General features: G+C 38.0%; 113 protein-coding genes, 1 tRNA gene and 1 riboswitch (1 of these 115 only partly in view). Of the genes, 67 read left to right on the top strand and 47 right to left on the bottom strand.

What is annotated here, in order from left to right:
- The first annotated feature begins 53 nt into the window (after nt 1–53).
- From nagB to KP710_RS04420, 3 genes are all read left to right on the top strand, one after another.
- Nucleotides 54–857, top strand: coding sequence for a glucosamine-6-phosphate deaminase (gene nagB / locus KP710_RS04430; RefSeq protein ID WP_009500377.1), 804 nt, complete (start codon nt 54–56; stop codon nt 855–857).
- Nucleotides 858–914: 57 nt separating this feature from the next.
- Nucleotides 915–2060 carry an N-acetylglucosamine-6-phosphate deacetylase gene (gene nagA / locus KP710_RS04425; protein WP_215770952.1) on the top strand — a complete coding sequence of 382 codons (1146 nt, stop codon included), beginning with the start codon at nt 915–917 and terminating at the stop codon, nt 2058–2060.
- 132 nt (nt 2061–2192) lie between these two features.
- Nucleotides 2193–2948, top strand: a complete 756-nt coding sequence (locus tag KP710_RS04420; RefSeq protein ID WP_215770951.1) for a class I SAM-dependent methyltransferase — start codon at nt 2193–2195, stop codon at nt 2946–2948.
- Nucleotides 2949–2990: 42 nt separating this feature from the next.
- On the opposite strand, the gene sodA is transcribed toward KP710_RS04420, so the two are convergent.
- Nucleotides 2991–3644: a superoxide dismutase [Mn] gene (gene sodA, locus KP710_RS04415; RefSeq protein ID WP_215770950.1), complete on the bottom strand. Its 654-nt coding sequence runs from the start codon at nt 3642–3644 to the stop codon at nt 2991–2993.
- A 261-nt stretch (nt 3645–3905) separates the two neighbouring features.
- On the opposite strand from sodA, the gene ccmA reads away from it, so the two are divergent.
- The 11 genes from ccmA (at nt 3906) to KP710_RS04360 (ending at nt 11788) form a co-directional block, all read left to right on the top strand.
- A complete protein-coding gene (ccmA, locus tag KP710_RS04410; protein WP_215770949.1) occupies nt 3906–4544 on the top strand; it encodes a cytochrome c biogenesis heme-transporting ATPase CcmA in 639 nt (212 codons plus the stop codon).
- 4 nt (nt 4545–4548) lie between these two features.
- A complete protein-coding gene (gene ccmB / locus KP710_RS04405; protein ID WP_005637214.1) occupies nt 4549–5214 on the top strand; it encodes a heme exporter protein CcmB in 666 nt (221 codons plus the stop codon).
- A 60-nt stretch (nt 5215–5274) separates the two neighbouring features.
- Nucleotides 5275–6015, top strand: coding sequence for a heme ABC transporter permease (locus KP710_RS04400; protein WP_005634316.1), 741 nt, complete (start codon nt 5275–5277; stop codon nt 6013–6015).
- Nucleotides 6016–6057: 42 nt separating this feature from the next.
- On the top strand, nt 6058–6261 hold the full coding sequence (gene ccmD, locus KP710_RS04395; RefSeq protein WP_005634314.1) for a heme exporter protein CcmD: 204 nt from the start codon (nt 6058–6060) through the stop codon (nt 6259–6261).
- On the top strand, nt 6258–6779 hold the full coding sequence (ccmE, locus tag KP710_RS04390; protein WP_005631161.1) for a cytochrome c maturation protein CcmE: 522 nt from the start codon (nt 6258–6260) through the stop codon (nt 6777–6779). Before ccmD ends, ccmE begins: the two co-directional genes overlap by 4 nt.
- Entirely contained in the window at nt 6776–8722 is a 1947-nt protein-coding gene (locus KP710_RS04385; RefSeq protein WP_215770948.1) for a heme lyase CcmF/NrfE family subunit, read from the top strand. Before ccmE ends, KP710_RS04385 begins: the two co-directional genes overlap by 4 nt.
- Nucleotides 8723–8835: 113 nt before the next feature.
- Entirely contained in the window at nt 8836–9381 is a 546-nt protein-coding gene (locus tag KP710_RS04380; protein WP_046942240.1) for a DsbE family thiol:disulfide interchange protein, read from the top strand.
- Nucleotides 9381–9842: a cytochrome c-type biogenesis protein gene (locus KP710_RS04375; RefSeq protein WP_215770947.1), complete on the top strand. Its 462-nt coding sequence runs from the start codon at nt 9381–9383 to the stop codon at nt 9840–9842. The genes KP710_RS04380 and KP710_RS04375 overlap by 1 nt, the downstream gene beginning before the upstream one ends.
- Nucleotides 9843–10760, top strand: a complete 918-nt coding sequence (gene ccmI / locus KP710_RS04370) for a c-type cytochrome biogenesis protein CcmI (RefSeq protein ID WP_215770946.1) — start codon at nt 9843–9845, stop codon at nt 10758–10760.
- A 210-nt stretch (nt 10761–10970) separates the two neighbouring features.
- Nucleotides 10971–11486 (top strand): DUF8095 domain-containing protein, encoded by a 516-nt coding sequence (locus KP710_RS04365; protein ID WP_140580778.1) that lies wholly within the window; start codon nt 10971–10973, stop codon nt 11484–11486.
- Nucleotides 11487–11494: 8 nt separating this feature from the next.
- Nucleotides 11495–11788: a hypothetical protein gene (locus tag KP710_RS04360; RefSeq protein ID WP_048953952.1), complete on the top strand. Its 294-nt coding sequence runs from the start codon at nt 11495–11497 to the stop codon at nt 11786–11788.
- A 128-nt stretch (nt 11789–11916) separates the two neighbouring features.
- On the opposite strand, the gene frdD is transcribed toward KP710_RS04360, so the two are convergent.
- The 4 genes from frdD to frdA are packed head-to-tail and all read right to left on the bottom strand — an operon-like array spanning nt 11917 to nt 15257.
- Entirely contained in the window at nt 11917–12261 is a 345-nt protein-coding gene (gene frdD / locus KP710_RS04355) for a fumarate reductase subunit FrdD (RefSeq protein ID WP_106014064.1), read from the bottom strand.
- Between the two features lie 12 nt (nt 12262–12273).
- On the bottom strand, nt 12274–12684 hold the full coding sequence (gene frdC, locus KP710_RS04350; protein WP_118843501.1) for a fumarate reductase subunit FrdC: 411 nt from the start codon (nt 12682–12684) through the stop codon (nt 12274–12276).
- A gap of 10 nt (nt 12685–12694) precedes the next feature.
- Nucleotides 12695–13465 carry a succinate dehydrogenase/fumarate reductase iron-sulfur subunit gene (locus KP710_RS04345; RefSeq protein ID WP_005639269.1) on the bottom strand — a complete coding sequence of 257 codons (771 nt, stop codon included), beginning with the start codon at nt 13463–13465 and terminating at the stop codon, nt 12695–12697.
- Complete coding sequence (frdA, locus tag KP710_RS04340; RefSeq protein WP_215770945.1) at nt 13458–15257, bottom strand: fumarate reductase (quinol) flavoprotein subunit; 1800 nt, start codon at nt 15255–15257, stop codon at nt 13458–13460. The genes KP710_RS04345 and frdA overlap by 8 nt, the downstream gene beginning before the upstream one ends.
- 215 nt (nt 15258–15472) lie before the next feature.
- On the opposite strand from frdA, the gene epmA reads away from it, so the two are divergent.
- Nucleotides 15473–16444: an elongation factor P--(R)-beta-lysine ligase gene (gene epmA, locus KP710_RS04335; RefSeq protein ID WP_215770944.1), complete on the top strand. Its 972-nt coding sequence runs from the start codon at nt 15473–15475 to the stop codon at nt 16442–16444.
- 38 nt (nt 16445–16482) lie between these two features.
- Here the strand turns inward: epmA and cpxA are convergent, their stop codons facing one another.
- From cpxA to yejK, 4 genes are all read right to left on the bottom strand, one after another.
- Nucleotides 16483–17883: an envelope stress sensor histidine kinase CpxA gene (gene cpxA / locus KP710_RS04330; protein ID WP_215770943.1), complete on the bottom strand. Its 1401-nt coding sequence runs from the start codon at nt 17881–17883 to the stop codon at nt 16483–16485.
- A 4-nt stretch (nt 17884–17887) separates the two neighbouring features.
- The gene (locus tag KP710_RS04325) at nt 17888–18574 is read right to left on the bottom strand and encodes a response regulator (RefSeq protein WP_215770942.1); all 687 of its coding nucleotides are present in this window, start codon (nt 18572–18574) and stop codon (nt 17888–17890) included.
- 54 nt (nt 18575–18628) lie between these two features.
- Entirely contained in the window at nt 18629–19042 is a 414-nt protein-coding gene (gene bamE, locus KP710_RS04320) for an outer membrane protein assembly factor BamE (protein ID WP_009499758.1), read from the bottom strand.
- A 64-nt stretch (nt 19043–19106) separates the two neighbouring features.
- Nucleotides 19107–20123 (bottom strand): nucleoid-associated protein YejK, encoded by a 1017-nt coding sequence (gene yejK / locus KP710_RS04315; protein WP_215770941.1) that lies wholly within the window; start codon nt 20121–20123, stop codon nt 19107–19109.
- A 127-nt stretch (nt 20124–20250) separates the two neighbouring features.
- On the opposite strand from yejK, the gene KP710_RS04310 reads away from it, so the two are divergent.
- The 11 genes from KP710_RS04310 (at nt 20251) to murA (ending at nt 29499) form a co-directional block, all read left to right on the top strand.
- Entirely contained in the window at nt 20251–20469 is a 219-nt protein-coding gene (locus tag KP710_RS04310; RefSeq protein WP_215770940.1) for a YejL family protein, read from the top strand.
- Nucleotide 20470: 1 nt separating this feature from the next.
- A complete protein-coding gene (locus KP710_RS04305; RefSeq protein WP_215770939.1) occupies nt 20471–22228 on the top strand; it encodes a DUF3413 domain-containing protein in 1758 nt (585 codons plus the stop codon).
- Between the two features lie 14 nt (nt 22229–22242).
- Nucleotides 22243–23142, top strand: coding sequence for a CNNM family magnesium/cobalt transport protein CorC (corC, locus tag KP710_RS04300; protein WP_215770938.1), 900 nt, complete (start codon nt 22243–22245; stop codon nt 23140–23142).
- A gap of 122 nt (nt 23143–23264) precedes the next feature.
- The gene (gene lnt / locus KP710_RS04295; protein WP_215770937.1) at nt 23265–24803 is read left to right on the top strand and encodes an apolipoprotein N-acyltransferase; all 1539 of its coding nucleotides are present in this window, start codon (nt 23265–23267) and stop codon (nt 24801–24803) included.
- Between the two features lie 39 nt (nt 24804–24842).
- Nucleotides 24843–25637: a phospholipid ABC transporter ATP-binding protein MlaF gene (mlaF, locus tag KP710_RS04290; RefSeq protein ID WP_111407559.1), complete on the top strand. Its 795-nt coding sequence runs from the start codon at nt 24843–24845 to the stop codon at nt 25635–25637.
- The gene (gene mlaE, locus KP710_RS04285) at nt 25634–26419 is read left to right on the top strand and encodes a lipid asymmetry maintenance ABC transporter permease subunit MlaE (protein ID WP_005628334.1); all 786 of its coding nucleotides are present in this window, start codon (nt 25634–25636) and stop codon (nt 26417–26419) included. Before mlaF ends, mlaE begins: the two co-directional genes overlap by 4 nt.
- A gap of 9 nt (nt 26420–26428) precedes the next feature.
- Nucleotides 26429–26935 carry an outer membrane lipid asymmetry maintenance protein MlaD gene (gene mlaD, locus KP710_RS04280; RefSeq protein WP_005636837.1) on the top strand — a complete coding sequence of 169 codons (507 nt, stop codon included), beginning with the start codon at nt 26429–26431 and terminating at the stop codon, nt 26933–26935.
- Between the two features lie 28 nt (nt 26936–26963).
- The gene (gene mlaC / locus KP710_RS04275) at nt 26964–27608 is read left to right on the top strand and encodes a phospholipid-binding protein MlaC (protein WP_181153562.1); all 645 of its coding nucleotides are present in this window, start codon (nt 26964–26966) and stop codon (nt 27606–27608) included.
- Nucleotides 27609–27618: 10 nt separating this feature from the next.
- Nucleotides 27619–27945, top strand: a complete 327-nt coding sequence (locus KP710_RS04270; protein ID WP_140580754.1) for an STAS domain-containing protein — start codon at nt 27619–27621, stop codon at nt 27943–27945.
- 11 nt (nt 27946–27956) lie between these two features.
- Nucleotides 27957–28214, top strand: a complete 258-nt coding sequence (locus KP710_RS04265; RefSeq protein ID WP_005631356.1) for a BolA family protein — start codon at nt 27957–27959, stop codon at nt 28212–28214.
- 10 nt (nt 28215–28224) lie between these two features.
- Nucleotides 28225–29499, top strand: coding sequence for a UDP-N-acetylglucosamine 1-carboxyvinyltransferase (gene murA, locus KP710_RS04260; protein WP_065265307.1), 1275 nt, complete (start codon nt 28225–28227; stop codon nt 29497–29499).
- Nucleotides 29500–29590: 91 nt separating this feature from the next.
- Here murA and galM read toward each other — a convergent pair whose 3' ends face one another.
- The 3 genes from galM to galT all read right to left on the bottom strand — a co-directional run bounded on the left by galM (nt 29591) and on the right by galT (nt 32895).
- A complete protein-coding gene (galM, locus tag KP710_RS04255) occupies nt 29591–30613 on the bottom strand; it encodes a galactose-1-epimerase (protein WP_215770936.1) in 1023 nt (340 codons plus the stop codon).
- A 9-nt stretch (nt 30614–30622) separates the two neighbouring features.
- Nucleotides 30623–31777, bottom strand: a complete 1155-nt coding sequence (gene galK / locus KP710_RS04250; RefSeq protein ID WP_215770935.1) for a galactokinase — start codon at nt 31775–31777, stop codon at nt 30623–30625.
- A gap of 68 nt (nt 31778–31845) precedes the next feature.
- Nucleotides 31846–32895: a galactose-1-phosphate uridylyltransferase gene (gene galT / locus KP710_RS04245; RefSeq protein ID WP_215770934.1), complete on the bottom strand. Its 1050-nt coding sequence runs from the start codon at nt 32893–32895 to the stop codon at nt 31846–31848.
- Between the two features lie 210 nt (nt 32896–33105).
- Between galT and KP710_RS04240 the strand changes: the two genes are divergently transcribed.
- From KP710_RS04240 to mglC, 4 genes are all read left to right on the top strand, one after another.
- A complete protein-coding gene (locus KP710_RS04240) occupies nt 33106–34104 on the top strand; it encodes a substrate-binding domain-containing protein (protein ID WP_215770933.1) in 999 nt (332 codons plus the stop codon).
- 187 nt (nt 34105–34291) lie between these two features.
- Nucleotides 34292–35287 carry a galactose/glucose ABC transporter substrate-binding protein MglB gene (gene mglB / locus KP710_RS04235; protein WP_215770932.1) on the top strand — a complete coding sequence of 332 codons (996 nt, stop codon included), beginning with the start codon at nt 34292–34294 and terminating at the stop codon, nt 35285–35287.
- Nucleotides 35288–35352: 65 nt separating this feature from the next.
- Nucleotides 35353–36873: a galactose/methyl galactoside ABC transporter ATP-binding protein MglA gene (gene mglA / locus KP710_RS04230; RefSeq protein WP_215770931.1), complete on the top strand. Its 1521-nt coding sequence runs from the start codon at nt 35353–35355 to the stop codon at nt 36871–36873.
- A gap of 15 nt (nt 36874–36888) precedes the next feature.
- The gene (mglC, locus tag KP710_RS04225) at nt 36889–37899 is read left to right on the top strand and encodes a galactose/methyl galactoside ABC transporter permease MglC (protein ID WP_048953854.1); all 1011 of its coding nucleotides are present in this window, start codon (nt 36889–36891) and stop codon (nt 37897–37899) included.
- Between the two features lie 198 nt (nt 37900–38097).
- On the opposite strand, the gene KP710_RS04220 is transcribed toward mglC, so the two are convergent.
- Together KP710_RS04220 and KP710_RS04215 are read right to left on the bottom strand one after the other, a co-directional pair.
- Complete coding sequence (locus tag KP710_RS04220; RefSeq protein WP_111407548.1) at nt 38098–40335, bottom strand: nitric-oxide reductase large subunit; 2238 nt, start codon at nt 40333–40335, stop codon at nt 38098–38100.
- A gap of 328 nt (nt 40336–40663) precedes the next feature.
- On the bottom strand, nt 40664–41194 hold the full coding sequence (locus KP710_RS04215; RefSeq protein WP_005630160.1) for an inorganic diphosphatase: 531 nt from the start codon (nt 41192–41194) through the stop codon (nt 40664–40666).
- A 233-nt stretch (nt 41195–41427) separates the two neighbouring features.
- On the opposite strand from KP710_RS04215, the gene KP710_RS04210 reads away from it, so the two are divergent.
- Nucleotides 41428–42747 (top strand): NCS2 family permease, encoded by a 1320-nt coding sequence (locus KP710_RS04210; protein ID WP_111407547.1) that lies wholly within the window; start codon nt 41428–41430, stop codon nt 42745–42747.
- Nucleotides 42748–42811: 64 nt separating this feature from the next.
- Here the strand turns inward: KP710_RS04210 and xseA are convergent, their stop codons facing one another.
- From xseA to KP710_RS04195, 3 genes are read right to left on the bottom strand one after another with little or no spacing between them, the layout of a single operon-like run.
- The gene (gene xseA, locus KP710_RS04205) at nt 42812–44131 is read right to left on the bottom strand and encodes an exodeoxyribonuclease VII large subunit (RefSeq protein ID WP_111407546.1); all 1320 of its coding nucleotides are present in this window, start codon (nt 44129–44131) and stop codon (nt 42812–42814) included.
- Between the two features lies 1 nt (nt 44132).
- Nucleotides 44133–45347, bottom strand: coding sequence for a ribosomal protein uL16 3-hydroxylase (locus KP710_RS04200; protein WP_111407545.1), 1215 nt, complete (start codon nt 45345–45347; stop codon nt 44133–44135).
- A 2-nt stretch (nt 45348–45349) separates the two neighbouring features.
- The gene (locus KP710_RS04195; protein WP_111407544.1) at nt 45350–45658 is read right to left on the bottom strand and encodes an RnfH family protein; all 309 of its coding nucleotides are present in this window, start codon (nt 45656–45658) and stop codon (nt 45350–45352) included.
- 86 nt (nt 45659–45744) lie between these two features.
- On the opposite strand from KP710_RS04195, the gene KP710_RS04190 reads away from it, so the two are divergent.
- Complete coding sequence (locus KP710_RS04190; protein ID WP_111407543.1) at nt 45745–46161, top strand: EamA family transporter; 417 nt, start codon at nt 45745–45747, stop codon at nt 46159–46161.
- 7 nt (nt 46162–46168) lie between these two features.
- On the top strand, nt 46169–46930 hold the full coding sequence (locus KP710_RS04185; protein ID WP_111407542.1) for a class I SAM-dependent methyltransferase: 762 nt from the start codon (nt 46169–46171) through the stop codon (nt 46928–46930).
- 53 nt (nt 46931–46983) lie between these two features.
- Here the strand turns inward: KP710_RS04185 and KP710_RS04180 are convergent, their stop codons facing one another.
- The 6 genes from KP710_RS04180 to rlmN form a co-directional block, all read right to left on the bottom strand.
- Nucleotides 46984–47598: a YfgM family protein gene (locus KP710_RS04180; protein ID WP_111407541.1), complete on the bottom strand. Its 615-nt coding sequence runs from the start codon at nt 47596–47598 to the stop codon at nt 46984–46986.
- A gap of 17 nt (nt 47599–47615) precedes the next feature.
- Complete coding sequence (gene hisS, locus KP710_RS04175; RefSeq protein ID WP_111407540.1) at nt 47616–48887, bottom strand: histidine--tRNA ligase; 1272 nt, start codon at nt 48885–48887, stop codon at nt 47616–47618.
- 9 nt (nt 48888–48896) lie between these two features.
- On the bottom strand, nt 48897–50003 hold the full coding sequence (gene ispG / locus KP710_RS04170; RefSeq protein ID WP_005630108.1) for a flavodoxin-dependent (E)-4-hydroxy-3-methylbut-2-enyl-diphosphate synthase: 1107 nt from the start codon (nt 50001–50003) through the stop codon (nt 48897–48899).
- A gap of 11 nt (nt 50004–50014) precedes the next feature.
- Complete coding sequence (locus tag KP710_RS04165; RefSeq protein WP_215770930.1) at nt 50015–50926, bottom strand: RodZ domain-containing protein; 912 nt, start codon at nt 50924–50926, stop codon at nt 50015–50017.
- A 70-nt stretch (nt 50927–50996) separates the two neighbouring features.
- Entirely contained in the window at nt 50997–51539 is a 543-nt protein-coding gene (gene pilW, locus KP710_RS04160) for a type IV pilus biogenesis/stability protein PilW (RefSeq protein WP_215770929.1), read from the bottom strand.
- Nucleotides 51540–51639: 100 nt separating this feature from the next.
- Nucleotides 51640–52791: a dual-specificity RNA methyltransferase RlmN gene (gene rlmN, locus KP710_RS04155; protein ID WP_005637452.1), complete on the bottom strand. Its 1152-nt coding sequence runs from the start codon at nt 52789–52791 to the stop codon at nt 51640–51642.
- Between the two features lie 246 nt (nt 52792–53037).
- Between rlmN and KP710_RS04150 the strand changes: the two genes are divergently transcribed.
- From KP710_RS04150 to raiA, 7 genes are all read left to right on the top strand, one after another.
- The gene (locus KP710_RS04150; protein ID WP_046942621.1) at nt 53038–53916 is read left to right on the top strand and encodes a D-alanyl-D-alanine carboxypeptidase family protein; all 879 of its coding nucleotides are present in this window, start codon (nt 53038–53040) and stop codon (nt 53914–53916) included.
- A gap of 203 nt (nt 53917–54119) precedes the next feature.
- Nucleotides 54120–55001: a metal ABC transporter substrate-binding protein gene (locus KP710_RS04145; RefSeq protein ID WP_005637458.1), complete on the top strand. Its 882-nt coding sequence runs from the start codon at nt 54120–54122 to the stop codon at nt 54999–55001.
- Nucleotides 55001–55921, top strand: coding sequence for an ATP-binding cassette domain-containing protein (locus KP710_RS04140; protein ID WP_111407535.1), 921 nt, complete (start codon nt 55001–55003; stop codon nt 55919–55921). Before KP710_RS04145 ends, KP710_RS04140 begins: the two co-directional genes overlap by 1 nt.
- A gap of 3 nt (nt 55922–55924) precedes the next feature.
- Nucleotides 55925–56773 carry a metal ABC transporter permease gene (locus KP710_RS04135; RefSeq protein WP_048953834.1) on the top strand — a complete coding sequence of 283 codons (849 nt, stop codon included), beginning with the start codon at nt 55925–55927 and terminating at the stop codon, nt 56771–56773.
- Nucleotides 56766–57587 carry a metal ABC transporter permease gene (locus tag KP710_RS04130; protein WP_106014084.1) on the top strand — a complete coding sequence of 274 codons (822 nt, stop codon included), beginning with the start codon at nt 56766–56768 and terminating at the stop codon, nt 57585–57587. The genes KP710_RS04135 and KP710_RS04130 overlap by 8 nt, the downstream gene beginning before the upstream one ends.
- A 190-nt stretch (nt 57588–57777) precedes the next feature.
- Nucleotides 57778–57888: riboswitch (glycine riboswitch) on the top strand.
- A gap of 111 nt (nt 57889–57999) precedes the next feature.
- Nucleotides 58000–59370: an alanine/glycine:cation symporter family protein gene (locus KP710_RS04125; protein ID WP_215770928.1), complete on the top strand. Its 1371-nt coding sequence runs from the start codon at nt 58000–58002 to the stop codon at nt 59368–59370.
- 233 nt (nt 59371–59603) lie between these two features.
- The gene (raiA, locus tag KP710_RS04120; protein ID WP_009499739.1) at nt 59604–59927 is read left to right on the top strand and encodes a ribosome-associated translation inhibitor RaiA; all 324 of its coding nucleotides are present in this window, start codon (nt 59604–59606) and stop codon (nt 59925–59927) included.
- 74 nt (nt 59928–60001) lie between these two features.
- Here raiA and KP710_RS04115 read toward each other — a convergent pair whose 3' ends face one another.
- From KP710_RS04115 to KP710_RS04100, 4 genes are read right to left on the bottom strand one after another with little or no spacing between them, the layout of a single operon-like run.
- Nucleotides 60002–61318, bottom strand: coding sequence for an MFS transporter (locus KP710_RS04115; protein WP_065250214.1), 1317 nt, complete (start codon nt 61316–61318; stop codon nt 60002–60004).
- Nucleotides 61319–61373: 55 nt separating this feature from the next.
- A complete protein-coding gene (gene menH, locus KP710_RS04110) occupies nt 61374–62117 on the bottom strand; it encodes a 2-succinyl-6-hydroxy-2,4-cyclohexadiene-1-carboxylate synthase (protein ID WP_215770927.1) in 744 nt (247 codons plus the stop codon).
- A gap of 60 nt (nt 62118–62177) precedes the next feature.
- Nucleotides 62178–63884, bottom strand: coding sequence for a 2-succinyl-5-enolpyruvyl-6-hydroxy-3-cyclohexene-1-carboxylic-acid synthase (gene menD, locus KP710_RS04105; protein ID WP_215770926.1), 1707 nt, complete (start codon nt 63882–63884; stop codon nt 62178–62180).
- Nucleotides 63865–65169 (bottom strand): isochorismate synthase, encoded by a 1305-nt coding sequence (locus KP710_RS04100; RefSeq protein WP_048953824.1) that lies wholly within the window; start codon nt 65167–65169, stop codon nt 63865–63867. Before KP710_RS04100 ends, menD begins: the two co-directional genes overlap by 20 nt.
- Before the next feature lie 156 nt (nt 65170–65325).
- Here KP710_RS04100 and KP710_RS04095 point away from each other — a divergent pair, with 156 nt between their 5' ends.
- Nucleotides 65326–66540, top strand: a complete 1215-nt coding sequence (locus KP710_RS04095; protein ID WP_048953823.1) for a pyridoxal phosphate-dependent aminotransferase — start codon at nt 65326–65328, stop codon at nt 66538–66540.
- A 58-nt stretch (nt 66541–66598) separates the two neighbouring features.
- Here the strand turns inward: KP710_RS04095 and mtgA are convergent, their stop codons facing one another.
- From mtgA to KP710_RS04055, 8 genes are all read right to left on the bottom strand, one after another.
- Nucleotides 66599–67348, bottom strand: coding sequence for a monofunctional biosynthetic peptidoglycan transglycosylase (mtgA, locus tag KP710_RS04090; RefSeq protein WP_373455022.1), 750 nt, complete (start codon nt 67346–67348; stop codon nt 66599–66601).
- Complete coding sequence (gene trpR / locus KP710_RS04085; RefSeq protein WP_048953822.1) at nt 67326–67631, bottom strand: trp operon repressor; 306 nt, start codon at nt 67629–67631, stop codon at nt 67326–67328. Before trpR ends, mtgA begins: the two co-directional genes overlap by 23 nt.
- 31 nt (nt 67632–67662) lie before the next feature.
- The gene (locus KP710_RS04080) at nt 67663–69447 is read right to left on the bottom strand and encodes a transglycosylase SLT domain-containing protein (RefSeq protein ID WP_048953821.1); all 1785 of its coding nucleotides are present in this window, start codon (nt 69445–69447) and stop codon (nt 67663–67665) included.
- Nucleotides 69448–69558: 111 nt separating this feature from the next.
- Nucleotides 69559–69855, bottom strand: coding sequence for a YciI family protein (locus KP710_RS04075; protein WP_048953820.1), 297 nt, complete (start codon nt 69853–69855; stop codon nt 69559–69561).
- Nucleotides 69856–69866: 11 nt separating this feature from the next.
- Nucleotides 69867–70349 carry an acyl-CoA thioester hydrolase YciA gene (gene yciA / locus KP710_RS04070; protein ID WP_111407524.1) on the bottom strand — a complete coding sequence of 161 codons (483 nt, stop codon included), beginning with the start codon at nt 70347–70349 and terminating at the stop codon, nt 69867–69869.
- Nucleotides 70349–70906: a septation protein A gene (locus KP710_RS04065; RefSeq protein WP_048953818.1), complete on the bottom strand. Its 558-nt coding sequence runs from the start codon at nt 70904–70906 to the stop codon at nt 70349–70351. The genes yciA and KP710_RS04065 overlap by 1 nt, the downstream gene beginning before the upstream one ends.
- Nucleotides 70907–70908: 2 nt before the next feature.
- A complete protein-coding gene (locus KP710_RS04060; protein ID WP_048953817.1) occupies nt 70909–71646 on the bottom strand; it encodes a hypothetical protein in 738 nt (245 codons plus the stop codon).
- A 177-nt stretch (nt 71647–71823) separates the two neighbouring features.
- Nucleotides 71824–71913, bottom strand: a tRNA-Ser gene (locus tag KP710_RS04055).
- A gap of 180 nt (nt 71914–72093) precedes the next feature.
- Here KP710_RS04055 and KP710_RS04050 point away from each other — a divergent pair.
- From KP710_RS04050 to KP710_RS04030, 5 genes are read left to right on the top strand one after another with little or no spacing between them, the layout of a single operon-like run.
- Nucleotides 72094–72756 (top strand): Bax inhibitor-1/YccA family membrane protein, encoded by a 663-nt coding sequence (locus tag KP710_RS04050; RefSeq protein WP_005635459.1) that lies wholly within the window; start codon nt 72094–72096, stop codon nt 72754–72756.
- A 59-nt stretch (nt 72757–72815) separates the two neighbouring features.
- Entirely contained in the window at nt 72816–73880 is a 1065-nt protein-coding gene (locus tag KP710_RS04045; RefSeq protein WP_048953815.1) for a YcjF family protein, read from the top strand.
- Nucleotides 73880–74554: a TIGR01621 family pseudouridine synthase gene (locus tag KP710_RS04040; protein ID WP_215770925.1), complete on the top strand. Its 675-nt coding sequence runs from the start codon at nt 73880–73882 to the stop codon at nt 74552–74554. The genes KP710_RS04045 and KP710_RS04040 overlap by 1 nt, the downstream gene beginning before the upstream one ends.
- A gap of 47 nt (nt 74555–74601) precedes the next feature.
- Complete coding sequence (xthA, locus tag KP710_RS04035; protein ID WP_048953811.1) at nt 74602–75405, top strand: exodeoxyribonuclease III; 804 nt, start codon at nt 74602–74604, stop codon at nt 75403–75405.
- 9 nt (nt 75406–75414) lie between these two features.
- Nucleotides 75415–76191 carry a TIGR01619 family protein gene (locus KP710_RS04030; RefSeq protein WP_009766796.1) on the top strand — a complete coding sequence of 259 codons (777 nt, stop codon included), beginning with the start codon at nt 75415–75417 and terminating at the stop codon, nt 76189–76191.
- Between the two features lie 51 nt (nt 76192–76242).
- Here KP710_RS04030 and mreD read toward each other — a convergent pair whose 3' ends face one another.
- From mreD to KP710_RS04010, 4 genes are all read right to left on the bottom strand, one after another.
- Nucleotides 76243–76731, bottom strand: coding sequence for a rod shape-determining protein MreD (gene mreD, locus KP710_RS04025; protein WP_048953809.1), 489 nt, complete (start codon nt 76729–76731; stop codon nt 76243–76245).
- Complete coding sequence (mreC, locus tag KP710_RS04020; protein ID WP_215770924.1) at nt 76731–77786, bottom strand: rod shape-determining protein MreC; 1056 nt, start codon at nt 77784–77786, stop codon at nt 76731–76733. The genes mreD and mreC overlap by 1 nt, the downstream gene beginning before the upstream one ends.
- Nucleotides 77787–77866: 80 nt before the next feature.
- On the bottom strand, nt 77867–78922 hold the full coding sequence (locus KP710_RS04015; RefSeq protein WP_111407517.1) for a rod shape-determining protein: 1056 nt from the start codon (nt 78920–78922) through the stop codon (nt 77867–77869).
- A gap of 132 nt (nt 78923–79054) precedes the next feature.
- Nucleotides 79055–80833 (bottom strand): ABC transporter ATP-binding protein/permease, encoded by a 1779-nt coding sequence (locus KP710_RS04010; protein ID WP_111407516.1) that lies wholly within the window; start codon nt 80831–80833, stop codon nt 79055–79057.
- 204 nt (nt 80834–81037) lie between these two features.
- On the opposite strand from KP710_RS04010, the gene KP710_RS04005 reads away from it, so the two are divergent.
- From KP710_RS04005 to miaB, 11 genes are all read left to right on the top strand, one after another.
- Nucleotides 81038–82693 carry a putative transporter gene (locus tag KP710_RS04005; RefSeq protein WP_111407515.1) on the top strand — a complete coding sequence of 552 codons (1656 nt, stop codon included), beginning with the start codon at nt 81038–81040 and terminating at the stop codon, nt 82691–82693.
- A 125-nt stretch (nt 82694–82818) separates the two neighbouring features.
- Nucleotides 82819–83127, top strand: coding sequence for a ribosome silencing factor (rsfS, locus tag KP710_RS04000; RefSeq protein WP_005635481.1), 309 nt, complete (start codon nt 82819–82821; stop codon nt 83125–83127).
- 53 nt (nt 83128–83180) lie between these two features.
- Nucleotides 83181–83648: a 23S rRNA (pseudouridine(1915)-N(3))-methyltransferase RlmH gene (gene rlmH, locus KP710_RS03995; protein ID WP_111407514.1), complete on the top strand. Its 468-nt coding sequence runs from the start codon at nt 83181–83183 to the stop codon at nt 83646–83648.
- A gap of 21 nt (nt 83649–83669) precedes the next feature.
- On the top strand, nt 83670–85625 hold the full coding sequence (mrdA, locus tag KP710_RS03990) for a penicillin-binding protein 2 (RefSeq protein ID WP_111407513.1): 1956 nt from the start codon (nt 83670–83672) through the stop codon (nt 85623–85625).
- Nucleotides 85615–86730, top strand: a complete 1116-nt coding sequence (gene rodA, locus KP710_RS03985; RefSeq protein ID WP_111407512.1) for a rod shape-determining protein RodA — start codon at nt 85615–85617, stop codon at nt 86728–86730. Before mrdA ends, rodA begins: the two co-directional genes overlap by 11 nt.
- A gap of 51 nt (nt 86731–86781) precedes the next feature.
- On the top strand, nt 86782–87639 hold the full coding sequence (locus KP710_RS03980; RefSeq protein ID WP_111407511.1) for a septal ring lytic transglycosylase RlpA family protein: 858 nt from the start codon (nt 86782–86784) through the stop codon (nt 87637–87639).
- A gap of 19 nt (nt 87640–87658) precedes the next feature.
- The gene (locus KP710_RS03975) at nt 87659–88840 is read left to right on the top strand and encodes a D-alanyl-D-alanine carboxypeptidase family protein (protein ID WP_111407510.1); all 1182 of its coding nucleotides are present in this window, start codon (nt 87659–87661) and stop codon (nt 88838–88840) included.
- A 103-nt stretch (nt 88841–88943) separates the two neighbouring features.
- A complete protein-coding gene (gene ybeD, locus KP710_RS03970) occupies nt 88944–89222 on the top strand; it encodes a DUF493 family protein YbeD (protein ID WP_006995721.1) in 279 nt (92 codons plus the stop codon).
- Between the two features lies 1 nt (nt 89223).
- Nucleotides 89224–89862, top strand: a complete 639-nt coding sequence (lipB, locus tag KP710_RS03965) for a lipoyl(octanoyl) transferase LipB (RefSeq protein ID WP_111407509.1) — start codon at nt 89224–89226, stop codon at nt 89860–89862.
- A 51-nt stretch (nt 89863–89913) separates the two neighbouring features.
- Entirely contained in the window at nt 89914–90876 is a 963-nt protein-coding gene (gene lipA, locus KP710_RS03960) for a lipoyl synthase (RefSeq protein WP_111407508.1), read from the top strand.
- Between the two features lie 170 nt (nt 90877–91046).
- Nucleotides 91047–92471, top strand: coding sequence for a tRNA (N6-isopentenyl adenosine(37)-C2)-methylthiotransferase MiaB (gene miaB, locus KP710_RS03955; RefSeq protein ID WP_005630294.1), 1425 nt, complete (start codon nt 91047–91049; stop codon nt 92469–92471).
- A gap of 77 nt (nt 92472–92548) precedes the next feature.
- Here miaB and KP710_RS03950 read toward each other — a convergent pair whose 3' ends face one another.
- The 4 genes from KP710_RS03950 to udk are packed head-to-tail and all read right to left on the bottom strand — an operon-like array spanning nt 92549 to nt 96155.
- Entirely contained in the window at nt 92549–93730 is a 1182-nt protein-coding gene (locus tag KP710_RS03950; RefSeq protein ID WP_111407507.1) for a sugar transporter, read from the bottom strand.
- A complete protein-coding gene (locus KP710_RS03945; RefSeq protein ID WP_048953790.1) occupies nt 93730–94917 on the bottom strand; it encodes a hypothetical protein in 1188 nt (395 codons plus the stop codon). The genes KP710_RS03950 and KP710_RS03945 overlap by 1 nt, the downstream gene beginning before the upstream one ends.
- Before the next feature lie 3 nt (nt 94918–94920).
- Entirely contained in the window at nt 94921–95508 is a 588-nt protein-coding gene (gene dcd / locus KP710_RS03940) for a dCTP deaminase (protein ID WP_005637479.1), read from the bottom strand.
- A gap of 8 nt (nt 95509–95516) precedes the next feature.
- Complete coding sequence (gene udk / locus KP710_RS03935) at nt 95517–96155, bottom strand: uridine kinase (RefSeq protein ID WP_005627960.1); 639 nt, start codon at nt 96153–96155, stop codon at nt 95517–95519.
- A gap of 163 nt (nt 96156–96318) precedes the next feature.
- On the opposite strand from udk, the gene KP710_RS03930 reads away from it, so the two are divergent.
- The 4 genes from KP710_RS03930 (at nt 96319) to fbpC (ending at nt 101710) form a co-directional block, all read left to right on the top strand.
- A complete protein-coding gene (locus tag KP710_RS03930; RefSeq protein ID WP_005668523.1) occupies nt 96319–97359 on the top strand; it encodes an ABC transporter substrate-binding protein in 1041 nt (346 codons plus the stop codon).
- Nucleotides 97360–97480: 121 nt separating this feature from the next.
- The gene (locus tag KP710_RS03925) at nt 97481–98515 is read left to right on the top strand and encodes an ABC transporter substrate-binding protein (protein WP_005627956.1); all 1035 of its coding nucleotides are present in this window, start codon (nt 97481–97483) and stop codon (nt 98513–98515) included.
- Nucleotides 98516–98578: 63 nt separating this feature from the next.
- Nucleotides 98579–100636, top strand: coding sequence for an ABC transporter permease (locus KP710_RS03920; RefSeq protein ID WP_048953949.1), 2058 nt, complete (start codon nt 98579–98581; stop codon nt 100634–100636).
- A gap of 24 nt (nt 100637–100660) precedes the next feature.
- Nucleotides 100661–101710, top strand: a complete 1050-nt coding sequence (fbpC, locus tag KP710_RS03915) for a ferric ABC transporter ATP-binding protein (RefSeq protein WP_048953788.1) — start codon at nt 100661–100663, stop codon at nt 101708–101710.
- A 157-nt stretch (nt 101711–101867) separates the two neighbouring features.
- Here the strand turns inward: fbpC and nagK are convergent, their stop codons facing one another.
- Nucleotides 101868–102782 carry an N-acetylglucosamine kinase gene (nagK, locus tag KP710_RS03910; RefSeq protein WP_048953787.1) on the bottom strand — a complete coding sequence of 305 codons (915 nt, stop codon included), beginning with the start codon at nt 102780–102782 and terminating at the stop codon, nt 101868–101870.
- A 63-nt stretch (nt 102783–102845) separates the two neighbouring features.
- A complete protein-coding gene (locus KP710_RS03905) occupies nt 102846–103571 on the bottom strand; it encodes a phosphatase PAP2 family protein (RefSeq protein ID WP_048953785.1) in 726 nt (241 codons plus the stop codon).
- Nucleotides 103572–103640: 69 nt separating this feature from the next.
- Between KP710_RS03905 and ribA the strand changes: the two genes are divergently transcribed.
- A complete protein-coding gene (ribA, locus tag KP710_RS03900) occupies nt 103641–104291 on the top strand; it encodes a GTP cyclohydrolase II (protein ID WP_111407506.1) in 651 nt (216 codons plus the stop codon).
- 320 nt (nt 104292–104611) lie between these two features.
- Here the strand turns inward: ribA and KP710_RS03895 are convergent, their stop codons facing one another.
- Nucleotides 104612–106153: a peptide ABC transporter substrate-binding protein gene (locus tag KP710_RS03895; RefSeq protein ID WP_111407505.1), complete on the bottom strand. Its 1542-nt coding sequence runs from the start codon at nt 106151–106153 to the stop codon at nt 104612–104614.
- Entirely contained in the window at nt 106146–106508 is a 363-nt protein-coding gene (locus tag KP710_RS03890) for a YbaN family protein (RefSeq protein WP_065265262.1), read from the bottom strand. The genes KP710_RS03895 and KP710_RS03890 overlap by 8 nt, the downstream gene beginning before the upstream one ends.
- 122 nt (nt 106509–106630) lie before the next feature.
- Here KP710_RS03890 and prlC point away from each other — a divergent pair, with 122 nt between their 5' ends.
- The 5 genes from prlC to KP710_RS03865 form a co-directional block, all read left to right on the top strand.
- On the top strand, nt 106631–108670 hold the full coding sequence (gene prlC / locus KP710_RS03885; protein ID WP_111407671.1) for an oligopeptidase A: 2040 nt from the start codon (nt 106631–106633) through the stop codon (nt 108668–108670).
- Nucleotides 108671–108925: 255 nt separating this feature from the next.
- Nucleotides 108926–110470 carry a type I restriction-modification system subunit M gene (locus tag KP710_RS03880; RefSeq protein WP_111407504.1) on the top strand — a complete coding sequence of 515 codons (1545 nt, stop codon included), beginning with the start codon at nt 108926–108928 and terminating at the stop codon, nt 110468–110470.
- Between the two features lie 6 nt (nt 110471–110476).
- Nucleotides 110477–111646 (top strand): restriction endonuclease subunit S, encoded by a 1170-nt coding sequence (locus KP710_RS03875; RefSeq protein WP_215770603.1) that lies wholly within the window; start codon nt 110477–110479, stop codon nt 111644–111646.
- Between the two features lie 33 nt (nt 111647–111679).
- Nucleotides 111680–112678 carry a virulence RhuM family protein gene (locus KP710_RS03870; RefSeq protein ID WP_111407503.1) on the top strand — a complete coding sequence of 333 codons (999 nt, stop codon included), beginning with the start codon at nt 111680–111682 and terminating at the stop codon, nt 112676–112678.
- 10 nt (nt 112679–112688) lie between these two features.
- Nucleotides 112689–115343, top strand: the 5' portion of a protein-coding gene (locus KP710_RS03865) for a type I restriction endonuclease subunit R (protein WP_111407502.1). Its footprint extends 441 nt past the window's final position; 2655 of the gene's 3096 nt are visible here — the first part of the coding sequence; its start codon is at nt 112689–112691; the stop codon falls past the right edge of the window.

The following is a 115343-nucleotide window of genomic DNA, read 5'->3' as shown; positions in this document are numbered from 1 at the left end:
TGTTTAACTGTTGGCTTGTTTATCCACGGTATTGAAAATAAAGGAAGTATAGTATGCGTCTTATCCCTCTACACAACGAACAACAGGTGAGTCGTTGGGCTGCACGCCATATTGTTGATCGTATCAATCATTTTAATCCTACAGCTGAACGTCCTTTTGTTCTTGGTTTACCAACTGGTGGTACGCCATTAAAAACTTATCAAGAATTGATCGCACTTTGTAAAGCGGGAGAGGTGAGCTTTAAGCATGTAGTAACATTCAATATGGACGAATATGTGGGTTTACCAGAGGAACACCCTGAAAGTTATCATAGTTTTATGTATAACAATTTCTTCAATCATATCGATATTCAGCCAGAAAATATCAATATTCTTAACGGTAATACGGATGATCATGATGCGGAATGTCGTCGTTATGAAGAAAAAATTAAATCTTATGGAAAAATTAATTTATTTATGGGCGGAGTAGGCAATGATGGCCATATTGCCTTTAATGAACCGGCGTCATCATTAAGTTCTCGCACTCGTATTAAAACGTTAACTCAAGACACACTGATCGCAAACTCACGCTTCTTTGATAATGATGTAAATAAAGTGCCAAAGTATGCTTTAACTATTGGTGTAGGCACATTATTAGATGCAGAAGAAGTGATGATCCTTGCTACTGGCCATCATAAGGCACTTGCCGTTCAAGCTGCCGTAGAAGGTGGGGTAAACCATATGTGGACAGTGAGTGCACTTCAGCTACATCGCCATTTTGTGTTAGTTTGTGATGAGCCTGCACAACAAGAATTGAAAGTAAAAACTGTTAAATATTTTACTGAATTAGAACAACGCGCCATTCATAGCGTGTTATAAGATCCTACCGCTCAAAAGAGCGGTAATTTTTCTGATTATTTTATTTAAGGGCAAAAAATGAGATACGCATTAACGAATTGTGTGATTTACACAAAATATGATGTTTTACGTGATTTTGCTGTAATTATTAATGGTGAAATTATTGAAGCGGTAGTTCCACAAACTGAATTAGGAACAGGCATCAAAACCATTGATTTACAAGGTAATAATTTAACCGCAGGTTTTATTGATCTTCAATTAAATGGCTGTGGTGGCGTGATGTTTAACGACCAAACTAGCGTTGAAACCTTGGAAATTATGCAGGAAACTAACTTGAAATCAGGTTGTACAAGTTTCCTTCCAACTTTTATCACTGCACCAGATGAAAACATAAAAAGTGCGGTGAAAATTATGCGTGAATATTTAAATAAGCATAAAAACCAAGCACTTGGTTTACATATTGAAGGACCGTTTATCAGTGTTGAGAAAAAAGGGGTACACCGTCCCGAATATATTCGTGAAATTACGCCTGAAATGAAGGATTTCCTCTGTGAAAATGGTGATGTCATTACAAAAATTACCATTGCTGCAGAAAATCCAACTATTGACTATACACCTGATTTTGTGAAAGCGGGCATTATTGTCTCTGTAGGGCATTCCAATGCAAGCTATGAAGTCGCTAAAGCTGCATTCCACAAAGGCGCAACTTTTGCGACTCACTTGCATAATGCAATGTCGCCAATTAGTTCTGGACGTGCAATGGGCGTAGTAGGTGCGGTACTAGATTCTGATGTTTACACTGGTATTATCGTGGATGGTGTGCATATCAATTACGGCAATGTTCGCATTGATAAAAAAATCAAAGGTGACAAACTTTGTATTGTGACGGACTCTCTCGCTGCAGCAGGGGCTCCACCTGAATTGGAAACCTTCACATTCGTAGGAAAAACCATTTATATCCGAGATGGTCGCTGTTTTGATGCGAACGGTACGATCGCTGGCGCATCAATTACCATGATCGAATCGATTAAGAATGCAGTGGAGTTTGTAGAAATTCCGCTTGCTGAAGCAATTCGAATGAGTAACCTTTATCCTGCACGAGCAATTGGTGTGGATGATCGTTTAGGTTCGATAGAAAAAGGAAAAATCGCAAATTTAGCCGTGTTTACGTCAGATTATAAAGTGACAGCAACCGTGCTCAATGGTGAATGGAAACCTAATTGATTTAAAGTGAGGTAAATTTTCCTGATCTTTTATAGCCCAACCAATCGGTTGGGTTATTTTTTGCTTTACTACTTTAATAAGAATAATTTTCATCTATAATATAAAAACCAAGTTAATTACTAGGAGATAGATATGGCAAAAGATGAAGTAGGGCATAATTTTCTTGCACGTTTAGGTAAAACTCGTTTGCGTCCAGGCGGTAAAAAAGCAACAGATTGGTTAATTGCCAATGGAGATTTTGGCCAAGATAAAAAAGTGTTAGAGGTTGCCTGTAATATGGGAACGACAGCAATTGGATTGGCGAAGCAATTTGGTTGCCATATTGAAGGTGTTGATTTAGACGAACATGCGTTAGAAAAAGCACAAGTAAATATCGAAGCAAATGGCTTGCAAGAAAAAATTCATGTACAGCGTGCGAATGCGATGAAGTTGCCTTTCGAGGATGAAAGTTTTGATATTGTCATTAATGAAGCGATGCTTACGATGTTACCCGTGGAAGCTAAGAAAAAAGCCATTGCAGAATATTTTCGAGTGTTAAAACCCAATGGCTTATTGCTTACTCACGATGTTATGCTGGTGGGGAATGATCATCAAACTATTCTAGAAAATATGCGCAAAGCGATTAACGTGACGGTCACGCCATTAACGAAAGATGGCTGGAAAGGAATATTCCAAGAAAGTGGCTTTAGAAATGTTGATACTTTTTCTGGCGAGATGACCTTACTTTCACCAAAAGGAATGATTTATGATGAAGGCATTCTTGGAACGTTAAAAATCATCCGTAATGCCATGAAAGCGGAAAATCGTGAGCAATTTAAAAGAATGTTCAAAACCTTTAATGATCCTGAACATAAATTACATTTTATTGCTGTATGTAGTCAAAAATAATATAAAAAACAAAGGCCTAGTTTTCTAGGCCTTTATCTTTTATTATTTAGCACAATTACATTCTGAATGGGCTATTTTTTGTTCAAAACGTTCTGCAACGAAATCCCAGTTTACCACGTTCCAGAACTCTTTAATGTAGTCTGGACGACGGTTTTGGAATTTTAAGTAGTAAGCATGTTCCCAAACGTCTAAACCTAAAAGTGGGAAACCTTCACAACCTGCCACTTCTTTACCCATTAATGGGTTATCTTGGTTTGCTGTTGATACCACGGCTAATTTACCTTCAGCAGTTAATACTAACCATGCCCAACCTGAACCAAAACGAGTTGCAGCTGCTTTTTCAAATTCAGTTTTAAATGCCTCTACAGAACCGAAATCACGTTCAATCGCATCTTTTAATGTACCTTGTAAAGTAGTGCCTTTTTTCAAACTTTTCCAAAATAAACTGTGGTTTGTGTGACCGCCTGCATTATTGCGTAATGCACCACGTTTTTCTGCAGGGATTTTGTCAAGGTTAGAAACTAATTGACCTGGGCACATTTCTACTAATTCAGCGGGTAAACCTTCTAATGCAGCGTTTGCATTGTTTACATAAGCTTGATGGTGTTTGCTGTGGTGGATTTCCATTGTTTGCGCATCGAAATGTGGTTCTAATGCATCGTAGGCGTAGCCTAATTCAGGTAGAGTGTAAGCCATAATTTATTCCTTCTATGTAAAGACAAATTTCGTTGGGGGTTTTGGTCTATAACCAAAAGTGGGCAAATAATAGCAAAAATTTTGATTTAGATCATTAAATGTTTTTCCTTTTGCATTAATAGACGAATTTATTAAACCTTGTTTTAAATCAATAAACCTATCGATCTACACCTAAAGAGTTATTTGTTTTGAGGGCTAAAATCTCGTCAAATATTTCTCTTATGATAGAATATCGCCACTTTTTATTTTCCCTTTGCAATTATGTTTGAACCACACAAGTTATCTCTGCAAAATTTATCCTGCCAACGTGGTGAGCGCGTACTTTTTCGTGCTTTGACTTGCGATTTTAATAGCGGTGATTTTGTGCAAATTGAAGGGCATAATGGCATAGGTAAAACCAGTTTATTGCGTATTCTTGCGGGTTTAGCTCAACCTTTAGAAGGTGAAGTGCGGTGGGATGCTGAAGCAATTTCTAAACAACGTGAACAGTATCATCCGAATTTGCTTTATTTAGGCCATCTTTCGGGCGTAAAACCAGAGTTAACAGCATGGGAAAATTTACAGTTTTATCAACGAATTAGCCAAGCGGAACAAAATACTGATATTTTGTGGGATTTGCTTGAGAAAGTGGGATTGTTAGGTCGTGAAGATTTGCCAGCTGCACAACTTTCAGCAGGGCAACAAAAGCGTATCGCATTAGGTCGCTTATGGCTGTCTCAAGCGCCTTTATGGATTTTAGATGAGCCGTTTACTGCGATTGATAAAAAAGGCGTGGAAATTCTAACCGCACTTTTTGATGAGCATGCTCAACGAGGTGGTATTGTGTTGTTAACCAGCCACCAAGAAGTGCCAAGTTCTCATCTGCAAAAATTGAATTTAGCGGCTTATAAAGCGGAATAACTTAATGATTTTTTTAGAGATAATTAAACGAGAGCTTCAAATTGCGATGCGCAAAAATGCGGAAATTTTAAATCCGCTATGGTTCTTTTTACTTGTGATTACTTTGTTTCCGCTTGTTATTGGGCCAGATCCAAAATTGCTTTCCCGTATCGCACCGGGTATCGCATGGGTAGCCGCATTACTTTCAGCATTGCTTTCTTTTGAACGTTTGTTTCGTGATGATTTTATTGACGGCTCTCTTGAACAATTAATGTTAACCGCACAGCCTTTGCCGATGACGGCTTTGGCTAAAGTCGTTGCACATTGGTTGCTCACTGGCTTGCCGCTTATTTTGCTATCACCTATTGCCGCTTTGTTGCTTTCTCTTGAGGTCAATATTTGGTGGGCATTGGTTTTGACATTGTTACTGGGTACCCCAGTATTGAGTTGTATTGGTGCAATTGGCGTGGCTTTAACGGTGGGATTGCGAAAAGGGGGCGTGTTGTTGAGTTTGCTTGTTGTTCCGTTATTTATTCCTGTTTTAATTTTTGCCTCATCAGTATTAGAGGCAGCAGGACTAAATGTGCCTTATGGGGGGCAACTGGCGATTTTAGGTGCAATGATGGTTGGCGCAGTAACGCTTTCGCCTTTTGCCATCGCCGCGGCACTGCGAATTAGTTTAGATAATTAATTTCATTCTACCGTATAAAAGTGCGGTGGTTTTTCTCTTAAATTTTTAAGGATCTTTTTTATGTGGAAGTGGTTACATCCTTATGCAAAACCCGAAACTCAGTATCGTATCTGCGGTAAATTGAGTCCGCTATTTGCATTTTTAACACTTATTTTACTCGGTGTTGGCATTGTATGGGGCTTAGCATTCGCCCCAGCAGATTACCAACAGGGTAATAGTTTCCGAATTATGTATGTTCATGTGCCGACAGCGATTTGGTCAATGGGAGTGTACGGTTCAATGGCGATTGCGGCTGTGGTTGCCCTTGTGTGGCAAATTAAGCAAGCTCACCTCGCCATGATTGCAATGGCACCAATTGGAGCATTGTTTACTTTCTTATCGCTTGTTACGGGCGCAATTTGGGGTAAACCAATGTGGGGCACTTGGTGGGTGTGGGATGCTCGCTTAACTGCAGAATTGATTTTATTCTTTCTTTATCTTGGTATTTTAGCGCTTTATTCTGCTTTTTCAGATCGTAATGTAGGGGCAAAAGCAGCGGGAATTTTATGCATTACAACGGTCGTGATTTTACCGATTATTCATTTTTCTGTGGAATGGTGGAACACGCTACATCAAGGTGCGAGTATCACTAAACTGGAAAAACCATCCATTGCAATTCCAATGTTGGTTCCATTAATTTTGTGTATATTCGGTTTTTTAACCTTGTATATTTGGCTTACTTTAGTGCGTTATCGTGTGGAATTATTGAAAGAAGATGCGAAACGTCCTTGGGTTAAAGCATTGGCTCAAACACTGAAATAAAGTGCGGTTAGTTTTTTAGCGATTTTTCATAAGGAATATTTTATGTTTTTCCAGACTTGGAGTGATTTTTTTAATATGGGTGGCTATGGTTTTTACGTATGGTTATCCTATGCAGTAAGTTTAGTGGCAGTGATTGCCTTAATTGTTCAAAGTGTAAAACAACGCAAGACAGTGTTACAAAATGTATTGCGTGAGCAACAACGCGAAGAACGTTTACAACAAGCAAATAAAGGGAACACACTATGAATCCAAGACGTAAATCCAGATTTAAATTAGTCATTTTTGTTGTGCTCGGCATTGCTATTGCAAGTGGATTGATGCTGTATGCGTTACGTCAAAATATCGACTTGTTTTATACGCCATCTGAAGTGATTCAAGGCAAGGATAATAACCCGAATCAAAAACCTGAAGTGGGGCAACGTATTCGTGTTGGAGGTATGGTGGTTGAAGGCACAGTAGTGCGTGATCCAAAAAGCTTGAAAGTGCGGTTCGATTTGAATGATATTGGCCCTGCGATCACTGTTGAATATGAAGGCATTTTGCCGGATCTTTTCCGCGAAGGACAAGGTATTGTGGCTCAAGGTGTATTAACTCAGCCAACCGTTTTAACCGCGACAGAAGTATTGGCTAAACATGATGAAAATTATGTGCCACCAGAATTAGGTGAAAAAATGCAAAAAGTGCATAAACCAATGGGGATTGGTGATGCGGATTTAAAAGGCGAAAGCACACGTGATCGTCAAGAAAAAGAAGGCGCAAAATGATTGCTGAATTAGGAAATTATGCGCTGGCTTTAAGTTTAGCCGTATCGCTTATGTTGGCGATTTTCCCTTTGTGGGGGGCAGAAAAGGGCAATGCACAATTAATGGCATTAGCTCGCCCAATGACTTATGGTTTATTGGCAAGTTTAAGCATTGCTTTTGCTGCATTATTTTATTTATTCGCAGTAAATGATTTTAGTGTTCAGTATGTAGTGAATAACTCTAATACGGCTTTACCGATTTATTATCGTTTGTCTGCCGTATGGGGCTCTCATGAAGGTTCTTTATTACTGTGGATTTGGTTACTGACCGTTTGGTCATCTGCCGTTGCTTTATTGAGTAAACATTTACCTCAAGAAGCGGTTGCTCGTGTACTTGGTATAATGGGGATTATTAGCGTCGGTTTTGTGTTGTTCGTCTTGTTCACTTCAAATCCTTTTACTCGTACTTTCCCTGATTTCCCAGTGGACGGAAAAGAACTTAACCCAATGTTGCAAGATGTAGGATTAATTTTCCATCCGCCATTACTTTATATGGGCTATGTTGGTTTTTCTGTGGCATTTGCGTTTGCGATTGCGTCCTTAATGACAGGAAAATTAGATTCAGCTTGGGCTCGTTGGTCACGTCCTTGGACGCTTGCAGCTTGGGTGTTTTTAACTTTAGGTATCGTACTCGGTTCTTGGTGGGCTTATTATGAGCTTGGCTGGGGGGGCTGGTGGTTCTGGGACCCTGTGGAAAACTCCTCGTTTATGCCTTGGCTTGCGGGTACAGCATTGATTCACTCTCTGTCTGTGACAGAAAAACGTGGTTCTTTCAAAGCTTGGACGGTATTACTTGCGATTTTAGCCTTTTCGCTTTGTTTACTCGGCACGTTCTTAGTTCGTTCTGGCATCTTAGTTTCAGTTCACGCATTTGCATCGGATCCAACTCGTGGTTTGTATATTTTGGCTTACCTTGTTGTAGTAATTGGTGGTTCGCTTGCGCTCTATGCGTATAAAGGCAGTCAAATTCGCTCTCGTGATAATGCAGAACGTTATTCACGTGAAAGTATGTTGTTATTAAATAATATCTTATTAATGACCGCACTTTGCGTTGTATTCTTAGGAACGTTGTTACCACTCGTTCACAAACAACTTGGTTTGGGTTCTATTTCTATTGGTGCGCCATTCTTTGATCAAATGTTCTTAATTATTATGACACCATTTGCATTATTGCTTGGTATTGGACCTTTGGTGAAATGGCGTAGAGACCAATTTTCTGCAATTCGTACGCCTGTTGTTATCAGCGTATTTGTTATGCTGATTGCAGGTTTTGCGTTACCTTACTTCTTGCAAGATAAAATTACCGTGAGTTCGGTGCTTGGTTCAATGATGACCGTGATTATCGCTCTACTAGCGCTTTATGAATTGCAACAACGTGCGACGCATCGTGAATCATTCTTTGTTGGCGTACGCAAACTATCTCGTTCTCATTGGGGAATGATGTTAGCTCACTTAGGCGTAGCAATGACTGTGTGGGGGATCGCCTTTAGCCAAAACTTCAGCGTAGAACGTGATGTTCGAATGAAGGTCGGCGAGAGTGCACAAATCGGTCGTTACGATTTTAAATTCGCTGGTGTGACGGATGCAAATGGCCCAAACTATATTGGTGGAAAAGCTCAAATTGATATTTCAAAAGATGGGCAACCAGAAGCAAGTTTATTCGCAGAAAAACGTTTTTACACAGTAAGTCGGATGTCTATGACGGAAGCCGCTATTGCTGGTGGTTTAACTCGTGACCTCTATGTGGCTCTCGGTGAAAAGATTGATGATAATTCTTGGGCGTTACGCTTATATTACAAGCCGTTTATTCGCTGGATTTGGATTGGCGGCTTGTTTATGGCGTTAGGTGGATTGTTGTGTATGTTCGATCGACGCTATCGATTTAACGCTTTATTGAAAAAATAATATGACGGCGCACCTTGATTAAGGTGTGCCTTAACTTTTAATTAGCTTATGTGAACAATGCGGGCTTTTATAAAAGTCTACTTTAGTTTTTTATATTTAAAGTGCGGTAAAAAATGAAAAAAAAATTACTCGTTCCTCTTATTCTCTTTTTATCGATAACAATTGCATTTTTAGTGCAATTAAAACGCAATGCGCAAGGTGAAGATATTAAAGCACTAGAATCTGCTTTGGTTGGAAAGCCTGTGCCGGCAAAAAATTTAACGGAGCTTTTTGAAAATAAAGCTTACACGAATGAGTTGTTTCAACAAGGTAAGCCAGTTTTGCTTAATGTCTGGGCGACGTGGTGTCCGACTTGTTATGCCGAACATCAATATTTAAACAAACTTGCTAAAGACGGTGTGCGAATTATCGGTTTAGATTATAAAGATGAATCACCTAAAGCAATGAAGTGGTTAAAAGATCTTGGCAATCCTTATAAAGTTGTTTTAAAAGATGAAAAAGGTTCTTTCGGTTTGGATTTAGGAGTATATGGGGCACCAGAAACTTTCATTGTAGATGGAAAAGGTGTGATTCATTATCGTTATGCTGGAGATGTAAACGAAAAAGTTTGGACTCAGACTTTAAAACCAATTTATGACAAACTTTCGGAGCAACAATAATGAAAAAAACATGGCTATTTTTGACCGCACTTTTGTTTAGCTCAGTGGCGTTTTCAGCTATTGACGCATTAAATTTTAGTTCTCCACAGCAAGAGAGTGATTATCACCAATTAACACAATCTTTGCGTTGCCCTCAATGTCAAAATAACAATATTGCGGATTCTAACGCAACTATTGCTGTGGATATGCGAGGCAAAGTATTTGAGCTTTTACAAGAAGGCAAATCGAAAAATGATGTAGTGGATTATATGGTGGCACGCTACGGCAATTTTGTAACTTACGATCCCCCTATGACAGCGAGTACATTAGTGCTATGGATTGCGCCATTATTGCTTGTGTTGTTAGGTGTGGTATTTTTATTAAGACGTAAACCAAAAGCTCAAAGCGCGGTGAAATCCCAAGATGTTTTAACTGATGAAGATAATACGCGTTTGGCAGAATTATTAAACAAGGATAAATAGATGAATTTTGCATTAATTTTTATATTAACCACTTTAGTTGTGGCGTTAATTTGTTTTTATCCTTTATTGCGTCAATTCAAAGCGAAACATGGGCAAAAACGTGATGATTTAAATAAGGCCTTATATTTCTCACGCTTGGAAGAAATTGAGCAAGATAATTCCCAAGGTTTAGTTGAAAATGTTGAGCAGCTCAAACAAGAATTACAGAAAACTTTGCTTGATGATGTGCCGAGCAAGGTTCAAGAGAATGTGGATTCTTCAGGCAAATCTTATGGAAAAGTGTGGTTTGTATCTGGCGTGTTGGCGCTAGGAATTATCGCGGGCTCTTCTTATTTTATGGTTGGCTCTTGGCAAGCTGAGTCTATGTTAGAGCAAACTTATGAGAAATTGCCATATTTCTATGAGCGAATGAAAGATGAAGATAAAAATCCATTTTCTGATGCAGAAATGCAGCAATTTTCTACCGCACTTCGAATCGATTTGCAGAAAAATCCAACTGATGCAAAAAAATGGTGGATGCTCGGTCAGATTGGAATGAATTTAGGTGATGTACGTTTAGCATTTGATAGTTATCAGAAGGCCAACAAGTTAGAACCAGATAATGTGCAATATAAATTAGGCTATGCTCGCGTGTTGATGTTCTCTGATGATGCGACTGATAAACTAAAAGGTGGCGATTTATTACGTGAAGTGATTCGTCAAGATCATACTAACGTTGAGGCCCTAAGTTTGCTCGCATTCCGTTATTTTGAAACGGAAGATTATAAAATGGCAGCAGTGACTTGGGCGATGATGCTGCGCTTAATGCCGAAAGATGATGAGAGGGTTCCATTAATTGAAAAAAGTATTCGTGCCGCGCGTGATGCTTTAGAAGCGCAAAACGAAGAAAAATCAAAAAGTATTACCCCTGAAAAATAACCTAGAGCATTGTAGTACTTTCTGATATAGTGCGGTAAAAATGATTATTGATGATGAATCTATTTATTAGGTTTTCATTGTGTTACTATCATAATTAATACGAACTAATTAGAATAGATAATTTATCGCTTGAAATGTTACTCTTTTTTAAGCCTGATGGTTTGACGTTAGAGCGATATCAATATAGTAAAGACTAAGGAAAAAATAAACATGAAGCATCAATCTTATATTTCGGTTCCGTTATTTTTTCTTATGGTTAGCAGCCTTGTTATTGCTCGGGTTTCTATTGCAAGTAATATTACTTATGTCGATTCGGCAGATCAAAAAAGCTTTTCGTCTGAAATTTCAGATAATGATGTACAGCTTTTGGGGCAGAGTATTGAATTAAAAGTTTATAAAATGGATGAGATGAGTTCATCTCAAACTATTTATGAATCTCCGGCTGGGGTTTGTAAAGGGTTTAAAGCTAGAGGTGTAAACTATACAAATTCAACCCACAATTATCTTTCACCCAATGATAAAACAGAATATTATGGTAGCGTAACTGGTGCTACAATTTATGGTGGGAAGAATACGCAAAATTTAAGTTATGTACCCGTTTATTCTATTTCTGATAAAAAAGTATCTGAGCGTATTCAAATTATGGAAAATAAGAAATTGAAGGAAAAGGCTGTTAATAATGTATCAGAAGGGAAAGCGGTGTTAACAGAAGTAATTTGTAAATAGAGGTGGATATGAAAAAAAATATTTTAGTATTAGGTATAACATGTTTATTAGTTGCATGTTCTTCTGATAATAAGCCAGATAATGGCATTTATGATATGAAAACAGTTCAGGAATATAACGCCCGAGTGCAGAGTGGAAATACTGTTGTTGCCTCACAAAAAGCTCGGGTCTCTAAACAAGAAGAAACACCACTAAAAATGAATGCGAGTGATGAGAAAGCGAAAGTAAGAATTATTAGCCCTACTCTTCCTGTGGTCCCCGCTGTGGGTGTCGGTTATTATCATCATTATCATAATTGGTAATAGAAATTTGAGAATTTAGACAGCTATATTTTTATAGCTGTTTTTTTGATTGTAATAATTAGAAAGGACGATAATTTTATAGTAAAAAAAGCGAGCTTATGCTCGCTTTTTTATAATGAATCTAGCTCTTATAGACTCGTTACCGCAAATAACACCCAAACGGTATAAATTGTGGCTAAACCATAAAAGATAAATCCACCAGCTGGCACATGTACTTTAAGATCGTGCATACCGTGGTGAATACGATGTAAACCGCACCACATTGGGAAAATAGTAAGCACTAAAATAACTAATTTACCAATCCAAGAATAAGCAAAAGTAATTAAATTATGCGCATCGACTAAACCAAATGGTAATAACAAACCGATAATTAAAATAACGACAGGGAAGAAAATTGCACTCACTGTGCCGCCTGCACCGAACATTAACCATACTGGCGGTTCGCCGGAGCGTTTTGGATTTTGATCAACCATTTTTTCTCTCCCTTAAATATAAACTAAAACTAAAGAAATCACGCTAACTAATGCGGTTACCGCCCAAAGTGCATTTCTTACAACAGTGTGTGGTAAGCGTTCATTTTTCACAATGATATTCATCACTTTCGGTGTCATTAAGAAATATGTCACCGTATGATAAAGCGTTGCGATAAGCGTAATAATATTTAAGAACACCACAATTGGATTTCTTAAAAACTCAATAAAGCTCAAGATGCCTAAGCCTGGCATTGGATTACTTGCAAGGCAAAGAACACCATAAAGCAATACAATACAAAACCATACAGCAAAGATTGAAGTCGCTTCACGTAGCATATAAGCTTTGTAGAAGTCCAATTTTTGCCACCAAGTCGCTGTCATTGGACGAACATATTTTTTACGTTTACTCACTGTTACTGACATTCCTTCCCCCTTAGCCTTTTGGTTTTAGCATAGAGATAACATAATCTTTGGCACTTTCCACTTTTCCTTGGTTAATTGCAGAAGCAGGATCCACATGTTTTGGACAAACTTCTGAGCAATAACCAACGAAAGTACAACTCCAAACCCCGTTTTTACCATTTAATAATGACATACGTTTTGCTTTACCATGGTCACGGTTATCAAGATTATAACGATGAGCCATAGTAATAGCTGCAGGGCCTAAGAATTCAGGATTTAAACCAAATTGAGGGCAAGCGGCATAGCATAAACCACAGTTGATACACATTGAGAATTGACGATATTTCTCAAGCTGTGCTGGCGTTTGTTTAGTACGGCTTACTTGCAATTCTTTCGATGGATGTGGTTTACCATCTAATGCAGGTGCTTCGTTACCAATAATATAAGGTTTAATTGCCTCTAAACTCTCGATAAAGTGGCTTAAATCAACCACTAAGTCACGTTCAATTGGGAAGTTTGCTAACGGCTCAATACGCATATGGCCGCTGTAATCACGTAAGAACGTTTTACAAGCTAATTTCGGTTTGTTATTTACCATCATCCCGCAAGAACCACAAATCGCCATACGGCAAGACCAACGATAAGAAAGAGATGGCTCAAGTTTATCCTTAATATAACCTAACGCATCAAGCAATGAAGTTTGATTATCATAAGGTACTTGATAGGTACTTAGATGCGGCTCTTGATCGATTTCAGGATTGTAGCGTAATACTTCAACATTCATTACTGGTGAATTAGCCATTTGCTTGCTCCTTAGCTTTCGCAGAGGCTTCTTGAGCTTCTGCTTCCGCACCGTAAACACGTTTTGCAGGTTGAGATTTAGTAATTTTCACCGGACTGTATTCAATGCGCGGTGCACCATTCTCATTGTAGAAAGCAAGTGTGTGTTTTAAATAATTTACATCATCACGTTCAGTGTAATCTAAGCGTTGGTGAGCACCACGAGATTCTTTACGTTCAATCGCTGAATTTGCAATAGATTGTGCAACATCTAGGATGTAGCCTAACTCAACTGTATAAAGTACATCTGTATTAAACACGCTTGGGTTATCTGCTACACGAATACGTTTGTAACGTTCTTTTAATTCTGCAATTTTATCTACTGCTTTTTGCATGCTTGCTTGGTCACGGTAAATACCACAGCCTTCTTCCATTACAGAACCCATTTCATCACGGATTTCAGACCAAGACTCATTACCTTCTTGTTTATGAAGGGCCTCTAAACGAGCAACAACATCTTTTGCTTGAGCATCAACCGCACTTTGATTGACAGATTGAGCCTCTACAGCACGTTGTGCCGCATATTCGCCAGCAACACGACCTAACACAACAAGTTCAGCTAAAGAGTTAGATCCTAAACGGTTTGCACCATGTAAACCTGAAGATGCACACTCACCTACAGCAAATAAACCTTTGATACGCGTTTCGCTGTTAAAATCAACCTCAATACCACCCATTGTGTAGTGAACAACTGGACGAACAGGGATTGGCTCATTCACTGGATTTACACCTTCATAAGCACTTGCTAATTCACAAATAAATGGCAGACGCTCGTGTAAATATTTTTCACCGAGATGGCGTAAATCTAAATGCACAACATCTACGCCTTTCGCGGTTTTTAAGGTATTACCTTTTTTCCATTCTTGCCAGAATGCTTGAGAAACTTTATCACGAGGACCAAGTTCCATATATTTATTTTGAGGTTTTCCAATTGGAGTTTCAGGTCCTAGACCGTAATCTTGAAGATAGCGATAGCCATCTTTATTCACTAAGATACCGCCTTCACCACGACAACCTTCAGTCATTAAGATGCCAGTATTCGGTAAACCTGTTGGGTGATATTGAACAAACTCCATATCACGAAGTGGTACACCATGACGATACGCCATAGATAAGCCGTCACCTGTTACAATACCGCCGTTGGTATTGAATTTAAATGCACGACAGCCACCACCAGTTGCAATCACAACCGCATTGGCATTAATTTGAACAAGCGAACCTTCCATCATGTTCATTGCAACCATACCACGAGCATGGCCATCATCAACAAGAATATCTAATACGAAGTGTTCATCAAAACGTTGAATTTGTGGATATTGAATAGAAGTTTGGAAAAGTGTGTGTAATAAGTGGAAACCTGTTTTATCAGCGGCGAACCAAGTACGCTCAATTTTCATTCCACCGAAACGACGTACGTTTACATCGCCGTCTGCTTTACGGCTCCAAGGACATCCCCAACGTTCTAATTGAGTCATTTCCACAGGTGAATGTTGTACAAAATATTCCACAACATCCTGTTCGCAAAGCCAGTCACCACCAGCAACGGTATCTTGGAAGTGTTTATCGTAAGAATCTTCCTCTTTGATAACTGCCGCTGCGCCACCTTCTGCTGCCACGGTATGGCTACGCATTGGGTACACTTTTGAAACTAATGCAATTTTTAAGTTAGGATTTGCTTCTGCTGCTGCAATCGCTGCACGTAAACCGCCGCCACCAGCGCCAACAATCGCAATATCGACATTAACTGTTTGCACGATATCCTCCAATAAATGTAGAAAGTAAAAAATAGAAATCACCCTAAAAGGGTAATCTAATGAGGTCATTCTGCCATTTTTTGTTACAAATTAATAACGTTTTTTATGTAGGGAAGGGGAAAAAGTATGATTTTGTGATCTACCTCAAAAAAGCTTAGATTGAGTTGAGAAGGGCTCTCGTTTACAATGATGCAAATTTAAAAATGGGAATAAAAATGACCGCACTTACTCATTGGCAACCTTCTGCCGATATAAAAAATCTTCTTAAACGGGCAAAAATTATTGCTGAAATTCGTCAATTTTTTACAGAACGAGGCTTACTTGAAGTTGAGACGCCAGCTCTGAGTGAATTTGGCGTTACTGATTTGCACCTTTCCACATTTAGCACAGAATTTCTTGCACCTTTTAGCGAACAATCGAAAACACTTTGGCTTTCTACAAGCCCTGAATATCATATGAAACGCTTGCTTGCTGCAGGCAGTGGACCGATATTCCAAATCAGTAAAGTGTTCCGTAATGAAGAAGCCGGTAATCGCCACAATCCAGAATTTACCATGTTGGAATGGTATCGACCGCACTTTAATATGCATCGTTTAATTAATGAAGTAGATGATTTACTCCAACAAATTTTAGATTGCCCACCGGCAGAAAGTTTAAGCTACCAGTTTGTTTTCCAAGAATATGTAGGTTTAGATCCCTTATCTGCAGAACGTTCAGAATTAATCGAAGCGGCGCGTAAACATAACTTTATGGCTGAAGATAATGAAGATCGCGATACTTTATTACAGTTTTTATTTAGTGAAGTCGTTGAACCCCAAATAGGAAAAGATCGACCTGTGGCGGTTTATCATTTCCCTTCAACGCAAGCCGCCCTAGCACAAGTTAGCCCAGAAGATCAGCGGGTTGCAGAACGCTTTGAGTTTTATTACAAAGGGTTAGAACTGGCAAATGGTTTCCATGAATTGACAGATGCACGAGAACAAAGACATCGTTTTGAATTAGATAATCAGCAAAGAAAGAAACATGGATTGCCAGTTCGAGACATTGACGAACGTTTTCTATCTGCATTGGAAGCTGGCTTACCAAATTCTTCTGGCGTTGCGCTAGGAGTCGATCGCCTGATTATGGTTGCGTTAGGTTGTGAAAAAATTAATGAAGTGATTTCTTTTGCCGTGGATAATGCCTAGACGAAAAGTGCGGTAAAGATTTACCGCACTTTTGATTTTTAGTTACTGATCCATAATGGCAATCGTATAGTAACAGCAAGCCCGCCTAGTGGGCTTTTTTCAGCCCAGACCTTTCCTTGATGCTCCTGAATAACATTAGACACAATCGCCAATCCTAGTCCTGTGCCGCCAGTCGTTCTAGTTCGCGTTTCATCAACTCGATAAAACGGTTTGAAGATTTTTTCAAATTCATCTGGATGGACTCCAGATCCGTTGTCATCTATACGGATCCTGAGAAATTCTTCTTCTTCTTCTTCTTGGATAAAAATATGAAGTTCGATCTTATCCTTGGTGTATTTAAGCGCATTTGTCACAATGTTTTCAACCGCACTTTCTAGCAATCTAAAATTGCCGTTAAGTTGTAATTCATTTTTAGGTAAACGAATATTTGTGAGAAACGCTATACCACGTTGCTCAGCCTCAAATTTTGCATCCTTGATAATATCAGTCCAAAGCGTATTAGCATAAAAAATATCCCGTTCCATTTGGCTATTCATTTTCTGGCGTGAAAGTAGAAGCAATTCACTAATCATTTTATCCATGCGCCCAATTTCTCTTTCAATGCGTTTTACGCTATCTGTTTCACCACATTCATGACGAACAAGCGCTGTAGCCAACTGTAAACGAGTGAGTGGTGTTTTTAATTCATGTGAAATAGATGAAAGTAGTGTTTGTTGATTAGAGATTAGATGATCAATAGAAGCCGCCATTCGATTAAAACTTTGACCAACTTGACGTAATTCTAATGGACCATTAGCCACTAAGCTCTTATCAATTTTAAAATTGCCTAATGCCACTGAATTCGCTGCTTCTTGCAAGCGAGAAATCGGCTTAGTCAGCATTCTTGTAAACAACCAAAGCAATGGGCTGGTGATTAAAAGAATAATCAAAATCAATATAATGGGTCTATCAAAAACATAATTAAAGATCTCACGCTGTGGATTAACGTAAGAAATAAAATACAAGGCATAAGAGGCTGTATCCCCTAAATAAACCTGGAACGGTCCTGAAAGCTGAAGCTCATTAAAATTTTTACGTTTAGGTTCTGAAAAATCGCCGGATACATCTGCAAATCTTCGGATATAAGGCGCTTCCTCTGGTAATTCACCTAGAATATCTTTAGTTTGTAAATTAATCAGAACTGGTCTAGAAGGTTGAAATTTATCTGAAGGTAAAACAGGAACTTCTGAAATTAGCCCCTGTAATTGACCATTACGAACGATATTTAGGATTTCTTTTTGATAGTTAACAATATCTGCTTCTTCTAGAGAGGAATAGAGTCTAAGATCGAGATTGGGTAGCACGATCACAAGGCTCATCATGATAAAAAAAGAAAACCAGAACATAGCAAATGTCCTGATTGCAAGTTGATTTAAACAGAAAAAACTACGCAATTTCATAAAACTAAGTGACTAAAAGATAGCCTTTTCCGCGTAAAGTTTTAAACCAAGGCAATTTGCTTTCTCGCTCTGGTAGCTTTCGTCTCAAATTAGATATATGCATATCAAGAGAGCGGTCGAACGGACTTAATGTTTTTCCTAGCACTTCTAAACTTAATTCTTCACGAGTAACAATATCCCCCTTTGATTCTATTAATCGCTGAAGAATCTTAAACTCATAATCCGTTAAATTTAAGTTTTCCTGACCATGCATTACAGTTTGGCGAGTCAAATATAAGGTTACATTCTCAAAAGATAATATTTCTTTTGTATCGCCAACATTATTTGATGGCGACACACTTCGACGCAAAATCGCTCTAATTCTTGCCACTAATTCACGATCATTAAATGGTTTAGGCAAGTAATCATCCGCACCTAATTCTAAGCCTAATACGCGATCAATGTCTTCACCTCTTGCAGTAAGCATCATCACTGGCACATTAGAGACTTTACGAATTTCTTTTAATGTATCAAGACCATTTAGCTTAGGCATCATCACATCAAGTAAAACCAACTCATGGCTTTCATCCAGTTTTTGTAATGCCTCTAATCCATTATTTGCTGTTTGAACATCAAACCCTTCTAGCGTTAAAAGGGATGAAAGTAATTCCGTCAATTCAACATCATCATCAACGAGCAAGAGTTTTGACATTGGGGATTCCTTTTTATCAATAGTTCTTGTTGTAGTGTGGTGAAAATAGAAAGATTATTTCCAGAATTGCCACCAGCTTGATTTTGGTTTCTCGCCAGTTTGAATAATGGTGTTATTCTCGCCTTGTTGCGAAACTTCTGGCAAAGGTTTATCGAGATTGGTTTCAGTCACCATACCACGTTGATCAAATTTTACAGTGAAAGTATGTTGAACAGGTGTTTCATAAGCACGTTGTTGTAAGAACACATAGTACCAAGTCTGACTATTATAAGGATCGATTAATACTGGCGTACCCAACAAATATTGTACTTGTTGAGCAGTCATGCCTTCTTTAACTTGAGCAACTGTAGTCGCTTCTAAATAGTTGCCTTGCGGTACATCAATTCGATATACAACTTTTTCAACGGTGGAACAAGAAGCGACGCTTAATGCTAAAAAGGTTGCGCCTAAAAGTGTTTTAACTTGCATTTTCTTTACCTTATTTGTGCAAAAGTACTGTCAAATAATACCCAAGTTTGAGCATATTTCCAAATTAATTCTCTGATTTTAAAGCCTTTTGTAATTGATCTTTTAAATTCGGCGGTAAACCTTTGATAGTAAGTGTATCCGTCATCGGTTCCCATTGAATTCGAGTATTCAATAAATCAGCATCGAAACTAATACTCACCCCTTTTCCTGAACCAGTGAATTTCGTTAGGGATTTTAAGGTTGAACGTACTGGCGGAATGCTGTCTTCCAAGCCATAATTCTGTTCTCCCGCAAAGGTAACAAAAGGCTGTTCATTTAGAGTGGGTAAGGAATCAGAAAGTTCCTGCAATTCAATTTCATCACCGCCTGCAAGTTGAGCTTTGCAATATTCAAACACTTGTTTTTTCACTGCTTGAGTTTGCTCTTTGTTGAGTTCACCTTGATCACAATAATCACTCACAGCTTGCAATAAACATTGATTTTGAACTTGTGGATTTAATCCTTCTTCGGCACCTAAAAAATCCATGAAAAAATCACTAATTTTGTGACCCACACGGCCTTTTATGAAAGTTAAATAACGATTAGAGTTTGCGTTCACCTGCAAATCCGTCAAATTCACTCTTGCCGCAATATCAAACTGAGTAATATCAAGATATTCTGTACGGCGAATATCTAAATGCTCATCCACTAACATACTACGACGGCTATCAAGCAATGCAATAAACAAATAATCTGTCGCTAAGAAATTATATTGACATAAAATCAAAGTACCACTTTCTGCAAAGTTATATTTACCTAGCTCATCTGCAAGCAATTTTGTTGAATATTGACTAAAACCTAAAAACTCAATTTCTTGTTCCAATAAACGATTTAAATGTTGTGCAAAGATAGACTTTTCCTGAAACACGCCAAAAGCCTTAGCTTTATTTTGATAGCCTTGATGAAGTTGCAACATCATTTGTTCTACTTCTGGCGTAATTGACAACAGCTCATCGCGTAATACGCTTTCCATTTTTATGCTGTCGCCATCCACATTTTTGACTAACTGATGCAAAACAATTTGATTAACGGTAATACTCATTTTTGTCACCCTTGAAAAATTTGCCGCAAATTATAACCACACTTTTTAAGCAAGAAAAAAGAAATTATTTAGGTTCTACCAAATAATCGGGTATCATAAGCCAAATTTTTGTTTTATTTTTAACATTATGGCTCAACATTCTAAATATTCTGATGCACAGCTAAGTGCAATTGTGAACGATATGATCGTAGTCCTAGAAAAGCATAAAGCCCCTGTAGATCTTTCGTTAATCGCACTGGGTAACATGGCGAGTAATTTATTAACCACTAGCGTGCCGCAAACTCAACGTGAGGCATTAGCTCAAGCGTTTTCGAATTCCTTAATTAATGCGGTAAAAACACGTTAATATGAAATGGATTAAAAAAGGCACTTTCAGCGGCAAACAATACCGCGATGACGTTTCACGAAAAATTTCGTGGGGTCATTGGTTTGCTTTTTTTAATATTATTGTTGCTATTATTATTGGCACTCGTTATGCCTTTATCATTGACTGGCCAGATACTCTAGCAGGAAAACTTTATTTCTTTGTGAGTTTGCTCGGGCATTTCAGTTTCAACGTTTTTGCGTTGTACTTACTCGTTGTCTTTCCTCTGAGTTTCATTGTTAAAAATCACCGCACTTTTCGCGGATTAACCGTGATATTTTCCACGATTTGTACAACCTTATTATTATTTGATACCGCCGTTTTCAATCGTTTTAATCTGCATTTATCCTCTGTTGTATGGAATTTGCTAGTCAATCCAGAAAATGGTGAAATGTCACGCGATTGGCAAATATTCTTTGCACCAATGCCAATAATTTTACTGGCACAAATGTTATTTTCTCGCTGGAGTTGGGAAAAATTACGCAGTCTTGAACGCCAAAAATGGCTAAAAGGCACTGGCATATTCTTAACCGCAATGTTCATTGCGACGCATTTAATTTATGCTTGGGCAGATGCTTATTTGTATCGTCCTATCACCATGCAACGCTCTAATTTCCCTTTATCTTATCCAATGACAGCTCGTTCTTTTTTAGAAAAACACGGTTTCTTGGATGGAGAAGAATATACGCAAAAATTGGCGCAAGAAGGCCGTTTAGATGCCTTAAAAATTGATTATCCGAAAAAAGAACTCACTTATGCACCAATTACGCATAAACCTAATATTCTGATCGTAACGGTTTCAGGTTTGCGCCATGATGCGATTTCTAGTGAAAAGATGCCAAAACTTGCTGAATTTGCGACAAGTTCAACAGAATTCAATAATCATTACAGCACAGGTAACAGTAACAACGCAGGCTTAATTGGGTTATTTTACGGGCTAAATGCAAATTACACCGATAGCATTTTAAGCAATCATACCCAATCTGTTTTAATCGAAAAATTACGAGCTGAACATTATCAATTTGGTTTATTTTCTGCTACAAATTTCAAAGATAGCGTCTTCCGCCAAGCATTATTTCGTGAAATAAAACTTCCATCGAATAAAACTAACAAACCAAATAATGAAAGTGCGGTAAAAAATCTTAATGATTTTATTAAAGCGCAAAAAACAGACTCCCCTTGGTTTGCTTATTTGGATTTAGCCTTGGAGGGTAAAAATCCATCAGATTATGACCGCACTTTGCAGGACATTGATTTTCTTTTAGCAAAAGTGTTAGAAAGTACACCGCTTGAAAATACATTAGTCATTATCACGTCAGAGCATGGTGTAACCTTTAATGAAATGAATGAAAAAGAGCGAGAAAACTACTTTGGGCGCGATGAAGTTCAAGTGCCATTGCTTGTATATTGGAAAGATTTACCGGTAGGCAAGCAATATGGGTTAAGCAGTCATACCGATATTTTACCTGCATTGATGAGACAAATTTTCCATGTAGAAAATAGATTAATGGATTATACACAAGGGGCTAATTTATTTGACCTGAGCGGGCGTGATTGGGTTCAAGCGTCTAATTTTAATTGGAATGTAATTATTCAATCAGATGGTACTCAATATCATATTAATCGTAAAGGTAACTACAAAAAATTTAACCCTAACTATGAGGAGCAATCTTCAGATAGACCACCGTTAGGCTTATTCTTGGAAACGTTTCAACTTGACAATCAATTTTTTGAAAAATAGATAGATAAAATAATATGAACGACGAACGGCAAAATTTAAACCAATCTGAAAATACGAAAAAACCTTTTTTTCAATCTTTATTTGGTCGCTTTTTTCAAGGTGAATTAAAAAACCGTGAAGAACTCGTGGAAGTGATTCGCGATTCAGAACAAAACGATTTAATTGATCAAAATACGCGTGAAATGATTGAAGGCGTGATGGAAATCGCGGAGCTTCGTGTTCGCGATATTATGATTCCTCGTTCACAAATTATTTTTATTGAAGATCAACAAGATTTAACTACTTGTTTAAACACAATTATTGAATCCGCACATTCTCGTTTTCCTGTGATTGCCGATGCAGATGATCGCGATAATATCGTAGGCATTTTGCATGCAAAAGATTTATTGAAATTTTTACGTGAAGATGCCGAAGAGTTTGATTTATCTTCATTATTACGCCCCGTCGTGATTGTGCCAGAAAGCAAAAGAGTGGATCGTATGTTGAAAGATTTCCGCTCTGAGCGTTTCCATATGGCTATTGTGGTGGATGAATTTGGTGCGGTATCAGGCCTTGTTACCATTGAAGATATATTAGAACAAATTGTTGGCGATATTGAAGATGAATTTGATGAAGAAGAGGTCGCAGATATTCGTCAGCTTTCTCGTCATACTTATGCTGTGCGTGCGCTCACAGATATTGATGATTTCAATGCGCAATTTAATACGGATTTTGATGATGAAGAAGTGGATACCATTGGTGGGCTAATTATGCAGACTTTTGGTTATCTACCAAAACGTGGTGAAGAAATTACGTTGAACAATCTTCAATTTAAAGTCACCTCGGCAGATAGTCGCCGATTGATTCAACTTCGAGTGACTGTGCCAGATGAACATTTGGCAGAAATGGATGATGTGGAAGAAAAAGACGAATAGCATTTTATCATCCTTAATGATGGCACGCGTTTTCTAACTCGTGCTTTTTATTTACTTGAAATGGGATTTCAAATTCCAACACAAAAGACGCTTGTAGGGGCGTGCAAAATATAATTGAATTTATGAATAAATATTTTACTTATCTTATTGCGCTTATATCTGGTTTAGTCGGTGTTTTTGCCTTTTCGCCATTTGATTATTGGCCTTTAGCCTATGTTTCTTTACTAGGTTTACTTTATGTCGCTAAAAATCCTAAAAAATCCACCGCACTTTTAGCGACGTTTTTGTGGTCGATGGGATTTTTTTGTTTTGGGGTAAGTTGGCTTAATGTCAGTATTCACCAATTTGGTGGCGCGTCTTTAGGTGTGAGTTATTTCCTTGTCGGTTTACTTGCGGCTTATCTTGTACTATATCCGATGCTCTTTACCTATTTGGTTCAGCGTTTCAACGTTCAAAGTGCGGTAATTTTTGCCGTGATTTGGACATTGACAGAATTTTTACGAGGTTGGATTTTTACCGGTTTTCCTTGGCTTCAGTTTGGTTATACACAAATTGACAGCCCATTTTATGGCATCGCCCCGATTTTTGGGGTAACAGGATTAACGTTCTTTACCGTTTGGGCAAGTGCGGTGATGTTTAATTTTGTTTTATCTTTATTTAAAACGAAAAATCTTAAATTAATCTTGGCGAATGTTTTGCTATTGAGCATCGTGGGGGGATTAAGTGCTTATTCATCCCAAATTCACTTTGTAAAATCTGTTGAAGATAAGGCAATTTCAGTCACGCTTGCGCAAGGAAATATTGAACAAAATCTAAAATGGGATCCAGATTATTTCTATTCTACTTTGGCGATTTATCAAAAATTAATCGCAGAAAATCTTGGTAAAACCGATTTAATTATTTTGCCTGAATCAGCGTTACCAACTCTTGAAAATGCGATTACGCCATTTTTTGAAGGATTAGATCGTGCAGCTAAAGAAACGAAAACGGAGATAATGGTTGGTACGGTATTCCAAGATATGAAATCTGGTAAGTTGCTTAATTCTATTATGACTGCTGGAAACCCAGACTTTCCTTATCAGCCCGATACGTCAAATCGTTATAGTAAGCATCATCTCGTGCCTTTCGGTGAATATGTTCCGCTAGAAAGTATTTTGCGACCACTTAATTCAGTGTTTAATTTGCCGATGTCTGCATTTCAAAGTGGAGAAGCGATTCAGCCATCTTTAATGGCAAAAAAACGCGCGTTTTCGCCAGCAATTTGCTATGAGATTATTTTCGGTGAACAAGTGCGGCAAAATTTGAAACAAGATACGGATTATTTGCTCACAATTTCTAATGATGCCTGGTTTGGTGATTCGATTGGGCCTTGGCAACATTTACAGATGGCAAGAATGCGAGCTTTAGAATTGGGTAAACCGCTTATTCGCGCAACGAATACGGGGATTTCGGTCTTTGTTGATGCACAAGGTAAGGTGTTAGCGCAGGCACCGCAATTTATTGAAACAACGTTGACGCATAAAATAGCGCCTGCGGAAGGCAAAACCCCTTATTCTGTGCTAGGAAATATGCCTTTATATGCTTTGTCATTGTTGTTTTTAGTATTACACGGCATGATGGCGTTTGTTCGTCGTAAGATGAACCTTTCACAAAAACGCTAGTCAAAACGACCGCACTTTTTATTTATAAACGAGATTTTAATGAATCAAAATCTAATTGAAGTTAAGAATCTCACCTTTAAACGCGGTGATCGCGTGATTTATGATAACCTGAATTTGCAAGTAAAAAAGGGAAAAATCACTGCGATCATGGGGCCGTCGGGGATTGGTAAAACCACCTTACTTAAATTGATAGGTGGGCAACTGATACCAGAACAAGGTGAAATTTTGTTTGATGGGCAAGATATTTGTCGTCTATCTAATAGTGAACTGTACGAAGTACGCAAACGGATGGGGATGTTATTTCAATCCGGTGCGCTTTTTACGGATATTTCTACTTTTGATAATGTCGCCTTTCCAATTCGTGAACATACGCATTTGCCTGAAAGTTTAATTCGTCAAATCGTATTGATGAAATTGGAAGCTGTTGGGTTGCGAGGTGCTGCCGCATTGATGCCTTCAGAACTTTCTGGTGGTATGGCTCGTCGAGCTGCATTAGCACGCGCTATTGCACTTGACCCTGATTTAATTATGTTTGATGAGCCATTTACTGGGCAAGATCCAATCAGTATGGGCGTAATTTTGAGCCTGATTAAACGATTAAATGAAGCGTTAAATTTGACTTCTATCGTCGTGTCGCACGATGTGGAAGAAGTATTGAGTATTGCAGATTATGCTTATATTATTGCAGACCAAAAAGTTATCGCAGAAGGAACGTCTGAGCAGCTTTTACAGAGCCAAGATCCGCGCGTGGTGCAATTCTTAAAAGGTGAATCTGATGGTCCTGTGCGCTTTAAGTACCCAGCGCAAGATTATGTGAAGGAATTGTTTGAATGATCGTCAATTTTATTTCTGCTTTGGGTAAACAGGTGATTGACTTTTTCCGTGCCTTAGGGCGAGCAGGCTTTATGTTATTTGGCGCTTTGATCGGCAAGCCACAAATTCGTAAGCATTTTCCTTTGCTTGTGAAGCAAATGCATGTTTTAGGTGTCCAATCGTTACTCATTATTTTGTTGTCCGGTTTATTTATTGGAATGGTATTAGGACTACAAGGTTATGTTGTGTTAGTCGATTTTTCTGCTGAAACAAGTTTGGGACAGCTTGTAGCGCTTTCTCTTTTACGAGAATTAGGGCCTGTTGTTACCGCACTTTTATTCGCGGGTCGAGCAGGTTCTGCATTGACGGCTGAAATAGGCTTAATGAAAGCTACTGAACAACTTTCTAGTCTTGAAATGATGGCTGTTGATCCTTTACGTCGAGTGATTGCACCTCGTTTTTGGGCGGGAGTTATTTCCATGCCAATTTTGTCAATCTTGTTTATCGCGATTGGTATTTGGGGCGGTTCCTTAGTTGGTGTGGATTGGAAAGGTGTTGATTCGGGTAGCTTTTGGTCTGTGATGCAAAATTCCGTGAGTTGGAGCTATGACATTTTAAATGGCTTTATTAAAGCGGTTTTCTTTGCTGTTGCCGTAACTTGGATTGCGCTTTTTAATGGTTATGATTGTATGCCAACATCAGAAGGCATCAGCCAAGCTACAACACGAACAGTCGTGCATGCCTCTCTTGTTGTTCTAGGATTAGATTTTATTTTGACTGCTATTATGTTTGGAGCAGGTTAAGGATTTTTTATGAGACAAACAATTAAATATGAATTTTGGGTCGGGTTATTTTTATTACTTGGTATTGGCGCCTTAGTTTTTTTAGGTTTACGCGTAGCCAACGTACAAGGTTTTGGTGAGACGAAATCTTATACTGTGACGGCAACTTTTGATAATATTGGTGGACTAAAAGTACGTGCACCATTAAAAGTTGGTGGAGTGGTTATTGGGCGTGTGAGCGGTATTACGCTTGATGAAAAAAGCTATTTACCCAAAGTCAGTATTGCAATTAATCAGGAATATAATGAGATTCCAGAAAACAGTTCTTTATCAATTAAGACATCTGGTTTATTGGGTGAGCAATATATTGCATTGACAATGGGGTTTGATGATGGTGAATCGGCTATGCTTAAAGAAGGTAGCCAAATTCAAGATACAAAATCTGCGATGGTGTTGGAGGATTTAATCGGCCAATTCCTTTACGGCGATAAAAAATCTGATGGTAACAGTGAAAAGACTGAGCCTACAGTACAATAACAACTCACATTTATTTAGGAGATTTATGATGAAATTTTTCCAAGTGAAAAAATGGTTTGCAATTTTAACCTTAGTATTTACCGCACTTTTTGCTGCTGGTACTGCTATGGCTGAAACAAGTCCTTATGTATTAATGCAACAAGCGTCAGATAAATTGTTTTCTGATATTCAGGCAAATCAAAGCCAGATTAAAAAGAATCCAAATTATTTACGTACTATCGTTCGTAATGATTTACTACCTTATGTTCAAGTTAATTATGCTGGTTCTTTGGTGCTAGGTTCTCATTTCAAATCTACTACACCTGAACAACGTGAAAAATTCTTTAAAGCTTTTGGTGATTTTATTGAACAAGCTTATGCACAAGTATTAACGGCATATTCAAATCAACAAATCCAAATTGAGCCAGAAAAAGCATTAGGTGATAAAAACTTAGTAAATATTCGTGTGAATATTATTCAAACCAATGGTGCAGCACCAATTAAATTAGATTTTAAATGGCGTAAGAATGGTAAAACGGGTGAATGGTTAGCTTATGACATGGTTGCTGAAGGCGTGAGCATGGTTGTAACAAAACAACAAGAATGGAGTGGTATCTTACGTCAACAGGGTATTGATGCATTAACGGCTCAAGTACAAAAATCAGCCGCTCAACCTGTAACATTCAGCAAATAATTTTGTTGCCATGTTAAATTGGGATTTAAAGAAAAATGATGATAAGATAGCGCTCCTTTTGTCCGGGGAGCTATCTCGCAATACGTTGTTGCCTATGTGGCAGCAACGTGACACTTTTTTATCAGCTAGTGCGCTTGATCGAACGGTTGTTGAATGGGATTTATATGGTATTCAGCACATTGATTCGGCTGGTTTTGCAGCGCTTTGTGATTTTTTACGAGAGTGCCAAAAGCTTAATAAAACAGTGCGATTAGTTTATCCACCAAAACAATTATTAACCCTTGCAGATCTTGTTGGTTTGTCTGATTGGATCGCAAATTTTACAGATCTTAATTAAACGGAAATCTGATGGAACTTCAAGAAATTGAACGAATTTTAAAAGATGCGCTAAACGTAGAAGAGGTTTATGCTCAAGGTGAAAATGCGCATTTTGGCGTGATTGTAGTGAGTGATGAAATTGCTGCACTTTCTCGCGTAAAGCAACAACAAACAATTTATGCTCCGTTAATGGCTTATTTTACTACTGGCGAAATTCACGCGTTAACAATTAAAACTTATACTACTGAAAAGTGGAAACGTGATCGTGCATTAAACCAACTTAATTAAGGATTCAAAAATGGAAAAATTTCGTGTTTATGGGCAGTCTCGTTTAAGTGGAACCGTGAATATTTCAGGTGCAAAAAATGCCGCACTTCCAATTCTTTTTGCCGCTATTTTGGCAACAAAACCAGTTAAACTCACGAACGTGCCTGCGCTTAAAGATATTGAAACCACTTTGAAAATTTTACGTAAATTAGGCGTGGTGGTAGATCGTGATGAAACTGGCTCAGTTTTATTAGATGCATCGAATATCGATCATTTCACCGCACCTTATGAATTGGTTAAAACCATGCGTGCTTCTATTTGGGCATTGGCGCCTTTGGTTGCTCGTTTTCATCAAGGTCAAGTATCTTTACCTGGTGGTTGCTCTATCGGTGCTCGTCCAGTTGATCTCCATATTAGTGGTTTAGAAAAATTAGGCGCAGACATCGTTCTTGAAGAAGGATATGTAAAAGCACAAGTATTAGATCGTCTTGTGGGCACTCGCATTGTCATGGAAAAAGTGAGCGTAGGTGCAACTTTATCTATTATGATGGCAGCAACGCTTGCGAAAGGAACCACCGTAATTGAAAACGCGGCTCGTGAGCCTGAAATTGTAGATACCGCCGACTTCCTCAATAAAATGGGTGCGAAAATATCTGGTGCAGGTTCTGATCACATCACGATTGAAGGTGTTGAACGTTTAACTGGTTGTGAACATAGTGTCGTGCCAGATCGTATTGAAACGGGTACATTCTTAATTGCCGCAGCAATTTCGGGCGGTCGTGTTGTTTGTCAAAATACTAAGGCTGATACTTTAGATGCAGTGATCGATAAACTTCGTGAAGCTGGCGCTCAAGTTGATGTTACTGAGAATAGTATCACTTTAGATATGCTTGGAAATCGCCCTAAAGCAGTAAATATTCGTACTGCACCACATCCTGGGTTCCCTACTGATATGCAGGCTCAATTCACCTTATTAAATATGGTGGCAGAGGGCACAAGTATTATTACTGAAACGATTTTTGAAAATCGTTTTATGCATATTCCTGAATTAATTCGCATGGGCGGAAAAGCTGAAATTGAAGGGAATACTGCCGTATGTCATGGTGTTGAACAGTTATCTGGCGCAGAAGTGATGGCGACAGATCTCCGAGCATCTATTAGTTTAGTTCTTGCTGGTTGTATCGCAACAGGTGAAACCATAGTAGATCGTATTTATCATATCGATCGTGGTTATGAACATATAGAAGAAAAACTTCGTTGTTTAGGTGCTAGAATTGAACGTTTCTCTGGAGAGAGCGAAGTTTAATAAAATAAACTAACTATTAGATTTATTTAATATAGGGGCTAATTTCGAGTTTTTCAGAAATTAGCCTTCTGTTTATCAGTAATTATTACTTTTAAAAAAACTTAAACTCCGTCCATTGATAATATCGCTCGCCTGATTTTTGAATTCCGCCGTAATTTTGCCATTCGGGATGATTAGGTGTGTCAGGTAAACATTGGGTTTCTAGTGCTACGCCAGAAAAATCCGCATATAATTCGCCATTTCTCGTTGGTGTACCTGCAAGATAATTCCCCGTATAAACCTGCAATACGGCTTGCGAGGTTCTTACTTCCAAACTTAAATCACCAGTTGGAGAAGTCAGTAACACGCAAGGCTTTTGCCAAGCTTTATTGACAATAAAGGAATGATCGTAACCTTTTGTTGCTTGCTGATCCCCTTGTAAAAAATCTTGTTTGATGGGTTTAGCAATACGGAAGTCAAAACTCGTATTCACTACGTGCTTTAATGGAGAATTAGGAATCCCCTCATTATCTACAGGCAGATAAAAATCAGCATTTAAACGTAATGTATGTTCACGCACGTCACTGCCTTGCTCTGCATTTTCTAAATTGAAATAAGTATGATTCGTTAAGTTCAATGCAGTATCCTTATCACACATCCCTGCATATTCAATTTTTACGCTATTATCATCTGTTAGCGTATAGGTTACAGAGACATCCACATTACCAGGAAAACCTTGATCACCATCTACTGAATGTAATGAAAAACACACAAAATTATCACCGCACTCTTGAATTTTCCAACGGCGTTTATCAAAGCCCTCTCCACCATGAAGCTGATGTTTACCTTGATTACTTCTTAATTGAATGAGTTCACCATTCAATTCAAATTGTGCATTTGCAATACGATTTGCATAACGCCCCACGCTTGCGCCTAAATAGCTTTGATGATTTGGATAATCTTTTACCTTACAACCCAATAAAACCTCGCGTAAACTGCCATTTACTGGCACTTTGCAAGAAAGCCAAGTTGCCCCCCAATCCATAAATTGAACACGCATTCCATTTTCATTTTGCAGGGTTATCAGCTGATAAGGTGCACCATCAGGCGCATTAAAAGTAGTTTGTTCTAACATCATTTTCTCTTAAATCACTCGAACACCTTGTGATGCAGTGCACACATAAAAAGTTTCTTTTAAACCAGTCGTTTTCTCGTAATTATCCGCAATAATTTTACGAACGGCATCGACTTTATCATGTGGCGCAAGTGCGACAATACAGCCACCAAAACCGCCGCCCGTCATACGTGCACCGCCACTTTTGCCAATAACAAGTTGGGCCAATTCAACTAAATAATCAATTTGTGGCACGGTAATTTCAAAATCATCACGCATTGAATCATGAGATTCCCCCATTAACTCACCTAAACGGGTCAAATCATTCTTCTTCAGTGCTTCCACTGCATCGAGTACTCGTTGATTTTCTGTGACGACATGACGAGCACGTTTTGCTGCTAATGGTGAAAGTGCGGTCAATTCTGCTTCTCTGTTTCGGAATTGTTCAACTGAAACATCACGCAATGCTTTTACTCCAAAAAATTTTGCCGCCTCTTCACATTGCTGACGGCGAGTATTGTATTCACCCGTTACCAAATCGTGCGGTACGTTTGAGTTCACAATAATAACCGCGACATCTTGTGGCACGGGTGTTGGAGTGGTTTCAAGACTACGACAATCGATCATCAGTAAGTGATTTTCCTGCCCAAGTGCGGAAATTAACTGATCCATATTGCCACAATTTGCCCCAACAAATTGGTTTTCCGCTTTTTGTCCATTCAATGCAATATCTGTGTGAGAAAGTGGTAAATCGCCAAGTTGTTGGCAGAATTTACCCACCGCAACTTCTAACGCTGCAGATGAACTTAATCCAGAAGAAAGCGGCACATTTCCAGAAATCACTAAATTTGCACCTTGTTGAAAGTGCGGGTAACGTTCTTGGATAAATTTTACAACCCCACGCACGTAATTAGCCCATTTATGTTCACTCTTAGGAATTTCAACATTGAGAGAAAATTCATCAATTTCATCAAGATCCGCCGCATAAACATTCCAAATATGATCATCTCGTTTTGTACCAGAAACGGCCGTACCAAAATTAATCGCACAAGGCATAACAAAGCCGTCGTTGTAGTCGGTATGTTCGCCGATGATATTTACTCGGCCTGGCGCATAGGCGGTAATTTCTGGCAAATTTTTATGCTGTTTATTGAAAATTTGTTGAGCATTTTGGATTGGAGTCATATTTCTATCCTTATATTAAATCTGTACTCGATCTCCCCTTTCTTTTGTAAAGAGGGGGACTGACTATATTATTTAGTTCTTTCTTTATAATGAACTTCACTCAAAGCACGTAATCGCTCTGCAGCCTGTTCTGCCGTTAAATCGCGTTGGCTTTCACCTAACATTTCATATCCCACCATAAATTTACGCACAGTTGCTGAGCGTAAAAGAGGAGGATAAAAATGAGCGTGTAGCTGCCAATGTTCGTTATCTTCGCCATTAAATGGTGCCGCATGAAATCCCATTGAATATGGGAAAGAGGTTTCAAATAGATTGTCGTACTTGGTTGTCAATTTTTTCAAAATAACCGCAAGATCTTTTGATTGTTCGTCACTTAATTCAGTTAAACGTTTTACATGAGTTTTTGGTAAAAGCAATGTTTCAAATGGCCAAATAGCCCAATAAGGCACTAAAGCTACCCAATGTTCAGTTTCAACGACAATACGTTCTTCTAACTCCAGTTCTCGTTTCACATAATTAACTAACATTACTGAACCATGTTTTAATAAATAATCGCGTTGCGTGTGATCTTCACGAGCAACTTCATTTGGCAAGAAACTATTCGCCCAAATTTGACCATGTGGATGTGGGTTCGAACACCCCATTGCTGCCCCTTTGTTTTCAAAAATTTGCACCCATTGGTATTTCGCACCAAGTTCACGAAGTTGCTCTTGCCATACTTTAATCACTTCTTCAATCTCAAGTGCGGTCAATAATGGTAATGTTTTACTATGATCTGGAGAGAAACAAATGACTCGACTTTCACCACGAGCTTGAGAACTTTGGAAAAGTGGATCTGAGGATTTTTCAGGGGCTGGCGTATCTTCTAAAAGAGCAGAAAAATCATTTTTAAACACATAAGGTTTACGATAATCGGGATTTAATTCACCTGTAATACGCTTATTACTCGGGCAAAGATAACAAGTTGGATCATAACTTGGTTTTTGTTCTTCATTGACCTTTTCCTGTTGCCCTTGCCACGGACGTTTTGCACGATGTGGCGAAACTAAAACCCATTGATCAATTAACGGATTATAGCGACGATGTGGATGCTCGGTTGGTTCAAAAATATCACTCATAATTGGTTCCCTTTCTAAATTGTAAACGATTACACAAAATACTGCGCATAAGATAGCAAATTCAAAAAAATAAACCGTGATCAGTATCACATAATGGGAAAATCTCTGAAAGTTTTTTGTGATCTCGATTACAAATCAGAAAGTAACCGCTTTCAATTTTATTTAGAAAGAACATAATAAGAAACGTGATTTCATTATGGAGAGCATTCTATGAGCACCATTCATGATGTAGCTGAATTAGCCCATGTATCTATTGCTACTGTTTCTCGTGTTGTAAATCAACATCCCTCAGTAAGTGAAGATACCCGCCTTGCCGTAAAACAAGCAATTGAGCAACTTAATTATCAGCCCAATGCCAATGCTAAAGCCCTTGCAATACAAAACACCGATACGATTGGTGTGGTTGTTACCGATGTAACAGACTCGTTTTTTGCTATTTTAGTGAAAGCCGTAGATAAAGTTGCAGAAGCACACCGTAAAACAATCTTGATTGGCATTGGCTATCACCATGCAGAGAAGGAGCGTGAAGCTATTGATACTTTACTTCGCAAGCGTTGTAGTTGTTTAGTTGTGCATTCGAAAGCATTATCTGACAATGAACTTAGCCATTATTTGAAAACAGTACCAGGAATGGTGATTATCAACCGAGTGATTCAAGGCTATGAAAATCGTTGCGTAAGTTTAGATAATAAAAAAGGAACCTACTTAGCAACGGAAATGCTTATCCGTTGTGGTCATAAAGATATCGCATATATTGGATCTAACCATGCTATTTTCGATGAAATAGAGCGTCGAGATGGTTATCTGACTGCATTAAAAGATCACAATTATCCAATTATTGAGCATGCCATCACGCACAATTCACCAGACTTCGAAGGTGGAGAAAAAGCTATGATTGATTTGCTTAGTTATAACAAAGATCTCACTGCAGTTGTGGCTTATAATGATTCGATGGCTGCGGGAGCCATTTCAGTTCTCAATGAAAACAATATTAGTGTACCAAGCCAATTTTCAATCATTGGTTTTGACGATATGCCAATTGCTCGTTATTTAATTCCTAAATTGACGACTATTCGCTATCCTATTGATTTAATGGCAACTTATGCAGCTAATCTAGCATTAAGCCTTGTCGATAATGAGGTGAGAACGCCATCAACAATTCAGTTTAACCCAACATTAGTACGTCGTTTTTCTGTGGAATCTATCTAAATTTGAAGATAAACACACTCATAAAATGTGATAGTGATCACAAATCCGAATTTTTAATGTAATCGTTTTCATTTTATGTGAGTTTGATCACAGATTCCGAGTAAATTATTCGCTAATATGGCATTAATTACAGAATGTCATGCAATATTTCCCCCTAACATCAACATTCCAAAATAGGAGCGTTATTATGAAAAAAACAGCAGTATTAAGTGCGGTTGCTTTGGCTATCGGTTTAGGAGCAGTATCTTCAAGTTTTGCAGCCGATAGTAAAATCGGCGTCACTATTTACAAATATGATGATAATTTTATGTCATTAATGCGTAAAGAGATCGACAAAGAGGCTAAAGCAGTTGGCGGTATTAAACTTTTAATGAATGACTCCCAAAATGCACAATCAATTCAAAATGACCAAGTTGATGTATTACTTTCCAAAGGTGTGAAGGCTCTTGCAATTAACTTAGTTGACCCTGCAGCAGCACCAACCATTATTAGCAAAGCAAAACCAGACAACATTCCTGTTGTATTCTTTAATAAAGACCCAGGTGCAAAAGCTATCGGTTCTTATGAACACGCTTACTATGTAGGTACTGATCCAAAAGAATCAGGCTTAATTCAAGGGGATTTAATTGCAAAACAATGGAAAGCGAATCCAGCTCTAGACTTAAATAAAGATGGCAAAATCCAATTCGTATTATTAAAAGGTGAACCAGGTCACCCAGATGCTGAAGCACGTACAAAATTCGTAGTTGAAGAACTTAATGCAAAAGGTATCCAAACTGAACAATTATTTATTGATACAGGTATGTGGGATGCTGCAATGGCGAAAGATAAAGTAGATGCTTGGTTATCTAGCTCTAAAGCGAACGACATTGAAGTAATTATTTCTAACAATGATGGTATGGCATTAGGCGCATTAGAAGCAACCAAAGCACATGGTAAAAAACTCCCTATCTTCGGTGTGGATGCGTTACCAGAAGCATTACAACTCATCAAAAAAGGTGAACTTGCTGGTACTGTGTTAAACGATGGTGTGAACCAAGGTAAAGCAGTTATTCAATTATCTAACAACTTAGCACAAGGCAAAGCAGCAACTGAAGGAACAAAATGGGAATTAAAAGATCGTGTTGTACGTATCCCTTATGTTGGTGTAGATAAAGACAACTTAGGCGACTTCTTAAAATAATTTCTCATCAATTTTTGTTGTAATCCAAGGGGAAGTTACCCTTCCCCTTTTTAACGAGGTTGGATATGACATCTCAAACTCAAAGCCAAGACAGCCAAGTGCTGCTCACAATGACCAATGTCTGCAAATCCTTTCCTGGCGTAAAAGCCTTAGATAACGCAAACTTAACGGTTCGTTCACATTCTGTTCATGCTTTAATGGGTGAGAACGGCGCGGGCAAATCTACATTACTAAAATGCTTATTCGGCATTTATACCAAAGATGAAGGTGAAATCCTTTTCTTAGGTCAACCCGTCAATTTTAAAACATCTAAAGAAGCCCTTGAGAATGGTATTTCAATGGTGCACCAAGAACTCAACCTCGTGCGCCAAACTAGCGTAATGGATAACTTGTGGCTTGGACGCTATCCACTTAAGGGACCTTTTGTCGATCACGCCAAAATGTACCGTGATACTAAAGCTATTTTTGATGAATTGGATATTGATGTAGATCCTAAAGAAAAGGTCGCCAGACTTTCAGTTTCTCAAATGCAGATGATCGAAATTGCGAAGGCGTTCTCGTATAACGCTAAAATCGTAATCATGGATGAACCAACATCCTCGCTTTCTGAAAAAGAAGTTGAGCATCTGTTTAAAATTATCGACAAATTAAAACAACGCGGTTGCGGCATCATTTATATTTCTCACAAAATGGATGAAATCTTCAAAATCTGTGATGAAATTACTATTTTACGCGACGGTAAATGGATCAACACCGTAAATGTGAAAGAATCCAGCATGGAACAAATTGTCGGAATGATGGTAGGTCGTGAATTAACACAGCGTTTCCCTGAAAAAACAAACACGCCAAAAGAAGTAATTTTACAGGTGGAAAATCTTACCGCTAAAAATCAACCATCCATTCAAGACGTATCTTTTGAATTACGAAAAGGTGAAATTCTCGGTATTGCAGGCCTTGTGGGGGCTAAACGTACTGATATCGTTGAAGCTATTTTTGGTGTACGTGAATTAACCGAAGGAACTATCAAGTTACACGGAAAAACCGTGAAAAATCATACCGCACTTGAAGCGATTAATAATGGCTTTGCATTGGTAACTGAAGAGCGTCGTTCAACTGGTATTTACTCTAATTTAAGCATTGAATTTAACTCATTGATTTCAAATATGAAATCTTATCTCACACCATGGAAATTACTTAGCACGAAGAAAATGAAAAGTGATACCCAGTGGGTAATTGATTCAATGAATGTTAAAACGCCATCACATAGAACAACAATTGGTTCTCTTTCTGGTGGTAACCAACAAAAGGTCATTATCGGTCGTTGGCTTTTAACTCAACCTGAAATTCTGATGCTTGATGAGCCGACTCGTGGTATCGACATCGGGGCAAAATTTGAAATTTACCAACTCATTCAAGAACTCGCTAAAAAAGACAAAGGCATTATTATGATTTCATCAGAAATGCCTGAATTACTAGGTGTAACTGACCGTATTTTAGTGATGAGTAACGGTAAATTGGCGGGTATTGTAGAAACTGCAAAAACTTCACAAGAAGAAATCTTGCAACTCGCTGCGAAATATTTATAACAAAAGGAACAGATTATGAGTGCCTTACAAAAAAACAAATCCTTTGATTTCTTAAAGCAAAATGCCATTTATTTTGTGCTATTGATTTTGCTCGGTATTATTATTGCGCAAGATCCAACATTCTTAAATTTGATGAACTTTAGTAATATTTTAACTCAATCTTCAGTTCGTTTAATTATTGCACTTGGGGTTGCTGGTTTATTAATTACACAAGGAACGGACTTATCTGCTGGTCGTCAAGTTGGTTTGGCTGCAGTTATCTCTGCAACTATGTTGCAATCAATGGAAAATATGAACCGCGTATTTCCTGAAATGGGTGAAATTCCAATTCCTGTTGTTATTCTTGCCGTTTGTGCTGTGGGAGCAATTATTGGTTTAATAAATGGATTGGTTATTGCTTACTTAAATGTAACACCGTTTATTGCAACTATGGGAACCATGATTATCGTATATGGTTTCAACTCACTATACTATGATGCTGTAGGTGGATCGCCAATCGCTGGTTTTAGTGAAAATTTCTCAACATTTGCTCAAGGCTTTTTCCGAATTGGGAGTTTCAAGCTTTCTTATATTACTATTTATGCTGCAATTGCTTCATTTTTGGTGTGGATAATGTGGAACAAAACCCGTTTTGGTAAAAATATCTTTGCTATTGGGGGAAATCCAGAAGCAGCAAAAGTTTCAGGCGTGAATGTTGCACGTAATTTAGTTGTTATTTATATGATTGCCGGTGTGTTTTATGCCTTTGGTGGTATGCTCGAAGCGGGCCGTATTGGTTCTGCAACTAACAACTTAGGTTTTATGTATGAATTAGATGCGATTGCCGCTTGCGTAGTGGGTGGCGTATCCTTCGCGGGTGGTGTAGGGACAGTAATTGGTGTCATCACTGGCGTTATCATCTTTACAGTTATCAACTACGGTTTAACTTACATCGGTGTAAACCCTTACTGGCAATACATCATCAAAGGTAGCATTATTATTTTAGCGGTAGCCATTGACTCATTAAAATATGCGAAGAAGAAATAATTATTCTAGATAAAAAGAGTAGAGAAAATAACCGCACTTTGTAAAGTGCGGTTATTTTTTATATAAATCTTAAAGGTAGGTAGAATTCTGAAAGAGATACTTCTTGGTAACTATGTTGAAATCAATCATTAAGTATTTATAGTCTATATAAATAAAAAGCGACTTACTTTTACATAAGTCGCTTTTGGGAAGGCCTAATTAATGTTTAGGTCTGAAGAAAATCATTGTAAAGATTTGCCAGAAGAAGGCTAGTGCACCGAAGATGAATACCACATCACCGCCTAGACGTACCCAACGTAAGGTATCGAATAATGGCTGTTGCATAAATTCTTCACTACGTGCATACCATAAGCCTTCTGAGATACTTGCATATCCTTGGATAACGCCGATAGGTAGTAAGCTTGATACGATCATCAGTACTAAACCGCCGTTTAATAACCAGAAGCCCCATTTCATTAACTTATCGTTAAATGGTGTATCTGGACGTAAATAACGAGCGATTAAGAAGACGAAACCTAATGCCAAGAAGCCATACACACCGAATAATGCCGCGTGAGCGTGAACAGCAGTCGTGTTCAAGCCTTGAACATAGTAGAGTGAAATTGGAGGGTTGATTAAGAAACCAAATACGCCAGCACCTAACATATTCCAGAATGCGACGGCTACGAAGCAGTAAAGAGGCCATTTTAAGCGTTCCATCCAAGGTGCTTTTTGTTTCATTGCCCAGTGTTCCCACGCTTCGTGACCTAATAATACTAAAGGTACCACCTCAAGTGCAGAGAATGATGCACCCACAGCAATAATTGGGGTTGTTGCTCCCGCGAAGTATAAGTGGTGGAAAGTACCAGGGATACCACCGATTAAGAACAACGCTGCTTCAGTAATGGTTGCCACGGTCGCAGTACGACGTGAAACTAAACCTAAACTTACGAAGATGAATGAGAGTGCCGCTACAGAGAATACTTCGAAGAAGCCTTCTACCCATAGGTGAACTACCCACCAACGCCAGTATTCCATCACAGAAATGTGAGTGTGCTCGCCATAGAATAATGCTGGGCCATAGAATAAACCGATCGCAATGACGGAAGCGAAGAACAATGCCAATAAGTTTTTATCACCGGGTTGTTTGAATGCGTTCACTGTACCGCGAAGCATTAAGACTAACCAGAACAAGATGCCTGCGAATTTCACTGCTTGCCAGAAACGACCTAAGTCAATGAATTCGTAACCTTGGTGGCCGAACATAAAGCTCCATTCTTCAGGAAGAATATGCGCAATCGCTAAGTAGCTACCAGTAAATGAACCCACTACTAATACCACTAATGCCCAGTAGAGAACATCTACACCCAATTTTTGGAATTTCGGATCTTTACCGCCATTAATGATTGGTGCAAGGAATAAACCGCCAGCTAAGAATGCCATTGCAATCCAGAATAAGGCTGCTTGAATATGCCATGTACGCACTAATGAATAAGGTAAGTATTGAGAAATATCAATACCATAGAATTCTTGACCTTCAACGGTATAGTGAGCAACAATCGCTCCTAAGTTCACTTGCAGTAAGAATAATGCAAGCACAGTGAAGAGGTATTTACCTAACGAACGTTGAGAAGGGGTAAGTTGTAATTTTGTAAGTGGATCGAATTCAGGTGTTGCGGGTTCTTTTTCATCTTCACGTTTTTTGAATGACCAAATCCACACCACGAAACCAATACCTGCAATGAGGAATACGACACTTGCAATAGACCAAATGACGTTTTCTGGTGTTGGTACGTTGTTGATTAACGGCTCATGTGGCCAGTTATTGGTATAACTTGCATGAGTATTTGGACGTTCAGCTGAGGCAGTCCATGCTGTCCAGAAGAAGAATTTAGCTAAGTCTTTACGCGCTTGTAAGTCAGGAAGGGTATTATCCTTCATCGCAAAGTGTTCACGAGTCACTTTAGTTGCAGGATCATCACTATATAAAGAGATGTAGTATTGTGCCGTTTTTTCCATTGCTGCTAAACGGGTGTTAGAAAGCACAACGGTACCGTTTTCAACTTTACTACCGCGATATTCTTTGGTTAAACGTGCTTTTAATAAAGTTTGTTGTTCATCATTTAAATCAGCGAAGTTTTTACCAAACTCTTGATTCGCTGTAATGTCCAACCAGTTAGTTAGTTCACGGTGAAGCCAATCCGCTGTCCAGTCTGGTGCTTGATATGCGCCATGCCCCCAAACTGACCCCACTTGCATACCGCCAGTAGTTTGCCAAGCGGTTTGACCATGTAAAATATCATCGTGCGTAATCACTTTTTCGCCAGATTCAGAAACATATTGTTGCGGAATCGGCGGTGCTTCACGATATACTTCGAACCCGTAGTAGCCTAAAATTGAGAATGACCCAATCAATACGGCAACTAATAGGTACCAGAACTTTTTATACTGTCCCATTTTATCACTCCTAGGTTATTGAAAAATTAACTTCCTATTTAAAATCATAGGCAAATATTTTACATAAAGTAAAATACCTGACTAATTATATCGGGTATTATGGCGTTAAAATAATACCTCAAACAAAGTAATTGACTAAATTAGTAGGTTATTTTGATTGGAATCAAAAAAAGTGTGATTAAAAAATGATTTAACCACACTTAAATGTTTAGTAATCAGATGCTTATTCAAAATTAAAATTGGAGTGATTGGCGAGATTAAAATTGGTTTGTGTAATTCTAATACAAAGAGCGGTGAAATATCACCGCTCTTTTATCTTTAAAGTTAATTAACGTTCATTCCAACGTTTAATAGACTCACGAATCACTTCTTTCGCTTCTTCTACATCGCCCCAATGCGTTACTTTCGTTGAACCTGGTTTTTTAAGCGCTTTATAGTTATTGAAGTGAAACTCAATTTGTTTAATTAAGTTTGCCGGTAAATCTGCTAATGAATTGTACGCATTTCCTGTATCACGATCATCTGCAGGAACACAAACGATTTTGTCATCCACTTCGCCATCATCAACAAATTTCATGACACCAATTACTTTAGCTTCAAGGAATACACCTGTTGCTAATGGTTGACGAGTGATTAATAACACATCTAACTCATCGCCATCTTCATCTAAAGTTTGTGGAATGAAACCATAGTTAGTTGGTTTTGCAAAAATTGCAGGCTCAACACGATCTAATTGGAATGCCGCAACTTTACGGTTCCATTCGATTTTATGGCAGCTACCTTCTGGAATTTCGTTTACTACATTGATAATACCAGCATCTACATCGCCTGGCGTTAAAATTTGATTAAAATCAGCCATTTTGTTTCCTTCATTTTATCAAGTTAAAAAACGCGACAAGTATAGCAGTTTTTCTGCTGACTCGCAGTCTCATTTGTAGAGAAAATCAGCAAATAGATTATTTCATAACTATTCATAATTTTGACCGCACTTTATCCTAAACAAAACTCACGCAAACGTTTACTTCTCATTTTTATGATGTAAAATAGCGAACCTTATTCACTTCAATTTTTCACTCAACTTTAAGGAACACTATGCCAACTTTAGAAAAAACATTTGAGCTCAAGCAACGTGGTTCAACTGTTCGTCAAGAAATTATCGCGGGTTTAACCACATTCTTAGCAATGGTTTATTCTGTAATCGTGGTACCCAATATGCTAGGTGCTGCAGGTTTTCCTGCGGAATCTGTCTTTATTGCCACCTGTTTGGTCGCAGGATTAGGATCGATCTTAATCGGCTTATGGGCAAATGCACCAATGGCAATTGGTTGTGCGATTTCTCTTACAGCTTTCACTGCATTTAGCTTAGTAATTGGTCAAAAGGTCGCCATACCTGTTGCACTAGGCGCTGTATTCTTAATGGGGATTGTGTTTACTTTAATTTCTGCTACAGGTATTCGTGCATGGATCTTGCGTAATTTACCATCCAGTATCGCTCATGGAGCCGGCATTGGTATCGGACTCTTTTTACTTTTAATTGCGGCAAATGGCGTTGGTTTAGTCGTCAGCAACCAAGCTGGCTTACCAGTAAAATTAGGCGATTTCACCTCATTCCCTGTAATGATGTCCTTAATTGGTTTAGCGCTCATTATCGGCCTTGAAAAAATGAAAATTAAAGGCGGTATTTTATGGGTAATTATCGCTATTACTATTGTAGGTTTAATTTTTGATCCAAATGTAAAATTTGGCGGAGAGATTTTTAAAATGCCAACCTTTGGTGAAAGTTCTCTTTTCCTACAATTAGACTTTATGGGCGCTCTACAACCCGCAATCTTGCCTGTGGTATTTGCTTTGGTGATGACTGCCGTATTTGATGCAACGGGCACTATTCGCGCAGTTGCAGGTCAAGCCGACTTGCTTGATAAGGATGGTCAAATTATCAATGGCGGTAAAGCTTTAACTTCAGACTCAATCAGTAGCTTATTCTCAGGTTTATTCGGTACAGCACCAGCTGCCGTTTATATTGAATCTGCAGCAGGAACAGCAGCAGGCGGTAAAACAGGTATTACTGCAATCGTTGTTGGTGTGTTATTCCTATTAATGCTTTTCTTCCAACCATTAGCTTTCTTAGTGCCTGGATACGCAACTGCCCCAGCATTAATGTATGTTGGTTTATTAATGTTAAGCAATGTAAGCAAATTAGATTTCGATGATTTCGTTGGCGCGATGAGCGGATTAATCTGCGCAGTGTTTATCGTACTTACCGCTAACATCGTAACAGGCATTATGCTAGGTTTTGCGGCATTAGTGATTGGAAGAATCGTGAGTGGCGATATTAAACGCTTAAATGTAGGGACTGTGATTATTGCAATCGTACTTGTTGCATTCTATGCAGGCGGTTGGGCACTATCATAATTAAATAACAAAAGGGAGTATCTTATTTGCTACTCCCTTTGCTTATTGATGTAAATGACAAATATTATATAACTTTACTGATAATTCTTCCGTCTTTAACTTGCGTCGTGATACATTCACCTTTCTTCACATCTTGAGTACTTATTATTGCTTTTCCTTGAGCATTTTCCGCAATGGAATAACCTCTCGCCAATACCTTCAACGGGCTTAAACCATCCAATTTTCCGCATAACGTTGCCAGTTTATTTTGACGTTCCGCCAGTTGCCGATTTACGCAAAAATTTAACCGCACTTGTAACTGCTCTAAGCGTTGTTGATGACGTTGCACTCGATATGGCAATGGATTTTGTTTCAAACGAGAAGAAAGTGCGGTGAATTTTTGTTGTGTATTTTCAAACTGACGCAACATAGCAAGTTGCAAGCGATGCGTAAGTTGTTCATTTTTCGCTTGTTGAGTGCGTAGCTGATTCTGTGGATGTTGATTGTGTAATTTTAAGATTATCTGTTTCAAACGCTGGCTTTTTCGAGTAAATAAACGATCAAATGCCATATCTAAACGTTGCTGTTGATGGCGAAGTTGTTGTAATAATTCATCTTGATTACGACTAACTAACTCAGCCGCAGCAGAAGGGGTCGGCGCACGAAGATCTGCGACAAAATCGGCAATCGTTACATCCGTTTCATGCCCCACCGCACTGATAATAGGTAAGGTTGAACGAAAAATCGCTCGCGCGACTTCTTCTTCATTAAAACACCAAAGATCTTCTAATGAACCACCACCACGGCCAACAATTAATACATCCACTTCTTGTCGCAGATTGGCAAGTTCAATCATTTGCACAATTTCTGCTGTCGCCTCTTTGCCTTGAACCGCAGTGGGATAAATAACAACTTTTAAACTTGGATCACGGCGTGCCAAAATATGCAAAATATCTTGCAATGCCGCACCTGTAGAAGAAGTAATAATCCCAACCGCTTTATTAAAGTGTGGTAGATTTTTCTTAAGATTTTGAGCAAACAATCCTTCCGCAGCTAACTTCATTTTTAATGCTTCAAACTGCTGTTGCAACAAACCTTCACCAGCTGGATGCATGGAATCAATAATAAGCTGATAATCACCACGAGGCTCATATAAACTCACATTGGCACGCACAAGCACTTGCATCCCATTTTGCGGACGAAAAGCTACACGTAAATTTTTCATGCGAAACATCGCACAACGCACCTGCGCATTTTCATCTTTCAGCGTTAAATACCAATGTCCAGACACGGGTTGCGTAAAATTGGAAATTTCACCCGTTAACCAAATTTGTGAAAAATTCCCTTCGAGCATCTGGCGCGCAGCAGAATTCAGTTGAGATACAGAATAAATATTGTCTGACATATTATTCAATTAACGCCCAACCATCATCAACCCAGTTACAAATTGAATCCAACAACAAATCCATTGAAGTTTCGGGATCTTCGGTTTCATTTACTAAATTAGATAAAAATGCCCAATCCAAACTTTCACCATCAGATAAACGTTTCAATACTTCAGTCTCAATCACATTAAGTTCATCTAACCACTCACCATTAGCATAAATTCGCAGCGGATTTTCGGTGTAAAGCAATTTACAATTGTTGTCTTGAGAAAGGAATGCCCCCTCATCTTCTAAAATTGATCGCACTTCATCAGGATCGCACATTTCATCCGACACTAATAACTCGTAACGACGAGAACTCACCGCACTTGCTACGGCTTGCTTAAACAACGCATCAAAAGCTTCTGAATGAGCCAATTTATCTAATAAAAGCTGTTTCATTGCTTGAATATTTTCATCCGCAAGTTTACCTGTTCGTTGTTCAGACTGGCTTAAACGTAGCGGCAAATCAAACTCACTTAAATTCAAATCAGGATCTTGATGACAAAAACCTTTGCTTATCCCATCAATCAAATTGCTTAAATTTGGATAACGCAAGCCAAAAGAAAAGGTTAAACAATCATCTTCAGCCACACCATAATGCGCCATGCGGGCTGGAATATAGAGAATATCGCCTGGATTCATTACTTCATCAATCACCAATTCGCCCATATCATCAAAAATTCGGATTGGCTGATTGGGTTTAAATTCGGTACTTGGATCACACCATTTACCTAATTGCCAACGACGATGGCCATATCCTTGCACCAAGAATACATCATACTCATCATAATGCTTACCAACAGAGCCACCTTTCGGCGCGTAAGACACCATAATGTCGTCACGTTGCCATTGAGGAATAAAGCCAAATTTATTCCAAAGTTGTCCTAATTCAGGCGACCATTGCTCCAAATTTTGAACTAATACCGACCATTTTTCTGGTAATTTTTGAAAATCCTTCTCGCTTAAAGGGCTAAAAAAAACTTTCCAATCATCATCAGAAAATGTCTTCACTAAACGAGCGGTAACATCTTCATTTTGCGCGAGCTCAATAATATCTTGTGGCTCAAACTGCCCAACGATTTCAGGTAAACCGTTACGAATCACAAGTGGCTTTTTCTGCCAATAATCACGTAGAAAAATTTCTGGTGTGATATGTTCAGGTAAACAAAAATCAACAGATGAAAGTGAGGTCATTTTTAAGCTCCTTTTTCTTTGTCTTTGGCTGCAGCTTGCTCTGCTGCACGTTTACGGCGAATCTCTTTCGGATCAGCAAGTAATGGACGGTAAATTTCAATACGATCGCCCTCTTTTAATACATCAGTCAATTTTATTGGACGACTGAAAATCCCAATTTTATTTGTGCTCAAATCAATCTCTGGAAATTGGCTTAAAATCCCTGATTGCGTAATCGCAGTTTGCACGGTGATTCCTTCATCAAATTGAAAAGATTTCAAATAATAACGCTCCGGCAAAGCATAAGCGATTTCAATGTTAATCTGATTCATTTTTACTTCTTCATAAAAAAAATTTCCGTTATTATAGCGGAAAAGTATAGCGAATTTTAGGGGTTGTGGGTAAATAAGGAAAGGATATGAGTTGGGTATTTTTTGCGATAGGTTCCGCATTTTTTGCAGGGCTCACGGCGATCTTAGGCAAGCTTGGTGTAGAAGGGATGAATAGTAATCTTGCCACCTTTATTCGAACTCTTGTCATTTTATTTGTGACGGCAGGCATTCTATCTGCTCGTAACGAGTGGCAATTGCCACAGCATATTGCAGTAAAACCGTTTAGTTTTCTGATTTTATCAGGTATTGCAACTGGGTTGTCTTGGCTTTGTTATTATCGCGCGCTCCAACTTGCTCCTGCCTCTTGGGTTGCACCGATTGATAAATTAAGTGTAGTTATTGCAATTATTCTAGGGGTTGTCATTTTAGGTGAGCAACTCAGCCTAAAATTAATTATCGGTAGTATTTTAATTTTATCAGGCGTGCTTGTTTTAGCGCTATAGTGAAAATATGATAAATCAAATCAGTGTTTACGATAAAGAAAATTTCTTTGAGCTTTACCAAAAGCTTCGTTCTAATCCTATTAGTTTAAATGAAGTTGTTGAGAAACCGACAATGCTTTCACTTTTGCCAGACTTACAAGGAAAAAAATTACTTGATCTTGGGTGTGGGGCTGGTGAACATTTAGCACTTTATTTATCAAGAGGCGCTAAACACGTAGTTGGAATCGATCTGTCCGCAAATATGTTAAAGCAAGCTAAAATTGATTTAGAAAAGTGCGCTGAATTTAAAGACTGTTTTTCTCTTTATCAATTACCTATGGAAAAGCTTATTGAATTACCAGAAGATAATTTTGATGTAATTACGAGTTCTTTTGCTTTTCATTATGTAAAAGAATTTCCTCAATTGTTGTCTGCAATTTTTAATAAGTTGAAAGCAAATGGTGTACTTGTTTTTTCTCAAGAACATCCTATCACGACCTGCCATAAGACGGGGGAGCGTTGGGAAAAAAATGAGAATAAACAGCAAATTGCTTACCGTTTGAATCATTATCGAGATGAAGGAGAAAGAGAACGGAGTTGGTTTAAGCAGGCTTTTAAGACTTATCATCGTACGACTGCAACGATTATTAATAATTTGATTAAAGTAGGTTTTCAAATTGAGCAAATGGAAGAACCTATGTTAGCAGATCAGGTTCAATGGCATCATGAATTTAAAGATTTACAGCATCGCCCAGTTTTGCTTTTTATACTTGCTAGGAAGGTTGTGTGATTTTGTGGCTAAAAAGATAAGAAATACCCGCATCTTGATGCGGGTATTATTTTTTAAAGATTGTTTAATTTCATTTTTGCCACTTGTTGTTCTAATTGGCTACCACTTTGTTGTGCTTGCTCAAAGCTGTTTTTAGCCGCAACTTTATCTCCTTTCACGATTTGGATATCGCCAGTTAAAATAGCTTTGCGAGCATTAAAACTTTCACCTTTCACTTGGTTTAAGGTGGTTAACGCATTATCTAATTGACCCAATTGAAATTGCACCGCACTTAGACGTAATGCAACAATGGATGTTAATACTTCATCTTGAGATTGAGTTAATGCTTGATTTAAGTTTACTTCTGCAGCTGCAAAATCTTGTTTTTCAGTCGCTTTTTTTGCTTCATCTAACAAAGCAAAGACAGCGTATGCAGTTTTGCTGTTAGCTTGCACAAATTGTTCTATATTTGCTTTTTTAGCTTGTTTATCTTGTTGTGCGGAATAGATTAACGCATCATACTGAGCAGAAGCTTGAGCGATTTGCTCTGCTTGATGCGCTTGCCAATAACGCCATCCAAACATACCACCCACACCTAGGATAAAAGCGACAATAATTGTTTTGCCATTCTCTTTCCACCAGTCTTTCAACTGGTTAATCTCTTGTTCTTCTTCAATGGAATAAGCCATGTTTTTCCCCTTTTAAATTAAAATTGAGTTTGAATGTAGTCGATTATATTCACTAAATCTAAGGTTTGCTGATCTGTGCCACCTTGCAAGTGTTTAACAACGACTTGTTTATTTTGTACTTCGCTTTCGCCGATAACTAATGCCAATGTTGCACCAGATTTATCTGCTCGTTTAAATTGTTTTTTGAAATTACCGCCAGAGCAGTGCAGCATAGTATTTAAGTGCGGTAATTCTGAGCGTACTTTTTCTGCTAATTCAAAAGCAGCTAATGTTGCACCTTCACCTTGATAAACAACATAAATATCCACCGCACTTTTCACAGGAACATCTGGATTAACTTCTTGTACCAGCAAGACTAAACGCTCTAATCCCATCGCAAATCCGATGCTTGGTGTTGCGTGTCCGCCAAGTTGTTCCACTAAACCGTCATAACGACCGCCGCCACACACTGTACCTTGTGCACCAAGGGCTGAGGTTACCCATTCAAATACAGTTTTATTGTAATAATCTAAGCCACGAACGAGTTTAGGATTAATTTCATATTGAATACCCACTGCATCTAATAATGAACATAATTGTTCAAAATGCTCACGGCTTTCATCATCTAAATAATCAAGTAATTTTGGCGCGTTATCTAATACTTTTTGTAATTCTGGATTTTTGGTATCCAAAATACGAAGCGGATTTTTTATCAAGCGATCTTTTTCTTCATCGCTCATTAAATCTTGATGGTTTTCTAAGAATCCAACTAAAGCTGAACGATAATTTGCTCGAGCTTCTAAAGAGCCAATTGAGTTAAGTTGAAGCGTAACATGTTGATCGATACCTAATGCTTTCCATAAACGATAGGTAAGCATGATTAATTCGGCATCGATTTCTGGATTTGCAATACCGAATACTTCAACGCCTGCTTGATGGAATTGACGGTAACGACCTTTTTGTGGACGTTCATGACGGAACATTGGCCCCATATACCATAAGCGTTGTTCATTGTTATAGATCCAACCGTGTTCAATGGCAGCACGCACGCAACCAGCAGTGCCTTCAGGGCGTAAGGTTAATTGTTCGTCGTTATCCCAAAATGTGTACATTTCTTTTGAAACAACATCGGTTACTTCGCCGATTGCACGCGCAAACAATGGTGTGCTTTCTACAACTGGCATACGCACTTCGGAATAACCGTAATTGTTTAATACCTGGCGTACTTGCGTTTCAATCCATTGCCATAATGGAGATTCAGTAGGGGAGCAATCGTTCATTCCGCGAATTGCTTGAATAGTTTTAGCCACGAGCTTTCCTTAAATAATTCTGTTTTTTGGATCTTGTTGTGCGACTTTAGCACGAATTTTTGCTTCTAATTGGTTAACAATATCTTCGTTATCAAAGCGTTCTTTTTGGCGTTCGCCATTAAGATAATAACCGCTTTTTTTGTTACCACCAGTTACCCCGAGATCAGATACGAGCGCTTCGCCAGGACCATTCACTACGCAACCGATAATTGATACATCCATTGGTGTAATAATATCTTCAAGGCGTTGTTCTAACGCATTTACTGTACCAATTACATCAAACTCTTGGCGAGAGCAGGTTGGGCACGCAATAAAATTAATTCCACGAGAGCGAATTCGTAAAGATTTAAGAATATCAAAGCCTACTTTAATTTCCTCTACGGGATCCGCTGCCAATGATACACGTAATGTGTCACCAATACCTTCGGCAAGTAACATGCCTAAACCTATTGCAGATTTAACCGCACCTGCACGCGCACCACCTGCCTCTGTAATCCCTAAGTGCAATGGCTGCTTGATAGATTTTGCAAGTAAACGATAAGCTTCTACCGCTAAGAATACATCAGAGGCTTTTACACTCACTTTAAATTGATCGAAATTAAGACGGTCTAGAATTTCTACATGACGTAATGCTGATTCTAATAACGCTTCTGGTGTTGGCTCGCCGTATTTTTCTTGCAGATCTTTTTCTAAAGAGCCTGCGTTTACGCCGATACGAATCGGAATATTTTTGTCACGAGCACAATCAACAACAGCACGGATGCGATCTTCACGACCAATATTGCCTGGATTGATACGTAAACAATCCACTCCATATTCTGCGACTTTTAGTGCGATACGATAGTCAAAATGAATATCTGCTACGAGCGGGACATTCACTTGCTGTTTAATTTGTTTAAATGCTTCTGCAGCATCCATTGTTGGAACAGATACGCGAACGATATCTGCACCAACACGTTCTAATGATTTAATTTGAGCAACTGTCGCCTCCACATCAGTGGTGCGAGTATTTGTCATTGATTGCACGGCAATTGGCGCATCACCACCAACTGGTACATTTCCTACATAAATTTTTGTCGATTCACGACGCTTAATGCTTGGTTGAAAAGCTGACATCTTTTTCCTTATTAAGGTTGTGAAAGTTTGAATTTTGCAATGCGACCATCCACGTTTAATGGATAATTTTCACCTTTATAGGTGATACGCACATTACTTGGTGCTCCAACAATTAATGAAAACTCATCACCATTAAAAGTTAATATTTCACCTTTTTTGTACTCTTTTTGTGCTAATACTCGGCGATTTTTATCTTTTACGCTGAGCCAGCTCGTATTATTTAAGATTTCTACAATCAAGTCTCCTTTCACAGTAGGAACTGCTGGAGAAATGGATGGATTTTCTACCGCACTTTGAGTGTCTGAAACTGATTTTTCATCGTTTTTTGTTTGTGAAACAGCATTTTCTTGTGCTATTTCTGGTAACACATTATTTGTCATTTCTACTGGTTGTGAGACAGCTGCTGTTGTTTCTGGTGCAGTTTTATTACTTTCTTCTGTCGTCACAAGAGCTGTGGCTGGCTGATTGTTTTCAGTAGAAGCAACATAGCTTTGTACTAAGTCATCACGTTCTTGATTATTTTGTTGGTAACTTTGCCACCACCAAAGTCCAGTCATGCCAAGGACTAAAATAAGTACAATGATAGATAAACGCCCGACCCAACGAGAGTGCGATGAATATTGATTTACTTCACGAGTTGAACGAGCATTTTTACTCAGATCGTTTTTATCATTTTCTGCAAATGTAATATTTTCCCATACAGAATCAGGTAAGCGTAAGAACTTGGCATAGCTACGCACATAGCCTTTTACAAAGATTGCAGGGGTAGATTTTTGAATAAATTCGTTGTTTTCAAGTTGTTGTAATATGGAGGGACGCAGCGAAATTTCTTTGGCGACGTCTTCAAGAGAAAGATTCAAGCTTTCACGTGCTTGGCGAAAAATCTCACCTGGTGAAAGTTCTTGCTCAGTTGTTGGATTCATAAATTCAATTAAATAATATGCGATAAATAAAGGCTAAATTTTAAAGTCCAACGCTTGATTTGGCAATGCTTTATTTAAAGGTATTAAATTTTTCCGCTCGTTTACTATCTGTTTGTCGCAATTTTTGTAATGCTTGTTGATAAATATCCATTTTTTGAGCGGAATAAGCACAAAGAGCCATATTTTCAAATGTATCTGCTTGATGATAATAATTAGGTGAATTCAGTGCGAGTTGAAATTGCTGCTGAGCTTGTTCAAATTGCTTTTGACGACATAAAAATGTGCCAAAATTATTATGTAAGTCTCCCTGTTGATTATTGAGTTTTAAAGCTATTTCATATTCACGATGTGCGTTCTCGATTTCCCCTTGTTGTTGATAATAATGCGCAAGCGCTGAATGCACGAGATAGTAATCTTTATCGTGTTGAAGCGCTTTATCTAAGTTGATTTTAGCGAGTTGAGGATTATTTTGTTGAAGGTAACCGAGTGCAAGTTCTACGCGAGCTTTAGCTGCTGATTGTTGATTGGAATCTTGAATGGTTGATTGAGAAACGCAAGCAGAAAAAATGAAAGGGAAAATCACCGCACTGAGTTGTTTACTTATTGTTTGCATTTTTTCTCCTTTTAACAGGGCAGGAAGAAATATTTAATATGCTTTAATTTTTATGAAAACATAGGGCATGTGAACTTGATTCATTCACATGCCTAGAATATTAATTAATTTCTGTCACCCCAATATTTTGTCCAAATTGGCGTTTCATTGCCGTACGTTTAGTACGATCGATAACATCTCCGGCTAGCTGTCCGCAAGCTGCATCAATGTCATCTCCTCGAGTTTTACGGATAATCACGGTAAAGCCATATTCCATCAAGGTTTTTTGGAAGCGGTCAATACGCGTATTCGAGCTTTTTGCATAAGGTGCTTCTGGGAACGGGTTCCACGGAATTAAATTAATTTTACAAGGCGTATTTTTTAATACTTCTGCAAGTTGATGAGCATGTTCAACGCCATCATTTACATGATCGAGCATAACATATTCAATCGTGACTTTGCCATGGTTTGCATTTGATACGCTTAAATAACGATTTACCGAGTCAATCAACATTTTGATATTATATTTTTTGTTGATTGGCACAATTTCATCACGTAATTCATCGTTTGGGGCATGTAATGAAATAGCCAAAGCCACATCGATCATTTTGCTCAAATTATCTAGTGCTGGCACGACGCCAGAAGTTGATAAAGTGACACGACGTTTTGATAAACCATAGGCAAAATCATCTAACATAATTTCCATTGCGGGAACAACGTTAGCGACATTTAACAAGGGTTCACCCATTCCCATCATTACCACATTGGTAATTGGTCTAATGCCAGTCACCCCAAAGTTGCCAATAATTTTAGAGGCTCTCCAAACTTGGCCGATAATTTCTGAAACCGTTAAATTGCGATTAAATCCTTGTTGTGCGGTTGAACAGAATGTGCAAGCTAAGGCGCAGCCCACTTGGGAAGATACACAAAGCGTAGCGCGATCTGCTTCGGGAATATACACAGTTTCAACTTGTTGTTCACCCACTTGCATTGCCCATTTTATTGTGCCATCGGCTGAACGCTGTTCAACGGCAACTTCTGGGGCTTTAATTTCTGCAACAGCTTTAAGTTTTTCTCGTAATTTTTTATTAATGTTTGTCATATTGTCGAAGTTATCTTCGCCAAAATGATAAATCCATTTTACTAACTGATCTGCTCGGAATGGTTTTTCGCCGAGTTCTTTAAAAAATTCGCGCATTTGTTGGCGCGTTAAATCCATTAGATTAATTTTTTTAGCAGGTGCATCTGATTGCACAGACAATAATTCTGACATTTTAGCCTCGTTATTACACATTGTGGCGATAGCGTTGTGTTGGTGTTTTTATCAAAAGCTCACAACGAAAAATTCGCAATTAAAAAATGAACGGCGATTGTACAGATTTGTCACCGCATAATCTAGCGGAATTCAAAAATGATGGAAAATCTCACCGCACTTTTTTGCGATCTAGATCGAAAATATTTCCAATTACAGCGTAAAAAGTGCGGTAAAATGTGAGCCTATTTTTTAAGGTGACCAATAATGTTTAAAAAAGCTTTATTTATTTTATCTTTGTGTCCTTCTTTTGCAGTGGCACAGTCTTATGTTGTGTATGATTTTACGCATAATCGAGTGTTGGAAAGCCATGCGCCTGATAGCGTTCAGCCTATTGCTTCTGTAACGAAATTAATGACGGCGAACGTTTTTCTAGAGAATAATACAAATCCTAATTGCACTATTGCGATAACCAGTGACGATCGTGATTACATTAAAGGTACAAGCACGAAATTACCGATGAATGTTCCGATGGCTTGCAGAGAATTATTAAAGGCGATGCTCGTGCATTCTGATAACTATGCCGCCCATGCGCTTTCTCGTGCAGCAGGAATGAGCAGAATACAATTCATTAATAAAATGAATGAAAAAGCTCGTCAATTAGGTATGTATTCTACTCGTTTTCATGATAGTTCTGGTTTATCGAGTAGCAATATCTCTAGTCCTATGGATTTAGTTAAACTTGCTAAGCATTCTTTAAATAAGCCTGAAATTCGACAACTATCCAATATCAGTGCTACGAATATTCAAGCTGGAAGACATAGTGTATTAATGAAAAATACAAATAAATTAGTGCGTGATGAAATTTTTGATGCGGTGGTAAATAAGACAGGCTACATTCGAGAATCTGGTTATAACCTTGTTTTCATCAATAAACACCCATGTAAAAGTTCTACCATCGGTGTAATTAGTCTCAATAATTCTTCTTCTGCATATCGTTCTAGCTTTACTAAAAATAAATTAGAAAAATACGGTTGTACGGCATTGAATGGACGAACCATTCATGACGTTGAAGGCGAGGCACAATATGAAGATGGCTATGATGAAGAAGGCTTAAATGACTTAATTAGAAAAGTATCAGGCTAATAGAATAACCGTTGAACACATAGGGAAAATCTATCACATTTTTTGTTATTCTCTATGTAATTAAAAATAATCACATAATTTGATAATTATTTTCATTTGAAAAACGTAATAAAAATAGTACTATTACCCATGATGAATAATTGTTGAGCAGTTGAGCGATTATTCAGGCATCCAACCTCTATACTTTTTTATAAGGACATATTATGCGTAATTCATTAAAAATTATGACCGCACTTGCACTTGGTTTGTTTGCAATGCAGGCTAATGCAAAATTCAAAGTCGTCACCACCTTCACTGTGATTCAAGATATCGCACAAAATGTGGCGGGTAATGCGGCTACAGTGGAATCTATCACCAAACCAGGTGCTGAAATTCATGAATATGAACCTACTCCAAAAGACATTGTAAAAGCGCAATCTGCTGATTTAATTTTATGGAATGGTTTAAATTTGGAACGTTGGTTTGAGCGTTTCTTCCAAAATATTAAAGATAAACCAGCTGTGGTGGTGACAGAAGGTATTCAACCATTGTCTATTTATGAAGGCCCGTATAAAGATGCGCCTAATCCACACGCTTGGATGTCGCCATCTAATGCATTAATTTATATTGAAAATATTAAAAATGCATTGGTTAAATACGATCCACAAAATGCAGCAGTGTATGAAAAAAATGCCGCTGATTATGCTCAAAAAATTAAACAACTTGATGAGCCACTTCGTGCAAAATTAGCACAGATTCCAGAAGCTCAACGCTGGCTTGTGACAAGTGAAGGTGCTTTCAGTTATTTGGCGAAAGATTACAACTTAAAAGAAGGTTATTTATGGCCAATCAATGCTGAACAACAAGGCACACCACAACAAGTGCGTAAAGTGATTGATTTAGTTCGTAAAAACAATATTCCTGTTGTGTTTAGTGAAAGTACAATTTCAGCAAAACCAGCACAACAAGTAGCTAAAGAAAGTGGCGCAAAATATGGTGGCGTATTGTATGTTGACTCTCTTTCTGCGAAAAAAGGCCCTGTGCCAACTTATATTGATTTGCTTAACGTAACTGTATCAACCATTGTTAAAGGATTCGGAAAATAATGGACTCTTTCTCGACATCAATTTGGGTTAATGATGTAACTGTTCGTTACAACAATGGCCATACAGCTATTCACAATATGACGTTCTCATTAAACAGTGGAACTATTTGTGCATTAGTGGGTGTGAATGGCAGTGGTAAATCCACATTATTTAAAAGCATAATGGGGCTTGTGAAGCCACAACAAGGTGAAATCAGACTTTGTGATTTGCCAATTTCCCAAGCACTGAAACGTAATTTGGTTGCTTATGTTCCACAATCTGAAGAAGTGGACTGGCAATTTCCTGTGTCAGTGTATGATGTCGTGATGATGGGGCGTTATGGGTATATGAATTTCCTTCGTATCCCCAAGGCGATTGATAAACAAAAAGTTCAAGAGGCGATGCAGCGAGTGAACATTGAGCATCTCGCGCATCGTCAAATTGGTGAGTTATCTGGCGGGCAGAAAAAACGCGTGTTTTTGGCCCGCGCTTTAGCACAACAAAGTCCAATTATTTTATTGGATGAACCTTTCACTGGCGTTGATGTGAAAACTGAAAATGCTATTGTTGATCTTCTTCAACAGCTTCGAGAAGAAGGTCATCTTGTTCTTGTCTCAACTCATAACTTAGGTTCTGTCCCAGATTTCTGTGATCAAGTAGTGATGATTAATCGTACGGTGATTGCAGCAGGGAAAACGGAAGATACCTTTAACCAACATAATTTGGAAATTGTGTTTGGTGGGGTATTACGCCATATTAAATTATTGGGCGAAGATTTACATAATGATGAAGATAAACGTGCGGTTACTGTCTTAACGGATGATGAAAAAGCCGTTGTATTCTATGGTGAAACTAAGCAAGATCCTCCAGCACCAACAACACAGGATTGCCATTTCGAAGACTGCCCTTGTAAAAGTGCGGTGAAAAAAGAGAAGGATTAAGGCATGTTAGCATTATTATTAGAACCTTTTTCCTATGATTATATGCTCAAGGCGATGATCTTGAGTACGGCAGTGGGTGGGATTTGTGCTTTTTTGTCTTCGTATTTAATGCTTAAAGGCTGGTCTTTGATTGGCGATGCACTTTCTCATTCTGTTGTGCCCGGTGTCGCGATAGCTTATGCCTTTTCTTTGCCTTATGCACTTGGTGCATTTTTTGCCGGAATTTTAGCCGCACTTTCCATTCTTTGGATTAAATCTATTTCTAAACTGAAAGAAGATGCCGTTATCGGATTTATTTTTAGTACTTTCTTTGCATTAGGTCTATTAATCATTTCTTTAAATCCAACCGCAGTAAATGTGCAAAGTATCATTTTAGGCAATATTTTAGGTATTGCAGACGAAGATATTTACCAAGTGGCAATTATCATCGGTGTTTGTTTAGTATTGCTTTTATTATTTTGGAAAGATTTACTACTGATCTTTTTCGATGAAACACAAGCAAGAACGGTAGGGCTTTCGCCATTATTTTATAAAGTTTTGTTTTTTACTCTATTAAGTGCTTGTGTGGTAGCTGCATTGCAAACTGTAGGGGCTATTTTAGTGATTGCGATGGTCATTACCCCGGGTGCGACAGCATATTTACTGACAGATAAATTCAAAACCTTGTCAATCATCGCTATTATTTTAGGGGCGGTGACAAGTTTTGTTGGTGTTTATATTAGCTATTATTTAGATGGTGCCACAGGCGGTGTGATTGTCACATTGCAAACATTATTATTCTTGGCAGCTTTCTTATTTTCACCAAAATATGGTTTGCTCACTCGTAATAAAAAGGCGGTAGAAAATGTTTGATTGGCTTTTAGAACCGCTACAATTTGAGTTTATGCAAAATGCCTTGTTGACAGCATTTATTGTTTCAATTATTTGTGCGTTGCTTTCTTGCTATTTAGTCTTGAAAGGTTGGTCGTTAATGGGCGATGCGATTTCCCATGCGGTGTTGCCTGGTATTGTACTTGCTTATTTGGCTGGAATTCCTTTAGCGATTGGGGCATTTTTTTCTGGCATTTTTTGCTCGCTTGGAGTGGGATATTTAAAAGAGAATAGTCGTATAAAAGAAGATACGGCAATGGGCATTGTATTTTCTGGAATGTTTGCCATTGGTCTTGTCATGTTCACCAAAATTCAAACGGAACAGCATTTAACGCATATTTTGTTTGGTAATGTATTGGGTGTAAGCCATCAGGAGCTTATTCAAAGTGCGGTTATTTCTGCGATAATTTTTTGTATGATTGTCTTTAAACGTAAAGACTTTTTGCTTTATTGTTTTGACCCAAGCCATGCTCGTGTTGCAGGTCTATCTCCAAAGATTTTACATTATGGATTGTTAATGTTGCTTGCTTTAACCATTGTAAGCACGATGCAAGTGGTAGGCGTTATTTTGGTGGTGGCAATGTTAATTGCGCCAGGGATTACCGCACTTACGCTCACAAAATCTTTTGATAAAATGTTATGGATTGCTATTGTCAGTTCCATTACATCAAGCCTAATTGGTGTAATATTGAGCTATCATTTTGATGCGTCAACTGGTGCTTGTATTATTTTATTACAAGCGATATTTTTCATAGGAGCATTATTTTTGAGTCGCATAAAGCAAAAAACGTACTAAGTTTTTATTACTTAACTTATTATTCAAAATGATTTTTGAAATTTATTTCTTATTTTGTTAGAATTCATACGCTTTTTGTCTCTTATATAGGGATGAAAAGTGAGTTCGGATGAAGGTAGCTGGAGAGCGGGGAATTGACCCCACACCGACGATGTAAAATCTTTCAGGTGCGATGGCAGGGACTGTTACTGGACGAACCCTTGGAGAGATCCATTTTTGAAATGGACGCCGAAGGCGCAAAAGAGCGGTTAATTTTTCAATCGTTTTTCAAACGCTCAGGCAAAAGGACAGGGGCAAAAGACAATCTATCGTAAGTGTGGAAATTATCTATCTTTTCACCGCACTTTCTTTTCCATTGTATCTTTTCGTCTTCTTGTCGTGTTTATTTTTGATTTAAACGACGAGGAATCACATGACAATTGAGTCAATTCTTTCAGCTATTGATAGCTTTATTTGGGGCGCACCGCTACTCATACTCTTATCGGGCACAGGGCTCTATTTAACGCTACGTTTAGGCTTTATTCAAATTCGCTATTTACCACGTGCGCTGGGTTATTTATTTAAAAAAGATAAAGGTGGAAAAGGTGATGTATCATCTTTTGCCGCACTTTGTACCGCATTAGCAGCAACGATAGGAACTGGGAATATTGTGGGCGTTGCAACTGCTGTACAAGCAGGTGGGCCTGGCGCAATTTTTTGGATGTGGCTGGTCGCCTTATTAGGAATGGCAACAAAATATGCCGAATGTTTACTCGCGGTTAAATATCGTGTTCGCGATAAAAATGGCTTTATGGCTGGCGGTCCAATGTATTACATTGAACGCGGTCTAGGTATCAAGTGGCTAGCAAAATTATTTGCATTATTTGGTGTAATGGTTGCCTTTTTCGGAATCGGTACATTCCCACAGGTCAATGCGATTACCCATGCAATGCAAGATACTTTTAATATTCCGGTTTTAGTTACTGCAATTATTGTGACGCTTTTAGTCGGCTTAATCATTCTTGGTGGTGTAAAACGTATCGCAACCGCATCATCGCTAATTGTGCCGTTTATGGCGATTTTATACGTCACAACTTCACTGGTTATTATCCTTTTAAATATAGAAAAAGTACCAGATGCGATCTCATTAATTATTTATAGTGCTTTTGATCCGCAAGCGGCGCTAGGCGGGGCTATTGGCTTTACCGTAATGAAGGCTATTCAATCAGGCGTCGCTCGAGGCATTTTCTCCAATGAATCCGGTTTAGGAAGCGCACCAATTGCAGCCGCAGCGGCACAAACTCGTGAGCCTGTCCGTCAAGGCTTAATTTCTATGACAGGAACATTCTTGGATACCATCATCGTTTGTACAATGACAGGTATTGTATTAGTGTTAACAGGCGCTTGGAATAACCCTGAATTAGCGGGTGCAACAGTAACAAACTACGCCTTTGCACAAGGTTTAGGGACATCAATTGGCGCAACGATTGTAACTGTCGGTTTATTATTTTTTGCATTCACAACTATTTTAGGCTGGTGTTACTACGGTGAACGTTGCTTTGTTTATCTCGTTGGTATTCGTGGCGTAAAACTATATCGTTTAGCTTATATTGTGTTGGTAGGATTAGGCTCATTCTTACACTTAAATTTAATATGGATTATCGCCGATATCGTAAATGGTTTAATGGCCTTTCCAAATCTCATCGCTCTCATTGGATTGCGAAAAATTGTGATTGAAGAAACAAAAGATTATTTCCAACGCTTGAAAATAAATCATCACGATCAAGATGAAATCGTAGAATAATCAAATAAAAAAAGGTGTGGATACAGTCAATATCCACACCTTTTTCTTATCACAATTTCCCATCTTAACAACTTATCTTAGAAAGAAAAGCAGCTTTTTTCAGAAATTAGACATAGATCATATTTTTAAAAATTACTTTGAGATTTCCTCTTAAAACCCTTGAAAACCCGAATTAAGAAAGCTATTTTGTAGTTAAAGAAAACTGTAAATCACGCAACAAAGAGGTAAATGCTATGACACTTAATATCACCAGCAAACAAATGGAAATCACCCCTGCAATTCGTGAACACGTGGAGGAAAGACTCGCGAAATTAGGTAAATGGCAAACACAGTTAATTAACCCCCATTTTGTTTTAAACAAAGTACCGAATGGATTTACTGTCGAGGCATCTATTGGCACGCCACTGGGCAATTTATTGGCAAGTGCAACCTCAGATGATATGTATAAAGCAATTAATGAAGTTGAAGAAAAATTAGAGCGCCAGCTTAATAAACTTCAACATAAAAGTGAATCTCGACGAGCAGATGAACGTTTAAAAGATTCTTTTGAAAGTTAAGATTGGAAATAAGCTAAAAAAAGGAAAGTAAAAGAGCGGTGAAATTTTTCACCGCTCTTTTTTCTTAACTAGGATTAGATTTGTGTTAAATCTACATTTTTAGTTTCTTTTGACGCTAATAATGCCAATAGAGTCATGAGGGCATTGATTGCTAAATAAATACCTACGCCCATCACACCAAATGACGCATTAATTTTTAAAGAAATCATCGCTGCAATCGTTGCACCAATAATTGATGCTAAATTATAGGCGAGAGATGCGCCTGAATAACGCACTTCCGTTGGAAATAATTCTGGTAATAGCGCAGCCATTGGACCAAATGTCATCCCCATGATAGCCATACCAATTACTAAAAATGCAAATACGCTCATTGGGGTACCATTTTCTAAGAAGAATGGCATGGTTAAACCGAGCACACCAACAGCAACAGTCACCCAAATCAACCATTTACGGCGACCAATTTTATCAGCATAAACACCAGAAATACTGATAAAAATACCAAATACAATAGCACTAATTAATAACAAGCCAGTAAACGTATTTGCTGGGATACCTAAGCCAAGCGCATAACCTGCTTCAGAAATCTTTGGTGCTGTTCGAGAATATGCCTGAGCAAAAGCCGTCATAATGTAAAACAGAGAATAAGTTGCCACCATGATAAATGTGCCAATAACCATTGGTTTTAAGTGTTTAGTAAAAACAACACTCACTGGTGCATTCAATTTTTTCCCTTTTTGCTCCGCTTCCACAAATACATGGCTTTCGTGCAAAGTTAAGCGAACATATAAGCCGACAGCGACCAATAAAACGGAAGATACAAACGGAATACGCCATGCCCATTCCACAAGGGCATCTTGTCCGAGGAAATAGCTAACTAAGAAGAATGTTGCATTCGCTACAAATAAGCCGATTGGCGCACCTAATTGAGGGAACGTACCGTACCATGCACGTTTACCTTCTGGCGCATTTTCTGTTGCAACTAAAGCTGCACCGCCCCATTCACCACCAAGTCCAATTCCTTGACCAACACGGCATACGCAAAGCAAAATCGGTGCCCAGATACCGATTTGAGCATAGTTAGGAAGTAAACCAATGACCACTGTTGAACCGCCCATTAAAACAAGGGAGGCAACCAAGGTTTTTTTACGACCAATTTTATCGCCAAAATGACCGAATAATGCAGAACCAATTGGACGTGCAAAGAATGCTAAAGCAAGCGTAGAAAGAGAAAGTAAATCATTAGAAAGCGGATCATCGCTATGGAAGAATTGCGTATTGAAAACTAATACAGCGGCAGCCGCATAGATATAATAATCAAAAAATTCGATTGCTGTACCGACCATCGAGGCTAACGCCACTTTCATCGGATTATTACGAAGTTGTGTAGACATTGCGTTTCCTTAGTAGTTTATTATAAAGACAAAGAATTGAATCCTAGCACTTTAACTAAGGTCTAGCAATTTTTAATATGCAATTTTCTATTTTTTCAGAGAAATATTTTGAATTTTCTGAATGAGAGTTATGACCAGCGGAAGGAATGGTTACTAAATTAATTTGATTTTCTTTGGCTAAAACTTGGAACTTATGATCTCGTTCTCCACAAAAATAAAAAAATGGCAAAGAACTTAACCGCACTTTTTCACTAAAATCAGGTTGTTTAGATAGACTTGTCGCCAGCAGCATCTTGCCAATATTTTCACCGCAATTTGATTTTCGTTTTTCAACTAACCTCTGTCTTTCTTCTACAGTCAAATGAGAAAACACGGGCTGTTGATACCAATCATTTAATACATTTTCTGGCGGTTCTTGTATAAAACGTTGCGCCCAAGCAAAATCATGTTGAAAACGAACCTGTTTTTCTTCGTCAGTTTTTAAACCTAGATTCGCCCCTTCTAAAATAACGCCTTGCAAATTAGATCGTTCCACCTGAGCTTGCAGTGCATAATACAGAGCAATCCTGCCACCTAGAGAATACCCAACAAGAAAATACGGTTCATTTTTCACCGCACTTTTAATTTGCTGAGCCAAATACTCCGCCGAATCTTCAAAATTTGTCACTTCAAGGTCTTTAGCTTGCCCGTGAAAAGGCAAATCTAGCGCAATACAATTAAAGTGCGGTAGATTTTCAATGACTTTTTGCCAGTCATTTTTTGTACCAAGAAGTCCGTGAAAAAAAATGATGTTTATCATTGAAGGGATTATTGATAGAAATAATAAAATATGGCGGACTAAAGCCCGCCTACAGAATACTTAAGCACCAATTACTGCGTGACTAATTTGCTCGATTAAGCGTTTATACAAACTACTACCATCACTCGGATTCGTTTTAATTTCAATTAACGTTGCCTTGCGACGACTATAAGCCTGTTTCACAACAGAATTGAGATCTGCCCAAGTATAAGGATGAGCGTATTTAAGATCGAACATTACCGCGATTTGAGAAAAATCGCCATTATGCGGTAATCGATAGAACTGATCTTTGACTTGTTCATCCACAGGTAACATATCAAAAATCGCACCGCCATTATTATTGATCACAAAGATTACCGTTGGTTGGGTAACGTTTTTGAATAATGCGAAAGAATTCAAATCATATAAAGTGGACGTATCGCCAATCACCGCAACAACAGGTTTATTTGAACCAATACCAATTCCAGCTGCCGTAGCCAACAAACCATCAATTCCACTCGCACCACGATTGGTATAAACAGGATAACTTTCTGGTAATTGCGTTAGTGCATCAACCAAACGAACAAGTAAACTATTACCTAAAAATAAAACACCGTTATAAGGTAAAAGTGTTGGTAAACGTAATGCAAGCGAGGCTTCCGTTAAATTTCCGCCTACTTGCTGTTCAATAAAGGTCGCACAGAACTTAGATAAAGCTAACGGCTCAAGCAACCAAGGCTTTTGGCGTAAAGGAGGATGCGCACGCAACCAATGATGTGCTTTAGCATTAAATCTTGTCAATGAATGATGGTAAGGATCCAATGCTTTACCGCTTTGTTCAACCAACCAAAACTCACCTTTAAACGCCTGTAAGAATTGATTAATTCGTTTACTAATAAAGCGTGCACCAAATTGAATAACAATATCAGCTTGCAGAAGTTTTTCACGAACAGTTTGGTTTGCTAGCCAAATATCTTCATAAGGCGTCGTTGGAACAACACCGGATTGAATATCCGTCAGTAATACCCAGCCCATAGCGCTTGCCCAAGAATTAATGCCCATTGCTTGTTCTGCAGGTAATTGACCAACCACAACAACACCACGTTTGGTACGCCAATGATCCCAGTTCTCATGTATTAATACTTCGTTCTGTTGCGCTTCCACATTCATCCAAGGCTTAGTTTGAATTAACCAGCGCTGTAACGTCTGAAGCCAAGGGTGAGAATCTACTTCCTCATCAGTTGCATCATAAAGTGGCTCGGCAAATGGCACATTAATATGAACAACGCCACCCTGTTGTTTTTGTTGAAAGGCAGCCTGTTCAAGTAGAGAAATCAACCATTGCGCAGAATAATCCTCGTTCGGTTTAGGTAAATTAACATTTGCAACTGGATACTGACCAAACATATTTTGCTGCAAAATAGCCTGATTTGCACCGCACTCCCAAAGTTCTGGTGGACGATCAGCAGTTAAAACAAATAGATTAACACCAGTTTGGCGTGCTTCAATAATTGCGGGATAAAGGTTTGCAGTCGCCGTGCCTGATGTAACAATAATTGCAACAGGTGATTGAGTTGCCTTAGCAATACCCAAGGCAAAAAAACCTAAACCACGTTCATCAAAATGCGTATGACAAGTGACTGAACCCGCATTTTGCAAACGTACGGCTTCAAGAGTTAAAGGTGTCGAACGCGAACCTGGCGCGATACAAACGTGAGAAATGCCTTGGCGTACCAAGGTTTCTAAAATCACTTTCGACCAACAACGATTAAACACGCTTACCGACATTTTTTTCTCCGTTATCATTTTCTTCTGCAAACAAGGAAATCAACCCTGCCGCTTTACGTTCAATTTCTTTCCATTCTTCCAATGGCTGCGAGCCCGCCACAATGCCAGCGCCAGCAAATACTCGAATACGATGACCTTCAATAAAGGCAGAACGAATCGCCACACAAAACTCTGAACATACATCACTCATCACCCCCAATGTTCCCGCATACCAGCCTCGATCAAAGGTTTCAATTTCTGACAAACTCATTTTGGCTTGTTGCTGTGGCAAACCAGATACCGCAGCTGTAGGATGAATCGCTTTTAATATATTTACATCTGCATAATGTGCGGACAAATTTGCACGAATTTTACGAATCAAATGTTGTACTTTACGTAACGGTTTCAATTCCACATTGCTTACATCAAAACTTTCTACTTGCTTACGTAAATTCTGCGAAATATCTTCTACGACCAACCAATTTTCTTTTAAATTTTTCTCGTCATTTAATAACCAATTAGCTTGAGATTGCGTTTCTTCCTCACTTTCAGAAACCGATGCTGTCCCCGCCAAAGCTTCGGTTAGCAACAAGTTATACTCACGAGCAAATAGGCGTTCTGGCGTAGAACCGACAAAAACTGAATGAGGATGTTCAGCCCACAAAAAATGATAACAACCTTGATTTTGTTGTTCGCTTTCAGCTAAAAAATCGTACGCATTAATCGCTTGCTTTAAATGAAAAGTAGTTTCATTGGCTAATACAATTTTTGTCAGTTCCCCACTTTTAATTTCTACCAAAGCCTGATTTACCCAATCACACCAAGTTCTTTCGTTAGCTCTAGGCTCTGTATGCAAAGGAATCTGTTTTGGCAAAGCAGAAAGTGCGGTGAGATTTTCAAAAGTTTTGAGGTGGGCTAAAGTATCATTCGCACTTTGCTCATCTTTCACAAAAAATGATACCAATGCACCTTTCTCACCCTGTTCAACAAGAATTTTGGGTAATACAAATTGTGCAGCACCTTGAAATTGCAAACCACCGACTAATGGAAAACCACTTTCTTTGATAAATTCTTGAGCTAAATTTAACTGTGAAAATGACCGCACTTCACCCATAGCAGCTAATGCTTTTGCTTCATCTCGAAAATATAAATAAAATTGAGGATACGCAGATCGACCTTTCAGCCACGCCAATAAATCGACCTTGTCCAGTTTCACCTGAAAACGAACAAGTTCATTCGTTGATTGCTGTAAATATGCGTGAATTTGCGATTTTAACTCGCCTATTGCCTGCGCTAAATAACTCATTAGATTTTGTTTTAAATACACAAAAAATTAGCCATATTCTACCGCAGATTGTTAATGACAAAAAATTTTTTTACAAAATCTTTTCAATATTGAAAATTCAGCGTAAATTAACCGCACTTTTCTCGAAAAATTTATTAGAAATAAAAGGATTTCACTATGCGATTATTCCCAAAATCCGACAAATTAGAACACGTATGTTATGACATTCGCGGACCAGTGCACAAAGAAGCACTACGCTTAGAAGAAGAAGGCAATAAAATTTTAAAACTTAATATCGGCAATCCCGCACCTTTCGGCTTTGAAGCACCTGATGAAATTTTGGTTGACGTATTACGTAATTTGCCATCAGCGCAAGGCTACTGTGATTCAAAGGGGTTATATTCTGCTCGTAAAGCCATTGTTCAATATTATCAATCAAAAGGGATTCACGGCGCGACCGTCAATGATGTATATATTGGCAACGGCGTATCTGAGCTTATCACAATGGCTATGCAAGCATTACTCAATGATGGCGATGAAGTACTCGTGCCGATGCCTGATTATCCGCTTTGGACTGCTGCGGTAACACTTTCTGGCGGTAAAGCTGTTCATTACCTTTGTGATGAAGAAGCAAATTGGTTTCCCGCTATTGATGATATTAAAGCCAAGGTGAATGCGAAGACTAAAGCGATTGTCATCATCAACCCGAACAACCCAACTGGCGCGGTGTACAGCAAAGAATTATTACAAGAAATTGTAGAAATCGCTCGCCAAAATAATTTGATTATCTTCGCTGACGAAATCTACGACAAAATTTTATATGATGGCGCAGTACATCATCATATTGCCGCACTTGCTCCTGATTTATTAACCGTTACTCTGAATGGTTTATCAAAAGCTTATCGAGTTGCAGGCTTCCGCCAAGGCTGGATGATTTTGAACGGACCAAAACATAATGCGAAAGGTTATATTGAAGGCTTGGATATGCTGGCATCAATGCGTTTATGCGCTAACGTACCAATGCAACATGCAATTCAAACCGCACTTGGTGGCTATCAAAGTATTAATGAATTTATTTTACCGGGCGGCAGATTACTTGAGCAACGTAATAAAGCCTACGATCTCATCACTCAAATTCCAGGCATTACTTGCGTGAAACCAATGGGGGCGATGTATATGTTCCCGAAAATTGATGTGAAAAAATTCAATATTCATAGTGATGAAAAAATGGTGCTAGATTTGCTCCGCCAAGAAAAAGTACTACTTGTGCACGGTAAAGGATTTAATTGGCATTCACCTGATCACTTCCGTGTTGTGACCCTTCCTTATGTGAATCAACTTGAAGAAGCCATTATAAAATTAGGAAGATTTTTGGAAAGTTATCATCAGTAATGATGGTGTTGAACGGGATTTAAAAAGGGGGAGGACTAGAATCATTCCCCTTTTTATATTATAAGTCGTTGAGATATTCGGTACCTAAATTCCTCATTTGACGCAATATCCATGCTTGTTTTTTACGTATTAAAGCACTTGGTTTATTCGCATTATAAATAATCGGATTGGGTAAAATAGCTGCAAGAAGTGCAGCTTCATTTGAGGTTAAATTTTTTGCTGCCTTTTTGAAATAATAGTGACTTGCCGCTTCAATACCGAATATTCCATTACCAAACTCAGCAATATTTAAATAGACTTCTAAAATTCTTTTTTTAGACCAAGTGATTTCGAGTAGTAGGGTCGCAGGGACTTCTAATCCTTTACGTAACCAATTTTGTCCATGCCAAAGAATGAGGTTTTTTGCAGTTTGCTGAGAGATTGTAGAGGCACCACGAACCCTTTTGGGAGATTTTTCGTTGTATTTTATGGCTTGTTGAATCGCCTCAAAATCAAAACCAAAGTGATCAGGAAAGCGTTGATCTTCAGATGCAATAACAGCGAGTTGAGCAGAGGGGGATATGTTTTCTAAATTCACCCAATCATATTGCATTTTATAACGAAAATCACCTTGTAGAATATGCCCAATTTTTTGTTGTACCATATAGGCTGAAAAGGGGATCGGCAGAAAACGAAAAATGAATAAAAAAATAAAAATGGTGAGGAAAAATAGAAAGGCAACGCGTTGCCAATTTTTTTGCCACCATTGGGGAAGAGATAAGTTAGACAGTGCGGTAAAAATCCGTTTACTTTTTTTCAATGTTATCAAGATGTTCTTTCACCCATTTCATAAAATCTGAATCCATTATTTTTATCATATTAGAACCACGTGTAATAGTGGCGGCACTTGTATTCAAATTTTGTTGAATTTCACGTTGAGAAAGATTTTTATCCAATAATTGTGAAACAATTTGTAGGCGTAATCCCACTGCGTCGCGTTCGTCAGCAGTTAATAACAAGGTTAGCAATTCTTGAGCTTTGTTTTCTTTAAAAGCAGTCTGTAGCATGGACAAAAATGCATTCCATTGTTCTAAATTGCGACTAATATACATGTTATCACCTTATACTATTAAACTAGTGCGTTTAGTATAGCCGATCCCATTCTTCTTGGCTAAACATTTGTGGATTTTCTTTTTGTTGTAAAATTTGATAGTAAAAATCATAGACAATAGTATTTTGAACATAATCACGAGTTTCATAAAACGGAATTGATGTGACAAATTCATCTAATGTTAGCTTATTATTGGCACGGTAGAGCCATTGATTTACTCGATTTGTACCTGCATTGTAAGATGCGGCAATTAATATTCTATTATTTGGATATAGGTTATTAAGGTCATTCAAATGTGCCGTGCCGAGCAAAATATTATTTAATGGCTTAAATAAATCTTGTTCATTTAAATATGGAATTTGATTATTTTCAGCAGTTAATTTAGCGGTTGTTGGTAAAAGTTGCATGAGTCCTTTGGCATTTGCTGATGATAGAGCCATTGGATTCCAAGCGCTTTCCTGACGAGCAATTGCCATAGAAAAGGTTTTACTGATGTTTAAGTTCTTTAACGCAATATCAAAATAATCAGAATAAGCATTCGGCAGACGCAAATTAAGATAATCCCAAGCTTTGGCGACAATGGTACTATCAACTGACAATTCATACCATTGTTGTTCTTGTGCATATTTTGCAAGTTTTAGCTGTGTATTGAAATCAGTATTATCTAATAATACTCGCCAACGTTGTTTGGCTAATCCGTATCGCCCCAGCTCACGTAATTCAGAAATTATATTAAATGCGCTCTCAAATGATTTTTGTTCTTCTATGCTAAGATTAGGTGAGTGAGGGATGTCAATTTTATAAATTTTTTTTAATTGAGCTGCCGCCAACATAGGATAAAAACCACGTTCTTGAGAAAGAGCGGTAAGTTTTTCTGTTATATTTTGTTTATCATTTTTGGCTATCCAGTAACGCCATTCTTGTTTTTCTTTTGCTGTATCAGAAAGCAAAGAAAGCCAGGGGGTGAGGTCATTTTTTTGCCAGATAGCCATTCGTAAACGACGTTCAGTAAGATTATCGGTTTTTAATTGAGTTATTTGTGTATCCCGCCATGCTTGGAAATCAGTATTTTCATTATCAAAAAAACGTGTCAAAAATGCGATTTTCCATTGTTTTAGCTCATCTTCTGAAAGTCGCCAAATTTCAGCCCATTGTTGATAAGGTACAAAACTTGGGTTCTGTATTTTTTCTGGACGTGTTTTTAGATACCGAGGGAAGGCCTCAAGTAAAACATCTTTTTTTAAGGTAGAGGGAGCGCTATTTTCTATAATTTCAGGTAACTTAGCTGGATCCTCTATTTGAACCACTTTATCCTGTAAATCTTTATCTTGTATAGTTTTATCTGAAATATCTTTGGAATCACTGATAAGATTTTTCAATTTTTGTTTTAACTCTTTCAATGATTTGGTTATAAATAGGGGATTTTGAGCGATAAGTTTGTCGAGTTCATTGTTTGCCAGAGATATATTTTTTTCATCATTAGATTTCAAAAATCGAATTTTTGTTTCCCAAAAACGTAAAATGAGATCCATTTGTAAAGGATACTCAGGGATTGATCTAATTAAATTCTTCGTAAGCTCTTGGGTGTTTTCAGAAAATTGTTGATTTCTAACCGCACTTTTTAATAGGTTTTCAATTTGTAAGAAAGTCTCACGTTGCGCTAAGTGAGTCAAATACGATTGGTGCTGTGTTTGTTTCCAAATTTGTTTTTCTTGTTCTAGATTAATAACGGAGGGATTATTGGTTATAGTAGGCTCTTCAGCCAATGTGGAAAGTATAGTAAAAACAGTGAGGAAAATAAGAACTTGTTTTTTCATAGAATGAAACGTTTTTTATTCATGGAATCGTATATGAGTGTGTGAAATATACTGATTTCACACACATTTTTATTTTTGGATAAGCCTTTCGAATTCACATATCTAGAAATGCTAAAACACTTTTTTGAATGGTTTTATAATTACTTCACCGTATACGCCTGCTTCCACATAAGGATCTTGCGCAGCCCAATTTTTGGCTGCTTGCAGGTTTTCAAATTGTGCAATGACTGTTGAACCTGTAAAACCTGCTTCACCAGGATTTTCATCATCAATTGCTGGATTTGGGCCAGCAATGAGCAGACGATTTTCTTTTTGAAGTTGTTTTAAGCGGGCTAAATGTTGCTCACGCACAGCAAGACGTTTTTCTAACGTATTTGGAATATCTTGAGCAAAAATAACGTAGTACATAATGGCTCCTTTTATTGATTAGTTTGTTCAGATTCAAGTTCTGCAATCAAAGCGAGTGCTTTTTCTAATTCATGATTATTTTCACGCGGAATTGTACGTGATTTACCATTGCTATCGACAGCAACAAAAGTAAATACTGCATCTGTCACGCAATAGCGTTCACCAATAGGTTCACTAGCAACTTTTTTTACCCAAACTTCTACTTTTATTTTAATGGATGAACGGCCTACTTTTAGACATTGCCCGTAACAACAAACGACATCTCCAACTGAAATAGGTTTGATGAAATTCATACTTTCAACAGCAACGGTTACGACTCGACCATGAGCTATTTCTTTAGCTAAAATGGCTCCCCCCATATCCATTTGAGACATAATCCAACCGCCGAATATATCACCATTGGCGTTAGTGTTTGATGGCATTGCAAGTGTTCTTAATAAGAGAACACCTTTTGACTGTCGACCGTTTTTATCAATAAGAAAATTAGAAGACATTATTTTTCTCCGTCTTTTGAATGCGTTTTATCTTTGGGTAAATAGCGATAAATATATGCACCTGAAATAAGAGTCGCAATCACAGTCATTCCAAGAATACCAAAAGATTTGAAATCTACCCATGCCTCTTCTGACATATTATGGCTAATATAAATATTTACCAACATACAAATAATAAAAAATAGTGCCCAGCCGAGATTTAGAGTATTCCATACTTTATCTGGTAATTGCACTTCTTTTCCTAGTAACTTTTTCACTAAGGGTATTTTAAATTGGAATTGTGCAATTAATAAAATAATAGCAAATAATGCATTAATAATTGTTACTTTCCATTGAAGATAGCGAATTTCATTGAAATATGCTGTTAATAAACCGAAGAAAATAACTGAACCAGCCATGATTTTTTGTTGTTTTTCAATTTTGCTATATTTCCATTTCAAAACAATTAGCTGAATAATGGTTGCGATCACAAGCACGATAGCTGCATCGCGTACGCCGGCAAGTTTGTATGTAACAAAAAATAGTACTAAAGGGATAAATTCAAGTAGTTGTTTCATATTTATTCTTCCTTTATAAATAAACTATAAAAGCGATAAGTTATTACTAACATAAAAATATTTAATACGGCGCTAAGGATGCCGATTACCATATCAAATAGTACATTATTTGAAAATGTAGTAAGTTGGAAAACTAAGATAGGAGCTAGGAAATAAACTAATAGTGTATAAATAAATAATACATTCTTACGAGAACTTCCTTTAATCCAAATTTTTTGGATTGTTTGTTTTATATCATCTTGGGTTGAAAGGTAGTGTACTGCAGTTAAATTTAAGCGTACAAAGAACCATATTCCCACGAGCATTGCGATAAGTGATATTATTGATGGAGAGGATTTTGTTAATAATGCAGCGAATGCCTCACTTAATCCAAGTAGCATTGGGGCTGTCATGAGTAAATTAAGTACAATAACACCAAGAAAACGACGTAATGTGAGAGTAAACGCTTTAGTTAAAGTTTGGTAGTTTTGCTGGCTAATACTATGGATTGAAATGAGTCCCCATGTAGAGATAAAACTTGTTAAAAGTTGTGTGATAGCAATAGAAAAGGCTATGTTTTCAATATTTATATCGACTAGTTCACTTAAATTACTGTGGGATTCATTATTGAGTGGGGAGCTTAATAGTGCCCCTACATTTTGTGCAATAAATAAAATTAAGACAAATTGAAACATGACTTTTTGTTGGTTTCTAAAAAAATTCCAACTATCTTGTAATATGTGGGTAAAGTTGATTTGCATGGGGTGTTCTCTATAAAAATATGTGGTGATTATACAGGGTTTGTTTGGGATTGTCTTAAATTGTAAAAATTACCATATTCGTTTATCTTAAACTATAATCAAGCTTACAGGCGAAAAGATGGCTTACGAAATGTAAAAATCCCTAAGCCTTTCGACTTAGGGATTCTTCAATTCTGATGGCGGAGGAATAGGGATTCGAACCCTAGGAGGGCGTAAACCCTCGCCGGTTTTCAAGACCGGTGCCTTCAACCACTCGACCATTCCTCCGTGATTGATGGGCGTAGTATAATGAATATTTTATTGATGTAAACAGAAATCTCATGATTTAAGTTTAGGTGATGATAATTTATTCATTTTGATGAAATTAATTCTATCAATACCATTGACTTTTTTACCCCTAACCCTTACTTTACAGGAGACTTTTTACTTATTTTACAAGGAGCTTTTATGCAATCACGTCTTATTGTGGATGCTCAGCAGGAATCGCTACTCAGCACACATAAAGTGTTGCGTAACACGTATTTTTTATTGGGATTAACCATGGCATTTTCAGCGGTTGTTGCGTTTATTTCAATGAGTCTAAATCTGCCATATCCAAATATTATTGTGTTACTAGTTGGTTTTTATGGCTTACTTTTCTTAACAAATAAATTAGCTGATCGTCCTGCTGGTATTTTGGCGGCCTTTGCTTTCACCGGATTTATGGGATACACCATCGGGCCAATTTTAAATATGTATGTGGCACGTGGAATGGAAGATTTGATTATGCTTGCATTCGCAGGAACTGCAATTGTGTTCTTCGCATGTTCAGCCTATGTGTTAACCACGAAAAAAGATATGTCATTCTTATCAAGCGCAATGTTCGCATTATTTATTGTGCTATTACTTGGTATGGTGGCAAGTTTCTTCTTCCAAATTCCTGCGTTATCAGTCGCAATTAGTGCATTATTTGTTGTGTTCTCTACAATGACTATTTTGTATGAAACCAGTAATATCATTCACGGTGGTGAAACGAATTATATTCGAGCAACCGTGAATATTTATGTTTCAATCTACAATTTATTCTTGAGTTTATTAAGATTACTTTCTATCTTCTCAAGCGATGAATAATGATTGAATTTTGACATTGTGACCCCACTTTTCAGTGGGGTTATTTTTTGGAATAGGCAATGGAAAAACAAATTTTTGAACACGCAGTCAACGTTGAGGAAGAACAATATCAGCCTAAGCAAGAGTTTCATCATGTAGAAACAAAGCTGGATGAACCCTTGGAAGGGGAATTACTTGATGCTCAACTTGAACAGGCATTGAAACCAAAATCAGGTTTTGGAAAAACGGTATTAAAATTTACCGCACTTTTATTTGGTGTGGCGACGGTTGCGCAATCCGTGCAGTGGATGTGGGATAGCTATCAACAACATCAATGGATTTATCTTGCTTTTGCTTTAGTCAGTTTAATTGTCATTTTATTGGGGATTAAAGAGATTATTGGCGAGTGGCGACGTTTAGTTCGTTTAAAAAAACGTGAGCAATTGCAACAACAAAGTCAGCAGATTTGGTTAGAAAGTGCGGTAAAAAATGGCGATGTTTTTTCTGTTCAGAGCGCAGAAAAAAGCAAAGTTCTTTGCTTAGATATTGCAAAATTGCTACGTTTGGAAAATGATTCTCCCGAGGTAATTCAATGGCAACATCAATTAAATGAAACTTATTCAGCGCAAGAAATTGCTCATTTATTCAGTCGTAATGTTTTGTCTACTTTTGATGCACAAGCTAAAAAATTGATTAGTAAAATGGCCGCTGAATCAGCTGTGATTGTCGCGATTAGTCCAATTGCTATGGTGGATATGGTTTTTATTGCGTGGAGAAATCTTAGATTAATGAATAAGATTGCTGAAATTTATGGGATTGAATTAGGGTATTTTTCGCGTATTCGATTGTTAAGAATGGTATTGGTCAATATCGCTTTTGCTGGAGCAACCGAAGTAGCACAAGATATTGGAATGGATTGGCTTTCTCAAGATGTAACAGCAAAGCTTTCTGCGCGTATAGCTCAAGGGATCGGTGTGGGATTGCTCACTGCTAGATTAGGCGTGAAAGCAATGGAGCTTTGTCGCCCGTTAGCATTTCAATTAAATGAAAAACCAAAGCTCTCACATATTCAACAGGAATTACTTAGCTCGGTGAAAGATATTGTTCTCGGTAAAAATAAGATTTACAAAAAGGAGCAAGTCTGATGAAAATCGAGGTTGTTTATCAACATAGCGATTTTATTATTATCAACAAGCCTGAAGGCATTAGTGTTCATAAAGATCAAGAAGAACAAGGCTTAACAGAACTTGTTGCAAAACAACTGAATGTGCCTCAAGTATGGTTAGTTCATCGCTTGGATAAAGTGACGTCGGGGCTATTAATTTTGGCGCTGAATGCTGAAAGTGCGGCTGAATTTTCACGACTTTTTTCTGAACATAAAATTCATAAAACGTATCTGGCATTAAGTAACCAAAAGCCTAAAAAGAAACAAGGTTTGATTATCGGGGATATGAAGAAAGCCCGAGATGGCGCCTGGAAACTTTGCCAAACAAAAGACAATCCCGCAATTACGCGTTTTAAAAGTGTAAGCTGTGAGCCTAATTTACGTTTATTTATTTTAAAACCACAAACTGGGAAAACGCATCAATTACGTGTTGCGATGAAAAGTTTAGGTAGTCCGATTTTAGGTGATAGGCTTTATGGTAAAAATACTGAAAAAATTGACCGCACTTATTTGCATGCTGCCCAATTGGAATTTGATTATTTGAATGATTTTATTTCGGTAACTTGTTTACCCTCTCAAGGTCAATTTTGGATTAAATCCAGTGTGTTTGAGCAAATTAAGGCTTATCTGGCAAAGCCGTTTTTATCAAAATAGAAATCTCTGTATAATAAAGACAATTTTACTCTTTAATAGGAACAAAAATGAAATTTATCTCTTTTAATATAAATGGTTTACGTGCTCGCCCACATCAACTTGAAGCCATTATTGAAAGATATCAGCCAGATGTAATCGGCTTGCAAGAAATTAAAGTCGCTGATGAGGCTTTTCCTTATGAAATTACAGAAAACTTAGGTTATCACGTATTTCATCACGGACAAAAAGGTCACTATGGCGTAGCATTATTGACTAAACAAGAACCTAAAGCGGTTCATCGTGGTTTTCCAACAGACAATGAAGATGCGCAAAAACGCATTATTATGGCTGATCTTGAAACTGATTTTGGTTTGTTGACTGTCATTAATGGCTATTTCCCTCAAGGGGAAAGCCGTGCGCACGAGACTAAATTTCCAGCTAAAGAGAAATTTTATGCAGATCTTCAACAGTATTTAGAAAAAGAACACGACAAATCGAATCCTATTTTAATTATGGGGGATATGAATATTAGCCCAAGTGATTTAGATATTGGTATCGGAGATGAAAATCGTAAACGTTGGTTACGCACGGGGAAATGTTCTTTCTTACCTGAAGAACGAGCGTGGTATCAACGTTTGTATGATTATGGATTAGAAGATAGTTTTCGTAAGCTAAATCCAACGGCAAATGATAAATTCTCGTGGTTTGATTACCGTTCTAAAGGTTTTGATGATAATCGAGGTTTACGAATTGATCATATTTTAGTAAGTCAAAAATTAGCTGAACGCTGCGTCGATGTGGGCATTGCATTGGATATTCGAGCTATGGAAAAACCGTCTGATCACGCACCGATTTGGGCTGAATTTAAATAGGAAAGCGAAATGGATATGGCTAATTGGCAGAATTATCGTTCTACCGTGAATGGTATGCCTGCCGTGTTTACCGCAAATATTGAAGATGTTGAAAAATATCACGGTAAAGATCTCGATAAAATAGTGCAATTCACTATCGCTTATAAGGCAGATGATGAAACAGGTTTGCCCTCAGAAGTTGAATACGATAAGTTAATTAATCGTGTATTTAAAATTCTGGCTCAATTAACCGCACTTCCGAATGTATTTTTTGCGGGACATTTTATTTGTAATTCCCAAGCTAAAATGCATTTTTACTGTGAGCATGAAAATCTTGTTGTAGAAACTTTACAACAAATTGATTTTGTTAAAGATATTAATGTGCAAAAGGATTTAAGTTGGGATACTTATTTTGACTTTTTGCTTGCTTCTCCATTAGAGATTAAATTAAATGCAACGGAAGAGTTACTTGATTTGCTTAAAAATAAAGGCCGTGATTTAAGTGATACGTATCTAGTGGAGCATAGTTTTCATTTTGATGAAGAAGAGAAAATGTTCCCTTTCATGGATGAGCTTAGTTTAGGTGATTATTCTTTCACAACATTACAATATTCCGCACAAGCTATTCAGTTTAATGAAGATGATGAACCTTATTTCTTGGTGAAATTAGAGCAAGAAATTTCATTAGATAATGGTGAGATTTTTGAACAAGTAGAACGGTTTGAAAAACTGGCTGGGCAATTTGCGGGAGAGTATATCGGCTGGGAATGTGATTCTTTGATGGATGCGAATAAGCAGTTGAATTAGTTTTTTTAGATGCTCGTAAGTCATAAAAAGAGAGATATTTATCTCTCTTTTTTAATGTAATTTAACTTTTCGGCGCATTTTACGCATTAATAAAAATACCCATGGCCATAGTATTCCCGACGCTAAAGCCCCAAAGATTTCTTGCCAGTTAAAAAATGCGGTATGTAGGGAGAATTCGACTAAGAAAATAGCTAATCTGACAATAAATACGAATGCAATCACTAAAAGACTTTGAAACCAAAGCGATAAATTTCTGAGTACGAGATAGTTTTTTACCACAAAATAAATTGTCACAGAAAGGACTAAAGCATGAATGCCTAATGTGGAACCTAGGATTAAATCCCATACAAGTCCTAATAAAAATGCCCATCCAATACTGACTTTATTGGGAATAGCCAGAACCCAGTAAAGTAAAACGAGAACTAACCAAGCAGGCTTAAATGCTTGAAAACCAAGTGGCCAGGGTGCGAGTTCTAGCACTAATGCCACGACAAAGAAGCTTAAAATTGTGAGCCATTGTAAAATAAAGCGAGTTTGCATTAATCTTCTTCCCTATGTTCTTGTTGTTCTGACGGTACAGCTTCTTCATTTTGCGGTGCATCGGTTGGAATTTCAGGTTCAACCGTTGATTTATCCTTATTTTCTTGAAGATTATCGTCTGTTAATGGGGCTTTTTTTACTTTGTAATCAGCTTCATTCGCTTGGCTTTCTAAACGTTTTTGTACCAAATTACGCACTTCTTCTGGAGACATAGATTTTACTTTAGACATATCTAAATTGCTTGGCCAAAGCAGTAGTACATAGCGCAAGCGTTCAAGGGCGGCGAGAGGTTTAGCTTTGACTGTCGCAAAGTAATTGGAACCATCGCGTGAAACGCTTTGTACAACCGCTACTGGATAGCCTTCAAGGAAACGACCACCAAGACCAGACGTTACAAGTAAGTCGCCTTTTTCAATATCCACAGAACGAGGTACATTATCAAGAGTTAGCTCATCGGTATGCCCTGTACCACTCGCAATGACACGAACATCGTTACGTAGAACTTGTACTGGAATAGAATGAGTGACATCAGTTAAGAGTAGTACTCGGCTGGTGTTCTCGCCCACCGAAATAATTTGACCAATAACGCCTTTTTCATCAATTACAGGCTGACCTACATAAGCACCGTCTTTTTCGCCTTGGTTAATAACAATTTGTTGACGATAAATATCTGTTTCTGCAGTTAAAATTTCAGCAATCTTTTTGTATTCATCGGTGCGTAAAGGGGAATTTAATAATAAACGTAAACGCTGATTCTCGACTTTGAGTTGATCTAGTAAGAGTAAATCGGCATTTTTTTCACGCAATTGTTCGCGTAATACTTTATTTTCGATTTGTAATTTATTGGTATCCACTAAATTATCTGATACCCCATCTAATACTGTACGAGGGCTATTGGCAAGATAATAGAGTCCACCCACTGCAGTTTCCATGGCACTACGAGCTTTAGTCATTGAATTAGTTTGACCATCAGCCAAGATTAAAGAAAGGGAAGCGGCTACAGCTAATAATAATCGAATGCCAAGCGGGGGGGCTTTACCGAAAATAGGCTTCATTAAGCGTCCTACGTTGAGATAAAAAGATTAAAAGGAAAAGTGCGGTCATTTTTAACCGCACTTTTTATTTTTGTTCTAAATTAAATTTCGTCACTAAAAATGTCGCCACCGTGCATATCGATCATTTCTAATGCCTCACCACCACCGCGAGCAACACAGGTTAATGGATCTTCAGCAATGATAACAGGTACTCCCGATTCTTTAGAAAGGAGAATATCGATATTGCGCAATAGTGCACCACCACCAGTTAACACCATACCTCGCTCAAAAATGTCTGCCGCGTGTTCTGGTTGACATTCTTCAAGTGCGGTTCGAACGGCTGCAACAATACCATTTAATGGCTGTTGAATAGCTTCTAACACATCACGTGAGGTTAAGGTGAATGAACGAGGCGCACCTTCAGCAAGGTTATGACCATGCACTTCCATTTCTTTAATTTCATCACCTTCTTGAATGTAGGCTGTACCGATTTCTTGTTTAATGCGTTCAGCAGTAGGTTCACCAATAACAGAACCAAAAGTGCGGCGAACATAAGAAATGATCGCTTCATCAAAACGGTCACCACCGATACGAACTGAAGAAGAATATACGATGCCGTTTAAGGAAATAACAGCGACTTCAGTTGTACCACCACCGATATCAATTACCATAGAACCAACTGCAGTAGAAACAGGTAATTTAGCGCCGATTGCGGCTGCCATTGGTTCTTCAATTAAATATACTTCACGCGCACCAGCACCGATTGCGGATTCTTTAATTGCACGACGTTCTACTTGTGTTGCACCAGCAGGCACACAGACAAGTACACGAGGGCTTGGGCGCATAAAATTACCGCTGTGAACTTGTTTGATAAAGTATTGCAACATTTTTTCTGTAACAAAGAAATCTGCGATTACGCCATCTTTCATTGGGCGAATAGCAGCGATACTTTTTGGTGTACGCCCAAGCATTAATTTTGCTTCTTTACCTACAGCCGCGATGTTTTTTAGTGAACCAACACGGTCTTGTCGAATTGCAACAACCGAAGGCTCATCTAAGACAATACCTTGACCTTTTACATAAATTAATGTGTTTGCAGTACCTAAGTCGATAGAAAGATCGTTTGAAAAAAGTCCACGAATTTTTTTAAATAACATAATTATCCTATTCAAAAATCAGAGTTAATTTTGCTTAGCTGAAAAAGTGAAATTATTTCATCGCTAAGCACGCAAAAATTGTGCTAAATGTATCAAAAAATGTGTTGAAATTACAGTTGTTTTTCGTGTTTTTTACATTAGCTGCCATTGGCCTTTATTTTGCAGAATCAGTTGTTGCTGATGTAACGCTTTCAGTGTTGAACGGTGGCCAACACTGATTAGCGTGGTTTTTGGTAGCTCTTGTTTTAATAGTTGATACATCGCAAATTCTAAACCTTCATCCATGCTTGCGGTGGCTTCATCTAAGAAGGCGACAGCAGGTTTGTGTAGAATCAAACGCGCAAATGCTAAACGCTGTTGCTCACCAAGCGAAAGAATACGCGTCCAGTCTTGTTCTTTTTCTAATTGTTCAGCCAGATGTCCTAGTTGCACTTTATTTAATATTTCTATCGCTTGTGTATGTGAAATATTGTCTGGCTTATTGGGATAAGTTAATGCTGAAATCAAATTTCCTTGTGGCACATAGGGTTTTTGCGATAAGAAAAGTTGACTGTTTGTTGGGCAACTCACTTCACCTTCTGCGTAGCTCCAGAGTCCAGCGATTGTTCGTAAAAGTGTCGTTTTTCCTGCACCAGATTTTCCTTGAATGAGTAAACTACTTCCTTGCGGTAGCGTAATGTTGAGATTTTCTACCAGTGTGTGACCTAATGGATTTTTAACACTTAAGTTTTTGAAAATCACATCTGTAGGGTGATTGTGTATTTGTGTTTGCGATTCATGATTAACCATTTCAATGGCATAGCTGAAACCAGTTAAACGATCGAGTGTCGCTTTATACCCAGCAAAACTATCGTAAGTATTACGGAAAAATGAAAGATTGCTGTGCAATTTTCCAAATACTTGTAAAGTTTGCATTAAATCACCGAGTTTTATTTGTTTTTCAAAGTAACGTCCAACTTGAATTAACAACGGAAAAACAACAGAAACTTGACTTACAACTAAGTTAAATCCTGAAAATTTTAGTGTTCTAAATACGATTACCCACATGTTATGGATGACAGAATTGAATTGTTGATAAAGCTGATTTTTTTCTACCTTTTCACCTGCATAAAAAGCAATGCTTTCGGCATATTCTTTTATGCGAATTAAAGAATAACGATAGTTTGCGTTTAAGCGTTCATTAATAAAATTCAAAGAGATTAATGGACGACCGAGCCAAAATGCAATGAGGCTAGTGAAAATGACATAGCCAAACACTAAGAACACCATCATATGTGGAATTTCCACGCCAAGTACCATCATTGGACCCGCTAATCCCCATAACAAAATCGTGTAAGAGATCATCGAGGTGACCGCATCAATGACTCCAGTGCTTAAAGAAAGCGTGGTTTTTACATAAGATTGGACATCTTGTTGAATACGTTGATCGGGGTTATCTAGGTTTTCTGATAAATACTGTGTTTTGTAATAGGCTCGGTGTGCCATCCATTTATCAACAAGCTGTTCGTTAAGCCACTCAATCCAGTTGATGACGAAACGTTGCTCTAAATAATAGCTTACTAATGCCGCAGAAACAGAACTTGCGGCAATGACGCAGAACAAGCCCATTTGTTGCCAAAATACATGTTCATTAAATTCTTGCAATGATGTGTACATATTTTTGTACCACTCAGAATGTACAAGGCTGATACGCACACTGAGTAATGTCATCGCAACAATAAGCAGAAAGAATAGGATAGGTTTTATGCTGCGTTTAGGTGAAAGATAGCCACCTGCAAACATCCAAAATTGTTTTCCCCATTGGGTAAAACGTACCAAAAGAAAAATGCCAAAACTAAAGACGACTGAGGTGATAGCTAGCGTTTGTAAAATCCAAATAAGAGAAGTAATGGCTTCTTGGCCGTAATCCATAAATATTCCATCCGAGATAAAAGTGCGGTGAAAAATAACCGCACTTTTTGTAAAAGGGGCAAAACTTTCGGTATTGTAGAGTCTATGCTTAATTTCGCAAGAAAAAATGTGACGAACGTAGCATTTTTTGAGTTTGGTTGAGGTTTTCAAAAAACAACTTGGATACAATCCAAAAGAGTTAAATTCCATTTTTAAGGGGTCAATATGAGTGATATTGCAATCACGATTAGTCTTCTTGCCCTCGTTGCCGTAATCGGTTTATGGATCGGGCATTGGAAGATCCGTGGGGTTGGGCTTGGCATCGGTGGTGTGCTGTTTGGCGGCATCATTGTGGCTCATTTCACCAATCAATATGGCTTGCAACTAGATGCGCGTACGCTGCATTTTGTGCAGGAATTTGGTCTGATTCTGTTCGTTTATACGATTGGGATCCAAGTTGGGCCTGGTTTTTTTGCATCTTTAAGAAAATCAGGTTTAAAACTGAATGCGTTTGCTATTTTAATCGTTGTTCTGGGTTCTGTTGCTGCGGTGATTGTGCATAAGGTTGCGGATGTTCCGTTAGATATTGCACTTGGTATTTATGCTGGGGCGGTAACTAACACGCCAGCCCTTGGTGCCGGTCAGCAAATTTTGACTGAACTTGGCGTGCAACAAACTACAGTGACAATGGGGATGTCTTATGCGATGGCTTATCCATTCGGGATTTGTGGTATTTTGCTTGCAATGTGGTTAATCCGCTTATTTTTTAAAGTTAAAGTGGACGATGAAGCGGCACGTTTTAATGTGGAGAGCGGTCAAGAAAAAGAAAGTTTACATAATATTTCTTTAAAAGTGACGAACCAAAATCTAGATGGTCTTACGTTAATTCAAATTCCAGGATTTAGTGATGAAGAAGTCGTATGTTCACGTTTAAAACGCGATGATATGGAAATCGTTCCAAAGGCTAGCACAGAAATTTGTACTAATGATATTTTGCAATTAGTGGGCGATGATGCTGCTCTTTCAAAAATGCGCTTGATTATTGGTCATGAGGTAGATGCGCCAACATTCTCTTATAGTGGAGAGATTCGTGCCGAACGCGTAGTGGTTACTAATGAAAAAGTCTTAGGTAAAAAGATCCGCACTTTGGGTATTCATCAAAAATATGGTGTGGTGATCTCTCGCTTGAATCGTGCTGGTATTGAATTAGTGCCAACAGCGAATACAACTTTACAATTTGGTGATGTACTTCATATGGTAGGGCATACCGATGTGCTAAACAAAGCTATTTCCGTAATTGGTAATGCACAACAAAAATTGCTTCAAGTGCAAATGTTACCTGTTTTCATCGGTATTGGCTTAGGGGTGCTCGTTGGCTCGATTCCATTCTATATTCCAGGTTTCCCTGTTGCGTTAAAATTAGGGCTTGCTGGCGGACCATTGGTGGTTGCGTTGATCTTAGCGAGAATTGGTACGATTGGTAAACTTTACTGGTTTATGCCACCTAGCGCTAACTTGGCATTGCGTGAAATAGGGATTGTTCTTTTCTTGGCAGTGGTAGGTTTAAAATCAGGTGGAAGTTTCTTTGACACATTATTGAATGGCTCAGGCCTTGAATGGATGGGATACGGTATTTTTATCACCTTTATTCCATTAATGATTACCGGTATTTTGGCTCGTCTATATGGCAAACTGAATTACCTTACAATCTGTGGTTTACTTGCCGGTTCCATGACAGATCCTCCAGCTTTAGCATTTGCTAATGAAATTAAAGAAGATAACGGTGCAGCAGCACTTTCTTATGCCACTGTGTATCCATTGGTGATGTTCTTGCGGATAATGTCGCCGCAGTTATTAGCTGTGCTATTGTGGGCAGCATAGCCAAAATAAGTTCAATTTATACAAACAAAAGCGCGGTTAATTTCGCGCTTATTTTTTGTGTGGATTTTGCGTGAGAGGGTATTCAATGATAGAATCTCGCACTTTTATTGCGAAGCGAGAACAAAATGGCATTAGTTGAATTTTTGATGGAAACCTTAGATGGGTTAAAAGGAACAGATATTGTACATTTTGATGTACGTGGAAAATCATCGATTACGGATAATATGATTATTTGCACGGGTACATCGAGCCGCCAAGTTTCTGCAATGGCAGATAATTTAATTACAGAATGTAAAAAAGCAGGTTTTGAAACTTTTGGTGAAGAAGGTAAAAATACTGCAGATTGGATTGTGGTGGATCTTGGTCAAGCAATCGTACATATCATGCAACGTGACGCGCGTGAAATGTATCAATTAGAGAAACTTTGGGCGTAAATTTTAGTAAAGTGCGGTGAAAAATAACCGCACTTTTTAGATAAGGATGACTTGTGAAACTCACGTTAATTGCTGTCGGAACAAAAATGCCTTCTTGGGTTACAACGGGTTTTGAGGAATATCAACGCCGTTTTCCAAAAGATATGCCTTTTGAACTGATTGAAATCCCAGCAGGCAAGCGTGGAAAAAATGCTGATATTAAACGCATTTTAGAACAAGAAGGCAAAGCGATGTTAGCTGCCTGTGGAAAAGGCAAAGTTGTGACGTTAGATATTCCAGGTAAACCTTGGACCACACCACAGTTAGCCGAGCAATTAGAAGCCTGGAAAAACGATGGCCGTGATGTATGTTTGTTGATTGGGGGGCCAGAGGGACTTTCACCTGAATGTAAAGCCGCTGCAGAGCAAAGCTGGTCGCTTTCACCATTGACATTACCTCATCCGCTTGTTCGTGTTGTGGTGGCTGAAAGTTTGTATCGTGCATGGTCACTCACCACTAATCATCCTTATCACCGAGAATAATAAATCCTCATTTTTAGTCAGATGAATTTAAAAAGATTCTTCAATACTTCAACTCATGAGCCGTTCCGCGATAAAAAAGCGGAGCGTAACCTTTTTGCACGCCGAACTTTAGTGGCTTTTTTCGGGATTTTGCTACTAACAGGGGTGTTATTCACTAATATTTATCAGCTACAGATTGTTAATTTCGATACTTACCAAACGCGTTCTAATGGTAACCGAATTAAATTATTACCTTTACCTCCAACGCGTGGCTTAATCTATGACCGTTACGGTAAATTATTAGCCGAAAATCTTACTTTTTTTGGTTTATACATTGTGCCAGAAAAAACTGAAAATTTAGACCGCACTTTAGATGAATTACGCTACATTGTGGGATTAACGGATAATGACATTGAAAATTTTAAAAAGGAACGTCGCCGCGGAACGCGTTACACGCCTATTTTATTGAAACCGAATTTAACAGAAGAACAAATCGCACGTTTTGCAGTGAGTAGCTATCAATATCCGAGTTTAGATGTACGTCCTTATTTCAAACGCTATTACTTATATGGCGAGATTATGACGCATATTTTAGGTTATGTGGGAAAAATTAATGATAAAGATGTAGATCGCCTGAAAAAAGAGGAAAAATTTGCTAATTACTCGGGAACGAGTGATATGGGAAAATTAGGTATTGAGCGTTATTATGAAGATAGTTTACATGGTGTAACGGGATTTGAAGAGGTTGAAATTAATAACCGAGGAAAGGTAATTCGTAAATTACGAGAACAACCAGCTGTAGCAGGAAAAAGTATTCATCTCACCATTGATTTAGAATTACAGCGCTATATTACGGAGCTTTTATCTGGGCAAAAAGGTGCAATTATTGTTCTAGATCCAAAAGATAGTGGCGTGTTAGCAATGGTCTCGACACCGAGTTATGATAATAATCTTTTTGTGGATGGCATTTCATCTAAAGATTATAAACGTTTATTAAATGATCCAGCTCGTCCATTGTATAGCCGGGCTACACAGGGTGTATATCCCCCCGCTTCTACAGTGAAACCTTTTATTTCCGTAGCCGCACAAACTGAAAATGTGATTACGCAAAATACAACCATTTTTGACCCAGGTTATTGGATTTTACCGAATACCTCAAAACGTTTTCGCGATTGGAAAAAATCAGGTCATGGCTATACGGATTTAAATAAGGCGATTACAGAATCATCCGATACTTATTTTTATCAAGTTGCTCATAATATGGGGATAGACCGTCTTTCGGAATGGATGAAACGCTTTGGTTTCGGCATGCCAACAGGCATTGAAATTCAGGAAGAAGCGGCTGCCAATATGCCAAGTCGTGAATGGAAACAAAAACGCTATAAACGTCCTTGGGTATTGGGTGATACGATTTCAGTTGGTATTGGGCAAGGTTATTGGACTGCTACGCCGTTACAAGTAGCAAAAGCAACAGCAATATTAGTCAATAACGGTAAAGTAAATACACCACATTTAATGAAAGCTATTGAAGGTGCAGAATTATCACCTTATAAAGATCCATTGATTTATCCTGATATTAGTGAGCCAAAACAAAATTATTGGGATGCAGCAAAACGTGGAATGTATAATGTTGTTAATTCTGCTGCTGGCACTGGACGAAAGGCATTTGCCGGTGCTAATTATAGAGTTGCGGGTAAGTCTGGTACGGCACAAGTTTTTAGTCTCAAAGAAAATGAAAAATACAATGCGGCGGGATTGAAAAAAGAACTACATGATCACGCATGGTTTACTGCATATGCGCCTTATGAAAACCCTAGATTGGTTGTGACAGTTATTTTAGAGAATGCGGGTGGTGGTTCAAGTAATGCCGCACCGTTAGCGCGTAAAGTGATGGATTACTATTTAAATCAGCGTTTACCACAAGTTGAAAAATATAATGCAAATATTCAGCAAAAAGAAGATTTACCACAAGAGGGCGAGCAGATAAATGGAAGATAAAATCCCTTTCTGGTTGCGTGTATGGCAACGTTTGCATATTGATTTTTGGCTTTTTATTGGCTTAGTTGCAATAACAGCTTATGGTATGCTTGTGCTTTATAGTGCCACTGGGGCGAGTGAAACCATGTTCCAAAACCGTATTATACAAGTGACGCTTGGATTTATGGTCATGCTGATTATCGCGCAATTTCCACCTAAGTTTTATCAACGTATTGCACCATATTTATATCTAATTGGATTTGCAATGTTAGTTTTAGTGGATGCGATTGGTACGACAAGTAAAGGAGCTCAACGTTGGCTCGATCTTGGTTTTATTCGTTTCCAACCCTCTGAAATTGTGAAGCTTGCAGTGCCATTAATGGTCGCTGTGTATTTAGGTAATCGTCCACTTCCACCTAAATTAAGTGAAACATTTATTGCGATTGCAATGATTATGATTCCGACTTTACTTGTAGCTATACAACCAGATTTAGGTACATCAATTTTGGTAAGTGCGTCAGGTTTATTTGTAGTATTTTTAGCTGGAATGAGTTGGTGGTTGATTTTAGCTGCAGTGATTGGCTTAGCTGGATTTATTCCGATCATGTGGCTATATCTAATGCACGATTATCAACGCACTCGCGTTCTCACATTATTGGACCCAGAAAAAGACCCTCTCGGTGCTGGCTATCATATTTTACAATCAAAGATTGCGATTGGGTCTGGTGGCCTTTGGGGAAAAGGCTGGATGCAGGGTACGCAATCTCAGCTTGAGTTTTTACCCGAACCTCATACCGATTTTATTTTTGCGGTAATGGGTGAAGAACATGGGATGATCGGTTTCCTCATTTTAATGGTAATCTATATGTTTATTATAGTGCGAGGTTTAATGATTGCTGTAAATGCGCAAACTTCTTTTGGTCGTATTTTAGCGGGCGCAACGACGCTAATTTTCTTTGTATATGTGTTTGTGAATATTGGAATGGTAAGTGGTATTTTGCCTGTGGTAGGTGTTCCCTTGCCATTATTTAGTTATGGCGGGACGTCATATGTCGCTATTATGGCAAGTTTTGGATTGCTTATGTCAATTCACACACATAAGAGCAAATTTATGAAAGGGAACTAATTTCATTTTTGCTTTTCTTATATAAGTATGAAATAAAAGAATGAGAGACGTATGAAATTAAAAATGTTATTAAATTTAACCGCATTTGCATTTTTTGTATTAGTGACGACTTTTCCATCACAAGCGGATCCTCAGAAAATGTATGGTATTCAAGGCGATAAATTATCTATTGCTACGACTGTTCCCGCTCCCAATGCGTATTCTGTGAAAGGAAAAATATATACAACAAAAGATGCTGATGAAGCAAAAAATTACAGTAAAGAGGGTTTAGCTAGTTATTATCATTTAAAGTTTAACGGAAACAAAACTGCAAGCGGAGATATTTATAATTCATCTCTATTTACTGCAGCACATAAAACGCTTCCAATCAATTCTTATGCCTTGGTGACGAATTTACATAATAATCGAAAAGTGATTGTACGTATTAACGATCGAGGACCTTTTAGTGATAAACGTTTAATTGATCTTTCTCATGCGGCGGCTAAGGAATTAGGGTTAATTGCTCGAGGAACAGGACAAGTAAGAATTGAGGCTTTACATGTAGCGAAAAATGGACAATTGTCAGGGGCTGCAACCAAAACTTTAGCAATGCATGCTAAAACAAAAGAGGCTGCAGAACGTTTGGGATTAAATAAAAATATATTAGTCAGCCAGATAGCCGCAAAAAATATCTCTGAAAAAGATAGTTATAGATTAAAAATGCTTGAGCTAACTTCACGTAGTCAGGCTGATAAGTTGATCACACAATTATCTTTGGAAAATGTGAAAACTGAAGTCAATCGTGCTGGAAGTAAATATGAAATTCATATTGGACCTTTTGATAATAAGGAACAACTGACTCAGGTTAGAAGCCAATTACAAAAAATGGTGAGCAATAAGCCATTAATTGTTTATACATATAAAAACTAAGTTATTGTAGGAATGCATTATGTTAACGAAAACAACAAGAATTTTAATTTTATCAGGATTAGTGGCAAGTGTAACTTTTTCTGCTTCTGCAGAAGATATGCAATATGGCATAACACCACCACAGATTACAGCGCAAACTTATGTATTGATGGATTACAATTCAGGTGCGATTCTAACCGCACTTAATCCGGATCAGCGCCAATATCCTGCATCATTAACAAAAATGATGACAAGTTATGTGGTAGGGAGCGCTTTAAAACAGGGTAAAATTCACAATACCGATATGGTAACTATCGGTCAGAGTGCGTGGGGGCGTAATTTCCCTGACTCATCAAAAATGTTTTTAGATTTAAATACACAGGTGTCAGTGGCTGATTTGAATCGTGGAGTGATTGTGGTATCAGGTAATGATGCAACAATAGCATTAGCTGAACATATCTCCGGCAATGTACCGAATTTTGTAGAAACAATGAACAAATATGTTCAACAATTTGGTTTGAAAAATACAAATTTCACCACGCCGCATGGTTTGGATGATCCTAATCAATATTCTTCTGCTCGTGATATGGCGCTTATTGGAGCACATATTATTCGTGATTTACCTGAAGAATATAAAATTTACTCAGAAAAAGATTTTACATTTAATAAAATTAAACAGCCTAACCGTAATGGTTTATTATGGGATAAAACCATTAATGTTGATGGAATGAAAACCGGGCATACTAGCCAAGCAGGATATAACTTAGTTGCTTCAGCGACTACACCAAACAATATGCGTTTAATTTCTGTAGTAATGGGTGTGCCAACTTACAAAGGTCGTGAAGTAGAAAGTAAAAAACTTTTACAATGGGGCTTTGCTAATTTCGAAACATTTAAAACGTTAGAGGCAGGCAAAGAAGTTTTAGAACAACCTGTTTATTACGGTAATAAAGGTAGTGTGAAATTAGGAACCTTACAAGATAGTTTTATCACTGTTCCGAAAGGCAAACAAAATGAGCTTAAAGCTCGATATGAGTTAGAAAGTAAAAACTTACAAGCGCCTTTAGCAAAAGGCCAAGTCGTTGGTAAAGTCATTTATCAATTAGAAGGTAAAGATATTGCTGCGGTAAACTTACAAGTGATGGATGAAGTGGGCGAAGCTGGTATTTTCGGAAAAGCTTGGGATTGGCTCGTGCTCACTGTAAAAGGCTTATTTGCATAAAATATGCCAGAAATTTACCGCACTTTTTTCATTTTTAATTGAGGCATTCGTAATGTGTGGGTGGTGTACTATCCACACATCATTTTTATTATTGGGAAATAATATGACAACAGAAAATGATTACGCAAAACTTAAAGAATTAATGGAATTTCCAGCAAAAATGACATTTAAAGTTGCTGGAATTAATCGCGAGGGGTTAGCGCAAGATCTAATTCAAGTCGTTCAAAAATATATTAAAGGCGATTATATTCCTAAGGAAAAACGGAGTAGTAAAGGTACCTATAATTCGGTTTCAATCGACATTATTGCTGAAAACTTTGAGCAGGTAGAAACACTTTATAAAGAACTTGCTAAAGTTGAAGGCGTAAAAATGGTTATCTAGCATGAATAATTCCCTTATCGTTCGTCAGTTAGGGTTGCAAGATTATCAAGAAATTTGGCATAAAATGCAGAATTTTACAGATAGTCGTACCGCGGAAACGCAAGACGAAATTTGGCTGGTGCAACATCCTCCTGTATTTACCCAAGGGCAAGCAGGTAAACCAGAGCATCTTTTACAACGTAGTGAAATACCTGTAGTGCAATCGGATCGTGGTGGGCAAATAACCTATCATGCACCCGGTCAGCAAGTGATGTATGTGCTCATTGATATTAAGCGTCATGAGAATTTAAATGTGCGTCAATTAGTTACCGCACTTGAACAAACGGTGGTAAAAACTTTAGCTGAATATGGTATTGAAAGCTATCCAAAACCTGATGCACCAGGCGTGTATGTGGATGGAAAAAAGATTTGTTCTCTTGGACTGCGTATTCGTCGTGGGTGCTCTTTTCACGGGCTAGCATTGAATATCAATATGGATCTGAATCCATTTCATTATATTAATCCATGCGGCTATGCTGGTCTTGAAATGTGCCAATTAGCGGATTTTGTTAATCAAGATGAAGCTAATTGCGATAAGGTTTCACCAAAATTAATTAAACACTTTGCCGAGCTTTTGGGCTATAATGTAACAAATTTGTAATATTTAATGATCAAAAATGCCCTATTTGGGCATTTTTATTTAGGAACGCTTATGTCAACGCCTTTCAAAATGGAACGCGGTGTAAAATATCGCGATGCGGCAAAAACGTCGATTATTCCAGTAAAAAATATTGATCCAAACCAAGAGCTATTGAAAAAGCCTGAATGGATGAAAATTAAACTTCCGGCAAATTCACTTAAAATTGAAAGCATCAAAAATGGAATGCGTCGTCATGGTTTGCATTCCGTGTGTGAAGAAGCATCTTGTCCAAATTTACACGAATGTTTTAATCATGGAACGGCAACTTTTATGATTTTAGGTGCGATTTGTACGCGCCGTTGTCCGTTCTGTGATGTTGCGCATGGAAAACCATTACCGCCCGATCCTGAAGAGCCACAAAAATTGGCTGAAACTATCCAAGATATGAAACTTAAATATGTGGTGATTACATCGGTGGATCGCGATGATTTGCCTGATCGTGGCGCGGGTCATTTTGCAGAATGTGTAAAAGCTGTGCGTGAGCTTAATCCTAATATTAAGATTGAAATTTTAGTGCCTGATTTCCGTGGTCGTATTACACAGGCATTGGAAAAATTAAAAGATAATCCGCCAGATGTCTTTAACCATAATTTAGAAAACGTGCCCCGCCTATATAAAGAGATTCGTCCTGGGGCGGATTACGAATGGTCACTTAAATTATTACGTGAATTTAAAGAAATGTTCCCGAATATCCCAACTAAATCTGGTTTAATGGTAGGATTAGGAGAAACTAATGAAGAGATTTTACAAGTCATGCAAGATTTACGTGATAACGGTGTGACAATGCTCACATTGGGGCAATATCTTCAACCTAGCCGCCATCATTTACCTGTTGTGCGTTATGTTCCTCCAAGCGAATTTGATGAATTCCGTGAGAAAGCCAATGAAATGGGCTTTGAACATGCGGCTTGTGGACCATTTGTTCGTTCTTCTTATCACGCTGATTTACAAGCCAGTGGCGGATTGGTGAAGTAATTAAAAATTGCGCTGAATTAAACCGCACTTTTTGCTTGTCACGAAAGTGCGGTTTATTTTTGATGTTTTTTTTCACCGAATATTTACTAGCCAGAATTATTGCAAGCCTGTAAAATAGCCGACCGCTTTATTCGACTAATTATTTATAACACCTGACGATATTGTAGAAAATGACTCAAAAATTACATATTAAAACTTGGGGCTGCCAGATGAATGAATACGATTCATCTAAAATGGCAGATCTTTTATTAAGTACTCATGGATTAGAGCTTACCGAAATTCCTGAAGAAGCAGACGTATTATTATTGAATACCTGTTCTATTCGTGAAAAAGCACAAGAAAAAGTTTTCCACCAACTTGGTCGTTGGAAAGAATTAAAGAAAAATAATCCAAATTTAGTGATTGGTGTGGGCGGCTGTGTGGCTTCTCAAGAAGGGGAACATATTCGCCATCGTGCGCCTTATGTAGATATTATTTTTGGTCCACAAACTCTGCACCGCTTGCCTGAAATGATTAACCAAATTCGTGGTGGTAAAAGTTCCGTCGTAGATGTAAGTTTCCCTGAAATTGAGAAATTTGACCGCTTACCTGAACCTCGTGCAGAAGGTCCAACAGCATTCGTTTCGATTATGGAAGGCTGTAATAAATACTGTACTTTCTGTGTTGTACCTTATACACGCGGTGAAGAAGTCAGCCGTCCTGTGGATGATGTCTTATTTGAAATTGCGCAACTTGCGGATCAAGGTGTGCGTGAGGTTAACTTACTTGGTCAAAACGTGAATGCTTATCGTGGTCCGACACATGATGGTCAAATTTGTAGCTTTGCTGAGCTGCTTCGTCTCGTAGCCTCTATCGATGGTATTGACCGTTTACGTTTCACAACTAGTCATCCAATAGAATTTACAGATGATATTATTGATGTATATCGTGATACGCCTGAATTGGTGAGTTTCTTACATCTTCCAGTCCAAGCAGGTTCTGATCGTGTATTAACGATGATGAAACGTGGTCATACAGCATTAGAATATAAATCTATTATTCGTAAACTTCGTGCTGTGCGCCCAGATATTCAAATCAGCTCTGACTTTATTGTTGGTTTCCCTGGTGAAACGGCGGAAGATTTTGAGCAAACTATGAATTTGATTGCACAAGTGAACTTTGATATGAGCTTTAGTTTTGTGTACTCAGCCCGACCAGGTACACCTGCTGCAGATATGCCAGATGATGTAACGGAAGATGAAAAGAAACAGCGCCTTTATGTGTTACAGGAGCGTATTAATCAACAAGCCGCACAATTTAGCCGTCGCATGCTTGGCACAGAACAACGCGTATTAGTTGAAGGGCCATCGAAGAAAGACATCATGGAATTAACGGGACGTACTGAAACGAATCGTATTGTCAATTTCCAAGGTTCTCCAGAAATGATTGGAAAATTTGTGGACGTGAAAATCACTGATGTTTATACCAATTCTCTACGTGGTGAAGTGGTGCGTACTGAAGATGAAATGGGATTACGTATTGCGCAGTCTCCACAAGAAGTGATGAATCGTACACGTAAAGAAGATGAATTAGGTGTAGGGCGTTATCACGGCTAATTGAAATCTTGAAATATTTAACCGCACTTTGAGAAATTAAAGTGCGGTTATTTTTTGTTGAATATTCAGGGCTTCAATTATTTAGAGAGAAATGTATGACGATATTTTAAATGTGACCCAATAAAAAGAATAAGACTACATAATCCTAACATTGCGCCAATATAGCCAATTTTGTCTAGCCCTATATGGGTTGCCACAAGATTTCCAAATAATGCCCCAGTGCCGATACCTGCATTATAAATACCAGAGTAAATAGCCGTAGCCACATCTGTTGCATCAGGTGCAAGTCTTAATACGCGTATTTGTAAAGCAAGACCAATACAACCAACACCAATTCCCCAAAGAAAAGAAAGAGCAAGCATTGTGATGATATATTCTGTTGAAAGGAGTAATAGTAAGAGAGAAAGGCTTTGCAAAGCCATTGCGACAACAACAAATTTAGTAGGGCCAAAACGGTGTAATCGATTGAATAAAAGGCTAGCTAAAATGCCAGATATACCAAAAATAAGAAGTACAAAAGTTGCAAAATTTGGATCCAAATGGCCTATTTCAATCATAAAAGGCTCAATATAAGTATAAGCTGTAAAATGTGCGGCAACAATCAGCATTGTGGCGATATAAAGTCCAATGAGTAATGGACGCTTAGCGAGTATTGGTAAGCTTGCAATAGAACCTGCGTTTTTACTTGGTAATTTTGGTAAGAGTTGAATTATTAATAGCATAACGAAGAATGCTAAAAGCGCAATAATTCCGAAAGTAACACGCCAGCCTACGAGCTGTCCTATAATTCTTCCAATAGGCAGCCCTAAAATTGTTGCAAGGGATGTTCCTATAGCAAGCATTCCTAGCGCTTGTGTCTTTTTATCTTTCGGTGCGATTCGCATCACAAGTGAAGCCGTAATAGACCAGAAGACAGAATGGGCAATAGCAATGCAAACTCGAGCAATAAGTAGAATCCAGAAATTCCATGCTATAACAGATAAAATATGCCCTATGATGAAAATAATAAAGAGCTTGGTAAGTAAATTTTTCCGCTCCATTTCACCTGTTAGAAGCATTGCTGGAAGAGATACAATAAGTACTGTCCAGGCATATACAGTCATCATTAGTCCTGTATCGGCAGTTTGCATATCAAAACTGGTTGCTATATCACTTAACATTGCAACAGGGACGAATTCAGTTGTATTAAAAATAAACCCTGCGAATGCCATTAATAGGACTCGCCATAATTGAATTTTTCTTATATTTAGTGATGACATTAATGTAGCTTCTCTTTTATGATGTCTATGAGTTGATGACGAAATTCTTTTGTAAAATTAAATTTATATTGAGGTGAATAACAATCCCCAAAGAATCGGATTGGTAAGATAAGATTTTGATAATTTTTATTTATAGAACGTACTGTAAGATTTATATCACATTGCATTTGATTTAATGAGACAACCCCCGTACCACTTCCCAAAAGTGTGGGGGTTTTTAATTCAAATTTTTCAGCATTTAATTGATCTTTTAACAGTGAGAGTTGTATTTGAAATTGTTCAAACTGTGTATTTAATTCTTTATTCGCTAATAAATCATTGCTGTAATTAATCGGGAAATATTGTGAGACAATATCTAACAAATTTATACCGATAATTTCGCCATTTTTTGCCTGAAAATTGAATTTTCCTTGTGTTATTTCAGAATTTTTAAAACCTAAATTGATTTTAAAATCAGTGTAACCACTCAAGGCTTCAGGAAAGCTCAATAAGCTAAGCAATGGCTTGACAGGAAAATCCTTACCAGAAAAATTGATCATGCTTTGATCACCCACACCCTGATAATTAACTACAGCTAAACAATTATTATCACATTGTGGTTTGATATAGGTAACAAGCCGTTTTAATGGCTTGTTAAAATCACCATGAGCTTCAATATAACCAAGTGATTGATTATTTAATTTGGCATTGACAAACTGAATGATCGATGATTTTTCATTAGAGAGGTCAATATTAGCTTTAGTAAAAGTAAAATCAAAGATTTTATTTTTCCCATAAAATGGTTTTTCTAACTTAATAGATATTTGATTATTACCATTTAAAATTATTTTTTTTGCCAATAATTGCGTTAAAGAAAGCGCTGAAAAATGCATTTTTATATCGGCTAGATTTTGTGCTTTATTGCTTAATTTGAGCTGTTTAAGTTGAAGTGAGGAAAGGTTAATATTACCGTAAAAAAGTGGCAAAAGGTTGAATTGACTTTCGATCTTTTGCACAGAAAATTGTTCAGACTGAACTTTCTCGAGAGAAAGTGCGGGTGGAAATAGAGATAGATTGACTGATTGAACCGTAATATTTTGTTGTGCTAGTTGTTTATCGATGGAATTTTGTACTCGATAAAGTTGGATATACAAAAAAGAAAAGATCGCCAAAGCGACGATCCCTAAGCCAAGCGCGAGCTTTTTCATCGATTATTCCTTGTCTTCGTCAATTCGACTCGCAACCGCACTTTGTTGATTTTTATATTTTGCATCTTTGCGGCTACTGTATGGTCGTTTCGCTTCGCCACTTAATATTTCAAAGCTTAATGCACCAATCACCATGTTTGGACGTAATGCTAATGGTAATTTCCCTGAATTATAAAATTCTAACACGATTCTTCCTTCCCAACCTGGATCAATACGGTGTGCCGTGACGTGTACCATTAAGCCTAAACGCGCTAAAGAAGATCGACCATCTAACCAACCGATAATATTGGCGGGTAATTTCACCGATTCAAGTGTAGTTGCTAATGCTAAAGTACCTGGATGTAAGAAAAATGCTTCGCCTTCAGGCACAATAATTTCATCGCTCATCACCGATTCAAGCTGGGCGGACACTTCTTCTTTCGGGCCACTTAAATCAATGAAAGGCGCAGAATGTTCACGAAATACGCGGAAAGAATTACCTAAGCGAACATCAATCGTCGCGCCGTTGATTTTGTCATTATTTGGACGTGGCGTTAAAGAAATAATGCCATCATCGAGATAGCGTTCAATATCAGTATCGCAAAGACGCATAAGATTTCCTATTTTTGATTCAATAAATGAAGGATTTGAGCTTTTAACATATTGATTGCAATACGGTTTTTACCTCCGCGAGGAATGACAATATCCGCATATTGTTTAGATGGCTCTATAAATTGTAAGAACATTGGGCGCACGGTTGCACGATATTGATCAATAACCGATTGTAGGGAACGACCGCGTTCTTCCATATCACGTTGTAAACGGCGAATAAAACAAATGTCTAATGGTGTATCCACGAATACGGAGATATCCGCAAGTTGACGAACACGTTCATCAGTAAGCAGTAAAATCCCTTCTAAAATCACAATACGTTTTGGTGTAAATGTTGTGGTTTCACCTGTACGAGTATGATCAACGTAGCTATAAACAGGCACATCAACCGATTTTCCTGATTTTAAATCTTTTAAATGTTGAATGAGCAAATCGCGATCCATTGAGCTTGGATGGTCGTAATTTGTTTTTATGCGTTCGCTCATTTCTAAATGGCTTTGATCTTTGTAGTAACTGTCTTCGGCAATAATCCCAATTTCTTGGCAGCCTAATTCATTACAGAGTTCTTTGTGAACGGTAGAGGCGATAGAACTTTTTCCTGATGCGGATGCGCCAGTGATGGCGATGATGATACAAGAATCTGACATAGTTTTGCGAGGTATAGAAAAATTTGATGAATTATAAAGAAAAGTGCGGTGAATTTCACGTTTATTTTTTTACTTGAATTTTTAAAACTGTGAACTTCATCACGGTATTACTTCCTCTTTTCGAGTAGGATTCAAACATTCTATCCAATAAGGAGTATTTATTATGAAATTCAACAAAATTTCTCTTTCTGTTTCTGCCGCACTTTTAGCTGCGGGCTTGGCTATTTCTGGTTCTGCTAATGCTAAAGGTCGTTTAGTTGTGTACTGTAGTGCAACCAATATTTTGTGCGAAACGACTACAAAAGCATTTGGCGAAAAATATGATGTGAAAACATCCTTTATTCGTAATGGTTCAGGCAGTACTTTTGCTAAAGTTGAAGCTGAAAAAAATAACCCTCAAGCGGATGTTTGGTTTGGTGGTACCTTTGACCCTCAAGCACAAGCGGCTGAATTAGGCTTAATTGAACCTTATAAATCTAAACACATTGATGAAATTGTGGAACGTTTCCGCGATCCTGCGAAAACAAAAGGTCACTATGTTTCCTCAATTTATATGGGGATCTTAGGTTTTGGTGTGAATACTGAACGTTTGGCAAAATTAGGCATTAAAGAAGTGCCGAAATGCTGGAAAGACCTAACAGATCCTCGCTTAAAAGGCGAAGTTCAAATTGCAGACCCTCAAAGTGCGGGTACAGCTTACACGGCATTGGCAACTTTTGTTCAATTATGGGGCGAAAAAGAGGCATTCGATTTCCTAAAAGCATTACATCCTAACGTTTCTCAATATACTAAATCGGGTATTACGCCATCACGTAACTCTGCGCGCGGTGAAGCGACAATTGGGGTCGGTTTCTTACACGATTATGCATTAGAAAAACGCAATGGTGCTCCGTTAGAATTAGTCGTACCTTGCGAAGGAACCGGTTATGAGTTAGGTGGCGTGAGTATCTTAAAAGGTGCGCGTAATATTGATAATGCAAAATTATTCGTCGATTGGGCTTTATCAAAAGAAGGTCAAGAATTAGCTTGGAAACAAGGGGATTCTTTACAAATCTTAACTAACACGACTGCAGAACAATCACCAACCGCGTTTGACCCAAATAAACTCAAATTAATCAATTATGACTTTGAAAAATACGGTGCAACAGAACAACGTAAAGCCTTAATTGAAAAATGGGTACAAGAAGTTAAATTGGCGAAATAGCGGTGAATAAGTGCGGTAAAAAATACTGAATTTTTTGACCGCACTTTTTCGTATTTTTAATGTGATTTCGTTTCCCTCTAAGAGATTGCAAAATTTTCATTCATAAGGGAGTTATAATCTGATGAAACTATCAAAAATCGCAGTAACCTTGTCTGGAGTGATGCTAAGTGGATTGGTGTTAAGTAATCCATCTTTTGCAAAAGGACGCTTAGTCATTTATTGCAGCGCGCAAAATACGATGTGCGAGCAAGAAGCGATGGCATTTGAGAAAAAATTTGATGTTAAAACAAGTTTTATTCGTGGTGGCACGGGAACCATTTTAGCAAAAATTGATGCTGAAAAAGATAATCCACAAGGCGATGTTTGGTATGGTGGAACAATGGATCCTCATTCTCAAGCAGGGGAAATGGGGTTATTAGAACCTTATAAATCATCCAATCTTCCTCAGATCGTAGAAAAATTCCGTGATCCAGCCAAAATGAAAGGGAATTATTCTTCAGCCATTTATTTAGGCGTGTTAGGTTTTGGGGTAAATCCAGAACGGTTGAAAAAATTGAATTTACCTATTCCAAAATGCTGGAAGGATTTAGCTAACCCAATTTACAAAAATGAAATTCAAGCCGCAGATCCACAAAGTTCTGGTACAGGTTACACTCAGCTAGCCACTTATATGCAACTTTGGGGAGAAGACGAGGCGTTTAAATTCTTAAAAGAGTTGAATAAAAACGTATCGCAATATACCAAATCTGGTAATACGGCAACACGTAATACAGCGCGTGGGGAAACGGCAATTGGCATTGGTTTCTTACATGAATATTCTTTAGAAAAAGCGAAAGGCGCGCCAGTAGAATTAGTTGTACCTTGTGAAGGTACCGGTTATGAAATTGGCGGTGTGAGTGTTATTAAAGGTGCGCGTAATTTAGATAATGCGAAACTTTTTGTTGATTGGGCATTATCCAAAGAAGCGCAAGAATTAACTTGGCAAAAAGGTGAGGCGTATTCCATTTTAACGAACACCACCGCACAACAATCGCCTTATGCGTTAGATTTTAAATCTATTAATTTAATTAACTATGATTTTGATAAATACGGTGCGACTGATTTACGTAAACGCTTAATCACAAAATGGGTTGATGAAGTAAAATTAGCCAAATAATGATGTCACTAACGAAGTGATATGTCGCATATCGCTTCGTTTTTTTACCTTATGCGAGGTTGTATGAACGCAAAAAAACTTTCCATAATGCATTCTGCTTATTTTTGGATTATTTTATCCTTGTTGGCGTTTGCGCTCCTGCCTTCCAATGCACTTGATTACGGTTTGTTTGAAAGTACTTCAGATGAATATTTAGATGCAATGGGCTGGGCTTCTTTCAATTTAACTTGGGCTTGGTTCCTGCCTGTTATTGTATATGGTGCTTTGCCGTTATTTAGATTGCCACAGCAAACCCAAGCAAAAACAGAGCTATTTTTGACCGCACTTTCTGTACTGTTTATGTTTATCAGTGCGACGGTGTACAAAATTAGTATGGGCTATTCCGTGATTGTGTTACTTGTGGGATATACCGCATTAGCAACACTTTCATTAGCAAAACTAAAAGTGATGCAAGGTGATAAGTTTATCATCGCTTCTTTGCTTTGCATTATCTTGCTCATTTTCTTCTTTATCGTTTATCCAACATTGGCGATTTTCGTTTCAATGTTTTATGACGGTGATACGTTTGCGCCACAACAAGTGATGCGAATTTTAACGCAGAGCTATATTGTTCGAGTAATTACCAATTCTCTTTTCTTATCGGGTTTTGTGGGCATAGTTTCGACTGTATTTGGTTTAGCCTTTGCGCTTTATACCACGCGTATCGCTCGTAGAACGGCATTTATCGGAAAAATTTTCTCTATTTTGCCAATTGTTACGCCACCATTTGTTGTGGGATTAGGGGTAACTTTAATGCTTGGCCGTTCTGGTTATGTAACCGAATTTTTAAGTACGAATTTTGGTTTCACCAATCATAACTGGCTTTATGGTTTTAATGGGATTGCGATTGCCCAAATTCTCGCATTTGCCCCTATTTCTTTTATGATTTTAGATGGCGCATTAAAATCCGTACATCCTTCTATTGAAGAAGCCTCTTATACGTTACGAGCCAATCGCTATCAAACTTTTTATAATATTATTTTTCCATTGTTACGCCCCGCATTGGCGAACTCATTTTTAATTGTATTTATCCAATCGCTTGCAGATTTTAGTAACCCATTGGTATTGGGCGGTAGCTTTGATGTGATTGCAACACAGATTTATTTCTATATTGCGGGTTCACAATTAGATTACGCATCAGCAAGTACCTTAGGTTCAATATTATTAATTTTCTCTCTAGCGATTTTTATCATTCAATACATTTGGATTGGTAACCGCTCTTATGTCACCGTTTCAGGTAAATCTTATCGTGGTGATGTGCAAGATCTTCCAACTGGTTTGAAATATACCATCATCGGCATGCTTGGATTCTGGGTAATCTTTAATATGGCGCTTTACGGTAGTATTTTCTACGGAAGTTTCACGGTAAACTGGGGCGTCGACTACACTTTAACCTTGAAAAACTATGCCATGTTATTCGGGCAAGGATTGAGCGATGGGGCATGGCCGTCCCTGATTAATACCTTAATCTATGCAGGTATTGCCGCACCATTAACCGCATTCTTTGGATTATTGATTGCGTACATTGTGGTACGTAAAGATTTCCAAGGTAAAAAATCCCTTGAGTTCTTAACCATGCTTTGCTTTGCCGTGCCGGGTACAGTGGCGGGGGTATCTTACATTTTAGCCTTCAACAATGCACCGCTTTATATTACGGGTACTGGTATTATCGTGATTATTTCAATGGTTATGCGTGACTTACCAATTGGTATGCGGGCAGCGATTGCAGGGTTAGGTCAGCTTGATAAATCTCTTGATGAAGCATCGCTTTCTTTAAAAGGAAGTTCGTGGAAAACCTTATGGTATATCGTCTTGCCATTATTAAAACCAGCATTGCTTTCAGCGCTTGTTACCAGCTTCGTTCGTGCAATGACGACAGTGAGCGCAATTATATTCTTAGTGACAGCAGATACTCGGGTTGCAACAGCTTATATCCTAAATCGCGTTGAAGATGGTGAATACGGTGTTGCTATTGCGTACGGCTCAATCTTAATTGTTGTCATGATGGCAATTATTTTATTCTTCGACTGGATTGTAGGTGATACACGTATCTCTCGTTCTAAAGCGAAAAAAATGAATTAACTCGTTAAGTTGTAGGTAAAAATTATGAGTAATAATGATTTCTTAGTATTAAAAAATATCACCAAAGCATTTGGTAAAGCGGTCGTCATTGATAATTTGGATTTAACGATCAAACGTGGCACGATGGTGACATTGTTAGGGCCGTCAGGTTGCGGTAAAACCACCGTATTGCGTTTGGTTGCGGGGTTAGAAAATCCAACATCAGGTCAAATATTTATTGATGGCGAAGACGTAACAAAATCCTCTATTCAAAATCGAGATATTTGTATCGTCTTCCAATCTTATGCGCTATTCCCGCATATGAGCATTGGTGATAACGTGGGCTACGGTTTAAAAATGCAAGGCATTGGCAAAGAAGAACGTGCTCAACGTGTAAAAGAAGCTTTAGAATTGGTGGATTTAGCAGGGTTTGAAGACCGTTTCGTGGATCAAATTTCGGGTGGTCAACAACAACGTGTCGCATTGGCTCGTGCTTTAGTATTGAAACCTAAAGTCCTATTGTTTGATGAACCATTAAGTAATTTGGATGCAAACTTACGTCGTTCAATGCGTGAAAAAATCCGTGAATTGCAACAACGTTTAGGCATTACCTCGCTTTATGTGACACACGATCAAACAGAAGCATTCGCTGTATCTGATGAAGTTATCGTTATGCATAAAGGTAAAATTATGCAAAAAGCGCCAGCGAAAGAGCTTTATCTCCGACCAAATTCCTTGTTCTTAGCTAACTTTATGGGGGAATCCAGTATTTTCGATGGGAAATTAGAAAATAGTGTGGTGGATATTAATGGCTATCATGTGTCTTTAAAAGATGCTGCACAGTTTAATTTACCCGATGGTGAATGCTTAGTAGGTATTCGCCCAGAAGCAATTTATCTTGCTGTAGAGGGCAGTGATGCACAACGTTGCGAGATTAAAAGTGCGGTTTATATGGGCAACCATTGGGAAGTCGTCGCAAATTGGGCAGGAAAAGATTTATTGGTGAATTGTAAGCCAGAAGATTTTAATGCCGATTTAAAACAAGCTTATGTAAATTTATCTGATCACGGTATTTTCTTATTGAAGAAAGAGTAGTACAGCGCATAAAAATGCGGTGAATAATAGCCGTACTTTTTTGTTATCGTGCGAATTGACTAAGACGTAATATGATGAAGTACTTCAGGATATGTTAGTTGAATAAAAATGCGTTCTTACATCGCCTATCCTAACAATCGGATAGGCGAGAGTAAGATTATTTTGAAAGGAACAACGCTGCCGCGCCTCGCACGCCACCAGAATCGCCGTGTTTCGCTTTTTTAATTGGTGGCACTTTTGCTGTTCGCATCAAGTGAGGCGGTAATGCTTTTGGTAAAGCCTCATAAAGGTAATCAAAATTAGATAATCCACCACCTAACACAATCATATGTGGATCAAATGCCGTAATGATATTGCCAATAGAAATCGCCGCCAATTCAACAAAAAGATTCACAAAATCTACCGCACTTTCATTGCCTTGATAGAACAAATCAATAATTTCACGAGCAGATAATGTTTCGCCTTTCAAATCTTGATAAAGCATTTCAAAACCGCGACCAGACAGATAATTATCCAAACAAGCCTTGTTGCCACAACCGCATTGATAAATGGGGGCTTTATCCCATCCCAATAATTTCAAGGCATGATAATTTAGTTGTAAATGACCAAGCTCTCCCGCCATTCCAACTTGACCTGAATGAACTTTACCATTTAGGACAAAGCCGCCACCAAAACCAGTCCCAAGAATTAAACCAAGTACAGTCGGATATTGCTGATTTTCCGCATCCCATGCTTCAGATAACGCAAAACAATTTGCATCATTTTCTGCCCGCACTTCACGCCCTAAACGCGCAGACAAATCGCGTAAAATTGGTTTATTATCTGCCACACGAATATTGGTAATTTCGGCTAATCCAGTTTGTTGATTCACAAAACCTGGTATGCCCAAACCTACGGTGCTTATCTCACCAAACTTTTCATCAGCACGATTCACTAAATCTACAATCGTGTTAAGCCATTCATCATAGTCGGTTTTAGGTGTTGGTACCCGTTCAGAGTATAATTTTTCTAATTTTTCATTGAATACGGCAAGCTCTATTTTCGTGCCACCAATATCTAAACCATAATACATAGTCTGCTCCTTTATAAAGAAGTGCGGTTAAAATTAGGAAAAACTTTAACCGCACTTAAATCATTATTTTATGACGAAGATCGCCTTTTTCTTTAAAAAAGTAAAAATAATGCTATTAATCAACCATGCCAGTAATGTCGCCACCAATAAATCTATTGGGTAATGCATGCCTAATCGCACACGGCTAATCAACATCAATAAGCCCCACACCGCAATGCCCGCCACCAGCAATTTTGCTTTAAAAGAACGGTTACCTAATAATTGAGTAAAGCCAACAGCAAGCATCAGCCAAGTTGCTGCAAAAATCGTATGCCCTGAGGGAAACGAATACCCTGTTTCATTTTCATAATGATGAACTAACCAAGCTGGCGTGATGGCATCCATCGAATAAAAATCCTTAGCGATTTCTGCACGCAAAGTGCGGTCATTTTTATAAAAGTTTTCAGGTGTTGAATGAGTTTGCTCAGCTAGATAAACGGTGAACGGACGAGGTTCTTCAAATAATGCTTTTGCCCCCGTTTTTGCAGCTTGAGTAGCAATAACTGAAATCCCCATCACAATTACACCTAATATCCATTGTTTTGGATTTTTGAATAAAAACGCAAACAAAAGCGCAAATAACACACAGGTGATCAACGCATAAGGTACACTTCCTGTTTCGGTGAGTAAATAAAGCCAATAATCAGCTTCAGTTAATTGGCTATTGCCATGCCACTGATAGGAAATACCCCAGATAAAAAATGGTACAAGACAAAGTAATAACGTATATAATGACAGCCTTTTTAACATGCTCGCCCCTTGAGAATAAAAAATAACGCGCGCATTTTAGCAGAAATGATGACGAATAAGGATCACTTTATGGCAAAAATTCAGTTAGTTACGCAAGCCAATTTACCCACTGAATACGGTCTTTTCAGAATGGTGGGGTTTGAATTTCCAGATACTAAAAAAGAGCACGTAGCCTTAGTGATGGGCGATATTTCTAATGTGGATGAACCTGTATTAGCGCGCATCCATTCTGAATGTTTAACTGGTGATGCGCTCCACAGCTTAAAATGCGATTGTGGTTTCCAACTAGCGACAGCATTGAAACAAATTCAAGAAGAAGGTCGCGGTGTCTTAATTTATCATCGTGAAGAAGGCCGCGGAATTGGTTTGATTAATAAAATTCGCGCGTATTCTTTACAAGATAACGGAATGGATACGATTGAAGCTAATCTTGCTTTAGGTTTCAAAGCAGATGAACGCAACTTTGAAGTCTGTGCCGATATGTTCGAGCTACTTGGTGTCAAAAAAGTTCGCTTGATGACCAACAACCCAGAAAAAGTAGAAACCATGAAAAAAGCAGGTATCAACGTGGTTGAACGAGTACCGCTTAATGTAGGCGAAAACCGCTACAACACAAAATATCTTGATACAAAAGCGAAAAAAATGGGTCATTACATTGTACATAACAATGACGAACAACATTTAATGGCCTGTCCACATTGCCAAGAAGAGATTATTTAATAAAATAATACATGTTAAAAAAGCCATACTGTTGTATTGAACAGTATGGCTTTTTTATTTAAACTTTATGCCACGGAATAATCAAAAGATTTTTTAGCATATTGCTAAAAACGAGAAACCCCGTCTCGTATTCCAAAGATCGGGGCTTATCAGGAGTAAGTAAAATGAAAAAAATGCTCTTTTTCATTTTCTTGATTATCTGTTGTTTAGTTAGCTGTTCAGGCACAGTTATCTAAGATAATCGCTACGGGGACGATGTCGGAGTTGTCCCCAATGCCTCCAATCTTAAAGAATTCTTTCCTTGATTGCAAGCTAGATTACTAATTTTTAACCTTTCGCCATAAATCTTTACTATAAATGGTTCCAACAGAATTTACTTGCGCGCCCATTATACTTGGTGCAAGATAAACTGGCGTACTATATTGAAAAATGGGTAACACTAAATATTCTTGTTGAACTATCCCTTTCAATTTCGCGTAATTTTCTAACCGCACTTTTTCAGATGTCGTCGTCATTGCACTTTCAAATAAACGATCAAATTCTGCATTTTTATAGCCATTTTTGTTATCAGGGCTTTTGGAATAGAACAAATTTAAGAAAGCGACGGGATCATTAAAATCAGCACACCAGCCAGAACGAATTAATTGAAAATCGCCTTTTGTGCGAGCTGTTTGCAATTCTTGCCAACTCATCCCTTGATTTTCAACTCGTAATAAATCTGATTGTGATAATTGGCGATTTAATCGCGTAGCAATGGTTTGATTCAGAGACGAATCATCATAACGAATGCGTAATTTCAACGGATGAGTTTCACTAATTTGATTTTGGGAAAGAAGCTGTTCTGCAACAACAGGCTCCCAAACAGATTCTTGTTCACCTAGCATAGATTTTGGAAAAAAAGTATTACTAGGATGAAGATGAGCAATATCGGCAACCAAATTTTTTGTGGAAACCATCGAAGTAATCGCTTTTCTTACCGCACTTTTTTGCAACATAGGATCGGCAAGATTAAACTCATAAAAGTAAGTACAAAGTTGCGGATAATCTTGGATATTTTGAACGGTTTTTTGTGGATTTAATACAATATCAAAATCAGACAAATCTGTATCTGCTACAATTTTTTGATACTTCACTTTCTGAAATATCACTTTTTCTTTCGCCCAATAATTAGGATTGGCAGTTAAAATGTGCTGATTTTCAGCCTGACTTTGTAATTGATAGGCGCCATTGCTGATAAGCATTTTAGTCGATTTTGTATAGTGAGGTAAAAGGCTAACGTGCGCTAGCATAGAAGGTAAATATGGCGATGCTTTATCTAATTCAATGCGTAAAGTGCGGTCATTTTCGGCGAATAATCCAAGTGAGTCCACCGCCAGTGTCTTTTCCAATACTGACTTCGCATTTTTCAGATTCATAAAAGCCAAATAATTTTTTAGCGGGCTTTCAGATTGAGAAAGCGCTTGCCAAGATTGTACAAAATCAGAGGCAGCCACCGCTTCACCATTTGACCATTTGGCATTTTCACGCAAAGTGAAAATCCACGTTTTATTATCTTTAGTTTGCCAGCTTTCTGCTACGGCAGGAACAAGATTACCTTGCGCATCATAAGCCGTTAAGCCTTCAAAAAGATCGCGTAATAATTGCGTTTGCTCTTCGCTTTGTGCTTGCCAAGGTTGTAAAGTAAGATCACTATAAACGCCACGTTTTAATTCAACACGGTTGGGCTCTAATTGGATATTTTTCGGTGCCTCAACTTGTGGCGAAACAGGCTTGGGATTATCCAATTTATCACAAGCCACCACTGTAAAAATAATGGAAAAAATAACCGCACTTCGCTGGCACAAAGTTAGAAAATTATTCATTCTCGGTTTTAACCCAAAATAAAAAGAACCAAAATTTAATGCAAATTAATACCGCAATAATACTTTTCCCCACCACGCTTGGCGTAAAGTAAAAGCCAATGAGTAGCATGGTTGTCGCAAAACTCAAAATGCAAATTTTGGTATTTTTCTTTAATGATCGATTTTCATTAAAGGACTTAAGATGTTTTTGATAAATACTTGTGCCTAAAAACCATTGTTCTAAGCGTTTTGAACCTTTTGCAAAGAAAAATAAAGTAAGTAATAAAAAAGGCGTGGTAGGTAAAATAGGAAGGAAAATTCCAATAATGCCAAGTGCAAGAGAAAGAAAACCTAAAACAATGTAAATAAACTTCATAATGTTCCTAATAAAAAGAAAATGCGAACCATTATTACTGATTTTTTAGATTTTTCAACCTTGATATTATAGAATTTGCCGTCACATAAAAAGTAGTTTTCAAAAAAGGAACATTTATGTCTATGTCAAATCCATTACTTAACATTCAAGGCCTACCGCCATTTTCACAAATCAAGCCAGAACATATTCAACCGGCTGTTGAAAAATTAATTCAAGACTGTCGCGATACGATAGAACAAGTGTTAAAACAACCGCACTTTACTTGGGAAAATTTCATTTTACCTTTAACGGAAACCAATGAGCGCTTAAATCGTGCTTGGTCACCCGTTTCTCATCTCAATTCAGTAAAAAACAGTGCTGAATTACGTGAAGCCTATCAAGCGTGTTTGCCATTACTTTCTGAATACAGCACTTGGGTTGGTCAGCATAAAGGGCTTTATAATGCCTATTTAGCGTTAAAAAACAGCGCTGAATTTACTGATTATTCTATTGCGCAAAAGAAAGCTATTGAAAATTCACTGCGTGATTTTGAACTTTCAGGTATCGGGCTTTCCGAAGATAAACAACAACGTTATGGCGAAATTGTGGCGCGCTTATCGGAATTAAATTCACAATTTAGCAATAACGTATTAGATGCCACAATGGGGTGGGAAAAACTCATTGAAAACGAATCAGAACTTGCTGGCTTACCAGAGTCCGCACTGCAAGCGGCACAACAATCTGCCGAAAGTAAAGGATTGAAAGGTTATCGTTTTACGTTAGAAATCCCAAGTTATTTGCCTGTAATGACTTACTGCGAAAATCGTGTATTGCGTGAAGAAATGTACCGTGCTTATGCAACACGCGCCTCTGAACAAGGCCCTAATGCAGGCAAATGGGATAACAGTAAAGTCATGGAAGAAATTCTTACATTGCGCGTGGAATTGGCAAAATTACTCGGTTTTAACACTTACACCGAACTTTCACTTGCCACCAAAATGGCTGAAAACCCACAGCAAGTGCTTGATTTCTTAGATCATCTTGCCGAACGTGCCAAACCACAAGGCGAAAAAGAATTGCAAGAATTGAAAGATTACTGCGAAAAAGAATTTGGTGTTACTGAACTTGCACCTTGGGATATTGGTTTTTACAGCGAAAAACAAAAACAACATTTATACGCCATTAATGATGAAGAACTTCGCCCATATTTCCCTGAAAATCGCGTAATTTCAGGTTTATTTGAATTAATTAAACGTATTTTCAATATTCGTGCAGTTGAACGCAAAGGTGTGGATACTTGGCACAAAGATGTGCGTTTCTTTGATTTAATTGATGAAAACGATCAACTTCGTGGCAGTTTCTATCTTGATTTATATGCACGCGAACACAAACGTGGTGGGGCGTGGATGGACGATTGTATTGGGCGCAAACGTAAACAGGATGGCAGCATTCAAACTCCAGTGGCGTATTTAACTTGCAACTTCAACGCCCCTATAGGTAATAAGCCAGCGTTGTTTACGCACGATGAAGTTACCACGCTATTCCACGAATTTGGTCACGGCATTCATCATATGCTCACGCAAATTGATGTCTCCGATGTGGCGGGGATTAACGGTGTGCCTTGGGATGCAGTGGAATTACCAAGTCAATTTATGGAAAACTGGTGCTGGGAAGAAGAGGCTTTGGCGTTTATTTCAGGACATTACGAAACAGGCGAGCCGTTGCCAAAAGAAAAACTTACGCAATTGTTAAAAGCGAAAAATTTCCAAGCGGCGATGTTTATTTTGCGTCAGCTTGAATTCGGGATTTTTGATTTCCGTTTGCATCACACCTTTGATGCGGAAAAAACCAATCAAATATTAGAAACACTTAAAGCGGTGAAATCACAAGTTGCCGTCATAAAAGGCGTAGATTGGGCAAGAACTCCGCACAGCTTCAGCCATATTTTTGCAGGGGGCTATGCCGCAGGTTACTACAGCTATTTATGGGCAGAAGTACTATCAGCAGACGCGTATTCACGCTTTGAAGAAGAAGGAATTTTCAACCCAATCACAGGCAAATCATTCTTAGATGAAATTCTTACGCGTGGTGGCTCAGAAGAACCAATGGAACTCTTCAAACGCTTCCGTGGCCGTGAACCGCAATTAGATGCCTTGTTAAGACATAAAGGAATTATGAACTAATACGTCAAGCTATAGGGCATGCACGACATGCCCTTTCTCAAATATTCTCCGCTAAAAAAGCTATTCATAAAAATATTGCGAATTTCAACCGCACTTTATCAAGGCAGAACCTTCAGACGAGCTATTATTTTTTACAAACAACCCAAATGAAGTTTTAGGGATAAACGCATAGAAACTCACACATAACATACTCATTTCCTGTATAATTTTTCACATCTTTATTTAACTCATTACATAAAATATTTTGAGGATTTTATGACAATAGCAATGCAACAACGTGCCGAACTCCAACGCAAAATTTGGCAAATTGCTAATGATGTGCGTGGTTCTGTCGATGGATGGGATTTTAAACAATATGTGCTTGGCACACTTTTCTATCGTTTTATTAGTGAAAACTTTACCAATTATATTGAAGCGGGTGATGAAAGTGTGAATTACGCTAAATTGCCTGATGAAATCATCACACCTGAAATTAAAACGGATGCCATAAAAACCAAAGGTTACTTTATTTACCCAAGCCAGTTATTTAAAAATGTCGTGGCAACAGCCAATACTAATCCGAATTTAAATACGGATCTGAAAAGCATTTTTACAGATATCGAAAATTCTGCTACTGGCTACCCTTCCGAACAGGATATCAAAGGCTTATTTGCCGATTTTGATACCACCAGCAACCGCTTAGGCAATACCGTTGCCGATAAAAACAGCCGTCTAGCTGCCGTGTTAAAAGGCGTTGCTGAGTTAGATTTTGGTGACTTTGAAGATAATCATATTGATTTATTCGGTGATGCTTACGAATTTTTAATTTCCAATTATGCTGCTAATGCCGGTAAATCAGGTGGCGAGTTCTTTACACCACAATGCGTTTCCAAGCTGATTGCTCGACTGGCTTTGTATGGACAAGACAAGGTCAACAAAATTTATGACCCCGCTGCAGGTTCCGGTTCTTTATTATTGCAAGCGAAAAAACAATTTGACGAACACATCATTGAAGAAGGATTCTTCGGGCAGGAAATAAACCACACCACATACAACCTTGCCCGTATGAATATGTTTTTGCATAACATCAACTACGACAAGTTTGATATCGCCCTTGGCAACACCTTAATGGAACCACAATTTGGCGATGATAAACCTTTCGATGCTATCGTTTCTAACCCGCCTTACTCCGTGAAATGGATTGGTTCAGACGATCCCACACTGATTAACGATGAACGTTTCGCCCCTGCTGGCGTACTTGCACCGAAATCCAAAGCAGATTTCGCCTTTATTTTGCACGCTTTGAGCTATCTTTCAGCAAAAGGTCGTGCGGCGATTGTTTCCTTTCCTGGCATTTTTTATCGCGGCGGTGCGGAACAAAAAATTCGTCAATATTTGGTGGAAAACAATTTTGTAGAAACCGTGATTGCCCTTGCACCTAATTTATTTTACGGCACCAGTATTGCCGTGAATATTTTGGTTTTGTCCAAGCACAAACCCAATACCCAAACTCAATTTATCGATGCCAGCGATTTATTTAAATCCGCCACCAATAACAACCTTTTGGAAGAGGAACATATTGAGCAAATTCTAAAGCTGTTTGCCGATAAAGAAGATGTACCGCATTTGGCAAAATTAGTTCCCATTGAAGAAATCGCCAAAAATGAATACAACCTTGCAGTGAGTTCGTATGTGGAACAAAAAGACACTCGCGAAGTGATTAATATTGATGAACTCAATGCGGAAATTCGTAAAACTGTAGCTAATATTGACCGCTTGCGTGCTGAGATTGACAAAATTGTGGCGGAGATTGAGGGGTAAAACACCATGAAAAACAACCGCACTTTTTTAGAAAAATTATTGGATGGGGCTGAGGTTGAGTGGAAGCCTTTAGGTGAAGTTACTGCCTACGAACAACCAACAAAATATCTTGTTAGTTCAACAGTATATAGTGATGAGTTTTCAACACCTGTTTTGACGGCAGGTAAAACATTTATTCTTGGATATACTGATGAAGAAGAGGGAATATATTTTGCTTCAAAATCTCCTGTCATTATTTTTGATGATTTCACAACGGCTAACAAATGGGTAGATTTTGACTTTAAAGCAAAATCATCAGCAATGAAAATGATTACATCAAAAGATGAAAATATCACTTTACTGAAATATATTTACTACTGGTTAAATACACTACCAAATAGCCAACTTGATAGCGACCATAAACGCCAATGGATTTCTAATTATGCAAATAAATTAATCCCCATCCCCCCACTCTCCGTCCAAACCGAAATCGTCCGAATTTTGGACACATTGACAGTACTTACCAGCGAGCTTACCAGCGAGCTTACCAGCGAGCTTATACTACGCCAGAAGCAATATGAATACTATCGAGAAAAATTATTATCTTTTGATAGTTTAGAACAATTAAATTCGGGGGGGGGGAAGAAGAAACTTATTGATGTGGCTATTTATGCAAAATCACGCATCTCGACTGATAAATTGGATAAAGAAAATTATATAGGGGTTGAGAATTTACTTCAAAATAAACTGGGTAAAACAAGTTCCAATTATGTACCAACTGAAGGCTCATTTATTGAATATCTTCCTGATGATATTTTAATTGGAAACATTCGTCCCTATTTAAGAAAAATTTGGTTAGCAGATAAAACTGGTGGAACAAATGGTGATGTGTTAGTTATACGATTGACAGATGAAAATATTATTCCACGTTATCTTTATCATATATTGGCAAATGAACATTTCTTTGAATACAACGTTAAATATTCAAAAGGTGCCAAAATGCCTCGAGGGGATAAAACTGCAATTTTGCAATATGAGTTTGATGTTCCCCCACTCGAAGAACAACAACGCATCGTTTCAATCCTCGATAAATTTGAAACCTTAACCAATTCCATCACCGAAGGCTTGCCTTTAGCGATTGAACAAAGCCAAAAGCGGTATGAGTATTACAGGAAATTGTTATTAAATTTTTCATAGCTCAGTAGCAACTGTAATTTTATGGAATAACTAATGAACGACTTAATCATCTACAACACCGACGACGGTAAATCTCACGTTGCATTGCTTGTCGTAGAAAATGAAGCATGGCTAACTCAAAATCAGCTTGCGGAACTTTTTGACACCTCTGTACAAAATATCGCCTTACATATAAAAAATATATTAGAAGACAATGAATTAGACGAAAATTCAGTTATCAAGGATTACTTGATAACTGCCCAAGATGGCAAGCAATATCAAGTAAAACATTATTCCCTTGATATGATTCTCGCCATCGGCTTTCGTGTGCGTAGCCCACGTGGTGTACAGTTTCGTCGTTGGGCGAATACACAATTACGTACTTATTTAGATAAAGGTTTTCTATTAGATAAAGAGCGGTTGAAAAACCCGCAAGGTCGATTTGATCATTTTGATGAATTACTGGAACAAATTCGTGAAATTCGAGCCAGTGAATTGCGGTTTTACCAAAAAGTACGAGAGCTATTTAAATTATCCAGTGACTACGATAAAACAGATAAAGTCACTCAAATGTTTTTTGCAGAAACACAAAATAAGTTGATCTATGCCATTACACAACAAACCGCTGCAGAACTCATTTGTACTCGTGCAAATGCTGAATTGCCTAATATGGGCCTCACCTCTTGGAAAGGTACTGTTGTACGTAAAGGCGATATTATTACCGCTAAAAACTATTTAACTCATGATGAATTAGATTCTTTGAATCGTTTAGTGGTGATCTTTTTAGAAAGTGCTGAATTACGTGTTAGAAACCGTCAAGATCTGACATTAAATTTCTGGCGTAATAATGTCGATAATTTAATTGAATTTAACGGTTTCCCGTTGCTTATCGGCAATGGAACCCGAACCGTAAAACAAATGGAAACCTTTACCAAAGAACAATATGCCTTATTTGATCAGGTCAGAAAACAACAAAAACGCATACAGGCTGATAATGAAGATTTAGAAATTTTAGAAAACTGGCAAAAAGATCTGCAAAAGCAAAAGCATTAAGGAGCCACTCATGACCCAATACAAAACCATCGCTGAATCCAATAATTTTATCGTTTTAGATCAATATAATAAATTTGTGGAAGAGCCTAATGCGGGTTATCAAACGGAAGGAAGCCTTGAGCGTGAATTTATCCGCGATTTACAGGCTCAAGGCTATGAGTATTTGCAAGGACTCAATGGCCATGATGAGTTGATTAAAAATTTACGGGCACAATTACAACGCTTAAATAACGTGGTTTTCTCCGATGCGGAATGGCGACGTTTTTTAGAGGAATATTTGGATAAACCCAGTGATAGCCTGATTGAGAAAACCCGTAAAATTCATGACGACTATATTTATGATTTTGTGTTTGATAATGGACGTATTCAGAATATTTATTTGTTAGATAAGAAAAATCTTGCCAATAACGCCGTGCAAGTTATCAATCAATTTGAACAAACCGGCAACTATGACAATCGTTATGATGTGACAATTTTGGTCAATGGTTTACCGCTTGTACATATTGAATTAAAGAAACGTGGCGTGGCAATTCGTGAAGCCTTTAATCAAATTCATCGCTACAGCAAAGAAAGTTTCAATAAAGAAAATTCTCTCTTTAAATATATTCAGATTTTTATCATTTCTAATGGCACGGATACTCGCTATTTTGCCAACACCACCAAACGCGATAAGAACAGCTATGACTTTACAATGAATTGGGCAACGGCAAAAAATACTCTGATTAAAGATTTAAAGGATTTTACGGCGACATTCTTGCAAAAACATACTCTGCTCAATGTGTTGGTAAATTACTGCGTGTTTGATGTTTCAGACACCCTATTGATTATGCGCCCATATCAAATTGCTGCCACTGAGCGTATTTTATGGAAAATTAAAAGTTCTTATTTAGCAAAAAGCTGGAGCAATCGCGAGAGTGGCGGCTATATTTGGCACACCACCGGCTCAGGCAAAACGCTCACCAGCTTTAAAGCCGCACGTCTTGCAACAGAACTAGACTTTATTGAAAAAGTATTCTTCGTGGTCGATAGAAAGGATTTGGACTATCAAACCATGAAAGAATACCAACGTTTTTCACCGGATAGCGTGAATGGTTCGGAAAGTACGGCTGGGCTAAAACGCAATATCGAAAAAGATGACAATAAAATCATTGTTACCACCATTCAAAAGCTCAATAACCTGATGAAATCGGAAGATAAATTGCCGATTTACGATAAGCAGGTCGTCTTTATCTTTGATGAATGTCATCGTTCTCAATTTGGTGAAGCGCAAAAAAATCTGACGAGAAAATTCAAAAAATACTATCAATTCGGTTTTACCGGTACGCCGATTTTCCCAAGTAACGCATTAGGTGCGGAAACCACGGCGAGTGTTTTTGGTGTTGAACTTCATTCTTACATTATCACCGATGCGATTCGTGATGAAAAAGTGCTGAAATTTAAAGTGGATTACAATGATGTACGACCACAATTTAAAAGCATTGAAACCGAAAAAAATCTTGAAAAACTGACCGCACTTGAGAAAAAACAAGCTTTTTTACACCCAGAACGTATCAAGCAAATTGCCCAATATGTCTTAAATAATTTCAAACAAAAGACCCACCGTTTTAATGCGGGTAACAATGGCTTTAATGCGATGTTTGCGGTAAGTAGTGTCGATGCGGCTAAAATCTATTACGAAACGTTCAAACAGTTGCAAAGTGCGGTCAAAAGTCCACTTAAAATTGCAACAATCTTCTCTTTTGCGGCAAACGAAGAACAAGATGCGATTGGCGATATTGTCGATGAAAGTTTTGAAGTGGAGGCGATGAACTCCTCAGCCAAGGAATTTTTAAAATCTGCCATTGATGATTATAACGGCTATTTTGCCACCAATTATGATGTGGATGGTAAATCCTTCCAAAACTATTATCGTGATCTTGCTAAACGCGTTAAAAACAAAGAGATGGATTTACTGATTGTTGTTGGAATGTTTTTAACTGGTTTTGATGCCCCAACCTTAAACACGTTATTTGTGGACAAAAACTTGCGTTACCATGGTTTGATTCAAGCTTATTCACGCACAAACCGCATTTATAACAGCACCAAAAGTTTTGGCAATATCGTCACTTTCCGTGATTTGGAACAAGATACCATTGATGCGATTACCCTTTTCGGTAAATCCAATACGCGCAATGTCGTTTTGGAAAAAAGTTACCAAGAATATATGGAAGGCTTTACCGATGCTGGCGTGGCCCGTCGTGGGTATTTAGACGTTATTGCAGAGTTACAAGAACGCTTCCCGGAGCCAAATGTAATTCAAACTGAAAAAGACAAGAAAGACTTTGTGAAATTATTTGGTGAATATTTGCGGGTTGAAAACATTCTGCAAAACTATGATGAGTTTGCTGCTTTACACGCATTTCAATCGCTCGATACCAACGATGCAAAAGCCGTTGAAGCCTTTAAAGAAAAATATTATTTAACGGATGAGGCTTTTGCTGAAATGCAACCTATTGATATGCCAAGCGAACGTAGCATTCAGAATTACCGTTCAACTTACAACGATATTCAGGATTGGCTCCGTCGTCAAAAAGATGGCGAGGAAAAAGCAAAATCGACCATTGATTGGGACGATGTGGTGTTTGAAGTGGATTTATTAAAATCCCAAGAAATCAATTTAGATTAC

Origin of the sequence: Haemophilus sp. SZY H35 (assembly GCF_018829705.1) — a bacterium.
Lineage (GTDB): Bacteria > Pseudomonadota > Gammaproteobacteria > Enterobacterales > Pasteurellaceae > Haemophilus > Haemophilus haemolyticus_K.
This window is presented reverse-complemented; position numbering and strand designations above follow the sequence as displayed.

Coding starts and splice junctions, on each gene's coding strand:
- nagB (WP_009500377.1), top strand. CDS start 54: ATGCGTCTTATCCCTCTACACAACGAACAACAGGTGAGTCGTTGGGCT.
- nagA (WP_215770952.1), top strand. CDS start 915: ATGAGATACGCATTAACGAATTGTGTGATTTACACAAAATATGATGTT.
- KP710_RS04420 (WP_215770951.1), top strand. CDS start 2,193: ATGGCAAAAGATGAAGTAGGGCATAATTTTCTTGCACGTTTAGGTAAA.
- sodA (WP_215770950.1), bottom strand. CDS start 3,644: ATGGCTTACACTCTACCTGAATTAGGCTACGCCTACGATGCATTAGAA.
- ccmA (WP_215770949.1), top strand. CDS start 3,906: ATGTTTGAACCACACAAGTTATCTCTGCAAAATTTATCCTGCCAACGT.
- ccmB (WP_005637214.1), top strand. CDS start 4,549: ATGATTTTTTTAGAGATAATTAAACGAGAGCTTCAAATTGCGATGCGC.
- KP710_RS04400 (WP_005634316.1), top strand. CDS start 5,275: ATGTGGAAGTGGTTACATCCTTATGCAAAACCCGAAACTCAGTATCGT.
- ccmD (WP_005634314.1), top strand. CDS start 6,058: ATGTTTTTCCAGACTTGGAGTGATTTTTTTAATATGGGTGGCTATGGT.
- ccmE (WP_005631161.1), top strand. CDS start 6,258: ATGAATCCAAGACGTAAATCCAGATTTAAATTAGTCATTTTTGTTGTG.
- KP710_RS04385 (WP_215770948.1), top strand. CDS start 6,776: ATGATTGCTGAATTAGGAAATTATGCGCTGGCTTTAAGTTTAGCCGTA.
- KP710_RS04380 (WP_046942240.1), top strand. CDS start 8,836: ATGAAAAAAAAATTACTCGTTCCTCTTATTCTCTTTTTATCGATAACA.
- KP710_RS04375 (WP_215770947.1), top strand. CDS start 9,381: ATGAAAAAAACATGGCTATTTTTGACCGCACTTTTGTTTAGCTCAGTG.
- ccmI (WP_215770946.1), top strand. CDS start 9,843: ATGAATTTTGCATTAATTTTTATATTAACCACTTTAGTTGTGGCGTTA.
- KP710_RS04365 (WP_140580778.1), top strand. CDS start 10,971: ATGAAGCATCAATCTTATATTTCGGTTCCGTTATTTTTTCTTATGGTT.
- KP710_RS04360 (WP_048953952.1), top strand. CDS start 11,495: ATGAAAAAAAATATTTTAGTATTAGGTATAACATGTTTATTAGTTGCA.
- frdD (WP_106014064.1), bottom strand. CDS start 12,261: ATGGTTGATCAAAATCCAAAACGCTCCGGCGAACCGCCAGTATGGTTA.
- frdC (WP_118843501.1), bottom strand. CDS start 12,684: ATGTCAGTAACAGTGAGTAAACGTAAAAAATATGTTCGTCCAATGACA.
- KP710_RS04345 (WP_005639269.1), bottom strand. CDS start 13,465: ATGGCTAATTCACCAGTAATGAATGTTGAAGTATTACGCTACAATCCT.
- epmA (WP_215770944.1), top strand. CDS start 15,473: ATGACCGCACTTACTCATTGGCAACCTTCTGCCGATATAAAAAATCTT.
- cpxA (WP_215770943.1), bottom strand. CDS start 17,883: ATGAAATTGCGTAGTTTTTTCTGTTTAAATCAACTTGCAATCAGGACA.
- KP710_RS04325 (WP_215770942.1), bottom strand. CDS start 18,574: ATGTCAAAACTCTTGCTCGTTGATGATGATGTTGAATTGACGGAATTA.
- bamE (WP_009499758.1), bottom strand. CDS start 19,042: ATGCAAGTTAAAACACTTTTAGGCGCAACCTTTTTAGCATTAAGCGTC.
- yejK (WP_215770941.1), bottom strand. CDS start 20,123: ATGAGTATTACCGTTAATCAAATTGTTTTGCATCAGTTAGTCAAAAAT.
- KP710_RS04310 (WP_215770940.1), top strand. CDS start 20,251: ATGGCTCAACATTCTAAATATTCTGATGCACAGCTAAGTGCAATTGTG.
- KP710_RS04305 (WP_215770939.1), top strand. CDS start 20,471: ATGAAATGGATTAAAAAAGGCACTTTCAGCGGCAAACAATACCGCGAT.
- corC (WP_215770938.1), top strand. CDS start 22,243: ATGAACGACGAACGGCAAAATTTAAACCAATCTGAAAATACGAAAAAA.
- lnt (WP_215770937.1), top strand. CDS start 23,265: ATGAATAAATATTTTACTTATCTTATTGCGCTTATATCTGGTTTAGTC.
- mlaF (WP_111407559.1), top strand. CDS start 24,843: ATGAATCAAAATCTAATTGAAGTTAAGAATCTCACCTTTAAACGCGGT.
- mlaE (WP_005628334.1), top strand. CDS start 25,634: ATGATCGTCAATTTTATTTCTGCTTTGGGTAAACAGGTGATTGACTTT.
- mlaD (WP_005636837.1), top strand. CDS start 26,429: ATGAGACAAACAATTAAATATGAATTTTGGGTCGGGTTATTTTTATTA.
- mlaC (WP_181153562.1), top strand. CDS start 26,964: ATGAAATTTTTCCAAGTGAAAAAATGGTTTGCAATTTTAACCTTAGTA.
- KP710_RS04270 (WP_140580754.1), top strand. CDS start 27,619: ATGTTAAATTGGGATTTAAAGAAAAATGATGATAAGATAGCGCTCCTT.
- KP710_RS04265 (WP_005631356.1), top strand. CDS start 27,957: ATGGAACTTCAAGAAATTGAACGAATTTTAAAAGATGCGCTAAACGTA.
- murA (WP_065265307.1), top strand. CDS start 28,225: ATGGAAAAATTTCGTGTTTATGGGCAGTCTCGTTTAAGTGGAACCGTG.
- galM (WP_215770936.1), bottom strand. CDS start 30,613: ATGTTAGAACAAACTACTTTTAATGCGCCTGATGGTGCACCTTATCAG.
- galK (WP_215770935.1), bottom strand. CDS start 31,777: ATGACTCCAATCCAAAATGCTCAACAAATTTTCAATAAACAGCATAAA.
- galT (WP_215770934.1), bottom strand. CDS start 32,895: ATGAGTGATATTTTTGAACCAACCGAGCATCCACATCGTCGCTATAAT.
- KP710_RS04240 (WP_215770933.1), top strand. CDS start 33,106: ATGAGCACCATTCATGATGTAGCTGAATTAGCCCATGTATCTATTGCT.
- mglB (WP_215770932.1), top strand. CDS start 34,292: ATGAAAAAAACAGCAGTATTAAGTGCGGTTGCTTTGGCTATCGGTTTA.
- mglA (WP_215770931.1), top strand. CDS start 35,353: ATGACATCTCAAACTCAAAGCCAAGACAGCCAAGTGCTGCTCACAATG.
- mglC (WP_048953854.1), top strand. CDS start 36,889: ATGAGTGCCTTACAAAAAAACAAATCCTTTGATTTCTTAAAGCAAAAT.
- KP710_RS04220 (WP_111407548.1), bottom strand. CDS start 40,335: ATGGGACAGTATAAAAAGTTCTGGTACCTATTAGTTGCCGTATTGATT.
- KP710_RS04215 (WP_005630160.1), bottom strand. CDS start 41,194: ATGGCTGATTTTAATCAAATTTTAACGCCAGGCGATGTAGATGCTGGT.
- KP710_RS04210 (WP_111407547.1), top strand. CDS start 41,428: ATGCCAACTTTAGAAAAAACATTTGAGCTCAAGCAACGTGGTTCAACT.
- xseA (WP_111407546.1), bottom strand. CDS start 44,131: ATGTCAGACAATATTTATTCTGTATCTCAACTGAATTCTGCTGCGCGC.
- KP710_RS04200 (WP_111407545.1), bottom strand. CDS start 45,347: ATGACCTCACTTTCATCTGTTGATTTTTGTTTACCTGAACATATCACA.
- KP710_RS04195 (WP_111407544.1), bottom strand. CDS start 45,658: ATGAATCAGATTAACATTGAAATCGCTTATGCTTTGCCGGAGCGTTAT.
- KP710_RS04190 (WP_111407543.1), top strand. CDS start 45,745: ATGAGTTGGGTATTTTTTGCGATAGGTTCCGCATTTTTTGCAGGGCTC.
- KP710_RS04185 (WP_111407542.1), top strand. CDS start 46,169: ATGATAAATCAAATCAGTGTTTACGATAAAGAAAATTTCTTTGAGCTT.
- KP710_RS04180 (WP_111407541.1), bottom strand. CDS start 47,598: ATGGCTTATTCCATTGAAGAAGAACAAGAGATTAACCAGTTGAAAGAC.
- ispG (WP_005630108.1), bottom strand. CDS start 50,003: ATGTCAGCTTTTCAACCAAGCATTAAGCGTCGTGAATCGACAAAAATT.
- KP710_RS04165 (WP_215770930.1), bottom strand. CDS start 50,926: ATGAATCCAACAACTGAGCAAGAACTTTCACCAGGTGAGATTTTTCGC.
- pilW (WP_215770929.1), bottom strand. CDS start 51,539: ATGCAAACAATAAGTAAACAACTCAGTGCGGTGATTTTCCCTTTCATT.
- rlmN (WP_005637452.1), bottom strand. CDS start 52,791: ATGTCAGAATTATTGTCTGTGCAATCAGATGCACCTGCTAAAAAAATT.
- KP710_RS04150 (WP_046942621.1), top strand. CDS start 53,038: ATGTTTAAAAAAGCTTTATTTATTTTATCTTTGTGTCCTTCTTTTGCA.
- KP710_RS04145 (WP_005637458.1), top strand. CDS start 54,120: ATGCGTAATTCATTAAAAATTATGACCGCACTTGCACTTGGTTTGTTT.
- KP710_RS04140 (WP_111407535.1), top strand. CDS start 55,001: ATGGACTCTTTCTCGACATCAATTTGGGTTAATGATGTAACTGTTCGT.
- KP710_RS04135 (WP_048953834.1), top strand. CDS start 55,925: ATGTTAGCATTATTATTAGAACCTTTTTCCTATGATTATATGCTCAAG.
- KP710_RS04130 (WP_106014084.1), top strand. CDS start 56,766: ATGTTTGATTGGCTTTTAGAACCGCTACAATTTGAGTTTATGCAAAAT.
- KP710_RS04125 (WP_215770928.1), top strand. CDS start 58,000: ATGACAATTGAGTCAATTCTTTCAGCTATTGATAGCTTTATTTGGGGC.
- raiA (WP_009499739.1), top strand. CDS start 59,604: ATGACACTTAATATCACCAGCAAACAAATGGAAATCACCCCTGCAATT.
- KP710_RS04115 (WP_065250214.1), bottom strand. CDS start 61,318: ATGTCTACACAACTTCGTAATAATCCGATGAAAGTGGCGTTAGCCTCG.
- menH (WP_215770927.1), bottom strand. CDS start 62,117: ATGATAAACATCATTTTTTTTCACGGACTTCTTGGTACAAAAAATGAC.
- menD (WP_215770926.1), bottom strand. CDS start 63,884: ATGTCGGTAAGCGTGTTTAATCGTTGTTGGTCGAAAGTGATTTTAGAA.
- KP710_RS04100 (WP_048953824.1), bottom strand. CDS start 65,169: ATGAGTTATTTAGCGCAGGCAATAGGCGAGTTAAAATCGCAAATTCAC.
- KP710_RS04095 (WP_048953823.1), top strand. CDS start 65,326: ATGCGATTATTCCCAAAATCCGACAAATTAGAACACGTATGTTATGAC.
- trpR (WP_048953822.1), bottom strand. CDS start 67,631: ATGTATATTAGTCGCAATTTAGAACAATGGAATGCATTTTTGTCCATG.
- KP710_RS04080 (WP_048953821.1), bottom strand. CDS start 69,447: ATGAAAAAACAAGTTCTTATTTTCCTCACTGTTTTTACTATACTTTCC.
- KP710_RS04075 (WP_048953820.1), bottom strand. CDS start 69,855: ATGTACTACGTTATTTTTGCTCAAGATATTCCAAATACGTTAGAAAAA.
- yciA (WP_111407524.1), bottom strand. CDS start 70,349: ATGTCTTCTAATTTTCTTATTGATAAAAACGGTCGACAGTCAAAAGGT.
- KP710_RS04065 (WP_048953818.1), bottom strand. CDS start 70,906: ATGAAACAACTACTTGAATTTATCCCTTTAGTACTATTTTTTGTTACA.
- KP710_RS04060 (WP_048953817.1), bottom strand. CDS start 71,646: ATGCAAATCAACTTTACCCACATATTACAAGATAGTTGGAATTTTTTT.
- KP710_RS04050 (WP_005635459.1), top strand. CDS start 72,094: ATGCAATCACGTCTTATTGTGGATGCTCAGCAGGAATCGCTACTCAGC.
- KP710_RS04045 (WP_048953815.1), top strand. CDS start 72,816: ATGGAAAAACAAATTTTTGAACACGCAGTCAACGTTGAGGAAGAACAA.
- KP710_RS04040 (WP_215770925.1), top strand. CDS start 73,880: ATGAAAATCGAGGTTGTTTATCAACATAGCGATTTTATTATTATCAAC.
- xthA (WP_048953811.1), top strand. CDS start 74,602: ATGAAATTTATCTCTTTTAATATAAATGGTTTACGTGCTCGCCCACAT.
- KP710_RS04030 (WP_009766796.1), top strand. CDS start 75,415: ATGGATATGGCTAATTGGCAGAATTATCGTTCTACCGTGAATGGTATG.
- mreD (WP_048953809.1), bottom strand. CDS start 76,731: ATGCAAACTCGCTTTATTTTACAATGGCTCACAATTTTAAGCTTCTTT.
- mreC (WP_215770924.1), bottom strand. CDS start 77,786: ATGAAGCCTATTTTCGGTAAAGCCCCCCCGCTTGGCATTCGATTATTA.
- KP710_RS04015 (WP_111407517.1), bottom strand. CDS start 78,922: ATGTTATTTAAAAAAATTCGTGGACTTTTTTCAAACGATCTTTCTATC.
- KP710_RS04010 (WP_111407516.1), bottom strand. CDS start 80,833: ATGGATTACGGCCAAGAAGCCATTACTTCTCTTATTTGGATTTTACAA.
- KP710_RS04005 (WP_111407515.1), top strand. CDS start 81,038: ATGAGTGATATTGCAATCACGATTAGTCTTCTTGCCCTCGTTGCCGTA.
- rsfS (WP_005635481.1), top strand. CDS start 82,819: ATGGCATTAGTTGAATTTTTGATGGAAACCTTAGATGGGTTAAAAGGA.
- mrdA (WP_111407513.1), top strand. CDS start 83,670: ATGAATTTAAAAAGATTCTTCAATACTTCAACTCATGAGCCGTTCCGC.
- rodA (WP_111407512.1), top strand. CDS start 85,615: ATGGAAGATAAAATCCCTTTCTGGTTGCGTGTATGGCAACGTTTGCAT.
- KP710_RS03980 (WP_111407511.1), top strand. CDS start 86,782: ATGAAATTAAAAATGTTATTAAATTTAACCGCATTTGCATTTTTTGTA.
- KP710_RS03975 (WP_111407510.1), top strand. CDS start 87,659: ATGTTAACGAAAACAACAAGAATTTTAATTTTATCAGGATTAGTGGCA.
- ybeD (WP_006995721.1), top strand. CDS start 88,944: ATGACAACAGAAAATGATTACGCAAAACTTAAAGAATTAATGGAATTT.
- lipB (WP_111407509.1), top strand. CDS start 89,224: ATGAATAATTCCCTTATCGTTCGTCAGTTAGGGTTGCAAGATTATCAA.
- lipA (WP_111407508.1), top strand. CDS start 89,914: ATGTCAACGCCTTTCAAAATGGAACGCGGTGTAAAATATCGCGATGCG.
- miaB (WP_005630294.1), top strand. CDS start 91,047: ATGACTCAAAAATTACATATTAAAACTTGGGGCTGCCAGATGAATGAA.
- KP710_RS03950 (WP_111407507.1), bottom strand. CDS start 93,730: ATGTCATCACTAAATATAAGAAAAATTCAATTATGGCGAGTCCTATTA.
- KP710_RS03945 (WP_048953790.1), bottom strand. CDS start 94,917: ATGAAAAAGCTCGCGCTTGGCTTAGGGATCGTCGCTTTGGCGATCTTT.
- dcd (WP_005637479.1), bottom strand. CDS start 95,508: ATGCGTCTTTGCGATACTGATATTGAACGCTATCTCGATGATGGCATT.
- udk (WP_005627960.1), bottom strand. CDS start 96,155: ATGTCAGATTCTTGTATCATCATCGCCATCACTGGCGCATCCGCATCA.
- KP710_RS03930 (WP_005668523.1), top strand. CDS start 96,319: ATGAAATTCAACAAAATTTCTCTTTCTGTTTCTGCCGCACTTTTAGCT.
- KP710_RS03925 (WP_005627956.1), top strand. CDS start 97,481: ATGAAACTATCAAAAATCGCAGTAACCTTGTCTGGAGTGATGCTAAGT.
- KP710_RS03920 (WP_048953949.1), top strand. CDS start 98,579: ATGAACGCAAAAAAACTTTCCATAATGCATTCTGCTTATTTTTGGATT.
- fbpC (WP_048953788.1), top strand. CDS start 100,661: ATGAGTAATAATGATTTCTTAGTATTAAAAAATATCACCAAAGCATTT.
- nagK (WP_048953787.1), bottom strand. CDS start 102,782: ATGTATTATGGTTTAGATATTGGTGGCACGAAAATAGAGCTTGCCGTA.
- KP710_RS03905 (WP_048953785.1), bottom strand. CDS start 103,571: ATGTTAAAAAGGCTGTCATTATATACGTTATTACTTTGTCTTGTACCA.
- ribA (WP_111407506.1), top strand. CDS start 103,641: ATGGCAAAAATTCAGTTAGTTACGCAAGCCAATTTACCCACTGAATAC.
- KP710_RS03895 (WP_111407505.1), bottom strand. CDS start 106,153: ATGAATAATTTTCTAACTTTGTGCCAGCGAAGTGCGGTTATTTTTTCC.
- KP710_RS03890 (WP_065265262.1), bottom strand. CDS start 106,508: ATGAAGTTTATTTACATTGTTTTAGGTTTTCTTTCTCTTGCACTTGGC.
- prlC (WP_111407671.1), top strand. CDS start 106,631: ATGTCAAATCCATTACTTAACATTCAAGGCCTACCGCCATTTTCACAA.
- KP710_RS03880 (WP_111407504.1), top strand. CDS start 108,926: ATGACAATAGCAATGCAACAACGTGCCGAACTCCAACGCAAAATTTGG.
- KP710_RS03875 (WP_215770603.1), top strand. CDS start 110,477: ATGAAAAACAACCGCACTTTTTTAGAAAAATTATTGGATGGGGCTGAG.
- KP710_RS03870 (WP_111407503.1), top strand. CDS start 111,680: ATGAACGACTTAATCATCTACAACACCGACGACGGTAAATCTCACGTT.